Genomic DNA, 115,343 nt, shown 5'->3' on the forward strand with positions numbered 1-115,343 from the left:
GGGTTGGGTTGTAGGCGTTAAAGATAACGAGTATGTAGATACAGTTAAGAACGCAAACAAAGTTGAGTTTATCGGCGGTGATGGTGTTGATGTAGTAGGTAAAACGAATGCAACATCAGGTGTTCGTGAGATCACAGTTCAAATTGATAAAGGTAATATCAGTGCGAATACAACAACAGGCGTTGCAGAAGGCGATATTACGCCAAATAAAGTGGCAACAACTGCTGAGGTGATCGATACCATCAACAATACTGGTTGGACAACGAAACCAACAACAGTAATTGATGCAGATGGCAACAAAGTTGAAAACCCAACTGCACAAGTTATTAACCCAGGTGATGCTGTGAATTACGTAAATGGTAATGGTACAACAGCAAATGTAACTGTAGTACAAGGTAAAGATGGTCAACCAGATACCTTCAACGTAAGTTACGATGTGAATACCACAACATTAGGCGATAGCACAACACCAAATGGCGTTAATACAGATGGTTCAGTGGCAGCACCAGTAAATGGTGATAGCTTCTTAAATGCAACTACTGTTGTAAATGCAATTAACAACGCACACTGGAATGTGAATTCATCAACAGTAGCAGATTCTGTAAACAGTAAAGTTATTGGTGATACAACATCAGCACCAGTGAAAGCAGGTGATACTGTAAATGTAAATGCAGGTAACAACATTGAAATTACACGTAATGGTAAAGACATTGCGATTGCAACTTCAATGACTCCAACCTTTACGACAGTACAAGTTGGTGGCAATACAGGTCCAGTTATCAGCAGCGACAATGGTGATGTGAAAATTGCTAAAGCGGATGGTTCTGCAGCGAAAATTACTAATGTAGCAGCAGGTACAGCGGATAATGACGCAGTGAACTATAGCCAATTGAAACAAACGGCTGGCGATATTCACAATAAGATCAACCGTAGCAACAAAGACTTACGTGCAGGTATCGCAGGTGCAAACGCAGCAGCAGGTTTACCACAAGTTTATATTCCAGGTAAATCAATGGTTGCAGCAGCAGCGGGTACATTCAAAGGTCAATCAGCAGTGGCAGTGGGTTACTCACGTGCTTCTGACAACGGTAAGCTAATCCTTAAATTACAAGGTAACGCGAATACCCGTGGTGATGTTGGTGGATCTGTTGGTGTAGGTTACCAATGGTAATAACTGCTTAACTAGCGGTTTTATGTAGTACTTACACAACTCTTCATTTAACGGGTGGGGATAACCCCACCCCTATGTGAATTTTCGAGTTTGGTGTAACTATTGCATGATATCGTGACTTAATATTAAATCCCCCTCTCTGTAGGGGGATTTTTTTTGTTTGTAGAATTTGTTTTTTACGGTAGGATTATTTCTTTTTCGCAATAAAGGAAAACCATGAATTACAATGATGAAAGTTTAGCCCATTTAACTTTAGGACAAAAAACAGAGTATAAAAGTAGCTACGATCCACATTTACTTCAAGCTGTGCCGAGAAAGTTAAATCGTGATAGCCTTGGTATTACGGAGCAACAACCCTTTAATGCTGGAGCTGATATTTGGACGCTCTATGAATTATCATGGTTAAATCTCAATGGTGTACCACAAGTTGCGATTGCCGATGTGTCGATTGATTTCCGTAGCCAAAATTTAATTGAGTCAAAAAGTTTTAAACTATATTTAAATAGTTTTAATCAAACTCGTTTTGCATCAATGAATGATGTTCAGCAACGTTTGCAACATGATTTAAACCAATGTGCAAGCGGTCAGGTTAGCGTGAATATTTACAAATTATCAGACTTTACCCATCAACCTATTGCGGACTTTGATGGAGAGTGTATTGATGACCAGGATATTTGTATTGATAGCTATCAATTCTCTACATCATACCTAAATGATATTGCATCAGGTGATATGGTGGAAGAAACACTTGTAAGTCATTTACTTAAGTCAAATTGTTTAATTACTTCTCAACCAGACTGGGGGAGTGTTCAGATTCACTATGTTGGTAAGCGGTTAGATCGTGAAAAACTTTTACGCTATTTAGTTTCTTTCCGTGAACATAATGAATTTCATGAGCAGTGTGTAGAACGTATTTTTTGTGATTTAATGCAGTTTGCCACCCCTGAAAAATTAACGGTTTATGCCCGTTATACAAGGCGTGGTGGATTGGATATTAATCCTTTTCGTTCGAATTTTGAAACATTGCCTGAAAATAGAAGAATGGCAAGGCAATAGTAATAAAGCTCGCTTAGGCGAGCTTTATACATTATACGAGCTATGGAATAGGGACTGCAGGATCAATTTCTCCTTCAAAAGAATCAATCAGTTTTTTCAAACCATAATCATCTTTGTCAGGTGTTGGGCTAAATAAATCAATATTGCTATTTAGTTTTGGGTTACTTATTCCAACCCATTTTGCAATGCCATCGGTAAAATTTAAGCCTGATTTCATCGCTTTATACACTTTTCTTTCGGTGTCATCACTTGAGATTTTAAAGAGTGGAATATCAAAGTGAAGTTTACTTTTGCCACTACTGTTATGAATCGCAATTTCTTCTTTACTCATGTCATGGGCTAAACCATGATCAGAGAAGTAAACCATGGAGAACAAGCGGTGCGATTCTTGCTGATTTTTACGAAGTTCTTCGTATAGCCGTTTTAGCATTTCATCTGTTTTCTTAATGCTTGAAACATAGCAATTTACATTGGCATATTTTTTACCGATTTTTTCATCATCAAACATTTTCGGATAGTCAGTTAAGCGGTCACAACTGATTGGGTGTGAGCCGTATAAATGAACGACAATAAAGCGTTTTCCCGTTGCTTTTTGTTTAAGGATCTCTGTAAATTTCGGTAATAAATCAAAATCACTGATATTTTGATTAAAGGAATCGCCAGATTTTAAGAAAAATGTCTCATCACTTTTATTCGCTAAAGATGAAACTGGCGTATCAAAAGTACCAATATAGCCTTGGTTAGAGAGCCAATAGGTTTTAATACCAGCGGATTTCACAAGATCAACCATGCTTAACCCATATTCACCTTCCCACTTTTCTGTATCTGGTTTGGTGAGCATTAATTTAAGTGATGCAATCGTATTGGTTCCACCTGCGGTTAAGCCGTCTATCAAGACACCATTTGCAGAACTCATAAAAGGGGTATTTGGCGCAGGGTAGCCATAAGCGTGGTGGTAGTCTTTGCGAGCGCTTTCGCCGATGACTAAAATATAATCATCATAACGGCTCTCCGTGGTAAGTTGTGATGTTCCCCATTGGCTTTCGATTGACATACTGTTGAGTCTATCAAGTTCTGTTTTTACCTTGACTATCGAATCCATACCTTCTTTAATAAATTTAAAGGGGGGCGTAGAGATAAAGACTAATGCGATACCTAATCCTAATAAGGTTTTATTTCGATGATATTCAACTTCCCATTTTTGACTTATCCAGCGAAAACTTAATAACGCAATCACAATACCAAAACAAGCGACAAAATTTATCCATGGGATTTGGCTAAAGAACTCTTTGCTTTCTTGCATATCTGTTGCGAATACCGATGCTACATATTGGTAGGATGGTGGACCAAAGGTTAAGCCAACAGGGGTATAAAGGGCATATAAAATCGCAATAGGTAACAAGATAAAATAGAAAGCTTTTTTAGATGCATTGGCGACTAAGATGACAAGTGTGAGAAGCAATACATTGCTGATCTCAGGTGATGGAAAAAATCCTGAACCAAGTAGCATTAAATAGCTTACTAAGTAAGCTAAACCAAAGCCAATTAAGGTAGCGATATATTTTGAAATATTCATGAAATCGTGCTCGAAAGTAAAGGGATGGCGATTTTACAAAAAATAAAAGGGAAATTCTATTGCCTTTACTACTTTGCTCTACATTTAAGATCATCTATAATAATTCGATTTTTTCCCAAAAACCGTTATACAGAGGTCAAAATGAGCAATCCAATTTATAAACGTATTTTGTTAAAGTTAAGTGGTGAAGCATTACAAGGCGATGAAGGCTTTGGTATTGATCCTTCTATCTTAGATAGAATGGCATTGGAGATCAAAGAATTACTTGCAATGGGCGTTGAAGTCGGTGTTGTACTCGGTGGCGGTAACTTATTCCGTGGTGCAAAATTGGCAAAAGCGGGTATGAACCGTGTTGTTGGTGACCATATGGGAATGCTTGCAACCGTGATGAATGGTTTGGCAATGCGTGATGCTTTACACCGTGCGGATGTCAATGCGAAATTAATGTCTGCATTCCAATTAAATGGGATTTGCGATACATATAACTGGTCTGAAGCAATTAAAATGTTAAGAGAAAAACGTGTGGTGATTTTCTCTGCCGGAACAGGTAGTCCATTCTTTACAACAGATTCTGCAGCATGTTTGCGTGGTATCGAAATTGAAGCAGATGTTGTATTAAAGGCAACGAAAGTAGATGGTGTATATGATAAAGACCCTGCAAAATATGCGGACGCAAAACTGTATCAAAACTTAACCTATGCAGAAGTGATCGAAAAAGAGCTACAAGTGATGGACTTAGCGGCTTTCACCCTAGCGCGTGACCACGGTATGCCGATTCGTGTCTTTAATATGGGTAAAGCTGGCGCATTAAAACAAGTCGTGACAGGTACAACAGAAGGTACAACGATTTCTTAATTTAGTCGTTTTCTTATTCTATAATCCAACTTAATCAATTGGGCTATTAAGTTGGATTTTTATTTTATCAATGCCATTTTTTCATTCTTATATCTAACTAAATAATATGTTAAAAAAATTATTCCCTTACTTGTTTTGTTTGCCTTCTCTTGCCATAGCACAATCTTACGTTGTCTATGATTTTACCCATGATAGAGTGCTAGAAAGTCGCGCAGCAAATCATGTTCAGCCTATTGCATCAGTAACCAAACTGATGACTGCAATTATTTTTTTAGAAAATAATGAAAGAAAAAATTGTGCAATGGCTATTTCGAGTGAAGATACGGACTATATAAAAGGAACGGGCACAAAACTACCTAAAAATACGCCAATCGCCTGCAATGAATTATTGACAGCAATGTTGGTTCATTCAGACAACTATGCAGCTCATGCTTTAGCTCGAGCAACAGGGATGAGTCGTACTCAATTTATTCAAAAAATGAATGTAAAGGCAGCGCAGTTAGGCATGAAATCTACGCGTTTCCATGATAGCTCAGGTTTATCTAGTCTAAATATCTCGAGTGCGGCTGATTTGGTGAAACTGACAAAATATGCAATGAACTATCCACAAATTCACGTTTTATCCAATACAAGAGCCGCTTATATTAAAGCAGGTAGACGTAATGTCTTTGTGCAAAATACAAATAGATTAGTACGTGAAGAAATTTTTGATGCAGCTATCAATAAAACAGGCTATATCCGTGAGTCAGGTTATAACCTTGTTTTTGTGAATAAACATCAATGTAATAATGCCATTATTGGTGTGATTAGTCTAAATAATAGTAGTTCGGCAACACGTTCAAATTTCACAAAAAGAAAGTTAGAACAGCATGGATGTACAGCGTTAAATCCAGATCACTTTAACGGGAATGAGCGGGATGAAAATTTATAATAAAGAGGGGATTATCCCCTCTTTTTTGTAAACAAAAATTTCCAATTCATGTTTTTCAGAGTATCATAGCATATTAAAAGCGGTCAGATTTCTCGTTAATTTTACAACGGATAAGGCAGGGAATAATGAGATTTTCGATAGAGTGTATTGAGCGTGTTGGCGTAGCTCAAGATATTTTAAGTTTATTAGCAACCCAGGGTATTAATTTAGAAGGCATTGAGTTAGAGAAACAAGATGAAAAAGGCTTAGTCTATTTACGTACGGAAACTATGGACAATGCCCAAACAGTCGATTTTGTTAAACAACTTAAAAAGATTCCTGGCATTACAGCGGTACAGAAAATTCATCATCTACCTCAAGAACGGAAAAATCTTGAATTGCGCGCATTGCTTGAAGCATTGCCAAACCCCGTTCTATCTTTAGATCTTAATGGCAAAATTGCTTTTGCTAACTCCCAAGCTTGTAAAGTTTTATTACCAGTTTATCGGCAGTCATTACCTAAGAAGAAACAAGAACAGCTCGTTTCTCTTGAAGGTATTGCGCTTAATGAAATTATTGTTAATCTGAACAGAACTAAATGGTATCAATGGGTTTTACAACAAGGAAATTCCTTATTACCGACCACATTACAGCCCGTCTCTCATCCTATCCAATTTAATGAGCAAGTTTGGCGAATGGACTTATTACCGATTGAATTATGGGAATCTTCTCGTAATCGTCCTTTAGGCTATGTAGTTACATTACAGTCACAGCAAGCGATGCAGTTGGATTTACGTCAATTTATGGCGAATCAAAATAGTGACTTTGATCATATTCTGACGAAAAGCGTCAAAATGAAAGCGGTTATAGAACAAGCGAAAAAGTTCTCTACACTAAATGTGCCTCTACTTATTCAAGGAGAGACAGGAACAGGTAAAGATTTATTGGCAAAGGCTTGTCATCAATTTAGTTTTCGTCGTGACCAAAAATTCATCGCGGTTAACTGTGCGGGACTACCTGCGGAAGAAGCCGAAAGTGAAATGTTTGGACGCCACGGCAGTGAGCGTGCAAATGTTGGATTCTTTGAATATGCTAATGGCGGGACAGTATTGTTAGATTCCATTTCGGAATTATCCCTGGAAATGCAAGGGAAGTTGTTACGTTTTCTTAATGATGGCTCGTTCCGACGAGTCGGTGAAGATAATGAAATTCACGTGGATGTTCGAGTGATTTGTACATCACAAAAACCATTAGCAACCCTTGTAGCAGAAGGTAAGGTACGCGAAGATCTTTATCACCGTTTGAATGTACTTACCTTGAATCTTCCACCATTGAGAGAACGCCAAGGCGATTTAACATTATTGACGGATTATTTTGTCGCGCAAATTAGTCAGCAACTGGGTATTCGTACGCCGAGTTACGATGAGCAATTTATTAAGGCATTACAAGGCTATCACTGGCCTGGCAATTTACGTGAACTATATAATGCGATTTATCGTGCTTGTTCATTAGTCACCGATCAATTACGTCCTGCAGATTTGAATTTACCTGAAGTGGCAACAAATCAGTTTGAAATTACTCATTTAGAACAAGGATCTTTAGATGAGTTAGTCAATCGATTTGAAGCTTCGTTATTACGTAAGTTTTATGCGGAGTTCCCGAGTACAAGAAAATTGGCTCAGCGCCTAGGGGTTTCTCATACAGCGATTGCAAATAAACTACGATCTTATGGGATCAGTAAATAATGAAAAAATATCTACAAGCGGTAGGATTGAGCAGTTTTTTTGCAATATTTTTGGGTTATTCATCCGCTTATGCATCGCCTAAAATTCCACAACCTTTATTAAATGATAGCTTAGTATATTGTACAAGCGCATCAGGCTTTTCATTTAATCCGCAAAAAGCAGATGCGGGTTCAAATATTAATGTGGTAACAGAACAAATTTACGACAAATTGATTGAATTTGACCCAGAGCAAAATCGCTTAAAACCTGCCTTAGCTGAGCGATTTGAAGTGAGTGATGACGGTTTGACGCTCACCTTTTATTTGAGAAAAAAGGTGTCATTTCACCATACCAAATGGTTTACACCAACACGTTATTTAACCAGTGAAGATGTTGTTTTTTCCCTAAATCGTGTGTTAGGGAAGGTAGATGATTTACCTGAATTAAATCGGGAAGTGGTCAAAAAAATACAATCGCCATTGCTCGCTGATCGTGCGTATTTTTCTTATTTTGAGAGCATCGATTTAAGTAACAAAATTGTGTCGGTGTCTGCGCCTTCTGCCCATGTTGTTACAATCCAACTCACTCAGCCAGATAGTTCTATTTTGGCACATTTAGCAAGTCAATATGCCGTGATTTTATCGAAAGAGTATGCGCTACAGCTTAATGCCGATGAGAATTTGGTGCAGCTAGATATTTTACCAATTGGCACCGGGGTTTATCAGTTAGAAAATTATGTACAGAATGATTTTGTGCGTTTACAACCTAACGGTCGTTATTGGGGTGATAAAGCGAAAATAACCAATATGGTTGTTGATTTTTCTACATCGGGTACAGGGCGAATGGCGAAGTTTATGAATCGGGAGTGCGATATTGCGGCATTTCCTGAACCGAGCCAACTTTCTGCTTTGCAAACAAATCAGGGATATATTGTTGAAACAGATGGCGCTAATTTAGCTTTCTTGGCGTTTAATTTTCAGAAAGAGAAGATGAAGGATCCACTGTTGCGTCAGAAAATTGCTCAGAGTATTGATCGAGACAGACTTGCTCGTATTTTGTTTTATGGTGTAGCCGACGTCGCGCAGAATGTATTGCCAAAGGCGTTATATGCCGAAGCCAACCTAGATGGTTATCCTTATCAGCCTGAAATTCGTAAAAAAAATGAAGTATCTGACCGCTTGATCCTATGGGTGATTGATGAAAAGCGGGTTTATAATTTACATCCGTTAAAAATGGCGGAATATCTTCGTTCAGAATTAGCAAAAGCAGGGATTGAGATTGAAGTAAAGCAAGTGAGCCGAGCTTATTTAGTTCAGCAACTTGAACAAGGTAATGCAGAGTACGATTTAATTTTAAGTGGTTGGTTGGCGCATAATTTTGACCCAAATAGCTTTCTTTCGTCTATTCTGAGCTGTCGGTTAAAGGATAAGGTGACCAATTTATCAAATTGGTGCAGTTTAGAGTTTGATGAGTTATTAAATCAGGCAGAAAAGGAAAGTGATCCACAAAGACGTTTAGCCTATTATCAGCAAATCCAAGCATTGCTTGAAGAACGTTTGCCCTTATTGCCACTGCTAAATGTGAAGCGATTGTTAGTGGTGAATAATACGGTTGAGCATGTCAAAATCAGTCCTTTTGGGCAGGTCGAATTATCTAAGATTAAGGTGAAATAATATGTTGCTTTCTTTAATTCGTAAGCTTTTTCTCGTCATTATTTCATTGCTGATTTTGTCTTGTATTAGCTATTGGATTTTGCTTAGAAATCCACATTATGCATCTATGGCTCAGGGCATTTCAGGTTATTGGATCTATCTTCAACAACTTTTGGCGGGTAATTTGGGTTTTAGTGAAATGACAGGAGAACCTTTAACCAAATTAATTTTGAGTGTGTTCCCCGCCACCATTTCACTGTGCTTATCTGCGTCTATTCTTTCTTTGATTTTAGGTATTCCTTTAGGCTTTTTTGCAGCAGTTCAGCGAAAAAATATGATAGGGAAGCTGATGGGGACATTAGGCTCTTTAAGCCTTGCTGTGCCTGTGTTTTGGCTTGCTATTGTGTTACTTGCTTATGCATCAAGTCATCATTGGGCAATTTCAGCGGTAGGGGAGTTGCATCCTATTTATGATGTCCCCGTTATTACAGGGGTGAAAACGCTAGATATTTTTTTATCAGACTCGCCCTATAAATTAAAGATGTTACAGAGTGCTTTGCATCATCTTGCTTTGCCAACGTTGGTGTTAGCTGTTCCGGCAACACTTGAAATGATGAGAATCACGAAATTACGCACAGAATATGTTCTACAACAAAACTATGTGAAAGTTGCTCGAATACGAGGTTGGTCTCCACTTAAAATTTGGTGGGTACATATTCTTAGAAACACATTGCCACCACTTATTCCAAGTATTGCCCGTAATGTGACGTTAATTTTTGCCTTTGCTATGTTAATTGAGAATGTGGTTAGCTGGGGAGGCGTGGGGCGTTGGATGATCAATGCGCTCGCGATAAAGGATTACCATGCAATTTCTGCAGGGGTTTTGGCAATTGGTATTTTTGTCTTGAGTGTGGATTTATTAGCCAGCTTACTCACGAATTTGTTAGACCCTTCTCATAAGAAAGATTGGTATAACAAGTAACAAGCGGTCTTTTTTTGACTGTTTTATACAAAATTATATTTATTATGTATAATTATATTTGGGGAATATAATTTTATATAAAGGAAAAAGAGATGAAAACTGTTGATGCACTTTATTTTCCAAGAACCGAGCTTGCCACTCGTTTACTTTCATCGCTAGACATTGGGATTACGCATGCTTTTACCCTTTTTGCCCCGCGTCGCATGGGGAAAACACAGTTTCTTTTGAATGATATTAAACCAATGGCAGAGCAGATGGGGTTCCATGTTTTTTATTTCAGTTTTATGGAACAACACAACTACACCATGCAAACATTTACGCATGAGTTAGTCGCCTTTTTAGATAAAATCTCGAAAGGTTCTAGTAAACTTTTAGATAAACTTAAACAGGTTAGTGGTATTGATTTGTTTGGTGTGGGTATTGAGTTAGCTCAGAAATCGGAAACGCCATTAATCACCGTGAGTACGATTATTTCTGAGATTGCACAGCGAAGCGATAAACCTATTTTAATGTTATTAGATGAAGTTCAAGAATTAGCACGTATAAAAGGCGCTAATGGGTTTATTCGTTCTTTGCGGACAGGGCTTGATATTAACCAAAATAAAGTGAAAGTGATTTTTACAGGAAGCAGTACAAATGGATTGCGAGCAATGTTTAATGATAATAAGGCGCCATTTTTCCACTTTGCTCATCCGTTAGATTTCCCGAATTTGACTAAAGCATTTACGGATTTTTTAGCCGATATTTATTATCAACGTACCCAAAAGCAGATTGATAAAGACATATTTTTTGCGTTATTTAAGCAGGTGAATTTTACACCGCTTTATCTAAGAGCCATTACGCAAGATATGATTGTTAATCCTGATCTCAGTTTATCGGCTGCAGCACAATATCGATTAGCACAATTTGATGAGCAATCAGATAATTATGCTGTTTGGCAAACATTAAGTGAGTTAGAACATTTGCTATTAAAATATATCGCAGGTGGAAATTTATCTGTTTATAGCAAAGCATTTCGTACGATGTTGGCAGAACAATTAGGGGTGAATGATATTTCTGCAAGTACCATTCAGGGTAAGCTTCGAAAACTAGAAAAGCATGAGTTGATTACTCGTAATTTAGATAATCATGTTGAAATCAATAATCCACACTTTAAAACTTGGATTATTGAGAATAAACAAGATTAGGCGTTTTCTTATTAATGTAAAAGACAATGTTATTTAACCGAGATCCAGAACAATTCCGAGAGTCTGCGTATTTACGTCAATTTTGGATAGAATTAAGAAAAGATACCTTTGCACTGATTAGTGTTAATTTCTTTTTATTGCTCATAGGTTTAGTTTTCTTTGGCTATTTTGTCGCGCCTTATCATGCAGATACCCAGTTTATTGGTCGAGAACTTATGCCGCCGTCGTGGAGTGATAATGGGCAGATTATCCACTTCTTTGGTACAGACGATTTAGGGCGGGATATTTTCAGCCGTATTCTTTATGGTTTTTATTATACGGTGGGATCGGCGTTGATCATCACCTTAGCGATCGCTTTGTTAGGCGGCGTTATTGGCGTGATTGCAGGAACAAAGAAAGGCGGTTCTATTTTTATTTTAAGCCACTTATTTGATACCTTTTTATTTACGCCAATTTTGTTGATCGCCATTATTATTGCGACCTTAATGGAGCCTTCTTTGGTGAATGCGATGTTAGCCATTTTCCTTGCTATGTTGCCCCATTTTATTCATAAAATTTATCAAATGACGCAGCGGGAACTTGCTAGAGAATATGTGGTGACATTAAAGCTAGAAGGGGCGAGAAAACGAGATTTAATTCGAGAAGTGGTTTTGCCGAATTTAACTGTGATTGCGGTGAAAGAACTGTCTCATATTTTTGTGATTGCGATTCTTGATATTAGTGCTTTGAGTTTTATTTCGTTAGGTGCAACAAGCCCAATGCCTGAATGGGGGGTGATGATTCGAGATTCTCTTGAGTTAATTTATATTGCGCCTTGGACGGTTATTTTACCCGGTATGGCTATCATTTTTTCTATTTTAATCATCACGATGCTAGGGAACAGCATTGTGCGTGTCCTTGAAAAATATCGTTATTAGGGGAAGATATGGCATTACTCGATATTCGACATTTAAGTATTGAAATCAATACACCAAATGGACGCATTAAAATGGTCGATGATATCAACTTAACTCTTGATAATGGAGAAATTTGTGGGTTGGTTGGAGAGTCAGGCTCAGGGAAAAGTTTAATTGCCAAGGTCATTTGTGGATTAGTAAAAGAAGAGTGGATTATTACTGCTGATCGCTTTCGTTTTAACGATGTGGAACTGTTAAAACTTTCTCCTTCACAACGGCGTAAAATCGTTGGCGACGATATTTCGATGATTTTCCAAGATCCATTATCTTGTTTAGATCCCAGTGAAAGAATTGGTAAACAATTAATGGAAACTATCCGCTTTAAAGGCAAGTGGTGGGAACGTTTAGGTTGGAAAAAACGCCGAGCGATTGAGTTATTACACCGGGTTGGGATTAAAGATCATAAGGATATCATGCAGAGCTACCCGAGCGATATTACTGAGGGGGAAGCACAGAAAGTGATGATTGCGATGGCGGTTGCGAATCAGCCACGCTTGTTGGTTGCAGATGAACCGACCAATACCATGGAAGCGACCACACAGCTACAAATTTATCGTTTACTCTCAAGTATGAATAAAAATCTGGGTACATCCATTATTTTAGTCAGCAATGATATGCTGAGCGTGCATAAATGGGTTGATTCTTTTAATGTACTTTATTGTGGGCAGACTGTTGAAATTGCGAGTAAGGAAACCATTATGGAAACGCCTTATCACCCTTATACCTCTGTTCTATTGCACAGTGTGCCAGACTTTTCTAAGCCTTTACCTTTTAAAGGACGGCTGAATACGCTAAAAGGAACTGTGCCTATGTTGCAGGATATGCCGATTGGTTGTCGGCTTGGCCCACGTTGTCCTTTTGCGCAGAAAAAATGTGTCGTAAAACCCCCGCTACGTAAATTCCGACAACATGAATTTGCTTGCCATTTTCCGATCAACTTTAGAGAACAGAACTTCCTACGCAAAGAAGAATTTATTCCCGTGGTGGTCAATGAGAAGGTGGAATAAGGTTTGCTGTTCTATGTAGCAAATTAACTTGGATAACGTTCGTTTAAAAATTACAACTGTTTGTAACATTCCCTTCCCCCGTTTACGGGGGAAGGTGCCGAAGGCGGAAGGGGGGATTGCAATAAGGTTGCACATGATATTGCATTTATATGGCTTATCTCCCTCCCATCAGCCTTCGGCAGCTCCCCCCGCAAGCAGGGGGAGCTAATGTTAGGGAAATTTGTAAATGATATTTGGGTTGTATAAATGCTAAAAAATCACCGCTTGTTTGTCTCAGCGTCACTATAAAAAATCTTTTTGCTCTTTCATTAATTGTGTAAAAAATTCAATCGCCACTTTGACTTTCGGGGAAAGATAGCGACGATTTGGGTAGAGCAGGCTAATATCAAGTGGCTCTTGTTCAACATGATGTAGAATAGGAATCAGCTCTTGAGTCGCCAATTCATCTTTAATCAAAAACTTCGGAATATTAATTATTCCTTGTCCTGCTTTTGCCATTTGTACTAAGGCGTAGCCATTGTTGCTGTAAACTTGTCCTTGCGGTTTAAATTTAATTTGATGACCGTTTTCATTAAACTGCCAAAAGTGCTGTGTTTCATACAACAGACATTGATGTTCTTGTAGCTCTAATGCCGTTTGTGGCGTGCCAAATTTCGCTAAATAATCGGGAGAAGCGACGACTAAGTGATGTGCTTGTGCAATTCGTTTTGCCACAATGGAACTATCTTCCAGCTTGCCGATACGCAACACTAAATCATAACCTTCTGACACCACATCTACACGGCGATCATTAAATTCTAAATTTAGCTGTAAATGGGGATAGGTTTCGGTAAATTGACTTAAATGTGGGGCAATAAAGCGAGAGCCAAAATCCATGGGTAAAGACATAGTAAGTTTGCCATGTAAGCTGGATGTTACATTGGTCACACAATCTTCCGCTTCTTTTAGCTCATTTAAAATCGGTAAACAACGTTGATAAAAAAGTAAGCCTGCTTCCGTCGGGCTAATTCGGCGTGTGGTGCGTTGTAGCAAGCGGACGTTAAGGTGTTCTTCCAACTGTGCGACCAATTTACTTGCCATTGCTAACGAGATCTGTTCTTGCTGTGCCGCTTGGGTAAAACTTTGGGTTTCGATTACTTTACAAAAGAGATTTATTGCGTTGAGTTTATCCATTGAAACCTTCTTTATATTGTCTTTTCAGAAAATGCTTGCTATTGTTACAAGAATTTTGAGTGAGTTCAAATAAATGTTTACTTTAAGGAAATAGTTTTTTATTTTCTTTCTTCATTTTTCTTTTAAAAGAAAAAGTAGGGTGGGTCTTGACCCACCGCTAACGAATGCAATTTTTAATGGTGGGTCAAGACCCACCCTACAACCATATATTTTTAGGTGTTTTCAATGGGAAAATCATTAGTAATTGTCGAGTCGCCAGCTAAAGCTAAAACAATTAATAAATATTTAGGCAGTGACTTTGTGGTGAAATCCAGTGTCGGACATATCCGCGACTTGCCAACCAGTGGCGTAGAAAAAGAGGAAAAAGCGGAAAAGGCAAAACCGATTTCGACCAAAGGAATGTCCGCTGAGCAAAAAGCGTTGGTAAAATCGGAAAAAGAACGTACCGCTTTAGTCAAGCGTATGGGGGTCGATCCTTACCACGATTGGCAGGCGAACTACCAAATTTTACCGGGTAAGGAAAAAGTCGTTTCTGAACTGAAATCCCTTGCCAAAAAAGCCGATCATATCTATCTCGCAACCGACTTGGATAGAGAGGGAGAGGCGATTGCGTGGCATTTGCGTGAGATGATCGGCGGTGATGAAGCTCGTTTTAGCCGTGTGGTGTTTAATGAAATTACCAAAAATGCGATTAAACAAGCCTTTGAAAAGCCTGAACAACTCAATATGGATAGAGTAAACGCTCAACAAACACGCCGTTTCTTAGATCGTGTGGTGGGCTTTATGGTGTCGCCGTTACTGTGGAAAAAAGTCGCTCGAGGCTTGTCCGCTGGGCGTGTGCAATCGGTGGCGGTGAAATTGTTGGTGGAGCGTGAGCGTGAAATCAAAGCGTTTCAGCCGGAAGAATTTTGGGAAATTTTAGCGAAAACATCGGCGAAAAAAGGTGAGTTGGCTTTAGATTTAGTGCAATTTAAGGGCAAAAAATTCTCGGCGAAAAATCAAAAAGAGGCGGAACAAGCGGTCAGATCCTTGCAAAATTCTGCATTTATTGTTACCGAAATCGACAAAAAACCAACATCGTCCAAAGCCAAAGCCCCGTTTATTACTTCAACCTTGCAACAAACGGCAAGCACCCGTTTAGGCTTTAGTGTGAAGAAAACAATGATGTTGGCACAGCGTCTGTACGAAGCAGGTTACATCACCTATATGCGTACCGATTCGACCAACTTAAGCCAAGATGCGTTGTCAATGGCTCGTGGCTATATTGAAAAGCAGTTCGGCGAACGTTATTTGCCAAGCAAACCGAATTTCTATGCAAGCAAAGAGAAAGCCCAAGAGGCTCACGAAGCCATTCGTCCATCTGATGTTATGGTCAAAATGCAAGATTTAAGCGGAATGGAAAAAGACGCTGAACGCTTGTACGACTTGATTTGGCGACAATTTTTAGCTTGCCAAATGACCCCAGCGGAGTACGACTCAACCAGTTTGACTGTGACCGCTGGCGATTATGAATTGAAAACCAAAGGGCGAGTGTTGCGTTTTGACGGTTGGACGAAAGTGTTGCCAGTTCAAGGCAAAACTGCTGAAGATCAAGAGTTGCCAGAAGTTAGCCTGAAAGAAACCTTGACACTCAATGAGATCGTGCCAAGCCAACACTTCACCAAACCGCCTGCACGTTATAGCGAAGCGGCGTTGGTAAAAGAGCTTGAAAAACGGGGGATCGGTCGCCCTTCAACCTATGCGGCGATTATCTCGACCATTCAAGAGCGTGGCTATGTACGAGTGGAAAACCGCCGTTTTTATGCAGAAAAAATGGGCGAGATCGTCACCGACCGCTTAAATGAAGCTTTTAGCGATTTGATGAATTACGATTTCACCGCCAATATGGAAGATACGCTCGACCAAATCGCATCGGGCAATAGCAATTGGAAGGACGAATTAAACCGCTTCTTTGCGGATTTTTCTGAAAAATTAACCACTGCGGAACTTGATGAGTTAGAGGGCGGAATGCGTCCAAATAACCTTGTGGAAACGGATATTCACTGTCCGACCTGTAGTCGTAAAATGGCGATTCGCACCGCAAGTACAGGGGTGTTCTTAGGTTGCACAGGCTATGCGTTACCGCCAAAAGAGCGTTGCAAAACGACGGTGAATTTAATTCCTGAAGCAGAACTGCTCAATGTGTTGGACGAAGATTCGGAAACCAACGCCTTGATGAAACGTAAACGTTGTCCGAAATGCGATACCGCAATGGATAGTTACGTGATTGATCCGCAACGTAAAATTCATATTTGCGGTAACAACCCAAATTGTGATGGTTATCTGATCGAAGAGGGATCATTCAAAATCAAAGGTTATGACGGACCTGTGGTCGAGTGTGACAAATGCGGGGCTGATATGCACTTAAAACTCGGTCGTTTCGGCAAATATATGGGCTGTACCAACTGCGATAACACACGCAAAATTCTCAAAAACGGCGAAGTTGCCCCACCAAGAGAAGAGCCTGTGGCGTTCCCTGAATTGAAATGCGAAAAATCTGACGCTTATTTTGTGTTGCGAGACGGTGCAAGCGGTGTGTTTATGTCGGCACATAACTTCCCGAAATCCCGTGAAACCCGTGCGCCAAAAGTGGCAGAGCTTGCTCAATACAGTGAACGTCTGCCTGAAAAATTGCAATACCTAGCCGACGCACCACAGCAAGATCCAGAAGGCAATGAAGCTATTATCCGCTTTAGCCGTAAAGAAAAACGTCAATATGTGACTTCCGAGAAAAATGGTAAAGCAACCAAATGGATTGTCGATTATCTTGATGGGAAGTGGGTGGAACGTAAGAAATAATGAAAAAGCGAACTCATGTTCGCTTTTGTATGCTACAACTTACAAGCGGTCACTTTGTACTTAGAATTTGCAAATTTCGAGTCCAATCTGACCGCTTGTGTTTGGTTAAATCTCTGTTTTTTCTTTATATTCACATAAATCTTCAATAATACACGAACCACAGCGAGGTTTACGGGCAATGCAAGTGTAGCGTCCGTGTAAAATTAACCAGTGGTGAACATCGACCTTAAACTCGTCAGGCACGACTTTCAGTAGCTTTTCTTCCACTTTAACCACATCTTTCCCTGGGGCAAAATTGGTGCGGTTAGAGACACGGAAAATATGGGTATCCACCGCAATGGTCGGCTGTCCAAAAGCAGTATTTAGTACCACATTGGCGGTCTTTCTACCTACGCCAGCAAGAGCTTCAAGTTCTTCACGAGTTTGTGGCACTTCACCGTTATGCTTTTCGATAAGATCTCGGCAAGTTTTAATAATGTTTTCGGCTTTGCTGTTAAATAAGCCGATGGTTTTGATGTACTCTTTTAAGCCATCAACACCCAAGTCTAAAATCGCCTGTGGCGTATTTGCTACAGGGTAGAGCTTCGCCGTGGCTTTATTAACACCAACGTCCGTTGCTTGAGCAGATAAAATTACCGCAATCAACAACTCAAATGGATTGGAATAATTGAGTTCCGTGGTCGGATGCGGATTTTCGTTGCGTAAGCGAGTTAAAATTTCAATACGTTTTTCTTTATTCATTATAAGTTCCATATTTACTCTCTCCCGTTTACGGGAGAGAGACAGCTTACAAATTCGTTTAGAATTTGTAAGCAGAGAGAGGGCTAAAAAGCAAAATACCCCTGATCCCACAACATTTTAGCAACCATCACAAATGACATAATCACGATCAACGGGCGAATAATCTGTTTGCCCTTTGTCACCACCATTCTAGCCCCAAGGGATGCACCGATAAATTGCCCAATCATCATCAAAAAGCCGACTTTCCACAAAATCGCACCGCCCAAGATAAAGAAAATCAGCGAGGCGATATTCGAAGTAAAGTTCAACACTTTGGCGTGAGCCACGCTTTGCGTTAAGTTAAAACCAAGTAACAGCACAAAAGCAAGGGTGAAAAACGACCCTGTGGCTGGACCGAATAAGCCGTCATAAAAGCCAATCCCCATTGCAGCGGTACAGGCAAACATTGGATAGCTCATTCGTTGGCGGCGTTGTTCATCGCCTAAACTTGGGCTAAATAAGAAGTAACAGCCAATAATTAAAATCAAAAAAGGCAGTACAACTTTTAGGGCATTGACATCAATTAACTGCACCAAAATCGTACCGATTGCCGCACCGATAAAGGTCAGCACAATCAACAGCCAGATTTGTTTCAGATCCACCGCCTTTTTCCGCACAAAATAGAGTGAAGCGGAAAAAGAACCGCCACAGGCTTGTAATTTATTCGTGCCAAGAGCAACAGCAGGGGGAATGCCGACAGAAAGTAGGGCAGGGATCGTAATCAATCCGCCGCCACCTGCAATAGCGTCAATAAACCCCGCAACAAAAGCAGCGACAAAGAGAATAGCGAGAAGATCTAGTCCGAGTTCCATATATTTTCCTTGTTGTATAGCCGTTTCTTACAGATTTCGGACACACGCAGTGTGTCCGTCTATCATATTAATAATGCACCACCATTTCATCTCGATGAAACACCACCGAACCAAATTCATAGCCGAGAATGGCTTCAATATCGGTTGATTTTTTGCCTTTAATTAACGCAAGAGCATCGCTGTTGTAACGGCTAATGCCAAGAGCTAATACCTTGCCGTCAAGGTTACAAATTTTGGCGACTTCCCCACGTGCGAATTGCCCTTCGATTTTCACAATACCTGCAGGTAACAGCGATTTGTGTTGTACCACAAGAGCATTTTCAGCCCCTTGATCGATAAAGATCGTACCAGCAGGAGGCGCCCCAAAGAGCCACTGTTTACGCCCTTCGATTTTGTCTAATTGAGCCAAGAAACGTGTACCGATTTCTAAGCCTTGTGCCACATCAAAAATCACATTTGGGCGTTCCCCTGACGCAATCGCCGTTTCCACACCTGAACGGGTCGCAATATCAGCGGCAGTAATTTTGGTACTCATTCCGCCCGTGCCGAGCGTTGTGCCACTGCCCCCTGCCATTTGACGAATTTCAGGGGTAATTTTTTCTACTACAGGAATACGTTTGGCATTTGGATTTTTGCGTGGATCGCTGTCAAATAGCCCTTCCTGATCGGTCAATAAAATCAACAATTCCGCTTGAGCCAAAATCGCTACCAACGCCGATAAATTATCGTTATCGCCGATGCGAAACTCTGCTGTTGCCACCGCATCATTTTCATTGATGATCGGGATAATTTGTTGATCAAGCAAAGCCGTGAGCGTATCTCTTGCATTTAAAAAGTGATCTTTGTTCTCAATATCGGCACGGGTAAGCAACATCTGTCCGATTTTGATGTTGTAAATGGAAAAGAGACTTTCCCACACTTGAATAAGCTGACTTTGCCCCACTGCCGCCAAAAGCTGTTTGCTGGCTAAGGTTTTCGGTAGCTCACGATGCCCCAAATAATCACGCCCAGCGGCAACTGCCCCAGAGGTAACAATGATGATACGATGCCCCTGTTGGTGCAGTTGGGCTACTTGTTTAACGATTTCTAGCATATGTGGACGGCTTAAACTTTTAGTGCCGTGGGTTAAGGTGCTAGTGCCTAGTTTGACTACGATTGTTTTTGCCATAATGTTGTAAAAAAAGAAAAGAAATTGACCGCTATTATCTGCTAAAATCTGCCTTATTTCAAAACGAATCAGGAACAAAATGAAAATAAGTGTAATAGTTGCACGTACCTTAAATAAGGTGATCGGTAAAGGGAATGCAATGCCGTGGCATTTGCCGGTGGATTTGGCGTGGTTTCGGGCCAATACGGTGGGTAAACCCGTGATTATGGGGCGGAAAACCTATGAATCTATCGGCAGATTGTTGCCGAAACGCCCGAACATTATTCTTTCTCGTTCAGGCTTTGCGGTGGGTGGAGCTTATTCGGCAGAAAGCCTTGAACAAGCGGTTGAATTAGCTAAAAGTTTTGCAAATAGTGATGAAATCATGATTATTGGTGGGGGCGAGCTATTTAAACAAGCGATGCCATTGGCAGATAAGCTTTATCTCACTGAGATTCAAGCTAATATTGAAGGTGATACTTTTTTTGACTTTGATGAAAGCCAATGGAAGTTGGTTGAAGAGAAATGGTCGAAAATTGATGAGCAAAATGATTATATTTGTAGATTTTGCTGCTTTATTCGTAACATTTAATCAACAAATGTTAAAATTTAAGTGCAAAACGTATTATTGTTAATCAAATGAGTAGAATAAATGTGATTAATTTCACAAAATGGTTATATTCTGCTTTTTTATTTTAATATTTTCTCTAGAATGCCAACTCCCATTGTTCCCCTAGGGGTGTTTTTTATTATTTAGAGGTATTCTGTGGCTCTATTTCTCAGTATTTTTCCTATCGTTTTACTTATTTATTTAATGGTAAAACGTAACGCATTACCATCTTATGTCGCCTTACCGTGGATTGCGGTGGTTGTGCTTATTATCCAATTGATTTATTTCGGAACTGATATTCAAACTGTTAGTGCCAATATTGTTTCTGCATTGATTGCAGTTCAAACGCCAATTACTGTTATTTTTGGCGCAGTTCTTTTCAACCGTTTTTCAGAAGTTTCAGGTGCAACGGATATTCTGCGTAAATGGTTAGGTAACATTAACCCAAACCCTGTGGCACAGTTGATGATCATTGGCTGGGCATTTGCCTTTATGATTGAAGGTGCAAGTGGTTTCGGTACGCCTGCGGCGATTGCTGCACCAATCCTTGTGGGTATTGGTTTCCATCCACTTAAGGTAGCGATGTTAGCGTTAGTGATGAACTCTGTACCAGTTTCATTCGGTGCAGTTGGTACACCAACGTGGTTCGGTTTAGGTCCATTACAGTTACCTGAAGAACAAATTCTTGAGATTGGTTCTATTACAGCCTTTATTCACTCTATTGCTGCGTTCATTATTCCTGTGATGGCTTTACGTTTAATCGTAAGTTGGCAAGAGATCCGCAAAAATATCGTGTTTATCTACATCAGTGTTTTTGCTTGCGTGGTTCCTTACTTCTTACTTGCACAAGTAAACTATGAGTTCCCATCACTTGTGGGCGGTGCTATCGGTATGGTGATTTCTGTTTGGGTGGCAAATAAAGGTATCGGTTTAGCTAAAGTAGATAATACCGTTGATAGCAATGCTGTGACTACTGCTCAAGTAGTAAAAGCGCTATTCCCAACAGGGTTATTAATTGCGATCTTAATCATTACTCGTATCAAGCAATTACCGTTAAAAGCAATGATGAATGATGCAACATCTTGGTTTAGCATGCAGTTAGGTTCATTAGGTACATTTGATATTAGCCATGGTTTGATCTTTAGCTTAAAAGAAATTTTTGGTACGACGATCAGTTCAAACTATAAGTTACTCTATGTACCAGCGCTAATCCCATTTGTGATTACCGTATTAATTGCAATTCCTGTATTTGCGGTATCGGCAAAAAATACTAAAGATATTTTTGCAAGTAGCTTAAAACAAACTAAGAATCCATTCTTTGCCCTTGTAGGTGCATTAATTATGGTGAACTTAATGCTTGTTGGTGGCGATGATTCTATGGTGAAAATCATCGGTAAAAGCTTTGCTCAAGCAACAGGAGAATATTGGACAATCTTCGCATCTTACTTAGGTGCAGTAGGTGCGTTCTTCTCTGGTTCTAATACTGTATCAAACTTAACTTTCGGTAGTGTTCAGCTTTCAACAGCAATGGAAACGGGTCTATCTGTTAGCTTAATCCTTGCGGTACAATCTGTTGGTGGTGCGATGGGTAACATGGTATGTATCAACAACATCGTTGCAGTATGTTCTGTATTGAACATTAACAACAAAGAAGGTGAAATTATCAAACACACTGTTGTACCAATGTTTGTTTACGGTGTAATTGCGGCACTTTCCGCACTCTTTATTGTACCGTTATTCTATAATGTGTAATCTTAGGTGGGCGGAGCCCACCTTTCTTTTTTAATTGATTTTTTGTTGGAGTTTTTATGAACGTGAATTTTTATGTCACCTGCATTGCCGATATTGTCAAAGCAGGGGTTGCAAAAAATAGCGTACTATTATTAGAAAAATTGGGATGTAAAATTACATTTCTTGAAAAACAAGGCTGTTGTGGACAACCTGCGATTAACAGTGGGTACACTAAGCAAGCACTAGCAGGAATGAAAAATTTAGTTGAGACTTTCGAAGTTAATGACTATCCAATCGTTGCTCCAGCGGGTTCTTGCGTATATGCCATTAAAACATACCCAGAACATTTTGCGCGTTTTGGTGAGCCAGAATGGGCAGAACGTGCTAAGAAAGTTGCTGATCGTTTTCATGATTTAACTGACTTTATTGTTAATGTACTTGGCGTAACCAATGTTGGTGCAACTTTAACAGGCAAAGCAGTTTATCACCCATCTTGTAGCCTTTCTCGTAAATTAGGTATTGTGAATGAGCCAGTGACGTTGTTACAAAATGTAAAAGGCCTAGAGCTTTTACCTATTGCTAACCAACAAACCTGTTGTGGTTTTGGCGGGACATTCTCGGTCAAAATGGCAGAAATTTCAGGCGAAATGGTTAAAGAAAAAGTAGAACATATTGCCGAAGTTGAACCTGAGTATTTAATCGGTGCGGATGTGAGTTGCTTAATGAATATTGGCGGACGTTTAAGCCGTGAGGGAAAAAATATTAAAGTCATGCACATTGCAGAAGTTTTGATGCAGGAGGGCAAATAAGATGTCATTAAAAACCAGCAATCTTGCCTTTAAAAAACGTGTTGACGATCAAATCCATAACGCCATGATGCGTAAGGCGGTGGTGAAAGCTCAAGAAACCATCGGGGCAAACCGTCAAAGAATGGTAGATGAACTTGGCAACTGGGAAGAGTGGCGTGATGATGCGAAACAGATCCGTAATCACGTATTAGCGAATTTAGACGCTTATCTCTATCAATTGAGCGAAAAAGTGCAACAAAACGGCGGAAAAGTCTATTTTGCAGAAACTGCCGAAGAAGCGACCGCTTACATTCGCCAAATTGCCTTAGAAAAAAATGCGAAAAAAATCGTGAAGTCTAAATCGATGGTAACGGAAGAGATTGGTTTAAACCACGTCCTTGAAAACGAGGGAATCAAAGTGGTGGAAACCGACTTAGGTGAATATCTGTTACAAATCGTGGGCGATAAACCATCACACATCGTTGTGCCAGCGATCCACAAAGATCGCCACAAAATCCGTCAAGAATTGCACGAACAGTTAGGCTATAACGGTTCTGAAACACCAGAAGAAATGACCGCATTTGTACGTCAAGTGATCCGTAAGGATTTCTTAGAAGCAGATATCGGTATTAGTGGTTGTAACTTTGCGGTTGCAGAAACGGGTTCAGTCTGTTTAGTAACCAATGAAGGTAACCTACGTTTAGCGACCACTGTGCCAAAAACCCATATCGCTGTAATGGGTATGGAACGTCTAGCGCCTACATTTAAGGAAGTTGACGTACTTATCACTATGTTAGCTCGTAGTGCAGTAGGGGCAAAACTGACCGCTTACAACACTTGGCTAACAGGTCCACGCCTTGAAGGTGAAACGGATGGCCCTGAAGAGTTCCATTTAGTGATCGTCGATAACGGTCGTTCACAAATCCTTGAAAGCGAATTTAAAGAAGTATTACGCTGTATCCGTTGCGGTGCGTGCTTAAACACTTGCCCGGCTTATCGTCAAATTGGCGGACACGGCTACGGCTCGATCTATCCAGGTCCAATCGGCTCGGTGATTTCACCACTGTTAGGCGGTTACGATGAGTTTAAAGAGTTGCCTTATGCTTGTTCACTCTGTACTGCGTGTAACTCAGTATGTCCAGTGAGAATTCCATTGGCACAGTTGATCTTAAAACACCGTGAACATATCGCACAAAGTGGTATGACTCCAACGGCAGAGCGTTTATCAATCTTCGGTTTTAATTTCGCTAACTCACATCCAACTCTATGGAAAGTGGGCGTGAATATTGGAGCGAAAGTTGCTGGTAAGTTCATTAAAAACGGCAAAGCCCCAATTCAAGTGGGTGCATTAGCTGAATGGACAAAAGCCCGTGATTTACCTTCTGCTGAAGGTGAGAGTTTCCGTGATTGGTTCAATAATAGAGGATAAGCGAATGGATTTACAAAATCGTGAGAATTTCTTAAACAAGTTAGCGGAAAGAATGGGCAGACCACGTCAGTTAGTGCCTGAACCGATGCCAACATTGGAAAATAACCATGCGACAACACGTTTAACTGATCGTACTCAAGCTCAACGATTAGAAGAGTTCGTTAATTTTGCTAAAGTGATGATGACTGATGTTGCAGTTGTAAAATTGGAAAATTTAGTGACGGAAGTGAGCGCTCTTTGTGATAAATACGGCGGTGGAAGTATTATTATCAACAATGATAGCCGTTTAGCCGATTTAGGCATTACGCCTGCGCTACAAGAAAAATACGATAGTTACGTTTGGGATCACAATGCTGAAAGCAGTCTTAATATCGACAAAGCAGAAAAAGCGAATATCGGCGTAGTATATGGCGAATATGGATTAACGGAGTCAGGCGGTATCGTACTATTTTCTGATAAAGAATTTGGACGTTCAGTCAGCTTGTTACCTGAAAAATCCATTGTTGTGTTAAAAGCAAGCACAGTATTACCTCGAGTAGCACAACTTGCGCAGATTCTTCATGAAAAAGCGCAACGTGGAGAAAGAATGCCTTCTTGTGTAAATATTATTTCAGGTCCAAGTGCCACAGCAGATATTGAGTTAATCAAAGTCGTTGGTGTACATGGTCCTGTAAATAAAATTTATGTTGTCATCGACGATTTATAATTCAGAAAAAGTCTCACATTAGTGAGACTTTTTTACGTTCTAATTTCTTTTACCAGTTGGTGAATCAATGCTGGTCCTTGATAAACCATAGCAGAGTAGAGCTGTAATAAACTTGCTCCTGCGTCGATCTTCGCTTGCCCTGATTGTACCGAGTGGATACCGCCACTACCAATAATCGGAATTCTGCCTTTTAACTCTTGCGACAGTTGTCGAATGATTTGCGTACTTAAGGTATCAAGTGGTTTGCCACTTAACCCACCTTGCTGATCAGCAAAAGGGAGTCCAGCAACGCTTTCTCGAGAAAGTGTCGTATTTCCTGCAATCACACCGTCAATTTGATGACGAATCAAGCTGTCTGCCACAGAAGCGATCTCTTCAGAAGAAAGATCAGGGGCAATTTTTAATATAAGCGGTCGGTAAACGGCAAATTTTTGCGAAAGGAGAGCTTGTTCTGCTTTAAGGGATTTAAGTAACTCATCTAAAGCATCACCATACTGCAATGAGCGCAGATTTTTTGTGTTGGGTGATGAAATGTTTACTGTCACGTAGCTGGCGTGTGGATAGACTTTGCGCAGACAAATTTGATAGTCATCTAAGCTATTTTCAATAGGTGTGGTCGCATTTTTACCGATATTAATGCCAAGTATGCCGTTATATTTGGCTTTTTTAACATTTTCAATCAGTACATCAACACCGTGGTTATTAAAGCCGTTACGGTTAATAATGCCTTCTGCTTCAATAAGACGAAATTGACGAGGACGAGAATTACCGTCTTGAGCAACAGGGGTAACGGTGCCAACTTCAATAAACCCAAAGCCAAGTTTAGCAAAGCCATCAATCGCTTCGCCGTTTTTATCTGCACCTGCGGCTAAACCAATCGGATTTTTAAAATGTAATCCCATTACTTCAACAGGATTATCAGGTAGAGAGCAACTAAGGGAAAAAGGCGATTTACCGAGTAATTTTAATGATTGGATCGCAAACTGATGCGCATTTTCCGCATCAAGATTAAAAAGAAATTTTTTGATGAGTGAGTACATTTTGTATTTGTAGTTAAAAGAAAAAACCCAACCTTTCGGTTGGGCTTTAAATTAGTGACTAAACATAGCAGAAATAGATTCTTCGTTACTAATACGACGAATTGCTTCGGCTAACATACCAGATAGGGTTAATACACGAACTTTGTTCAATGCACGAATTTCGTCTGAAAGTGGAATAGTATCTGTCACAATCACTTCGTCTAATGCATCGTTTGCTAAATTTTTCGCTGCACTACCAGAGAATACCGCATGAGTCGCATAAGCAAATACACGACGAGCACCACGTTCTTTTAACGCTTCAGCCGCTTTGACTAAAGTACCGCCAGTATCGATCATATCATCAACTAAAATGCAATCACGATCTGCAACATCACCGATAATATGCATTACTTGTGCTACATTGGCTTTAGGACGACGCTTGTCAATGATTGCCATGTCGGCATCATTTAATAATTTTGCAATAGCACGTGCACGAACCACACCGCCGATATCAGGTGAAACAACGATTGGGTTAACTAAATCAGTTTTTTTCAAAATATCTTCGATTAAAACAGGAGAACCAAAAACGTTATCTACTGGGACATCAAAGAAACCTTGAATTTGTTCAGCGTGAAGGTCACAAGTTAAAACACGATCAACACCCACACTTGAAAGGAAGTCTGCAACCACTTTTGCTGTAATTGGCACTCGAGCAGAACGTACGCGACGATCTTGGCGAGCATAGCCAAAATATGGAATAACAGCGGTAATTCGACCTGCTGATGCACGGCGAAGAGCATCAACCATGACGATTAATTCCATTAGATTGTCATTCGTTGGTGCACAGGTTGATTGCACAATAAAAATGTCACCACCACGTACATTTTCATTGATCTGTACTTGAATCTCACCATCGCTGAAACGACCTACTGTTGCATCACCGAGAGAAGTATAGAGACGTTCAGCAATTCGTTTTGCTAATTCAGGGGTAGCATTTCCAGCGAAAAGTTTAATATCTGGCATTTTGGATAAACCTCTAGTGTAGATTAGGGAGATAAATTAAGGGTTTGATGTAAAGGCGACAGGTTTTTGCCTTGAGCGACAAAGCCGTGAATATTTGTAGGCTTAAGGGCAAAAACTCGACGAGCTTCTTCTTCATCATCAAATTCGGCAAATACACAGGCACCAGTGCCGGTTAACCGAGACGGCGCATATTGTACCAACCAATTAAGCAGATCATCAACCTTTGAATACAGATCTCTAACAATTTTTTCGCAATCGTTTGCATAAGCTGTGTTGAGAAGTTCTGATAAAGGGCGTTTTGGTGTATCGCGGGTTAAATCTGGGTGATTAAAAATCGCTGCTGTGGCAATAGATTCATCTGGTTTTAATACCACATACCATTTTTCTTTTGGCTGGCAAGGTGTCAGTTTTTCGCCAACGCCTTCAGCGAAAGCGGCAATACCATGCACAAAGATAGGCACATCAGCACCGAGAGTGAGCCCGATTTCAGCAAGTTGTTCAAGAGAAAGCCCTGTTTTCCAAAGGACATTTAAGGCGACTAATACTGTTGCAGCATTTGATGAACCTCCCCCAACGCCTCCACCCATTGGCAAACGTTTTAGCACGCCAATTTTTGCCCCTTGCTGACAAGCGGTCTTTTCTTGCAATAATTTTGCAGCTCGGTAAATCAAGTTCTGTTCAACAGGAACGCCGATGATTTCATTTGTGAGTTTAATATCAGGATCGTCGCTGATCTCAATATCAATCTCATCACCAAAATCAAGAAATTGAAAGAGCGTTTGCAATTCGTGATAGCCATCTGACCGCTTGCCTGTGATATATAAAAACAGGTTAAGTTTTGCAGGGCTTGGAAAAGTGAGTTTCGTCATTAGTAAGCCCAATTATCAATACGAATTTTTAAGGTTTGTGCGCCATTTTCCAATACAATCAGTTTGGGTAAATTTGGTGTACGATCTTCGTGATACTCAACAAAGCTGGCTTTCCACACGGTTCCATTAACCGCATAATCAAATTGCGATAGTTGGCGTTTTTCATTAACGATATAGTTTGCATTTTTTTCAGGTTGACCTTTTACCCAATAAGCGAATTGATCGATAGGGAAAGACACTCCGATGATTTCTTCCATTAATGCCGCCACATCGGCTTCTGTACGGGAGCGACCTTCGCTATCAGAAATAGTCATTCCATAGCTGTTGCGCTGTAGTTTTAACGATTTACTGGAAAGGTTTGATGACATTGTTAAACCAAAATTGGTTGGTGTTTTGTATTGCCAGTCAAAATGAGAGGAAAAACGTTCTTCAGGCGAAATATAGCCAAATTGTCCCTTTGCGGAATAAGCGTTGATTTTCGCTAATTGTGCAAGATGTTGCTGCCATTGTGGGTCATTATGTGGAATTTCAACGGTGGGCTTGGTGACTTCCGTCGGCGCATTTAATACCGAATTACAGCCGGTTAAAGCGAGTAACACAGTCAGGGATAACAGTTTGGTTAGTTTTTTCATATTGTGAGTTTATTGCGTAATCTGATGTAATCAATGGAAGAAGTATAGCATAAATTCTAATATTCCCATTATTTGATGCATTTCTCTTGTAATAAGCCAAAGAAATCCACAACCATTCGTCTAAATGCCGACATTCTCGGGTATTTTAAAACCCAGTGCCGTGGGAATACCCACGGTTAAGCATAGAAGCATTCCTTTGGAATGCCAAACTATCCCAAAGGGATAGCTCTATGCTTAACCTAGGGTAAAACCCTAGGTATCAAAAAAGATGTTCGTTATAAATGAGCGTCATCGGGGATGACGTCAATAATCAGGCTATTTATTCTTACCCCTATTCCAACAACGTCATCAATCTTTGTTTTAACATTCTCTGTTCTTCATCACTTAATGCGGTATCTTGTTGATTACTTACCACAAAGAAATCTTCAACACGTTCGCCGATAGTGGTGATTTTCGCATTGAGTAAGTTAAGATGAAGTTCGCTAAAAATATAGCCAATTTGTGCCAATAAGCCTTCTCGGTCAAGGGTAAACAGCTCGAAAGCGGTTTGATTTGGCTGAGAATTTGCTAAAAAGCGGATTTTGGTTTTACGTTTAAATGATTGATGTTTAACGGGTTTTTTATTCGGGCTAAAGGCTTTATTCATGCCAACCGTCAGTGTATTCAGTAACGCTGTGCGGATCTGTTCGCTACGTTCATTATCTAAAGGCTGTCCGTTCATTTCCGTAATAATAAAGCTATCAAGTACAAAACCATTTTCACTGGTGATAATTTGTGCATCATGAATACTGACTTTCTTCTGGCTTAGGGTTTGAGCGATACGAGCAAACAGTTGCATTTGATCGGCGCAGTGAATAAAAATTTCGGTGGCTCCCCGAGCGTACTGATTGCTGATAAGCACCATCGGTAATTGTGGATATTTAAGGTAATGCAAGGCATGCCAATATAGTTGAGTTGGGCTATTTCGGACAAAATAACTTTCGGGGCAGCCTTGCCAAAATTGTGCCAGTAAAGCGTGTTGCTCTTCTGCAATCACTTGAGTAAGCTGTGAAAACGCTGCTTGTCGATGATCTTGGCTCAATTTTTGATGATCGAGAGCCTGTTCATCGCCTAGCTGTAATTGCTGTTCAGTGAATTGGTATAGCTTCATAAAGAGCGAGCGTTTCCAATCATTCCATAAACTTTCATTTGTAGCGCAAATATCGGCAACGGTTAAGCAGGTTAGTGCGCTTAAAGCGGTGGGATTATTCACGATTTTTGCAAAGGTTTTAACCACATCAGGATCGTGAATATCTCGGCGTTGTGCCGTGATAGACATAGTTAAATGTTCTGCAACAAGCCATGCCATATAATCCGTTTCTTCTTGATTAAAACCATGTTGTTCAGCAAAAAGTCGCATATCAACCGCACCAACCGTGGCATGCTCGCCTTCTCTACCTTTGGCGATATCATGAAAAAGCGCAGCCAAATAGAGCAGTGGGCGTTTTGGCAAGGTCGGAAAAATGTGGCAACAAAGTGGATGTTGCCCTGCATTTTCAATTTGTAAAAAACTTTCGAGTTTCAGCATCACTCGAATGGTGTGTTCATCAACCGTATAAATATGAAAGAGATCAAACTGCATCAAGCCTTGAATACCTTTCCATTGTGGAATATAAGCGGTGAGTACGCCTAATTGATGCATAGGCACGATGGCTCTTTTTACCACGTCAGGTTGAGAAAACAGTTGGATAAAACGAGAGCGAGCTTGCGGTATTTCGCATAATGGGCGAGATAAACTTTGTAAAGCTAAGCGTAGCTGTCGTAATGTGGTGGTTTCTGCCACGCTCTGTGCGTGTTCAGTTAAATGGAAAAAGAGATCTAAAATGCGTTCAGGTTGTTGCTTAAAAATCAATGGGTTACTACAAATTAAGGTGTTATTTTGTAAGTAAAAGTACGGATCAAGCGGTTGTTTTTGTCCATTTTTTTGCAAAGGCGATAAAACCGTTTGCTCAAAGTGATCGAGCAAAAGTTGAGTAAGCACAGAAATAGATTGCGTTGCTTGAAAGAAATCTTTCATCATCGCTTCTACAGGTTGATTGCCTTCACCTTGATAGCCAAGCTGTTCACTTAATTGTAATTGGCGATCAAAGCGCAGACGGTTGTCGTAGCGTTTAAGTTGTAGATGTAAGGCAAAGCGCATACGAAACAGCGTGCGTTGTGCTTGCTGAAGTTCTAAAAACTCTTCAGGGTAGAGTAGCCCTTTTTCAAAGAGATCATCTAAGCTGTGCAGACCATAGTGACGTAGCATGATCCAAGAAAGCAAATGCAGGTCACGTAGCCCACCGGGACTATGTTTGAGATCGGGTTCGAGATTATAGCTCGTGTTGTGATAACGGGCGTAACGTTCTGTTTTTTCCGCTATTTTAGCTGCAAAAAAGTGCTGAATTGCCCAAAAATCTGCATGAAACAGTTGACTTATCAGTTGTTGCCAAAGCCTTTCATTCCCTGTAAGAAAACGGCTTTCTAGCATATTGGTGGCAACAGAAATTTCCGCTCTACCAATTTCAAGGCATTCTGCAATGGTTCTTATACTTGTGCCAAGCTGTAATTTGCTATCCCACAATAAATTAAACATCGCATTGAGTTGAGATTGGCTTTGTTCGTCTAATGGCTGTTCACTTAATACTAAAATATCGAGATCAGACAGCGGAAACATCTCTTTTCGCCCATATCCCCCGACGGCAATCAAGGCAAGATCTTGGCGATCAGCAAAACCAATTTGGTGCCATAAATCAAGCAATAGTGAGTCGTAAAAATCACTACGTTGCGTTAACAGCGCCATGATATTTTTTTCAGTAAAGCAAGATTTTTGCACTAAGGTAAATTCGGTGAGTTGGGTTTTGAGTGTTTGACTGTCGATCATGGTGATAAATTAAGTGAAGTACATGCAAATAGAAAAAAGCGGTACATTTGCAAAAGTCAGGGCAAAATGTACCGCTTGTAGATGAATTATTTGAAGATCACATCATCTTTTGGATCATATTTTGATGCATCAATTGGTGTATTTTCTTCAAAATATTTTTTCAACATTTCAGCATCAATAAAGCCTGTATTTACGTAGCTTGGGTGTTTTTTCAGGATTGGATAGCCGTCACCACCTGCTGCACAATAGTCTGGCACAGAGACTTTATATTTCTTATTAAGATCAAGTGGTTTACCGCCAATTTTCACATCAGAAACTTGTTTTGCTGTGCGATCAACAACCATTGAAATACCTGCAAATTGCGGATAAGCCCCCATATCGACTTCTTTTAACGCAACCACATTTAAGTAATCAAGTAACTCTTGACCAGTGAGATCAACTGTTGCAATCATGTTACCAAATGGTTGAACCGTCAATAGATCTTTATAAGTTACATTGCCTTCATTGATTGACGCACGGATACCACCTGAATTCATGATACCAATGTCTGCTTTAACACGCTCCATTTGTGATTGAGCAATCAAGCGACCTAAGTTAGTTTGGTGGAAACGAATCACTTTACGATCGCCTTCTAAGATACCACCTTTCACTTCACCTACTTTTACATTCAAGAGTTTATCGCCTTCATCTTGGTATTTTTTCAAGTGGTCAAATACGGCTTTATCTTCAGGGATTTCTTCTTGATAGAGTTTATATTCGCTTTTACCATCTTCCAATTTCACTTTTTGTTTTAAGTTGATTGGAATGAGTTCGTAGTTAACTAATTTAGTTTCGCCGTTCTTAAATTCAAAATCTGCACGACCTAAGAATTTACCCCATTCGCCAGCTTGAACAATCCAAGTACCGTTTTGGAAATCAGGTTTACACTCCTCGCCAGGTGTGTATTTGAGTTTAAAGACGCCTTTTTCATCCATACAAACCGTATCATGAGTATGTCCACCGATAATTAAATCTAAAGCTCCTTTATCAACACCACGAGCAAGAGAAACATCACCTGGTGCGTTCATACCGTGTTGTTCATCAAAGTAGTAACCCATATGCGTAAGAGCAATACTCACATCTGGTTTTTCTGTTTTTTGAACTTTAGCTAAGGTTTCTTTTGCTGTTTGGATTGGGTCTTTGAAAATGACATTTTCAGTCACATCAGGGTTGCCCAATTTTGCAGTATCTTCGGTCGTTAAACCGATCACCGCAAATTTCAAACCACCTTTATCGAAGGTAACATAAGGTTTTACTAAGGTTTTATTAGTTTTTTTGTTAATCACGTTAGCAGAGATAAATGGGAATTTTGCCCATTTTTCTTGCATATCTAGAATTTGTAGAGGATAGTCAAACTCGTGGTTACCTAATACTGCAGCTTCAACACCTAGCATATTTAGGCCTTCAATATCTGGTTTCGCATTTTGCATATCAGATTCAGGTACACCTGTATTAAAGTCACCAGCATGAAGGAAAATGACTTCACCACCTTTTTCAGCCACTTCTTTACGGACTTTGTCAATCGCTGTTTTATTTGCAGCAAAGCCGTATTCTCCTTTATCATTTTTCCAGAAATGACCGTGTGTATCATTTAAGTGTAAAACGGTAAATTTATACGTTTTATCCGTTTCATAAGCCATAGCTGTTGTTGCACTAATACATGCAAGAGCAAGTAGAGTTTTATTAAATTTCATAATGTTTCCTTTAGTTTTTGGGTGAAAAAAATATGTATTTAATTGAATATAAGTAAGATATTTCCACTTAAGCCTATTAAGTATTTTAGTTAAATAGAATCAGTAACCAAGTTAGACCAGTAATCAGCATGGCGACAAAAACCGCCGCAGAGCCAATATCTTTCGCTCGGCCTGAAAGTTCATGGTATTCAGAGCCAATACGATCGACGACAGATTCGACAGCACTATTGAGTAATTCAGCAACAAGTACTAAAAGCACAGAGCCAACTAATAAAATTTTTTCTATAGCACCATCGCCTAAATAAAAACCGAGTGGAATCATAAAAAAAGAAAGCCACACTTCTTGACGAAATGCGGCTTCATGAATATAGGCGCTTTTCAGGCCTTTCATAGAATAGCCTGCAGCACGAATAATGCGTTGAAAATTTGCTTTGTTTTCAGGTTTCATTAAATTCTCGTTAAAAAATAAAAAGAAGGCTGATATTCTACCTAAACCAATCGTTTACGGAAAGGGATTGATGGAACATTTGGATAAATATTGTAAGATATTTAGCAGAGTGAACTTTTTTAAAAAAGTTCCCAAATTTGTGAAAATCTTTACAAAAATTACCGCTTGACTATTCCATTCTGACATTTTTTCCGCTAATCTCACGGTCTTTATTTAGGTGAATAGGCGACTGACCGCTTATTTTATTGTTATCTTACAGGAAATGTTATGAGTAGTTCTTCATTATCTTCTAAATTATTAGGCGGTAATCTCGTATTACGTATTGCCGTTTTTCTTGTGCTCGGTATTCTCCTAGCATTAGTTAATCCTGAATGGGCTAAAAATGTTGGTGTTTTAGGTCAATTCTTTGTGAAATCATTACGTGCGATTGCACCGATTCTTGTATTTGTATTAGTGCTTTCAGCTATTGCAAATAAGGAAGTTGGTTCTGATGGTCGTTTAAAACCTATTCTTGTCATGTATGTTTTAGGTACATTTATTGCAGCGGTAACAGCAGTTATCTTAAGCTATATGTTCCCAACAACACTTGAATTAGTGACTAGCCCAGATGGTCTTGCACCACCACAAGGTGTGGGTGAAGTTTTAAAAACCGTGATTTTTAACTTAGTTGATAACCCATTAGGTGCAATCACAAACGGTAACTTTATTGGTATTTTGACTTGGGCAATTGGTCTAGGTATTGCGTTGCGTCATGCTGCACCTAGCACAAAAGTATTCTTAAATGATCTCTCTGATGCAGTTTCATTTGTTGTGAAAGTCGTTATTGCTTTTGCTCCAATCGGCGTATTTGGTTTAGTGGCAGAAACGATGGCAACGAATGGTGTCGATGCCTTTGTTGGTTATGCACGTTTATTAGCCGTATTATTAGGTGCGATGGCAATTGTTGCTTTCATCTTAAACCCATTATTAGTGTATTGGAAAATCCGTCGCAATCCGTATCCATTAACATTCACTTGCTTGCGTGAAAGTGGTGTAACGGCATTCTTTACACGTAGTTCTGCAGCGAACATTCCTGTAAATATGGGACTTGCAAAACGTTTAGGCTTAAAAGAAGAGATCTATTCTGTTTCAATTCCATTGGGTGCAACTATTAACATGGCGGGTGCGGCAATTACAATTACCGTATTAACCCTTGCAGCAGCTTATACACAAGGCATTACACCAGACCTTTGGACTGCAATATTATTAAGCTTTGTGGCTTCAATCTGTGCTTGTGGTGCTTCAGGTGTTGCGGGCGGTTCATTATTGTTAATCCCACTTGCGTGTAGCTTATTTAACATTCCAAATGATGTTGCAGCTCAAGTTATCGGCGTAGGTTTCATCATTGGTGTCGTTCAAGACTCTGCTGAAACAGCGCTTAACTCATCAACTGACGTATTATTTACCGCAGCGGTAAGTATGGCTGATGAAAATAAATAATTCAATTTAATCGTAATGAAAGGGGCAATCGTAGATTGCCCCTTATTTTTGTGATCTCCGTCGAAAAACGTCATTTTTCTACTTTTCTCTCTTTTTATCATTGGCATACTGCAACTCTTTAGGTTGAGTATGTTGATGATGTCTGTTGATCGTTTCTGTTTCGCCCTTTTTGTCGGGCTGTTGCCGTTAATGTGGCTGCCGTTTTCGTGGCTACTTTACGGGGTGGTGATTTCGCTAGTCGTGGCTTTTTGGGGGCTGGTTCGCTCTCAGGCTATGCTGTTGCTATTAGGCGGCATACTAGCAGTGAGTTATTCTCACATTTTTTATCTTGCAAAAGATCAAAAACAACGCACCGCTTTCAAGGTGCAAGAGCAGATTGAAGTCACGCAAATTTTAAAGCAACAGGATTATCAAACGGCAATCGTCAAGCGTAGTAACGGTGAACAACTTTATGCAAATTGGCAATCAGACACACCTTTGATACTAAACGCCATTTATCAGGCAGAATTATTGATCAAACCCTTATCGGCTCGCTTAAATGATGGAAATTTTGACCGTCAGCGTTGGTATTTGGCTCAAGGGATTTCAGACATAGTAACCATTAAAAATGCAAAACAAGTGAGCGAGCAGCTAAACCTGCGAACCCATTGGCTTTACCGAATGAAACAGCAGACCGAACCCTTTGTCACACAAGGCTTGTTGCTTGCATTGGCATTTGGCGAACGAGCGTGGTTAAGTCAGGAACATTGGGCGATTTTTCAGCAAACGACAACGGCACATCTTATTGCCATTTCAGGTTCGCATATTGTGTTGGTTTATCTGTTGGCGTTTTGGATCGCGAAAATGGGGCAGTGGGTGCTGTTGCGTTTTAGGTTGTTACAAGCGGTGGGATTTTCGCTCTATTTTGCAAGGGCGGTGGGTTGGCTTTCGGCGTTGGGATACAGCTATTTGGCAGGTTTTCAGATTCCAACGGTTCGGGCAATGGTGGCGATTTCGTTGCTACTGCTAATTCAGTTTGCTCGGCGACATTATACGCCGTGGCAGTTGTGGCTTCGGGGTGTAGTGCTGTTGATTGTGCTTGATCCGCTCACCTTACTGTCCGACAGCTTTTGGCTTTCGGTGTTGGCGGTGGCAAGTTTGATTATTTGGTATCAGCACTTTCCGCTCAAGCGGTGGGATTTTGTCAAAAATTTGCAATATCGATCAGTTCGACTGCTATTAGAGCTGTTTCATTTACAGCTCGGCATTTGGCTGGTGTTTTCTCCTATTCAACTCAGCTTTTTTGACGGCACATCGCCTTTTGCGTTAGTGGCGAATATGATTGTGGTTCCCCTTTATAGTTTTATTGTTATCCCATTGATTTTATTTAGTTTATTAACAGATAACTTGTTGCAAACGTGGTGGCTTTGCCATTATATCGCTGAATGGGGTATTCACCTGATTGAACCGCTTTCGCACCATTGGATCGATTTAAGTTATGAACATCAATGGGTTTTAGTCTGTGCTAATCTGTTGATTTTATTCAGCCTTTACACTTTTCTACAACGCCTATCTTTTGCTTATTGGCTGGCAACAATTTTAGTGCCTTTTACTTTGTGGATTGGCTTTTATTTGCAAAAAGAGATCAATAAACCACCGCTTGTTAAATGGGTGAATTTTGACGTAGGGCAAGGGTTGGCAATGGGGCTAATCTATCAACAACAGGGCAAAGCCAAAGCGGTGTTGTACGACACGGGCGTGGCGTGGCAGGGTGGTTCAATGGCGGAGTTGGAAATTTTGCCCTATTTACACCGCAATGGGATTGATGTGGAAGCCATTGTGGTCAGCCACGATGATAAGGATCACGCTGGTGGCGTGTTGCCGTTACTTCAAGCATACCCAAAGGCAAGGTTGATTTTGTCGGGCAAAAATCAGTACAACGAAAACATCGCCGAGCCTTGCATTGCAGGCAATCAGTGGCAATTTGGCAAATTTAAGTTGGAAGCTATTTATCCAATGCAGTTAGTAGAGCGAGCGAAAAACGAACATTCTTGCGTTCTATTAGTTTCTATCGGACAGTACAAATTGCTTTTAACCGGCGACAGTGGCGTGGCAGAAGAACGGCAATATGTTCAACAAGTCGGCAAAATTGATTTTCTCCAAGTCGGACATCACGGCAGCAAAACCAGCACCAGCCAAACCCTGTTGGCTCACACCCAGCCCACTTGGGCGATCATCTCCGCAGGGCGTTGGAACCCGTGGGAAATGCCCAATAGCCAAGTTACACAACGGCTAGAGCAGTATCAAGTACAGTGGCTTAATACCGCAAAGGTGGGCATGATCCAAGTAGATTTTTATGAAAATAACTACAAAATAGCTGTGGCAAGAGATAGATTGAATCCCTGGTACCAACAGCTTTTTGGAAATGAATGATTAAGGAGTATCTTTTAGTGCATTCTCATTTTTGGTGATAAACATCGCATCACCGTAGCTGAAAAAGCGGTATTGGCTTTCAACGGCGTGTTGATAAGCGTTCATACAATTTTTAAAGCCTGCAAAAGCGGAAACCAACATAATTAAGGTCGATTCGGGTAAATGGAAATTGGTGACTAACGCATCAACAATACGGAATGTTTTACCTGGGTAGAGAAAAATAGCGGTATCTGAATAGAATGGCGCAATTAATTTCCCTTCTTTTTCAGCGGCTTGTGCGGCACTTTCAATAGAGCGAACAGAGGTCGTACCGACGCAAATTACACGTTTGCCTTTCGCTTTTGTCTCTAAAATCTTATCGACAACTTCTTGAGAAACTTCTGCATATTCAGCGTGCATTTTATGTTCTTCAATGGTTTCCACTCGCACGGGTTGAAAAGTACCTGCGCCAACATGAAGCGTAACAAAGGCAGTTTGAACGCCTTTGTCTTGCAATTTTTGTAGCATTTGATTATCAAAGTGTAAGCCAGCGGTTGGTGCGGCGACTGCGCCTAACACTTTGCTATAAACCGTTTGATAACGCTCTTGATCGGCATCTTCATCAGGGCGGTCGATATAAGGCGGTAGTGGCATGTGACCTGCTTGTTGTAATAGGTCAAAGAGTGGCTTATCCGCTTCAAATTTTAGCTCAAATAACGCATCATGGCGGGCAACCATGATCGCTTTAAAACCATGAGCTTCACCTAATTTATCTTCGCCTAAGAAAATTTCGGCATTTTCTTTCGGGGCTTTTGATGAACGGATATGAGCAAGGCAGCGGTGTTCATCTAATACACGCTCAACTAAGACTTCTAATTTTCCGCCGCTGGCTTTACGTCCATAAAGACGAGCGGGGATTACTCGGGTATTGTTGAAAATCAGTAAATCGCCTGCGTTGATATGTTCAAGTAAATCATTAAATTGTTGATCTTGATAAACGCCAGTATTACCGTTGAGATAAAGCAAACGGCTGGCACTGCGTTCTGCCGTTGGATAACGGGCAATGAGTTCGTCAGGTAAGTCAAAATGGAAATCGGTTACACGCACAATAGTTCCTTAATTATTTTTGAATAAAGAAGGACACCAGCAGGTGCCCTTAGGTAAAATGGGATAATTTGTAAATTTATAGATAAATCTGACCGCTTGCAAGTTAAACCTGATTTTCTTCATTGGTAGGTAGGGCATTAATAACGGCTTTGACGAGAGTTGCCAAAGGAATCGCAAAAAAAACTCCCCAAAATCCCCATAACCCACCAAAAATTAATACCGCAATAATGATAGTAAGCGGGTGTAAATTCACGGCTTCAGAGAATAAAAATGGCACAACAAGGTTACCATCAAGCAATTGGCTAATCACAAATGCGAGTAGCAAATAATAAAAATCGGGAGAGAGACCAAATTGAAATAGTGCCACTAATGCGACAGGAATTGTCACAATCACTGCGCCAATATAAGGTACAAGAACCGATAAACCAACTGCAACAGAAAGGAGTAGCGGATAATGTAAATCAAAGAATAAGAAGATAATATAAGTCGCTACGCCAACAATAAGAATCTCTAAAAATTTTCCACGGATATAGTTTGCGATTTGTAACTGCATTTCTCCCCATACTCGCGTAGCAAGACGACGATTTTTAGGCATAAAACGAGAAACGGAGCGCATAAAAAGCGTTTTATCTTTGAGTAAGAAAAAAACCATTAATGGCACAAGAAAGGCGTAAATACCTAACCCAACTAAACTAACAATAGAATTAAGAGAGAAAGCTAATAGTGAATCCCCAAAGGCAAGAATTTTAGTTTTTGTACTTGCCATTAGAGAATCTAACATAGCATAGTCAATTAATTCAGGATAATGCTCTGGCAATGCTTCAAGCCACGCATTAAGCAGATTAAACATACTTGGTAAATCTTTCAGGAATGTCATCGCTTGACTCCATAGTGTTGGAAGCATGACGACAAATAAAAAGACAGAAATAGAGATAAATCCGCCTAATACAATAATTAGGCTAAGTATTCTTGGAAATTTAAATTTTGTGGTAAGAAAACGAATAGGCCATTCAAGCAGATAGGCGAAAACAATAGCGATCAATAAAGGCATCAATAGATCGCTAAAGAAATAAATAATCCCAAAACCGATGATTAAGATCGCAAGTAGAGCAACAATTTGTGGATCAGTAAATTTTTGTCTATACCAATCCTTGAACATTTCGAACATAATTTTTCCTGTCGTGATTTGCGTTATTTATTGTTATTGTGGTGGATAACGTTGTGATAAAAAGGGTACGAATTAACGTACCCTATTTTTTATGGTTATTTTTGGCTACAAACAGCAATAAATCCCAGTTGGTTTTCTGGATCATTAAAAGTTTGGAACATTTTTTTAAACGTATCGCGATTTTCAGGTTTTAAGGCATTACCGACAACTTTCATTGCCCCTAAAACACCTTCATCCTGAATTAAACCTTTTGGTGAAAGTAAACTCATTTCACCGCTAAATGTTTCTACATTACGAAAACCACAGTTTAAGAATGTCTCTTTCCAATCCTGTTTGTTTAACGGTGCGACTGTCGTATTAATTGCTTCACGAAGTTTTTCAATCACTTCATCCGCATTCTCGCCATTAACCAGTAAGTCATGAGTGAGTAATAAACCATTTGGTTTGAGTACACGTAAGTATTCTTTAATTGCTTTTTCTTTTGCTTCTTGTGGCAACATGGTTAACATTGCTTCATTAATCACAATATCAAAACTATTGTCTTCAAAAGGTAGCTTAGTTGCATTTGCACGTTGAACTTGAACGAGTTCTTCTACTTTATGTTCTTTAATATTTTGGCGTGCTTTCTCTAACGATTCTTCATCAAGATCGATACCGATCACATGGCAGCCAAATTGTTGTGCAATTTCAATTGCTGTCGTTGCCATATTACAGGCAATCTCAAGCACTTTTTTATCTTTACGAAAATCGCCATTAGCAATAAGCCAATCTGTTGCTACTTTGCCACCCGGGCGTAAACGTGTTTTACCCAAACGAGCTAAGAAATGGTGTCCAACTTCTTCTTTTTTCATATCAACCTCATTTGTAAAAAATTGTGAATATCTGACCGCTTGAACAATAGATAGTTCGATTAGACGGAATAGCTTGATTATACTGCTTTTTTATCTGTTCTTATATACAAATACTTCGTTTTTTGGCAGAATTTGTTATCGATCTAATTAAATAGGTTGAACGGTGCAGATATCATGCCTGATATCTTACAAAGATATTTATATAAGAAGGATAAAAAATGAAAAAACAAATAAAAACAATCAGCTATGCGCATGAGCGTGGTGAAATCCAAGACAGTGCTATAAAAGCTTTGGTGACAGATAAATTATTTCGAAGTCGAGTAGAGCGTAATCGTAAAGGTAAGGGAAGTTATCAACGAAATGCGAAACATCGCAAAGGGGAAAACCCATTTAAAAGTGTTCAATAGAATGTTTTTAAATGGGTTTTTTCTTTGCTATTTTTTGATAAGTAGTGCAACGGCTTCGCAAGCAATGCCTTCACCACGCCCAGTAAATCCGAGCTTTTCTGTGGTTGTCGCTTTCACATTGACTTGAGAAATGTCGCAGTTGAGATCAATAGCGATCGTTTGACGCATTTGATCGATATAAGGGCGCATTTTAGGCGCTTGAGCAATGATAGTGACATCTACATTTCCTACCTTATAGCCAACTTCTTGCACTTGACGATAAGCTTCAATTAATAGTTTTCGGCTATCGGCATTTTTATACTGCATATCGGTATCAGGAAAGAGTTTGCCAATATCACCTAAAGCGACAGCACCAAGTAGCGCATCGGTTAAGGCGTGTAATGCAACATCCCCATCGCTGTGTGCGATAAAGCCTGTATGATATGGCACAGCAACACCACAAATCATTAACGGACGATCTTGCCCGAATGCATGAACATCAAAACCGTGTCCAATTCGAATCATGTTTTTATCCTCGTGTTAAATAAAATTCGGCAAGAGCCAAGTCTTCGGGGCGAGTAACTTTAATATTGTCACTACGTCCATTGACTAGCTGTGGATGAAACCCAGCAAATTCCATGGCAGACGCTTCATCAGTTACATTTAAACCTTTATCAAAGGCGGATTGTAACGCCTGTTGAAGTTGGGCTGTTGGGAAAAATTGTGGAGTTAATGCATGCCACAATGTTGAACGATCTTCAGTATGCGAAATTTGAGTGCCTGTTGCACGCTTCATGGTATCAATAGCTGGAGTGGCTAAAATAGCACCATGCTCATCAGTAATTTGCAAAATATTATCTAAATCTGACCGCTTAAGACAAGGTCTAGCAGCATCATGTACTAATACCCAAGAAGATTTATCTTTAATGGCATTGAGTGCATTAAATACGGAATGAGCTCGAGTTTCTCCACCAAAAACGATCTGAATTTTAGGCGATTTGAGTAATGCAATATCCCGATAATATTCATCATTTTTTGATACGGCGACAATAATTTGATTGATAGTGGGGTGATCAATAAAAGTTTGTACTGTATGCTCTAGTAAAGTTTTACCTAATAACATTAAGTATTGTTTAGGCACTGAGACATTCATTCGGCTCCCTATGCCTGATGCAGGGATGATTGCAATAATATTTCTATTCGTATTCATTAACGTTGTTCTCTCGGGACAATACGATAGAAAACTTCATCGGGCTTGACCATTTCACGATCTAACCTAGCTCTTTCTTCTAGTGCATTGACACCATTCTTTAAGTCTTCAATTTCTGCTTGTATAAGCTGATTACGGGCAATGAGTTTTTCATTATCTTCTTTGAGTATTGCTACATTATTTTCAATTTGTTGATAGTCGAGTAAACCATTTTGTCCGAACCAAAAGAAGTATTGAAATATTGCAAGGATCAATGCAAGTGAAACAATTAATAATCTCATAGTGATTTCCTATAAAAAGACAATGCTATTGTACAACGAAATATCGAAAAACTTATCTAGATCAAAAAAAATGTTTATAAATTCTTAAAAATTTGAAGTATGTAACATTTTTTTTTGGAGAAACGCTCTATAATTTGCATAGTTTTTAATTTTAATCTTTATTCATATGAGGTGATTCTATGTTAAATCGAGTTGAACAAGAGCTTGCACTTTTAGGCATTACCAATGTAAAAGAGATTGTTTATAACCCAAGTTATGAACAGCTTTTTGAAGAAGAGATGAAACCTGAATTGCAAGGGTACGAGAAAGGTCGTTTAACGACTTCAGGTGCGGTTGCTGTAGATACTGGGATCTTTACTGGTCGTTCACCGAAAGACAAATTCATCGTTTTAGATGAAAACACCAAAGACACTGTTTGGTGGACAAGTGACGAAGTGAAAAACGATAACAAACCAATGAGCCAATCAACTTGGCAAAGCATCAAAGAGCTTGTCACTAATCAATTGTCTAACAAACGCTTATTTGTTATTGACGCATTCTGCGGTGCAAACCCAGACAGCCGTGTTGCCGTGCGTATTGTAACAGAAGTAGCGTGGCAAGCACACTTTGTGAAAAATATGTTTATTCGCCCAAGCGAAGCAGAATTAGCCAACTTCACCCCAGATTTCGTGGTAATGAACGGCTCTAAAGTCACCAACCCGAACTGGAAAGAGCAAGGCTTAAATTCTGAAAACTTTGTGGCATTCAACATCACAGAAAAAATCCAATTAATCGGCGGTACTTGGTACGGCGGTGAGATGAAAAAAGGCTTATTCTCACTAATGAACTACTGGTTACCATTAAAAGGCATTGCGTCAATGCACTGTTCTGCAAACGTAGGTGAAGACGGCGATGTTGCAGTATTCTTCGGTTTATCAGGCACAGGTAAAACCACACTTTCAACGGATCCAAAACGTAAATTAATCGGTGATGACGAACACGGTTGGGACGATGACGGCGTATTCAACTACGAGGGCGGTTGCTATGCGAAAACCATTAACCTTTCAGAAGAAAACGAGCCAGATATCTATCGTGCAATCAAACGTGATGCGTTATTAGAAAACGTAGTAGTACGTGAAGATGGTTCTATCGACTTCGCAGACGGTTCAAAAACCGAAAATACCCGTGTTTCTTACCCAATTTATCACATTGACAACATTGTTGAACCAGTCTCAAAAGCAGGTCACGCAACCAAAGTGATCTTCTTAACCGCAGACGCATTCGGTGTGTTACCACCTGTTTCTAAATTAACGCCAGAGCAAACCAAATACTACTTCTTATCTGGTTTCACAGCGAAATTAGCAGGCACAGAGCGTGGTGTAACTGAGCCAACCCCAACCTTCTCTGCGTGTTTCGGTAAAGCGTTCTTATCACTTCACCCAACACAATATGCAGAAGTATTAGTGAAACGTATGGAAGCATCAGGTGCTCAAGCATACTTAGTAAATACAGGTTGGAACGGTACAGGTAAACGTATCTCAATCAAAGATACGCGTGGTATTATTGATGCAATTTTAGACGGTTCTATCGAAAAAACAGAAACCAAACAGCTTCCAATTTTCGACTTAGCTGTACCAACTTCATTACCAGGCGTAAATCCAGCGATTTTAGACCCGCGTGATACCTACGCAGACAAAGCTCAATGGCAAGCAAAAGCGGAAGATCTTGCAGGTCGTTTCGTGAAAAACTTCGAGCAATATGCAACCAATGACGAGGGCAAAGCATTAGTTGCGGCAGGTCCGAAACTCTAATACTGAGCAGATAGTTAAAAAGGCTAGGTTTAACACCTAGCCTTTTTGTATTAGAAACAACATGTAGGGTGGACATCCTTGCCCACCCTACACAATGTCATATCGCAACATTCTACTATTTTACCGTTGCGACCATCATCACCATCATAAAACTCACCACAGAGAGAATGAAGTGTTTGATAGAAAAACGTTGCCCTTTCTTAAAAGCTTTGGTTGCAAAATAGGTATACATCACTAAGAAGAATAATTTCGCTAAAATCCAAGGCTGAATATCAAGTCCAAAATAGATAAAAATAGTCAAGCCTGTGACAAGCAATAATGTATCTACCGCATGTGGTGCGATTTTTAACACTTTATAAGCTCGCCAATCGACCATTTTTGCAGATAAAATCCCACGAACTAATAATAATGCCAAACTCACATAAGCCAAAACGACGTGTGAATAAAAAAGTACTTCCATATTTGTCCTATTCTTGTTCTACAATCACTGATTTTAGGTATTGAAAAATTTCACGGTAATTTTTCGGTGGTTTATTCGCCTGTTTCTCTTTTTGCGCCATGCGAACTAAATTACGTAAATGTTGACGATCAAGTGTTGGGTATTCATCAACCAAGTTATTGACCGCATTGTCACCTTGCACGATTAAATCATCACGAATTAATTCAAGTTTATGCAATAACGCTTGTTGTTGATTATGGCGATTTTCCACCTTATCTAGCGCTTCTTGAATCGGCTCATGATCGACATTGCGTAATAATTTACCGATGTATTGAATTTGACGACGGCGCGCTTCTAAACGTAAACGTTGTGCGAGTTCAATCGCTTCACGCAAGGTGTCATCAATCGGCATTTTCGCAAGATTGGCTGAATTTAATTCAATCAAACTTGCCCCTAATTTTTTTAAATGTTCCGCATCACGCTTAATTTCACTTTTGCTGACCCAGATAATCTCTTCTTCATTATCTGTCCAATCGATTTCATCACGCTGTTTTCTTGCCATGATTATTCCTTCATCTTAATAAAAATTTGCATAGTCTAGCAGAAATTTCAGGTAGAATGACGAGATTCCATAAAAACAACGTAAATTTGCAAAAAAATGGCGGGATCTCACCGCTTGTAAAAGGAAAAATTATGTCGCTTATCAGCAAAGAAGAACTTCAACAGCAAGAAAAAACATTAAGAGATGCCGTTTCGATGGCACTAGAACTGGCTCAAAAAGCAGGAGCAACGGCAGAAGTGGGTGTAACTAAAGTGGCTGGGCTTTCTGTTTCAACACGTTTAGAGCAGACAGAAAACATTGAATTTAACAATGACGGTTCTTTAGGGATTTCAGTCTATTTAGGCAAGCGTAAAGGCAATGCATCCACATCGGATTTACAGCCAAAATCCATTCAACAAGCGGTCGAATCTGCGTTAGCGATTGCAAAATATACGTCAGAAGATGAATTTGCAGGATTGGCTGATAAAGAGCTGATGGCATTTGATGCGCCCGATCTTGACCTTTATCACCAAGCGGAGATCGATGTCGATCAAGCGGTTGAACTAGCGATTGAAGCAGAGCATTATGCACTAAATAGCGATGAACGTATTGTCAATAGCGATGGCGCAACTTTTAATTCTCACAGTGGCATTCGAGTCTATGGTAATACCCATGGGCTACTACAAAGTTACTTATCGAGCCGTTATTCGCTGTCTTGTAGTGTGATTTCAGCCTGTGAAGATCAGCTAGAGCGTGATTATGAATACACTATCTCTCGTCAATTTGAAAAGTTAGCCGCACCAGAATGGGTGGGTAGACAAGCAGCAATTAAAGCAGTCGATCGCCTAAATCCACAGAAATTAGCAACGTGCGAAGTCCCTGTCATTTTTTATAATGACATTGCAACGGGATTAATGGGGCATTTGGCAGGGGCAATTAGTGGCGGAGCCTTGTATCGTAAAGCTAGTTTTTTACAAGATAAATTGGGTGAACAGATTTTGCCGTCATGGTTTGAATTAACAGAAAAACCTCATCTTTTGCGTCAGTTAGCCTCATCGCCTTTTGATAGCGAAGGCGTTTATACAAGAGATCAGCAAATTATTAAAGATGGTGTACTTCAAACTTATTTATTGACCACCTATAGCGCAAAGAAACTAGGTATGACAACCACGGGACATGCGGGCGGTATTCATAACTGGCTAGTAAAGCCTAATCGGACTGGCGGACTTTCTGCCTTATTAAAAGAGATGGGAACAGGATTACTTGTCACGGAAATGTTAGGCAGTGCGATTAATGGGGTAACAGGGGAGTATTCTCGAGGAGCGGCGGGCTTTTGGGTAGAAAATGGTGAAATTCAATATCCAGTCGCAGAAATTACCATAGCAGGACAGTTGCAAGATATGTTTAAAAATATGGTTGCGGTGGCTGATGATATCGAACATCGTTCAAATATTCAAACAGGCTCTATTCTGCTAGATAAGTTAAAAATTTCTGGTGAATAATATTTTCTTTATGAGATAGATGTTCTTGATCTTTTTTTTGACCATTTAGAATGGTGTTTTATTGACTTTAAAATACATTTATTTACAATGAGCCTTGTTTTGTTAAGGCACTAGCTATAACAAAGCACAGTCGTTAACTAAGAAAATTTTATTCATTTTTCCTTACGCCAAACAGATTACTGTTTGGCTTTTTTATTTTGTAAATTTATGTGATCTTCATCTCATTTTTTAATAATTACGTTTGCTTTCGTTTTTGGGTTTAAATACAATCAATTCGAAAGCAATCGTAGTATGCAGTGGTTGTTTTGATGTAGGAGAGAAAATGAAAAGTAGTGTAGAAAGACGTTCTGATATTTTGGCTTTATTACAGAAAGCGGGGAGTCTTCGTGTTGAAGCGTTATCTCAACATTTTGGGGTTTCTACGGTCACTATCCGTTCAGATCTCAATGTGTTAGAACAACAAGGATACATTACAAGATCCCATGGTTTTGCTGTCTTAAATTCAAGATTGATTGCGGAACTTTCTATTGCTGATAAGCGCAATAATTACCCTGAACTCAAACAACGTATAGGTAAACTTGCAGCCTCTCTTTTGGAAGAAGGAGATAGAGTCATTTTAGATTCTGGTACAACAACGAAAGCAATCGTAAGTCATTTAGGAGAGCTGAATTTAACAGTTTTGACAAATGGGTTAGATGTTGCAATGGAATTAGTTGGTTGCCCGAATGTTGAAGTAAGAATGACTGGTGGTGTGTTACGAAAAAATGCAATGTCTTTTTCAGGTATAATGGCTGACAATAATTTACATTATTATCGCTTTAATAAGGTATTTCTTGGTGTAGATGGTTTTGATTTACACAAAGGTATTACTACATTTAATGAGCAAGAAGCTCACTTAAATCGTTTAATGTGTAATGCAGCTGATCAAGTGATTGTAGTGACTGACTCAAGTAAGTTTGGTCAGTATAGTAATTTCGTTATTTGTGCAGCAAATCAGATTGATGTGTTAGTGACAGATAATAAATTACCATTGAGTTATCAAGAGTATCTTGAAAATATGGGTGTTAAAGTGCTTATTGCGTAATGATTACATAGTCTCTTTCATTTTCTTTCCTTGTAAATAAATTCACTATTTGTTTGTGAGGGAAGTGACATGATTCTCAATATTGCAAATCAAACGCTAGAAAAGAACAACGCATTTTGGACAGCAAAAGAAATTGCTCAACAACCAGCAACATGGCGTGAAACATTTTCTATCGTGAAATCTTCTGATGTAATTTCTTTTGCTCAACCACTTGTTGAACGAGCTAAAAAGGGTGAATTACGTATTATTTTTACAGGTGCTGGCACATCTGCCTTTATTGGAGAAGTTGTCGCACCAATCTTAAGCGAAAAATTAGGCTGTGTGATCGAAGCGATCGCGAGTACAGACCTTGTTTCTAGCCCTTATCAATATTTGTTTGAAGATAAGCCAACATTACTTGTTTCTTTCGGTCGTTCAGGCAACAGCCCTGAAAGTATCGGTGCCGTAGATCGAGTCAATGATATTGTTAAAGAGGCTTATCATTTGGCGATTACCAATAATGTCAATGGGGCATTATTTGTAAAATGTTCACAAAATCCAACCGCTTACGCTTTAGCATTGCCAGATTCAACCCACGATAAAGGTTTTGCAATGACATCAAGTGCTAGCAATATGATGATTGCAGCCTTGCTCTCTCTTGCCCCTAAATCCTTTGATGAAAATTGGGTAGAAAGTTTTGCGACAGTGACGGAACAACTGCTTGAACAGGATTTACTTGAAATCCAACGTTTAGCCCATCTTCCATTAAAACGGATCGTCTATCTTGGTAGTGGACATTTTCAAGGGCTTGCCCGTGAAACATCATTGAAATTGTTAGAGCTGACCGCAGGCGAACGTTTAGGCTTCTTTGAATCTTCCATGGGCTTCCGTCACGGACCAAAATCGCTTGTTCAAAATGAAACCTTAATCTTTATCTTCTTATCTCAACAACCTTATACGGCACAGTACGACCGTGATCTTTATCAAGAATTGGTGAGAGATAAAAAGGCAAAAGAAGTGGTGTTATTGGGTGATACAAGCGGTCCGATTCGTGCAGAAATTTACAAATTAGATGATGCGGCACGTATTTTCCCATTCTTAGTGATTGGGCAGCTCTATTCATTCTATAGTTCACTCTATCTTGGCTATACCACGGATAACCCTTGCCCGACAGGAGAGGTTAATCGTGTGGTACAAGGCGTAACCTTATATCCATACAAATAACAGAAGAAGGAGACCAATATGGCAATTTTAAACGTACGGATTGATGGACGTTTAATCCACGGACAAGTGGCAAATTTATGGACGTCTTATCTCAATATCACACGCATTATGGTTGTGGATGAAACCGCAGCAAATAATGACATTGATAAAGCAGGCTTACGCTTGGCTTGCCCTGCGGGGGTCAATTTAAGCGTTTTGACTGTGGAAAAAGCAGCCACCAACATTAACGAAGGGCGTTATGATTCTCAACGTGTGTTGTTGGTAACAAGAACCCCACAAACCATTTTGCAACTTGTGGAGGCAGGCGTAAATCTGCCAGAAGTAAATGCAGGGAATATGCCTAAAACGGATCTAACACGCCCTATCAGAAAAACAGTCCACGTGACTGAAGATGATGTGGAAGTGTTTAGAAAACTTTCTGAAAGAGGCGTGAAGCTTACCGCACAGCTTGTGCCAAATGAAGAAAAAGTCGATTTAATGAAACTTTTATAGAGGAGTAACGATTATGATCGAATGGTGGCAAATACTTTTGATAACGCTCTATGCGTTCTATCAAATCCTAGATGAAATCACGATTGTATCTAGTGCTGGTTCACCTGTGTTTGCAGGCTTTATCACAGGTTTAATTATGGGCGATTTAACAACAGGCTTGTTAATCGGTGGTTCAATGCAATTAACTATCCTTGGGGTAGGTACTTTCGGTGGTGCATCTCGTATTGATGCGAACTCTGGTACTGTAATTGCAACGGCATTCTCTGTGTCAGCAGGAATGGATCCGCAGTTAGCCTTAACCACCCTTGCCGTGCCAATTGCAGCCTTAATGGTTTATACCGATATTTTAGCGAGAATGTCTAACGTCTTCTTCGCTCACCGTATCGACAAAAACATTCAAGACCACGCTTACAGTGCAATTACCGTGAACTATCTCTGCGGTGCAATCGCTTGGGGTCTTTCTCGTGCATTGCCAATCTTCTTAGCGTTAGTCTTCGGTGGCCCATTTGTGGCAAGCCTTGCAGAAGCAATGCAAACAGGCTTCTTGAAAATTATCGCAGACGGCTTAACCCTTGCAGGTGGCGTATTACCAGCGTTAGGTTTCGCAATCTTACTTCGTTACTTACCGACAAAACGTCATATTGCTTACTTAATCCTTGCGTTCTCACTTACCGCAATCTTCATTACCCTATTCGGTAACATCAATGCGGTTGGTGCATCAACAGGTGTAAGCAACTCAATTAGCAGCGTACCAATGCTTGCAATGGCAGCTATCGGTTTTGCATTCGCCTACATTGTTTACCAACGTAGCGTAGAAGGTGGCTCAGCCCCAGTTGCAAAACAAAATACCACTTCTGCAAAAGGAGAAATTGAAGATGACGAACTCTAATCAACAAGTTGGAAACCCAAAAGGCTACAAATTAACTGATGCCGACTTCCGCCAAATTAACATTCGTAACTTATTCTTCAACCAAGTTGGTTGGAACTACGAACGTATGCAAGGTTCTGGTTACTTATGGATTTTATTACCACAACTTCGCAAAATGTATGGTGATAACACCCCAGAATTACAAAAAATGATGGTGATGCACAACCAATTCTTCAACACCAGCCCATTCTTTAACACCATTGTTAAAGGTATCGACTTGGCACTTGAAGAAAAACAAGGGGTAAAATCTCTTGAAGCCGTTGCAGGTATCAAATCAGGTTTAATGGGGCCATTCGCCGCTATCGGTGATGCCTTATTCGGCTCACTCGTCCCAGCGATTATGGGTGCAATCGCCGCAACAATGGCGGTAAACGGCAATCCACTCGGCGTAGGCTTATGGGTCGCAGTCGCTATCGCTACAATGGTATTCCGTTGGGTACAACTCAAAATCGCTTATCGTGAAGGGGTAAACCTTGTCACCAACCTAAGCCACCGCTTGAACGCCTTAACTAACGCTGCAACAGTGTTAGGGGTATTCGTAGTCGGGGTGATGTGTGCAACGATGGTGAACGTCAAAGTACCGTTTGTTGCCACCATTGGTGAGAAAGTTGTGTCCGCCCAAGCGAACTTAGACTTAATCTTACCAAGATTAGTCCCAGCGTTAGTGGTCTTCTTCATCTACTGGTTACTCGGCAGACCGAAAATGAACTCTAACAAAGCGATTATGATCATCATCGCACTCTGTATCTTGCTCTCTTGGGCTGGATTGTTGGCGAAAGGTTAATATGAATGGGACACGAAGCGTCGTGTCCCTACAATCGTTTTTCCCGTAAATTTTATGTTTAAGGTTATTGTAGGGACGCCACGCTTGGCGTCTCCAACGATAACATCTCATTTAAAAATTGTAACGTCTTCATTTTCTCAATGTAAGGATAGATTATGAAAAAATTATCAATGATTTCTTTAGCATTATTAATGGGATTAAGCACAAATACATTTGCATCAAATCCAGTACAAACTTTGTCAGAAAAAGGGTATGAATTAAACGAAGTGGTTGTTTTAAGTCGCCATAACATTCGAGCACCACTATCAGGCAAAGATAGCGTTTTAGGAAAAGCAACTACACATCAATGGATTAATTGGAGTGCAAACCCAAGCGAATTAACTTCACGAGGCGGTGTGCTTGAAAGCATTATGGGGCAGTATTTCCGTAAATGGTTAGAGAAAGAGGGCTTACTAAAAGAGAATGGCTGTTTAAATCGCGATGAATTAAATATCTATGCAAATAGTATGCAACGAACTATTGCAACAGCAGAGTATTTTAAATCAGGTTTCTTACCTACTTGTGGTGTTGAAATATCACATCGTTTCTTACCAAGCAAAATGGATCCAATTTTCTTCCCACGCCTAACAAAACTTACCCCTGAATTTCAAGAACAAGCAATGAAAGAAATTAATGCAATGGGTGGAAAAACTAGTTTAAAAGAATTAACGGAAAGTTTGAAACCGTCTTTTGAATTAATTGAAAAAGTGATGAATATGGAAAATTCTGTTGCTTGTAAAGAAGAAAAAACCTGTAAGTTAGATGATTTTGATACCAAAATGCTTTTTGTACAGGGTGCAGAGCCAAATTTATCAGGATCATTAAAACTGGCAACTCGTATAGCAGATGCTTTAGTACTCCAATACTTTGAAGAGCCTAATGATAAAATTGCAGGATTTGGACAAGCTCTTTCTACGGAAGAATGGGAGAAAATTTCCCGTGTTAAAGATGTTTATGGTGACGTACTCTTTACTGCCCCAACCGTAGCAGCGAATGTGGCTCACCCACTACTTGTTTATATTCGTGATGAATTGAATGCCAAAGATCGCAAATTTACTTATCTTGTTGGACACGATTCGAATATCGGTTCTGTCACAAGTGCTTTAGGTGTAGAGGAGTATTCCTTACCAAATACCATTGAAAAGAAAACACCAATCGGCTCTAAATTGCTGTTTGAAAAATGGGTAAACAAGGAAACGAAAAAAGAGTATGTAGCTCTAAACATTATGTATCAAAGCACGGAGCAACTCAGAAATATGAGCTTAGTTGATTTGAAAAATCCGCCGATAATTTATTCCTTAAAATTCTCAGGGTTAAAACCAAATGAACACGGCTTATATGATTTTTCGGAAGTGAACACACGTTTTAAAGACGTGATTTCAAAATATGAAGCAATCAAATAGTTAAGTGAAAAATGGTGGGGACACTATGTTTGGTGTTCCTACCGTATTAAAGCGGTCAGATCCGCTCCAAACTTTACACCTAGAGGTAAAACCTAATGAAAGTTCTCTATATTTTCGATTTTGACGGCACGCTTGCCGACACACTTCCATTAGCTTTTATGTGCTTTAGAGAAACCTTTTTGAAATTTAATGGCGAACTGTTAAATAACGCTGAAATTGAACAACATTTTGGCGGTTCAGAACAGGCGATTATTGAAAAAGTCGTTAAAGGCAGCCAAGAGCAGAAGCAACAAGCGGTCGAATTTTTCTATCAACTTTACCAAACCAACCATTCGTTGTATGCACAATGTCCTGACAAAATTCGCACAATGCTTGCAAAACTCAAACAGCAAGACAAAAAAATTGCGGTTTTTACGGGCAAGGGCAGACGTAGCCTTGACTATTCGCTTAGTGCATTAGGTTTAACAGATTGTTTTGATTTAACTATCAGCGATGATGATATTGCTCATTCCAAACCAGCCCCTGACGGCTTGTTGAAGATTTTGGCTCACTTTGCGTTAGAGCCAACGCAAGCGATCTATTTCGGCGATAGCGATGCCGACCTGATTTCAGGGCAAGGGGCAGGGGTCGAGACCCACAAAATTGAATGGATCAGCAATCCCGATTCGCCAGTCGTTTTAAAGGAGTAATTATGCCTTTCCAAATCGGTGAAAAAGAATTTTTGCTACACGGCAAACCATTTAAAATTTTATCGGGTGCAGTGCATTATTTCCGCATTGTGCCTGAATACTGGTACAAAACCCTTTACAATCTCAAGGCAATGGGCTGCAATACCGTTGAAACCTATGTGCCGTGGAACTTACACCAACCACAGCCCGACAAATTTAACTTCAGCAAGCGGGCAGATTTAGTCAAATTTTTGCAAACGGCGAAAGATCTCGGCTTATACGTTATTCTTCGCCCAACGCCTTATATCTGTGCCGAATGGGAATTTGGCGGCTTACCGGCGTGGTTGCTCAACATTCCAAACATTCGCCTACGCCAAAACGATCCGCTGTTTATTGCGGAAATCGACCGCTATTTTCAAGAACTCTTGCCACGAGTTGCCCCGTATCAAATTACGCAAGGCGGTAACATTTTGATGATGCAGATCGAAAATGAATACGGCTCATTTGGCAACGATAAAAATTATTTACGAGCCATTCGAGCGTTGATGTTAATTCACGGCGTAAACGTACCGCTTTTCACATCGGACGGTGCGTGGCAAAACGCCTTAGAAGCCGGGGCATTGATTGAAGACGATATTTTGCCAACGGGCAATTTTGGCTCTCGTTCCAACGAAAATTTAGACGAATTGCAACGCTATATCGACAATCACGGCAAATCTTACCCTTTGATGTGTATGGAATTTTGGGACGGCTGGTTTAACCGCTGGAAAGAGCCTGTGATCCGCCGTGATGCTCAAGACCTAGCGGATTGCACCAAAGAGCTGTTAGAGCGAGCCAGTATCAACTTCTATATGTTTCAAGGCGGTACAAACTTCGGCTTTTGGAACGGCTGTTCCGCACGGCTAGACACCGACTTACCGCAAGTAACCAGTTACGACTACGATGCCCCTGTTCACGAATGGGGTGAGCCGTCAGAGAAATTCTATCTGTTGCAAAAAGTGTTAGGGCAATACCCTGATGCCAGCCCGATAGTCGAGCCGATTTTGCCAAAAATCACCGCTTACCCACCGCTTGCGGTGCAAAATGAAGTGTCGCTGTTCAACACCCTTGAGCCAATCAGCGACCGCTTCGACAGCCCATTTACACAAACAATGGAGCAACTCGGGCATTATTACGGCTATGTTCTTTATCGAGCCAAACCGACCGCTTACAGCGATGAAATCAAGCTGAGAATTTATCAAGGCAGAGACCGTATTCAGATTTTCAACGACCAACAAAAAGTCGCCACCCAGTATCAGCACGAAATCGGCAACGAAGTGATGTTACAAACGCCAAATGGTGCGTTCCAACTGGATTTACTCGTAGAAAATATGGGACGGGTCAATTACGGCGGCAAACTGCTTGCCCCAACCCAACGCAAAGGGATCGGTGCTGGAGCAGTGTTAGATCTGCATTTCCACACAGGTTGGGAGCAATACGCCATTGATTTCAACCGTTTAGATGAGATCGACTTTGACGGTGAAGCCGACCACAACTCCCCGTCTTTCTATCAATTCAAGCTCACTCTTGATGACGAACCGCAAGACACCTTTATCGACACCAGCACACTCGGCAAAGGCGTGATTGTGGTCAATGGCGAAAATCTAGGACGCTACTGGAACGAAGGTCCGACTTGCTATCTCTATCTTCCAGCTCCATTGCTACGCAAAGGCGAGAACAACATCATTGTGTTTGAAACCGAAGGGGTGAAGATTGACGAATTAAGATTTAGCGACAAGCCGATTTATAAGGAATTGAATACGAAGAATTTGTAAATGAACATATAACTCATTGATTTGAAATCATTCTCTTCCCCCGTTTACGGGGGAAGGTGCCGAAGGCGGAAGGGGGGATTGCAAACGAAGTTTGCAACATTTTAGCGATGTTTAACCGCTTGTAGCTTGTTTTTCAGCCCTTCTCAGCCTTCGGCAGCTCCCCCCGCAAGCAGGGGGAGCGAATGCATATAGAAGATTATTCAACATTTGAGTAAACAAAAAAATTCAAAAACTACCAAAGGAGCAAAACTATGAGCTTAATTTTAATCAGCCACGGCGAATTTGCCGAAGGCTTGCTAGAAACCGCCGAGATGATTTTAGGCAAAATCGACAACGCCCAAACCGTTTGCTTATATCCACACGAAGGCAGTGAAGATTTCCAAACCAAATTTGAACAAGCCCTTGCCAATGCAAGCGGTGAGATTGTGGTATTTTGCGACATAATGGGCGGCACGCCGTGCAATGTGGCAATGCGTTACTTGCCAAAATTGGCAGGCTTATACAGCGGAATGAACTTGCCGATGGTGATTAGCTATGTGAGCGAAGAAGGCACAGACGGCTTAATTGAAAATGCCAAAGAGCAAATTCACGATGTCGGTCAGCAATTAAAAAACTTAGCGTTAGGCGATGATGAATAGGAGTATGTATGTCTAAACAAGATCTAATGAAAAAACTTTGCACCAAAGAGGGCATTATTGCCGCTCTTGCGATTGACCAACGTGGTGCGTTACGAAGAATGATGGGCGATGATATTACCGCACAGCAAGTGAGCGAATTTAAAACCTTGATTTCTCAAGAACTTACGCCTTATGCGTCATCTATTTTGCTCGACCCTGAATTTGGCTGGGCAGCGTCCGCAAAACGTGATGAAAACTGCGGTTTAATTATGGCGTATGAAAAAACAGGCTACGACAAAACCGCTGTTGGACGTTTCCCTGATTTGATTGACGATGTGTCCGTTTATCGCCTGAAAGAAAAAGGGGCGGAAGCGGTTAAATTGTTGATCTATTTTGATATTGACGAACCGCACGCAATCAACGACCGCAAAGCTGCTTTTGTGGAACGTGTTGCGTCAGAATGTAACGCAGAGCAGATCCCACTGTTCTTAGAAATTCTCACTTATGACGGCTCAAACGAAGAAAAAGTGTACAACGCTAAAGTCAAACCACGCAAAGTGATCGAAGCGATGAAATTCTTTGCGGACAAACGTTTTGGCGTGGACGTGTTGAAAGTCGAAGTGCCTGTGGTGATGAGCTATGTAGAAGGTTTTGCTGAGGGCGAAGTACTTTACAGCCAAGCAGAAGCGGCAGCATTCTTCAAAGAGCAGAGCGAAGCCACAGATTTACCGTTTATCTTCCTAAGTGCAGGCGTATCTGCCAAACTGTTCCAACAAACCCTTGAATTTGCTCACCAAGCAGGCAGCCAATTTAACGGCGTACTTTGCGGACGTGCCACTTGGGCAGGCGGTGCTGATGCCTATAAAGCTGAGGGCGTTGAAGCCGCACGCCAATGGCTCAAAACACAGGGTAAACAAAATATCAGTGAGTTGTTGGAAGTGTTAGAGCGAACAGCGACACCAATTAAGTTGTAGAAATTGATTTTCTTAAAAGAAAAATGCCACGTAAGAGTTTTTAACGTGGCATTTTATTTTTTATGGAAATTCGAACTTAGTTAGTCAAATAATTCATAAACGCCGTAATTGCCCCTAAGTTTGCGACATCGACGAAGAATGCGCCTACAAGCGGTACGATTAAGAACGCTTTATGCGACGGTCCGAATGTTTCGGTCACTGATTGCATATTTGCAACCGCTGTTGCACTTGAACCTAAACCAAAACCGCAGTGACCCGCAGCTAAAACAGCGGCATCGTAGTTGCTGCCCATTACTCTAAAGGTGATGAAATAGGCGTAAAGCACCATAACAATGGTTTGTACAACAAGGATAAGTAACATTGAACCTGCAAGATCAGCTAATTCCCAAAGTTTGATACTCATTAGGGCAATCGCTAAGAATAGGCTTAATGATGCGTTACCGAATACGTCAATTGCACGGTCGAACATATCGAACTTGAAAACGAGAGTTAAAACGTTACGCAATACTACCCCAAAACCTAATGCCCAAACGAATTGTGGTAAACCAGAGTTAGGGAAAATTTTAACCATGACAGATGAAAATGCTAAACAAGCAGCAAATAATGCCATTGTTTCAATCGCTGTAGCAGCGGTGATTAAGCGTACATTATCCACATCTTCAAAGGTATCATCGGCATATTTTGTTTCAGCGGTTTCAACTTTAACGTTGTGTTTGGACGGGCTGATTTTCATTTTATTGATAAGGCGACGAGCTAATGGTCCACCAACTAAGCCACCTGCTACTAAACCAAAGGTTGCAGACGCCATTGCCATTTCCATTGCGCCGACAAGCCCGTGTTTTTCAGCAAAAACGGTTGCCCAAGTCGCCCCAGTGCCGTGTCCACCGGTGAGAGTAATTGAACCTGTGATTAAGCCAACAAGCGGGTCGATTCCCAATAACATTGCCAATCCGACACCAACACCATTTTGGACGAGAATAAAGAGACTCACGACGACAAGGAAAATGACTAAAGGAATACCACCTTGTTTTAAACGGGAAAAATCTGCTGATAAGCCGATGGATGAGAAGAATGCCAACATAAAGGCGGTGCGTAGAGAACTTTCAAATTCAAAGGTGATACCTGCGAATTTGTAGAGACAGAAGATAATAGCGGCGATAAATAAACCACCTACAACTGCTTCAGGGATATTAAAGTCTTGGAAAAATTTGACTTTATTCACAAATACTCGACCAATGAGCAACACAAGTGTTGCAGCAATGAGAGTATGATAACCGTTTAGAACGATTGGCTCCATATCATTACTCCTATAAATGATTTCAGTGAGATTTCGCATGCTATTACAAATTTTTAACATTGTCAAAAGTAGAATTGAATGTTTTGTCGTATTTAATGGTATGAAAATCAAACGATTTTAGGTTGTTTTGATCTAAATCTATTTTCTTTGTTTTAAATCAGCTTTACTTTTCGAAAGTAGTGTATAGAGATATCAATACAGTTAAAAAATAAGTGAATAATGCTTAGTCTTTATAAGTGGATTAGTGTAAATTTTGATGTTTATTTGAGCATTAAAGTTCAATTATTGTAAATTATTCTAACTAAAACGATTTAGTGAGCGATTTTTATTTTAAAAAGAAGTATTATTTTATTGTTGAGAATTATTTTCAATTTTGTATTTGGGTATATTTGAGAGCAAATTTATGAAATTCAAGCACAGCCTTCTCTATTCTGCATTGTTTCTTTCTCCATTTGTGATGGCAGAAGGAAAAACATCTTTATCAGAAGTTACTGTTTCAACAGCAGTAGAAACGGAAAACAATGATGGAAGTTACCAATCTCGGATGAGTAACATCGCCAATAAAGGCGCCACTCCACTCATTGATTCTCCACAAACAGTGAATGTCGTAAATAGCCAACTTATTCGAGATCGCCAGCCACAAAGTTTAGATGAAGCACTAGCGACGGTAAGTGGAACGACACAGACCAATACCCTTGGCGGTTTAATGGATGCTGTTCTTAAACGTGGCTTTGGAGCAAATCGTGATAATTCAATTTTACGCAACGGCGTTGTCGCTGGCCCTTCACACAACTTTTCAGCCACGACTGAACGTGTTGAAGTGTTAAAAGGCCCTGCATCTGTGCTTTACGGTATTCAAGATCCCGGTGGTGTGATTAATGTGGTAACCAAAAAACCACAACAAGAAGCAAAATATGTATTAGGTGGTTCTGTTGGCAATAACAACGCATGGGGCTTAAATTTTGATGCTACAGGTGCATTAGGACATGGTTTTGCATATCGCTTTATTTACGATCAAAACGATAAAGACTATTGGCGTAACTTTGGCGAAGTAAAACGTACTATGTACGCCCCATCTCTATCTTGGCAAAACGATAAAACAGAAGTTGTGCTCAGCTATGAACATCAAGAATATACGGATCCCTTTGATCGTGGAACCTATATCATTGCCAATGGTACAGGCAAAGGCACCATTGTAAATATTCCAAAAGAGCGACGTTTAGATGAGCCATTTAATGAAGCAACAGGGAAAATTGATGTTGTTTCACTTCAAGCTAGCCATAAATTAAATGACAGTTGGAAATTGAATGCGACCTATGGTTATACTAAAGATACATATAACTATTGGCAAGCTCGTGTAACGACAATTAATTTGAACAAAGATAGTGTCACACGCCGTTTAGAAGGAATCCAAGGCTCAGAACAGCGTAATCATAGTGGTAGCATTAATGCAGTAGGCGAATTTGCTACAGGCGATATTGCTCATCGTATGGTGATTGGCGTAGATCTTGCTCGCACAACGTTAGATATTGCACGCTATCAAGGTAGTAACAGTTCTATTTCATTAAGCAACCCTGTTTATAACACGGCATCTGTAGCGAATATGCCATTAGCAACGAATAACGGTCATCAATTTGCTACCTTAAAAACGGCAGGTATCTATCTCCAAGATTCTGCTTATTTAACGGACAAATTAATTTTATCAGGCGGTATTCGTTATGAATATTACGATCAAGAAGCGGGGCGTGGTGGTAGAACAGTTGCGGAACGTTTATATACTGATGGACACGATGGTAAATTTTTATATCAAGGCAGAATTGTCTATAAATTTACACCAGACTGGGCTGTCTATGGTAACTACGCACAATCATTCCGTCCGCATTTAAGCCGTGCAGCCATTACGGATTCAAGCTTAAAACCAGAACAGGGTGAATCGTTTGAAATTGGCACAAAATATGAAAATGCCTTTTTCAGTACCAATTTAGCCTTATTCAACATTAATAAGAAAAATGTTGCAGACACCTATACGGGAACAGATGGCTATAGTTATCAATACCTTGTTGGTAAAGTCAATTCACGTGGACTCGAATGGGACTTACACGGTCGTTTAACGGAAAAATTAGGCGTCACTGCAACCTATGCTTACACTGACACAAAAACCAAAGAAAATAGCAAATACAGCTATTTCAATGGTAAGGAATTTGAAGGTGTACCACAGCATCAAGCGAGTTTATTCTTAACCTATGATTTAGGGCAATTTGCCTTTGGCAATATCCGTGTCGGTGCAGGGGTGAGATATTTAGGTTCTTGGACGGTTTATAACACCTACGATGAAGCGAATATCGAAGCGTATAAACTTCCGCACGCCGTGGTTACAGATGCGTTTATTGCTTATGAAACACAATTAAGCGGTAAAAAAGTTAGCTTACAGCTTAACGGTAAAAATCTCGGTGATAAAACGTATTATGTATCAACACAAGGGACAAGTAACAGCGTGATTCCAATTGCCTATGGTAATGGACGTGAGTTCCTGTTAAACGCAAAAGTGGAATTTTAATTTAAAGCGGTTGGATTTAGCAGAAATTTTGCAAATTTTTCGTTGGATCTGACCACTTAACCTAGGGTATAACCCTAGGTTAAGCATAGAAATTTCCCTTTGGGAAATCAGTCAACACCGAAGGTGTTGTTTTATGCTTAACCGTGGGTTATACCCATGGCATTTTAAGTGTTATCTCTTATGAACAACTGGCAAACGGAAGTCAATAACAGTCTCTACTGGTTAGCTATCGCCCTGACGTGCGTCTCACTCGGGCTATATCTCACCGGCAAATTAATCGGTCGCACCACCTTTGGACAACGATTTTGGCATATCACCAAACCTTGTTGGGATAAATCCAACAAAGTCAAAACCGTCGCATTGGTGCTACTGCTTCTGCTGATGGCACTCATGGAAGTGCGGATCAGCGTACTCAACACCTTTTTCTACAATGGCTTGTACAGCTCGCTACAAAAGCAACAAGCGGACGCTTTCTGGTTTTTTGCGATCATCAATTTGATGTTGGTGATTGTCAAAATAATCCACTCCATTATCAACTATTTTATTCAGCAGGTCTTTGAAATTCGTTGGCTTGAAAAGCTCAACCACGAAATGTTAGATCGCTGGCTGGCAAATAAAAATTACTATCTCGTCAAATACGAAAAAACCTTGCCCGACAACATCGATCAACGTATCGAACAAGATGCGACCGAATTTATCGGCGGAACCCTTGATGTCGTGCGTGGCGTGATCAATGCGGTGGTTTCGACCATTGAATTTACCATTATCCTGTGGGGCTTATCGGGGATCTTGGCGATCTTCGGACTGGAAATCCCAAAAGGCGTGGTGTTCTTTATCTATATTTTTATCATTGTCGCAACGTTGTTGTCGGTGATTATCGGTCGTCCACTGATTGCGTTGAATTTCAACAAAGAGAAGCTACAAGGGGATTACCGTTATTCACTTATTCGTGTGCGAGACAACGCTGAAAGTATTGCGTTCTATTCAGGGGAAGCGAAAGAGCAGGGCAACCTACGGGCGAAGTTTAATGCGGTGATTGATAATCGCTGGAAAATTGTACAAAAAATGTTGGGCTTGGACGGTTTCAACACAGGGGTAACACAAATTGCGATGATTTTACCGCTGATGTTGCAGTCGCAACGTTTCTTTGCAGGGCAAGTGACACTCGGCGATATGCACCAAACGGTACAATCATTTAACCGCTTGATGCGAGCCTTGTCGTTTTTCCGTCTGTTTTACGATGAATTTACCCTTTATCAAGCAAGGCTCAACCGTCTTTACGGCTTTTTCACCACCCTTGATAACCTTGACAAAATGCCTGTTCATCAACCTTATCCATGTACCACAGGCTTTATGCTTAAAGACTTTGGCATGAAAGATGTTAATGGTAAAATTTTGATGCAGAACATCAACATCGAGCTAAAACAGGGCGATGCTTTGCTTATTCAAGGGGCATCTGGCACAGGCAAAACGTCACTACTTAAAGCTCTCGCAGGGATCTATCCTTTTGAAACCTTTGGTATTGCCGAACGCCCGTGTAGCGAACAGCCACTGTTCTTACCGCAACGTCCTTATATGCCACAAGGCACGTTGCGAGAAGCCATTTGTTATCCACATATTGACGCAAGCGATGAACAGATCAAACAGGCAATGGAAAAATGTTGTTTAGACAAATATATCCACACCCTTGATCAAGATAACGACTGGCAACTCACGCTTTCACCAGGTGAGTTACAACGTGTCGCATTTGTACGGATTTTATTAAGCAAACCTGAGCTGATTTTCTTAGATGAAACCACATCAGCCCTTGATGAACCGACGGAATCTATTCTTTACCAAACTATTCGGGAAGAGTTGCCAAATAGCACAATTATCAGCGTCGGACACCGCTGTACGCTCTACCCATTTCATAACAAACGCATTAATTTAAATATCGGCTGTTGTGGTGTAGAAGAGTGTTGTATGAAATAATAGTTTGCTTTATTTGTTTGTCATAGCAAGCGGTCTGTTGGTTATCAAAATTTGCAAATTTTTGAAGCTAACTGACCGCTTGTTGTTTTATCTAATAAAATAATAGCAATGTATTTTTAGAAGTTTGTACCAAGCGGCCACATTAAGTAAATTTCTTACAAATCCTAAAATAACAGGCGATTTTTTGGAAAATCTCTGTATAATAGACAAGTTTTATTTCTTCGCATTTAATAAGGCGGCTATCAAAAGTTATCTCTTTTTGAGGGAGTGAGATAATTTTTGCTAGTCGCAATTTTTAGGAAATAAAACACAAATACATTTATTCCAGAAATTCAAAGGAACATTCCAATGACACCAATTGTTAAACAATTTAAATACGGTCAACATACCGTGACATTAGAAACGGGTGCTATCGCGCGCCAAGCAACAGCAGCTGTTATGGCAAGCATGGATGACACCACAGTATTCGTAACTGTCGTGGCAAAAAAAGATGTCAAAGAAGGTCAAGACTTCTTCCCATTAACCGTGGATTACCAAGAGCGTACTTACGCAGCAGGTCGTATTCCCGGTGGTTTCTTCAAACGTGAAGGTCGTCCGTCTGAAGGCGAAACCTTAATTGCTCGTTTAATCGACCGTCCCGTTCGTCCACTTTTCCCTGAAGGTTTCTTCAACGAAATTCAAGTGATTGCAACAGTGGTTTCTGTCAATCCACAAATCAGCCCTGATTTAGTGGCGATGATCGGTGCTTCCGCTGCATTATCATTATCAGGTGTGCCTTTCAACGGTCCAATCGGTGCGGCCCGCGTTGGTTTTATCGACAATCAATTCGTGCTTAACCCAACGATGTCTGAGCAACGTTTAAGCCGTTTAGATTTAGTGGTGGCAGGTACAGACAAAGCGGTATTGATGGTTGAGTCTGAAGCAGATATCTTAACAGAAGAACAGATGTTAGCCGCAGTCGTATTCGGTCACGAACAGCAACAAGTGGTGATTGAAAACATCAAAGAATTTGTAAAAGAAGCTGGTAAACCACGTTGGGATTGGGTTGCTCCAGAACCAAATACTGATTTAATCAACAAAGTGAAAGCGTTAGCCGAAGTACGTTTAGGCGATGCCTATCGTATCACGGAAAAACAAGCTCGTTATGAGCAAATCGATGTGATTAAAGCAGAGGTGATTGCCCAATTAACCGCAGAAGATGAAACTGTTTCTGAAGGTAAAATCATCGATATTATCACGGCATTAGAAAGCCAAATCGTACGTAGCCGTATCATTGCAGGTGAACCACGTATTGATGGACGTACTGTTGATACCGTGCGTGCGTTAGATATTTGCACAGGCGTATTACCACGTACCCACGGTTCTGCATTGTTTACCCGTGGTGAAACCCAAGCATTAGCGGTGGCGACTTTAGGTACAGAGCGTGATGCACAAATTATTGATGAATTAACAGGCGAGAAATCAGACCGTTTCTTATTCCACTACAACTTCCCTCCATATTCTGTGGGTGAAACTGGTCGTATTGGTTCGCCAAAACGTCGTGAAATCGGTCACGGTCGTTTAGCAAAACGTGGTGTGTTAGCAGTAATGCCAACGGCAGAAGAGTTCCCGTATGTGGTGCGTGTAGTGTCTGAAATCACTGAGTCAAACGGTTCTTCATCAATGGCTTCTGTGTGTGGTGCATCTCTTGCGTTAATGGATGCTGGCGTACCAATCAAAGCAGCGGTTGCAGGTATTGCAATGGGCTTAGTAAAAGAAGAAGAGAAATTCGTAGTACTTTCAGACATCTTAGGCGATGAAGATCACTTAGGCGATATGGACTTTAAAGTTGCAGGTACTCGTGAAGGTGTGACTGCACTACAAATGGACATCAAAATTGAAGGCATTACCCCTGAAATTATGCGTATTGCGTTAAATCAAGCAAAAGGCGCACGTATGCACATTTTAGGTGTGATGGAACAAGCGATCCCTGCACCACGTGCGGAAATTTCTGACTTCGCTCCACGCATTCACACAATGAAGATTGATCCGAAGAAAATCAAAGATGTGATTGGTAAAGGTGGTGCGACCATTCGTGCATTAACCGAAGAAACGGGTACATCAATTGATATTGATGATGACGGTACAGTGAAAATTGCAGCGACAGACAACGGTGCGGCAAAACGTGTAATGGAACGTATCGAAGAGATCGTCGCTGAAGTCGAAGTAAACGCAATCTACAAAGGTAAAGTGACTCGTGTGGTTGATTTCGGTGCATTCGTTTCAATTTTAGGTGGTAAAGAAGGTTTAGTACATATTTCTCAAATCACCGATGCCCGTGTTGAACGTGTGGCGGATTACTTATCTGTCGGACAAGAAGTTCAAGTCAAAGTCGTTGAAATCGACCGTCAAGGTCGTATCCGTTTAACCATGAAAGAGTTAAATGGTGAATCTTCAACATCAGAAGTTGTTGAAGAAACTCAAGAACTTGCAGAGTAATGTTGTTTGGGGTACAAATATTTGTACCCCAGTAAACTTTGCTTGTTTAATTTTGTAGAGATATTTTAATATCTAAATCAAAATTTTTACCTAAGGTTTTATTAAATGCAGCAACGTATTAAGTTGTTTAATTTTCGTTTTTGCTTACTCAATTTTCTTGCACTATTATTTTTAACAGGGTGTGTAAATCGGGCATCCGATATTATTTCGCCTGAAAAATTACCACTTGCAGAGTTAAATCCACAATTACGCTTTGAGCAAGAAGTGATGGTTGTGCGTTTGACTCAGGTATTGCAAGAAGCCAAATTAACGCAAGCAGAGCGAGCTGAATTACTTTTTGAAAGAGGAGTAATTTACGACAGCTTAGGACTTTGGTCTTTAGCTCGTTATGACTTTACACAGGCTGTAGAATATAATCCTAAAATGGCAGCAGCTTATAACTATTTAGGTTTATATTTGTTGCTTGAAGATGATTACGACAGTGCGATTGATGCCTTTAATGCCGTATTAGAATTAGATCCAAACTACGATTATACTCGATTAAATCGAGGGTTGGCATTCTACTACAGCGGGCGTTATTCTGAAGCTGAACGTGATCTTCAACGTTTCTATGAAGCCGATCAGAGCGATCCTTATCGTGTTTTATGGTTATATTTCAATGAGTTAGAAATTGATTCTATAGATGCTAAACAAAAATTAGTTGAGCGCTCAAAACAGTTATCAAAAGATTTTTGGGGAACAAATATTGTTTCTTACTTCTTAGGTGAATTTACTCTTGAACAACTTCGATTAAAAATGAATGCACAGGCAGAGCCAAATACAGTAACCTATGCTGAAATTTTAACCGAAACTTATTTTTATCTTGCAAAACAAACACTCAAAATGAATCAAGTTGCGGAAGCTGTGAGTTTCTTCCGTCTCGCTATTGCAAATCAGGTGTATAACTTTGTTGAGTATCGTTTTGCGTTGTTTGAATTAGCTCAATTAAGAGCGAAACAAACACAAACAGATCCCGTTGTTGTTGGGAAGAATTAGGACGATTCAAGCGGTAAGATTGGTAAAATTTTTTACAAATCAGACCGCTTACACTGTGTGACAAGTTATATAAGGCATTGATTTGCTTTCTATTTATTTTTCTTACCTAAAAGACTCAACAATATAATTTTTACCACCTGTTAATCTCCCCCTTTGAAAAAGGGGGATTAAGGGGATTTAAAGATCTCTGCGACCTTATTCGCTTTTTAAATCCCCCCCTAACCCCCTTTTTCAAAGGGGAGAACAGGTTTTTTTATTTTGGAATTTTATGACTGAAACAACTTTAACCTTTGCCGATTTAGGCTTACCACAATCTATCCTTGACGCTGTAAATGAAATGGGTTTTGTAACCCCATCACCAATCCAACAAGCCTGTATTCCACACCTATTAAATGGTCGTGATGTATTAGGTATGGCACAAACGGGTAGTGGTAAAACAGCGGCATTTTCTCTGCCGATTTTGGCACAACTTGACCCAGAACAACGCCACCCTCAAATGTTAGTGATGGCACCAACTCGTGAGCTTGCAATTCAAGTGGCAGATGCTTGTGAACAATTTACTAAAAATATGCGTGGTATTCGCACGGTCACCATTTATGGCGGTCAGCGTTATGATATTCAAATCCGTGCTTTGAAAAATGGCGCTCAAGTGGTAGTGGGTACACCGGGGCGTATTCTTGACCATATTCGTCGTGGCACGCTAGATCTTTCAATGCTAAAAGCAATCGTACTTGATGAAGCAGACGAAATGTTACGTATGGGCTTTATTGAAGACGTGGAAACGGTAATGGCTGAATTGCCAGAAGATCACCAAACGGCACTTTTCTCGGCGACAATGCCAGAGCCGATCCGCCGTATTACCAAGCGTTTTATGAAAGATCCGCAAGAAGTGAAAATTCAAGCGACCCAACGTTCTGCCCCTGATATTGCTCAAAGTTACTGGTTAGTGAACGGTTTCCGTAAAAATGATGCATTATTACGCTTCTTAGAAGTGGAAGAATTTGATGCAGCGATCATCTTTACTCGTACCAAAACGGGGACGATTGATATTGCGGAACTTTGCGAACGCAACGGCTATCGTGCAGCAGCGTTAAACGGTGATATGACCCAACAAGCCCGTGAGCAAGCATTGGATAAATTAAAATCAGGTCGTTTAGATGTGATTGTAGCAACAGACGTGGCGGCTCGTGGTATCGACATTGAACGCATCAGCCTTGTAGTGAACTACGATATTCCGCTAGATGCCGAGTCATATGTTCACCGTATCGGTCGTACAGGTCGTGCAGGGCGTTCAGGTCGTGCGTTATTGTTTGTAGAACCCCGTGAGCGTCGCTTATTGAAAAATATCGAACATCTGATTAAAAAGCCGATTGACGAAGTGCCAGTGCCAAATCACGAAATTTTAATGGAAAAACGCCGTGAGAAATTCAAAGCACGCATTTCATTGCAGTTAGAACACCACGATTTAGAGCTTTACCGTGAGTTGCTCGAAGATTTATTCACCGCAGACCAAGACCACGAAGAATTAGCGGCGGCGATGATGATGTTGTTACAAGAGAAGCAAAAACTTATTCTTCCGCCTGATCCTGAAATTCGTCCTGCTCGTGGTGAGCGTGGCAAAGGGCGTGAAAATCCACGTTCAGCAGAGCGCCGTGGTGGCGGTCGTGAACATCGTGATAACAACGGCGTGGCAATGGATCTCTACCGTATCGAACTCGGTCGTGAAGATGGTGTTGAAGTACGCCACATTGTCGGGGCGATTGCTAATGAAGGTGATATCAATAGCCGCTATATCGGACATATCAAATTGCACGATAAATACTCAACCATTGAGCTACCACAAGGTATGCCGAAGCATTTAGTGGAACACTTTGCACACAAAGCTCGAGTATTAAGCAAACCAATGCAAATGTCTCTATTAGGGGCTGCAAGTAGTGCAACCAATGCAAACCCTTATGAAGATAAAGGTTCTCGTGGAAAAGGCAGAAGCGATCGTCATGAGCGTGGTGGACGTGGTGGCAGAGATAGTCGTCGCGAAGAACGTGGTTTTAAAGAGCGTAAAGAAGGCGGATTTAAAGAGAAACGTTTTAGCGATCGCGGTCGTAGATAATTTTTGAATTATCTTATAATTTGGAAATTTGATATCGTGTCCAAAAGCTTCCCCCGCTTGCGGGGGAAGTGGTTGAGCGAAGCGAAACCGAAGGGGGGATTGCAAACGAAGTTTGCAGAATTTTAGTAATTTTTAACCGCTTGTTGTTTGCCCTTTGGGCAAATCCCCCCTCCCTAGCCCCCCCCCGTAAACGGGGGAGAGGACTGTAACTAGGCGAATGTAGTTCGTCTCTACAAGAATAATTAATGTTATGTTCATCCAACCCACCCAAAACCATTGCGATTTAACCGTATCCAACCAAGACATTCACTTTATGCAATACGCCTTATCCCTTGCTGATAAAGCGGAAGCAGAAGGAGAAATTCCTGTTGGAGCTGTTTTAATTGATAAAGATGGCAACATTCTTGGCGAAGGGTGGAACCGCTCAATTATCCTTTCAGATCCAACTGCTCACGCTGAAATTCAAGCAATTAGAATGGCTAGCGAACGAGTGCAAAATTATCGCCTATTAGACACCACCCTTTATGTGACCCTTGAGCCTTGCACCATGTGTGCAGGGGCAATTTTACACAGCCGCATCGGGCGATTAGTGTTTGGTGCGTCAGATTACAAAACAGGGGCAATTGGCTCCCGTTTTCATCTCTTTGAAGATTACAAAATGAACCATTTTCTACAAGTTCGGGGAGGGGTAATGGCAGAAGCGTGTAGTCAAAAAATCAGCGCATTCTTTAAAAAGAGAAGGGCAGAGCAGAAGCTCAAATAAATAAGAAAATCAACAGACATTTTTTATTTTTTCGTTCAAGATCGAAAAAATAATATTTGCCACTATGAGAATCTTTTCATTTTGATATTCTAATTTTCATTGATAAACGTGGCTTGATGTCGCTATGCTTAGCCTATTATCGTATGCTATGGTTATTTCAAATAGTCGTACAAAATAGTCAGTATTTTGCAAACTTTCAGTAAAATCTAACCGCTTGTTATTTGATTTAGAATGAAAACATTGCTTGTGTTTTACATTTGTTTTACACTAGATAAAGTAAAGGAGAAAACTATGGCAAACTTAAACATTCGTATTGATGATGAAATTAAACAACAGGCTTTTGTTGTTTTTGATAATTTAGGAGTAACGCCTTCAGATGCTATTCGAGCTTTTTTGACTTATGTAGCAAATACAGGAAAAATGCCACTTAAGCAAATTATTGTTTCTGATGAAGATGCGCAACTCTATGAATTAGTTCAAAAGCGTCTTAATGAACCTGAAAAAATCAAATCGACTACTTTAGATGAACTTTTTTCATAGGAGATGAACATGACCTACTCTATTAAGGTCCATGATGATTTTATCGAAGAGTTAAAGAAACTTGATCCTGCCGTTAAACAACAATTGCGTAATAAGCTCAATAAGATAGTAGAAAATCCACATATTCCGAAAAATCGGCTTAGTGGTAATTTATACAATTGCTATAAAATTAAACTCAGGAAGGCAGGCATACGTTTAATTTATCAAGTCAATGATGATGAGATTTATATTCTACTTTTAACGGTAGGTAAACGAGAGAATAACGAAGTTTATGACACAGCACTTACTCGTATTTAATGCGAGCAAGCGGTCTGATTCCTACTGACTTTTACAAATTTTCACCGTCAAATCTTCAATCGCTTCAATGCACTTTTTCTTTCTATATTCCGTCTCTTCAATCTGTGCAATATAAAACGCACGATCTGCTTCATTAGCTTGTTGGCTTTGTTCGATTAGCCATGAGATTTTTTCATTCAAGGCTCTTAACGCTTTTTTATATTCTTCTAAACGTTTTTCATAGGGCAATTGATGAATATTTTTAGGGAAACGATAACTTGAACGAAATGTTTTTTTATCCTGAGCTGAATTTAACTGTGTTTCAATAGCTTGTTTTAAACTATCAAACTGTTCCACCAGTTTTTGTGTTTGAAATATCAACATATTGCTATTTGTTTGAGCTTCGATTTTCTCACAAAGACTCAAAATTTCCTGAATAAATTCTTTTACATAACCCTGATGTAAAGAAAAACTCGGATGTGAAACCGTAATTTTTTGGTCTGAAAAGGCTAAAAAGGGCATTAATTTCTGTTGAATTTGTGTAGTAAAAGTTGACATATCTTTGGCTCGTCCAGTTTTTTACTATTATAAATTAAGCAAAGCAATCTGACTAACCTTAAATTTTTGTATAAAAAAGACGCTTAAAGGCAATTAATTTGTAAAAATGTGAATTAGTTCACAGAATTTTTTTTAATAAAAATTGAACTATTTTAAAATGCAAATTTTACTTATATATCAATACGTTATGTTTATTTTTGATATGGAGTAATGCTCATAAAAAAACTGAACGATCACTCAATTTGAAGTGGGGTTATTTGTAACTCAATGATTTTAAAGGATAAAGTGTTTATTTTGTTATTGGAAATAATGTGTTGACAGGGCTATCCAAATTTGCCATTATTCGCCCGCAATCAGCATTTACCAAAACTTACATAAGGATGGTGGGTGTCAGATACGGAGAATTGCTCTTATACCTTAACGAGAGCAATTTTAGCTAAACTAAAAATATTTAAGGTGAACATTATGAAAAAAACACTAGTAGCATTAGTAGTAACAGCATTTGCAGCTTCAGCATCAGCAGTAACTGTGTATGACAACGAAGGCACAAAAGTGACCGTAGATGGTTCTTTACGTTTATTATTAGATAAAGGCAACACTAAAGTTAAAGATGGAGCTAAAACAGAAAAACACTCTAATTTGAAAAATAATGGATCTCGTTTTGGCGTTCGTGCACAGCACCAGATCGCAGAAGACTTCTATGCATTAGGTCGTTTAGAATTACGTTTTGATGGTACAACAAGTACAACAGACCAATTTGGTGATGTTTATGCGAAACGTGCTTATGTAGGTTTAGGTAGCAAACAGTTTGGTGAAGTAACATTTGGTCGTCAAGTAACTATTGCTGATGATATCGGCGAGACTGGTTTCGATTATGCTTATGGTGTTTCTCCAGGGTTGATGACAGATGCTGGTAATTCAGTTGTTCGTTATGACTATAAAGGTATTGAAGGTTTACAAGTTGGTGTGAACTATAACTTTGCAGAAAAACGTGACAGTAACAATGAAGTTGTTAATGGCCAAACCAAAAATGGTTATGGTGTAGGTGCAACTTATACCTTCCAAGTTGCAGAAGGTCAAGCAGCAACAGTTGAAGCGGGTTATACTCGTGATAACTACGCTACAGGTACAAATACAAGACATTATAAAGATGCTTGGGAAGTGGCAGCAAGCTATACTGTGAATGGTTTAAAAGTTGCGATTGATGGTAGCCAAGCATATGAGAAAGAAGGTTCAGCTAAAACCAGAACATCTGCTTTAGCAGTAGGTGCTAAGTACGGTTTTGATAAAGTAGGCGTGTATGGTGCTTACGGTTATGAACATGTTAAAGTTAAAGGTGATTCAGATAAAACAAGAAGCCATAAATTCTTGTTAGGTGCTGATTACCAATTACATAAACACGTAGTAACCTTCGTTGAAGGTCGTATTGTCAAAACTAAAGTTGATAATGGTTCAAGAACAACGGACAACGTAGTTGGCGTAGGTTTACGCGTATTCTGGTAATCAGAACATAGCTTAACTAGCTAACCATAAAAAACCAGTAACTTCGGTTACTGGTTTTTTGTTTTTTAGAAGGCATAGTAGACAAAAAGGTTGGTAAAAGTTGGGTTAAAGCACTTATAGTGCACGATATTATGTAGTAGTTGCACACAACTCAGAAAAGCTTGTAGCAACTGCTACATAATACCGATAGTGCAAGGCTTTTTTATAGAGAATTACTCATGTTTGACGTGGATGATTCATATTGTGAAACCATCTCATCTGCTTCCGTCATCAGTTTGGCAATGGCATTTCGGTAGGTAATTTCGAGACTTTCTCGGCTTGTTGCGATAACACCTTGATCATTTAAAAAGCCATCATTTACATCATAAACCCAACCATGAATAGAGAGTTTTTTCCCTTTTTCCCATGCACTTTTAACAATAGTGGAACGCCCTAAGTTATAGACCTGCTCAGCAACATTTAAACGAACCAACATATCAGCTCGTTGATCAGAAGATAATTTACCAAGCAGATGGCTATGTTTAAACCATAGGTCACGAATGTGGAGCAGCCAGTTGCTAATTAGCCCATGATCTTCCATACCAATTGCTGCTTTAATACCGCCACAATTAGTATGGCCACAAATAATAATATGTTCAATTTCAAGGACATCGACAGCATACTGCACGACGGAAAGACAGTTTAGATCAGTATGGATCACTAGATTAGCAACATTACGATGGACAAATAATTCACCAGGTTCTAGCCCTGTCAATTTTTCAGCAGGAACACGGCTATCAGAACAACCAATCCATAAGAAATTAGGTTTTTGATGTTCGGCTAGTTGTTTGAAATAGTCAGATTGTTCATCTTTCATCTGTGTTGCCCAAGCGTGATTATTCGCAAATAGGCGTTCGATTTTCTTCATGTCTTACTCTCCCTTATTTAGCTATATTTTAGCATAAAAGTAGAATAAGGTTTTATAAATAACAAGCGGTCGGATCAGCAAAATAATTTGCTGATCTAACCGCTTTATTCGTTAGATAAGATGAAAGGTTATTCTGCGATAGGAACGATGCGAGAAGCTGAAGCGCCTTTATCACCGTTCGTAAATTCGAAATGAACTTTTTGCCCCATTTTAAGTGAACGGTAACCTTCACCTTCAATCACAGAAAAGTGAGCAAAAATATCACCATCAAAAACATCAGACGTGATAAAACCGAATCCTTTTGCGTTATTAAACCATTTAACAATTCCAACTTCCATTATATTTCTCCTTTGGTTTTACTTCGATGTAAATGTTAGTCAAAAATGTAAAAGGCTCAACAAAAAATATTCAGAATTACGACATAGATCACAAAATTATTTTTTTTTGCTAAAAAATATTCGTTTCCAAACGAATTTTCCCCTTTTCAACAACAATTTTTTTCCCAAATTTTTTGACCAGTGCTTCTTTTGCCTTCGTTTCATCTAGCGTATAGACAGGATTACTATTTAGCAGAGCAGTGATACCATCAGCAACCATAGGTAAAAACATTTGAAGCTCATTTTGATATTTTTGTGGTTCAGCAGCCCAGCTTTTTAGACGAACATCTTTTAGAAATAAAGCACCTTTTTCTGCATCATAGTAAGGATTTGTATCCATATTTAGCTGTAATTTTACTTGGTATTGCTTTCCTTTTAGACGTAATAAGCTATCAACAATACCTGAAATATCAACGCGTTTTTCTTCTGTTTGACCAACCTGTGTAAACAAATTCGATAATTTATAATCTAATTGGAATAAGCCTGGCACACCAACACTATCTTCAAGAGGGACTTTTTCGGCTAAACGGGTGGAAAGGTATTGGTTAATTTCTTGTTCTGAAATACTTAATGGATTTGCCAATGTAAATTGCGGTAGTACAAATAAGAGCGATAAACTCAGTTTATGTAAAAATTTCATAAAGTCTCCTTTTAAAATTGGTTTAAACGAATAAACAGAGTAGAATTCGCTCCCAATCAGTTTGATGAGTGTATAACAAATTCTATTATTGAAGGAATACAAAATGAAAAAAATTATGGTGGTTATTTCTGTTTTATTATTAGCAGGTTGTTCGTTTAATGGCGGTGTAAGTGCTGGAGGCGGTTCTAATGGTGTGGGCGTTGGTTTTGGCTTAGGTACAGGATTCAGTTTCTAACTGATTTGAACTTTTATTGATGAAGTTGTCCAATAGGCAACTTATTTTGTTGTTATTCAAGGATTTTTGATGAAAAATTTATTTAAAAAATCATTACTCGGTTTAGCACTTATTTCATTGAGTAGTTTTTCATTTGCAGATACTAAAGCGGTGGCTGAGTTACAGCAACGTTTAGATAAAGCAAGCCAATATAGTGCGGACTTTGATCAAACAGTGCGTTCAAGTAAAGGCAAACAAATTCAAACAGGAAAAGGGAAATTCCATGTAAAACGCCCTAATTTATTCCGTATGGATACTAAAAGCCCGCAAGAGAATTTAATTGTGTCAGACGGTGAAACCTTATGGTTTTATGATCCTTTTGTTTCTCAAGTGACAGCGAATTGGGTAAAAGATGCGGTAAGTAATACGCCGTTTGTCTTATTAACAAGCAACGATAAAAGCCATTGGGAGCAATATGATGTGTCACAAAATATGGATAACTTTGTCTTAAAACCAAAGTCTAAGAAAAGCAGTATTAAGCAGTTTGATGTACGTATTGATGCGAATGGATTATTGAAAGGTTTTAGTACCATTGAACGTGATGGACAAAGTAATCTTTATGTATTACGAAACATTACGACATCAACAATTCCTAGTGATCTCTTCAAGTTTAGCGTGCCAAAAGGTGCTGAATTAGATGATCAACGTGGTAAGAAAGCGAAAAAATAATTTTTTCATGTGGTAAATGTAAAAAGCGGTGAGATTTTGCAAAAAATTTGCTAATCTCATCGTACTATTATACTAATGGGATAAAGATAACATGAAACCACTTTATATCCAACGTGATCCTAATGAATGGCAACAGTTTATTCATCTTTTAAAACAAGCTGTTGAAGAAAATAAAACAGAAGCGTTACTCTCAATGTTGCTTACGGCTGACGAGCGTAGTTCGTTAGGTTTAAGGGTACAAATTGTACAAGCATTGCTCGAAAATCAAATGTCACAAAGAGAGATCCAGCAACAACTTAATACCAGCGCGGCAACAATTACTCGTGGTTCTAATATGCTAAAAACGGTTGAACCAGATATTTTGCAATGGGTAAATACAAAACTGAATGGCAAAGCGTAAGAAAAAATCATTAAAACAAAAACTTCTCAATTTTTTTATACCAAAACAAATTCGATCTATAAAAGGCTGGCTCTGGTTTAGTTTTAGCCGAATTGGTCTTGCTATTGCGAGTTTCTATGTATCACTTACTCTTATTTTTTCTGTTATTCCTGTTCCTTTTTCAGCCTATATGGTTCAAAAAAAGATTGAACACTTAATTCAAGCGGATAATTATAAAATTCAATACAACTGGGTGAGTTTAGATCGAATTTCTTGGCAAATGCAGATGGCAGTAATTGCGGGAGAAGATCAACGTTTCCCAATCCATTTTGGTATTGACTTTGATGCGATTGAAGCAGCGATTAAGCGTAATAGCAAATCGAATAAAAAGCCAAGAGGGGCATCGACGATTTCTCAACAAACGGTGAAAAACCTTTATTTATGGCACGGAACAAGTTGGGTGAGAAAAGGGATTGAAGTGCCTTTAACGTTCCTTGTTGAGTCTATTTGGGATAAACAAAGAGTGCTTGAAGTTTATCTTAATATTGCTGAATTTGGTGATGGTATTTTTGGTGTTGAAGCCGCAGCAAAGCACTATTTCAAAAAAACGGCAAGTCAATTAACCCTGCAAGAGTCCGCATTACTGGCGGCAGCATTGCCAAACCCAATCATTTATCGAGTAAAAATGCCTAGCCAAACGATGAGAAATCGTCAGCAATGGATTATTCGCCAAGTGAATAATTTGGGTGGGCAGAGTTATTTAGAAAAGTTATAGATAATGAAAAGTATGAAATTATTAATGCTTTGCCGAGAACCACGTTTATACAGTTGCCAACGTTTAAAACAGGCAGCAGAAAATGTCGGCTACCAACTTGATATCCTTGACCCAAACCGTTTTTTGCTCAAGCTTGAGCAAGGGCGGTTTGAACTTTTTTATCAAACGGGCGAAACCTATGATAAAGCTCGCCCTGCTCCTGAAAAAATCGCCGAATATGCCGGGATCTTGCCAAGATTTGGCACAACAAGCACAGAAATGGGCTGTAATGTGCTACGCCATTTTGAGCAAAAGCAGATCCCCGTGTTAAATAATGCTTCGGCTTTTGCCCTTGCTCGTGATAAGTGGAAAAGTTTACAGCAACTCACCGCTTGTGGCATTAGTGTACCCGATACTGTATTGGCAGGCGAGTGTTATGCGACATCAGAAAGTCTCGCACAATTTGACCTACCCACCGTAATCAAAACCCTTTCAGGCTCACAAGGCGTTGGTGTGATGTTAGCTGAAAGCTACGGCAGTGCATTAAGTTTGCTTGAAACCTTAAAAAGTGCCAAAGTCCCTAGTTTATTACAGCGATTTATATCAGAATCCAAAGGAGAAGATATTCGTGCTTTTGTCATTGGCGATAAAGTTGTTGCAGCTATGCAACGCAAAGGTTCATCCAATGAATTTAGAGCAAATATCCACCGAGGCGGTACAGCAGAGCCAATTTTACTTTCAAGCGAAGAGCAAGCATTAGCCGTTAAAGCCACCCAAGCGTTAGGCTTAGATGTGGCGGGAGTAGATCTTATTCGATCTCAACATGGCTTAATGGTCCTTGAAGTCAATGCAAGCCCCGGTCTTGAAATGATCGAAAAAGTGAGTAGCGTTGATATTGCCAGTCTGATGATCGAAAAATTGCGACACAAGTTTTTATGATTCCATACTAAGCGGTGAGATTTGCAAGAAATTTTGCAAAACTCACCGCTTGTCTTTTCCTATTTTCTGCTGATTAAGGTACAATAAACAACATTTTTATATTCAAACAATATCGCCTATGCAACACGAATTAGCACAAACGATCCCCGAATTGATTTTATGGACAAAAGAGCGAGACTTTTCGCTTTCCCTTTCTACTGACCGATTGGCATTTTTACTGGCGATAGCTCTCTATAACAATGAAAGAACGGACGGCGAACTGCTAGAAAGCGATTTGCAAGATATTTTCCGCCACGTTTCAACGGCGTTTGCTCAATCGGAAGCAACCCAAACCCTACGTGCAAATAATGCGATCAACGACTTGGTAAAACAACGTTTTTTGAACCGCTTTTCCAGCGAATTTACCGAAGGCTTGGCGATTTATCGCTTAACACCGTTGGGCGTGGGCGTATCGGAATATTACATTCGCCAGCGTGAGTTTTCGACTTTACGTCTTTCTATTCAACTTTCGATTGTGGCGGACGAAATTCAGCGTGCGTCAAATTCAGCGGAAGAGGGCGGTGATGAACGTTTTTGGCGAACGCAGGTGTTTGCCCCATTGAAATTTTCAGTGGCAGAGATTTTCGACAGCATCGACCTTTCACAACGAATGATGGACGAAAATCAGCAACAAATTCGTGAACGAATTGCCGCATTATTGAGCCAAAATTGGCACGAAGCCATTGCCACTTGTCAGCAGTTGTTAGATGAAACATCGGGCAATTTGCGTGAGTTACAAGATGTATTGAATGCGTCAGGCGACAAATTGCAGTCGCAACTGCTACGTATTCAAAGCTGTTTGATCGGGCGTGATGATTTGGATTTTGTCGATCAACTTATCGTCAATTTGCAAAATAAATTAGACCGCATTATTAGCTGGGGACAACAGGCAATAGACCTTTGGATCGGCTACGACCGCCACGTCCACAAATTCATTCGTACCGCCATTGATATGGACAAAAACCGTGTTTTTGGTCAGCGGTTACGTCAATCTATTCAAGATTATTTCGACAACCCGTGGCAACTTTATATCGCCAAAGCCGAGCCATTAATGGATCTGCGTGATGATGAAAGCGAACTCAACGAAGCCGAAGCGGTGGGCGAATTGCCAACGGAGCTAGAATTTGAGTCGCTCTCACAGGTGCAAGAACAGATTATCGCCACAATGCAAGCCTATCTTGCTCCATTCCGTGAACAAGGCAAACCGATTGATCTTGGTGCGATCTTGCGTGAACAGCTGGCAATGTACCCACTTTCTCGCCATTTTGATGTAGCGAGAATTATTGTCGATCAAGCGGTTAAACTCGGTATGGCAAGCCAAGACAGCCAAGCAATTTACCCTGAATGGAAACCGATTAACGAAAACGGTGCAGAAGTACAGGCGAATGTGATTGACCAGTTTAAGCGGTAGTTGAATTTGGCACGCACTGCGTGCCAAATGTGCGAGCAGTTCCTTACTTAATCAGCTTATGGAGATAACGAATGAGTTTAATTGAGCAAAGTGATATGGAAATATATCACGCCATTCATCAAATAATGAGCGTAGCAAGACGTAAGGCTTATTCTGCAGTAAATTTTGTAATGGTGGAGGCTTATTGGAATGTTGGGCTAATTATTCACAAAGCTCAACATCAGTCTCAACGGGCTGAATATGGTCAAGCATTATTAGCTTTTTTATCAAAACAATTAACAGCTGAATTTGGTAAAGGATTTACTCGCCGTAATTTATCAAATATGCGAGCATTTTATATGGCATTTCCTGAATGGGAAATGGTATCTCCAAATTTAAGTTGGACACATTACCGCTTATTACTAAGTGTTCAAAATAAAATAGAAAGAACGTTTTATTTTGAAGAATGCAGTAAATCAATGTGGAGTACCAGACAATTAGAGCGACAAATTAATACTTTTTATTATCAACGCCTACTTGCAAGCCGAGATAAAAAAGCGGTAAGCCAAGAAATTCATCAAGTTGAAAAGCCGATTTCGCCAAAAGATATTATTCGAGATCCTTATGTACTTGAATTTTTAGGGTTACAACATACTGCTAATTTATATGAAAAAGATCTAGAACAAGCCTTAATTAATCATCTACAAAAGTTTTTATTAGAACTAGGGCGTGGTTTTTCTTTTGTGGCACGCCAACAAAGAATTAGTTTTGATGGAGAACATTATTTCATTGATCTTGTTTTCTATAATTATATTTTAAAATGTTTTGTGATTATTGATTTAAAAGTCGGAAAATTAACGCATCAAGATATTGGTCAGATGCAGATGTATGTAAATTATTATACCAGAGAAATGATGAATGAAGGGGATAATCCACCGATAGGCATTATTTTATCGGCAAGTAAAAGTGAAAGTGTGGTGAAATATACCTTACCAGAAAATTAATCACAGATATTTACATCAAAATATAAATTATATATTCCAACAGAAGAAGAATTAATTGAAGAAATAAATAAAGAACAGAACTTGATTGAAGAACAGAATTTAACCCCGTATCGTGTAAATTAGCATTTAATTCAGAGAAAATAGAATGACAGACACCCAACACCTTATTTCAACCAAGTTGGCAGAAGCGATTGCCAACCCGATTTTTCCGCAACTGGACAGCCAACTGCGTTCAGGGCGACATATTAGCCTTGAATCCCTTGATGAACACGCTTTTTTGATGGATTATCAAGGCGAGCTTGAGCAATTTTACCGCCGTTATCACGTTGAACTGATTCGCGCCCCTGAAGGCTTCTTCTATCTTCGCCCGAAAGCGAGTACCTTAATTGCTCGTTCGGCGATGAGCGAGATGGAAATGCTGGTAGGTAAAGTGTTGTGCTATCTCTATCTCAGCCCAGAACGCCTTGCACAGCAAGGGATTTTCCATTATGACGAAGTGTATGATGAGCTACTGAACCTTGCTGATGAAAGCAAATTATTAAAAGCAATCAACCCACGTTCAACAGGTTCGGACTTAGATAAAGCAAAACTGGCAGAGAAAGTTGGCGGTGCATTACGCCGTTTAGGGCGTTTGGGAATGATTACCCGTGTTGGCGATCAAAACAGCAAAAAATTTGTGATTTCCGAGTCGGTGTTCCGTTTTGGTGCTGATGTAAGAGCAGGTGATGACCCACGAGAAGCCCAACTTCGCTTAATTCGTGATGGTGAGGCGACAAGTTCAGTGGTGTTGAAAGAGCAAGCAGTCAGCTTTGATGAAGAATTTGCAAATGACGATGAATTAAATGGTGAGGAAGAGTAATGCAAGAGTTTGAATTAAATAACGCTACACAAGATTTGCAAAAAAATTCGCAAAACTTACCGCTTGCACGCCCTGAAGCTATCCCCCGTGGCAAATTCCGCTCTCTGACCCTAATCAACTGGAACGGTTTTTTTGCTCGGACGTTTGATTTAGATGAGCTGGTAACGACCTTGTCGGGCGGTAACGGAGCAGGGAAATCGACCACAATGGCAGGGTTTGTGACGGCGTTAATTCCTGATCTCACTTTGCTCAACTTCCGTAATACCACCGAAGCTGGCTCTACGTCTAGCTCTCGGGATAAGGGCTTGTACGGTAAGCTCAAGGCTGGGGTTTGTTATGCGGTGTTGGAGAGTGAAAATTCTCGTGGGCAACGGGTGATTAGCGGTGTGCGTTTGCAACAGATTGCTGGGCGTGATAAAAAAGTCGATATTCGTTCGTTCTCATTACAAAATATCAAGCAAGATCAAACGGTTATCAGCATTTTAACGGAACAAGTCGGCGAGAAAAACGCCCGAGTGTTAGCTCTAAACGATCTCAAAGAGAAGTTTGACGGCAGTGATGTGCAGTTCAAACAGTACCATTCCATTACCGATTACCACAGTTTCCTGTTCGATCTCGGTGTGATCCCAAAACGCTTACGCACATCGGGCGACCGTAGCAAATTCTACAAATTGATTGAAGCGTCCTTGTACGGCGGTATTTCGAGCGTGATTACCAAATCCTTACGAGACTATCTTTTACCTGAAAACACGGGCGTTCGCCAAGCGTTTCAGGATATGGAATCGGCGTTGCGTGAAAACCGTATGACCCTTGAAGCGATTAAGGTTACGCAGTCGGATCGGGATATGTTCAAAAAATTGATTACCGAGTCCACCAATTATGTGTCAGCGGATTATATGCGACACGCCAACGAACGCCGTGGCAATGTGCAACAGGCGATAGAAAAGCGTCAAGAGTGGTATCAATCTAAATCGAAACTCACCCTTGAACAGCAACGTTTGGTCGAATTTAGCCGTGAGATGAACGATTTGGAGCAGGGCGAAAGTTCGCTCGAAGCCGAATATAACAGTGCGTCCGATCACCTAAATTTAGTGATGAATGCCGTTCGACATCAAGAAAAAGTAGAGCGTTATCAAGATGATGTGGCGGAATTGAGCGAACGTCTTGAAGAGCAACAAATGGCGTTGGAAGAAGTGGCGGAACGTCAAGAAATGGCTCAAGCCCGTGCCGCAGAAGCGGAAGATGTGGTTGAAGATCTGCGTTCGCAAATGGCGGATTATCAACAGGCGTTGGACGCTCAACAAACCCGAGCTTTGCAATATCAACAGGCAGTCAATGCTTTAGAAAAAGCCAAACAGATCAGCGGTTTAGCTAATTTAGATCTGCACAATGTGGAAGATTATCACGCTGAATTTTCGGCTCAAGCGGACGAATTAACCGACAAAGTGTTTGAGTTGGAGCAGCGTTTGTCGGTGTCGGATATGGCGAAAAGCCAGTTTGACAAAGCCTATGAGTTGGTTTGCAAAATTTCGGGCGAAATCGACCGCTTGCAAGCGTGGGAAGAAGCCAAAGCCTTGCTTTCTGCCTATCCAAGCCAAAAAGCTCAGGCTCAACAAGCGGTGGCTTTGCGTCAAAAATTAACGGAATTAGAACAGCGTTTGCATCAACAACAGAATGCCGAACGCTTGTTAGCAGAGTTCAACCAAAAAGCTCAAACAGATTTAGCCAGTGCGGAAGATTTGGAAAGCTACTACGAAGAACAGCAGGCTCGCCTTGAAGATTTGGAAGCGGAACTGGCTGAATTTGTCGAAGTGCGTTCAACTCAACGTCAGCAACGTGAGCAATTAAATCAGCAATATCAACAACTTGCACAAACAGCACCCGCGTGGCATACGGCTCAATCGGCACTCGTTCGTTTGCAAGAGCAGTGCGGTGAGAACTTTGACAGTAGCCAGTCGGTAATGCAGTTTATGCAAAATACCTTGAGCCGTGAGCGTGAAGCGACCCTTGAACGTGATGAGTTGGCTCGCCGTGAACAACTGTTAGACGAACAGATTTCTCGCCTAAGTCAGCCAGACGGGGCGGAAGATATTCGCTTAAATCAGCTTGCCGAAAAATTTGGCGGTGTGCTGATTTCAGAGCTGTATGAAGATGTGTCGATTGAAGATGCTCCGTACTTCTCCGCCTTGTACGGCGAAGCTCGCCACGCTATTGTGGTGCGTGATTTGGCGGCGGTTAAAACGCAATTAGAGCAATTAGACGACTGCCCTGATAATCTCTATTTGATCGAAGGCGATCCAAATGCTTTTGATGATAATGTGTTCAAGTCGGAAGAGCTTGGGGACGGCGTGGTGGTGCAACTGTCCGACCGTCAATGGCGTTACTCAAAATTCTCAGAATTTGCGGTGTTCGGGCGTGCGTCTCGTGAGAAACAGCTCGAAAAACTCAATCTTGAACGAGATGAAACCAACGAAAAACACGCTGAACGTGCCTTTGATGTGCAGAAATGCCAACGTTTACACCAACATTTAAGCCAGTTTATCGGAACCCATTTGGCGTTGGCGTTTCAGCCTGATCCTGAAGTGGCAATGCAAGAGATTGCTCAAAAACGCAGCGAAATTGAGCGTGAATTGAACCAAGCTAGCGGTATAGAACAGCAATTACGTCACCAGTTAGACAACAGCAAAGCTCAGTTGCAACTGTTGAATAAAGTGTTGCCACAGCTGAATGTGCTTGCGGACGAGACCTTGCAAGATAGGGTAGAAGCCTGTCGTGAACAGCTGTTAGACGCTCAGGAAGATGAACAATTTATCCGTCAATTTGGCAATGCGTTGGCACAGTTAGAGCCGATTGCGGTGGCGTTAAAGAGCGATCCGACCCAGTTTGAACAGCTTCAAGCGGACTACAAGCGGTCAGTTGAGCAACAAAAATTGCAACAACAGAAAGTCTTTGCCCTTGCGGACGTGATGAACCGCCGTTTGCATTTCAGCTATCAAGAAACCGTTGGCACAGAAGGCTCGGCGTTAAATGAACAGCTTCGCCAACGTTTAGACAATGCACAACGTGAGCGTGAACAGGCTCGTGAGCAGTTGCGTCAAGCTCAAACACAATTTACCGAATATAATCAAGTGCTTACATCGTTACGCAGTGCCTTTGAAGCGAAAAATCAGATGCTCCAAGAGCTGTTGCAAGAGATGGACGAATATGGCATTCGCAATGATGACGGGGCGGAAGAACGGGCGAGATTACGCCGTGATGAACTGCAACAACGCTTGAGCCAACACCGTATGCGGAAGTCCTATATCGACAAGCAAGTGGCGGTTATTCAAGCGGAAATGGACAATCTCACCAAAGCCGTTCGCAAGGCAGAGCGTGATTACCATACTCAACGTGAAATTGTGGTGCAGGCGAAAGTCAGCTGGTGTTTGGTGCTGAAACTCTCTCGCAACAGCGATGTGGAAAAACGCTTAAATCGCCGTGAGTTAGCTTATCAATCGGCGGAAGAGTTGCGTTCGATTTCCGATAAAGCACTCGGGGCGTTGCGATTGGCGGTGGCGGATAACGAATACTTGCGTGATAGCTTGCGAGCGTCTGAAGACAGCCGTAAGCCTGAAAATAAAGTGGCGTTCTTTATTTCCGTTTATCAACATCTGCGTGAGCGTATTCGTCAAGACATCATCAAAACGGACGACCCGATTGATGCGATTGAGCAGATGGAAATTGAGCTTTCTCGCTTAACCAATGAACTGACTAGCCGTGAGAAAAAATTGGCGATCAGCTCTGAAAGTGTGGCGAACATTCTGCGTAAAACCATTCAGCGTGAGCAAAACCGTATTCTTCAACTCAATCAAGGCTTGCAAAATATCGCCTTTGGTCAAGTAAAAGGGGTGCGTTTGGTGGTGAACATTCGTGATACTCACGCTATTTTGCTCAATGCGTTATCTAACGACCGTGATCAGCACAGTGATCTATTTGAGAACCAAAAACTAAGCTTCTCGGAAGCCTTAGCAATGCTCTACAAGCGGGTCAATCCGCATATCGAATTGGGGCAACGCACGCCACAAACAATCGGCGAAGAGTTGCTAGATTACCGCAACTATCTCGATCTCGAAGTGGAAACATTCCGTGGGGCTGACGGCTGGATGCGTGCCGAAAGTAGTGCCTTATCCACAGGGGAAGCGATTGGTACGGGTATGTCGATCTTGTTAATGGTGGTGCAAAGCTGGGAAGAAGAGTCTCGCCGTATGCGAGCTAAAGATATTCTGCCAGCCCGCTTGCTGTTCCTTGACGAAGCTGCCCGTTTGGACGCAACTTCAATCAACACGCTGTTTGAACTCTGCGAACGGTTGGATATGCAGTTACTTATCGCCGCCCCAGAAAACATCAGCCCAGAACGTGGTACAACCTATAAATTGGTGCGTAAAATTGCCAACAATCAGGAATATGTTCACGTTGTTGGGTTGAAGGGGTTTGGGAAAGAGTAGTTGAAATATAAGGACGCTGGTTTGGCGTCCTTTATTATTGTCATGTCCCCTTGAAAACATTAACTCTATTCTTTACGAATATATAGGAGAATTTATATGTCTTTTTCACATGATATTTCATATTGGATGAGAACATTTTTTACTTCTCGAGAATTAGAGCGTTCTACAGGCAAGCCTCTTTATACTTATCGAATGCTTGATTCTGAATTTTCACAGCTACAAACTCTTTTATCACAATCGAAATTAGATAAAAGTGATTTAGACCGAACTTTATCCGCAGCCTTTTGTTTGTACTGTGCGGAATGGTATCGGCGAGAATATCGGAGTGGCTGGACTTGGAGTGGAATTGAACAGTCATTAAACCAAAAATTAGATAGTAATATAAGAACACGGCTTATTCAACAAGGGTTTGCTTATTGGAAACGAGAGATTGTTCAATATACAAAGAATCATCATAGTTATTTAGGTTCTGTTTATCGTGAAGGAGGATTACCCTATACTTTATTAATTTCCGAAAATAGTCGTTTCCAAGAATTATTTAGAAATATATTAGCCTTTTATTCTCAAAATCCTCAGGTCGTTTTAGATCCTTTATTATTACTCCCTTATCTTACTTATTTCCCAGAAGCGTTAAAAAACGAAACAACCTTATCTTTAATTACTGAAATGGCAACAAAAATTGCTTATTTAGTAGAAAAATACGATCTTTCTCTTCAAACATCTCCAGCCCATTATTTAGATATCAGAAAACCAGACTGGAAAGTTGATTTTCCAATACCATTGAATAATGAGACAGCAGATAAATTATTATTAAGTTTGTTAGATACAGCTGTTAAGGTGCGTAGAAACCATACAAAGGATAATGAACGTTATACGCTAATACAAACCCTGATTAATACTGAAGAGTTTAAATTTAAAGTAGAAATCAAATTAGCAAAGCTAATAACTATTAAGTCACAATATCATCTGACTCAAGCTCGCTGTGTATTGAGTTTATATGAAGGGAATGAATGTTTAACAAATATAAGTTCTGCATATGTTATTTCTAGCCATAATGAACGTTATGATATTAGTTTGCGCCAAACATATGCTCTGAGCTATAGGAAAAATCCTAAGCTTCCGATTTTTTTAGTGTTAGAACAGCAAGGCGTTATTGTATATAAAGAGCTTCTCGCAGAAAGTGAAATTGATGTAGCAGAAATGCCTTTAGTACTTAATGCAGATACTCCACCAAAGGTTATTGGTTTAGGAAGTGTCCACAGAAAAATGGACACTTTTCATGTAGTTTTAGCAGAACAAGCAAGTATTGAAATTCAAGATGAATATTCTGAACTTATTGCAGTAACTCCTGAAGAAAATGGCTTAAAACATTATCTTTTATCAGGTAAAGCGGTAGTTAAATATCAGAACGAGAAATTTCATATTTCTAGTCATAATGAAAAATTAAAAAAACAATTTCGTCTAGTTGGTTCAATGTTACCTTATTTTACTCCTACAGGTTGTCCAATTTACTTAGGATTACCAAAAATAAGTCAATTAGATGATGAATTCCGGCTTGATATGGGACAAGGACATAGTGTTTATGGTGAAAAATATGTACGAATTTTAGATCAATCAGATAATCTTTTATTTAAACAAAAAATAGCAGTATTACCTGAAGATTTTAGAATTAAATTCAGTAAATCTAAAAGCCCTAAAGAAGGTATCATAGAGTTTTATTCTGAGAAGAATTTTATTATCTACAAACCTAATAGTTCATTAGGTATTGAAAGTGAAATTATTAAGAATCAAACAGGGTATAATAGCAAACATCTTCTTGTAAGAAATCTTGAAAGTCACAAATCAAAACTACAGCTTGGAATTGGTATTAATCTACAATCTAAAGTTGATATCATTCTGCCATTTCCTTCATCAGGTGTGCAAGTTTTAGATCATGAAGATCAAGAAGTTTCAATTTATCACTCTCTCTCTTTACACGAACTACTAGGTAGTCGAGTACGTCTCTATCCTGATATAGGTACAGCAACAAACTATTCTATTGATTTAAAAAACAGCCATAATAATTTTTATTGTTTTCAATATCTTGTAAAAGATAGTCCATTAGATATAAATTTAAATGAATTTAAGCCAGAAATAATGTCTTTGTTTTCGGTATCCAAAAATTTGGATGAGCAGGTTAAGTTAATTATTAGTCAAAATAACTGTGTTGTTCGCCAAATAAATTTAACACTTTATGCCACAGATTTAATTCTCCAAGGGAATGAAATTAAAATGAAAAATCCTAGCGAAAAAATTCAGCTAGAATTACTTTCTTTAACTTCATTAGAATGTACAAAATTAAATAAAGATATTAATGGTAATTTTATATTGCCAAATGAACTTGATTCCCCAAGTTTGATTTTGTCAAACGCCAATTCTGACTTAAAGAGTAGGGCAATTTTTATACCTGCTACGAGTAAATTTGAAGTTGAAGGCGATTTACAGCAAGCTATTGTATTACCTCCATCTCTTTATTCTAAAGGAATACAAGAAGTATTGAATAGAATGGTAGAAGACTTAAATCATTCTGGATGGGATTATTTATCTCGACTTTACCAGAAATTTAGTTATTTGCCATTATCTACTTTTTTTGTCTGGAAGGAATTAATTAAAAACAATAAGGCATTAACTGCTTTTGTACTAAAATATCCGAAAACGGAACATGTTATGGAACATTTACAATATGAATTTAATGTAATTTGGTCTCTTGTTCCTATTAATATGTGGTCTGAACAAATCATTCGATTTAGACAGAGTTTAAATTCCTTACCTGAAATTATTATTGAATCATTAATAAATAATAAGCTAGAACAAATTAAACGTTTCTCTCCAAGTTTTAGATATTCAGAAAAACCTATTACCCGTGAAATGATGAAACGTTGTTTCTCTGGTTGGTATCAAGAACTTCACAATAAAAATCTTGAAAGATTTTGGATAAGTGATTTTGGTACAGAACTTGCTAGTTGGGCTAGGGACAAAGGTATTGATCTTAATATTCAGTTTGAATATAAGGAACAAGCGGTTATTTTCTTTCCATTTTTTGCAGCAGCAGTAACTTGTGGAAAAGAGAGTTTCGATAGTTTACGCTCAATGGAAGATAAAGATTTCTATACATTTAAAATGTTGATGGAATTTGATATTGATTGGTTTAATTCTATTTATTTATGCGCAATCCAATTATTTAAAGATGAGGAAAGATAAATGAAACCCTATTTTGCAGCTTTAAGAAATCAGGCAAATAATAAAGCAAGAGAAGCGAGTTTAAGTATTTTAGGTATTTCTCAACCTGAACTTAGAAATCATTTGAGTCACCAAATGAACCAGTCAGAAACTTTTGTTGCAGAACCTGTATTTGAACCTATGTTTGCATGGGAAACAGATAGTAGGAAAATGACTGATTTAGTGAAGGAAAATTTGCTTTCTGAAGCGGTAGTGAATGCGTTAGATAAGGCTAAAGATAAGGAAAAATATAAACGCTATGCTTTTGAAAAACATTGGTCTCCCTTTAAACATCAATACCAAGCATGGAAAGATCTGTTGTCTGAAAAACCACAATCTCGCATTATTACTAGTGGTACAGGTTCAGGAAAAACAGAATGTTTTATGATTCCTGTTTTGGAAGATTTGTATCGTGAAATGGCACAAGATGATCAAGCCTTAATAGGCGTTAGAGCACTCTTTTTATATCCATTAAATGCATTAATTAGTTCTCAGCGTGAGCGATTAGAAGCTTGGACAGGTTATTTTGGCGGTAAAATCCGTTTTTGTTTATACAATGGGGATACCAAGGAGCATGCAGATAAAGTAAAAGCTGAACAGGATAATCTTCCACAAATGGTACTTTCTCGTGAGCGTTTACGTGAAAGTCCTCCGCCTATCCTTGTAACCAATGGCACCATGTTAGAACATATGCTTATTCGCCAAGTAGACGCGCCTATTTTAAATAAATCGAAAGGTAAATTACGCTGGATTATTTTAGATGAAGCTCACACTTATATGGGCTCTCAAGCGGCAGAGTTAGCCTTACAATTACGTCGAGTGATGCATGCTTTTGATGTTGAAGCAAAAGATATCCGCTTTGTTGCTACATCTGCAACAATTGCTGGTTCAGATGCGGAAGCGCAGCTTAAGCGTTACTTAGCCCAACTTGCGAATATTTCAGAAAATCAAATTGCGATTATCGGCGGGCGTCGCCAAATTCCACCACTTTCACCTTTACCCGAACAAGATTATACCTTAGAACAGTTAGAGCAACTTGAAAGTGAGCAAGAAGTTTCCGAAATGCGTTTTAATGCTTTATTAAGTTGTAAACAAGCGGTACGTATGCGGCAATTTTTTGCAGAACAAGTGCGTTCAGTAAAAGACGCGTTAGCTGCTTTTCCTGCACTCTCGGAGCAAGATCTTTATCGTTGGCTTGATCTTTGTACTTCAACTAAAGCCGAAAAAAACGGTGAAGCATTTTTAAAATTACGTTCACATTATTTTCAACGTACACTTGCAGGTCTTTGGGCTTGTATTGATCCAAATTGTTCTGCTAAACATACCACTCCATTAAAACAAAATTGGACATATGGTAAAGTGTTTAGCCAGCAAAGATCGAAATGTGATTGTGGCGCAGCAGTATTAGAATTAGTGTTTTGTGAAGAGTGCAATACTCCACATTTATTAGCAAATTTACAGGATGAGCAACTAAAACAATGGGCAGGTAAAGTTGAAGATGAATTTGTTTTATTGGATGAAAGTGGTCCTGAAAATATAGATGTTCCAGATGTTGTTAATATGCAATTAGGGGAAGAAGTATTACTTAGTCCATATTCACACCCTGATTATATTCCACGCCAATTTGATAGAAATGGTTTATCACAAGATTTAAAAGGGAGCGTAATTCGCTATTATCAATTGCATAGTGATACTCAAGTGTGTTCTGTATGTGATCATAAAGGGCGAGGAACGCATGGTAAAGCAATGCGTCGTAGTTTACTTGGCGTGCCTTTTTATGCAATGAATCTTGTTCCAACCGTGTTGGAGTATTGTGCTGAAAGTGAAGATAATAAACTTGATAAGCCTTGTCGTGGTAAACGTTTGATTACTTTTACAGATAGTCGTCAAGGTACGGCTAAATTGACGATAAAAATGCAACAGGATGCAGAGCATTCTCGTCTACGTGGTTTAGTTGTGAAAAAACTAAAACAATCTGTTAAATTCAAGACAAGTTTATCTCCCGAATTAATTAAAAAAATGCCAGGGCTTGATAAACTTGATAAGGAGATACTAAAACTAAATTGGTCAAAATGGCAAGAGATTTTTGATCTACAAACAAAACAAGAAATTGAAGCTTATTTACAAGATGATGGCGATATTTCACCGCTTGCTAAGCCTTGGAAAGAGATGGAGACTGAAATTGCTAAGGATATTGGCTTAGTTATGTTAGAAGAGAATCGTCGTTTAGAACCAAATATCTTTAATGAAACAGATGGTTCTTTGAGATTAGCGAGATTGTTATTATTACGAGAATTTACTCGTCGCCCAAAAAGTCGCAATAACTTAGAGACTCAAGGTTTAGTAAAATTAGTTTATCCTGCCTTAGAAAAAATTAATCGTGCACCGAATTATTGGGATAATAGAGGGCTAACACTAGAAGATTGGAAAGATTTCTTAAAAGTTTCCCTTGATTTTTATGTCCGAGAACGAATTTTTGTAGAAATTGAACAGGGTTTAAAACGTTGGATTGGTATTCCGATGTTTGAACAACGTTTAATTAGCCCAACATCTCAAGATGCTGAACAAAGTAACTATCGCCGTTGGATTCAAGTAAACCAAGGAAAAAGACAGCAACAACGATTGATTAGTTTGCTTGTGGCAGGTTCTGGGTTAAAACCAGAGAAAAATGCCGATGCGGATATTTTAAATGAGTGGTTAAAAGCAGCTTGGTCTGATTTAGTTCGGTTACAAATTCTTACAGAATCTGATAAAAAATACCGTTTGGATTTTACACATCAGCCGAAAGAGAATGAACATAATGTAAGTCTTGCTTTAATGGATAAAGCCTATATCTGTCCTATTAGTAACAAGTTGCTTGACACTACATTTAAAGGATTTACCCCTTATTTACCATCTGCATTTATGGAGCTAGCTAAGACACCTGATTTTGCTGAGTTCAAGTGTGAAGAAGTGAAATTACCAGCGCTTTGGATGTTTGAAGATAGCGACGATTATCTTAAAGCATTGGATTTAACTCGTCAGCAAATTGCAGACAATCTAGATGTTCAGAGATTACGTGAGCAGAATTTATGGACAGACACTAATGATAGTGCAGTCGAAGGTGGACATTATTACACAGTTGCAGAGCACTCTGCGCAACAAAATCGTTCACAACTAGAACTTTATGAAGATGAATTTAAAAAAGGTAGAAAAAATGTTTTAAATTGTTCTACTACGATGGAAATGGGCGTGGATATCGGCGGCATTATGGCTGTTATTATGAACAATGTTCCTCCCCATCCTGCTAATTACTTACAACGTGCTGGACGTGCAGGGCGATCTAAAGAATCTAGAGCTGTGAGTTTCACCCTGTGTAAAGATAATCCACACGATCAAGCGGTATTTGCAAATCCGAAATGGGCGTTTTCTACACCAATTCCTGCACCTTATGTTGAATTTAGCTCACAGAAATTAGTTCAACGTCATCTAAATGCATTTTTATTGGGTAAGTTCTTATTGACACTGGGTATTAGCAAAGAGAGAACGAAGCTAACAACCGAATGGTTTTTCAGCAAAATAGATGCTGAAAATAGTCGTTCTTTTGCTGAAAAATTTGAAGCTTGGCTGTTAGATGAAAATATAGGGGAAAAATATAGAACAACCATACTTAATATTTTGCGTGGTACTATTTTGCAAAGTAGCTCGGTTAAACAAATTTGTATGAGATCCAAACAAGAAATACAAAAAATCCGAGAGCGTTGGCAAGGCGATTTTAATTATGTCGATACTCAATTGAGAACAGCCACGGGGTATTATAAATATAGCCTTACTCAAGAAAAGAAACGTCTGTGCGATGCATACTTATTAACCATATTATCTCAAAAGACTTATTTACCGTCTTATGGTTTTCCAACAAACATTGTGGAATTAGTTACAGATAATTTAAATCAAGCAAAAACAGAGAAAGAAGGGTCAACACAGAAAACAAAAGCTTTACCGTCTAGGGAATTATCAGTTGCTATCCGTGAATATGCTCCAGGGGTAGATGTTGCTCTTGATGGCGTTGTTTATCGTAGTGCGGGTATTACATTGAATTGGCAGAAAATCTATGAGCCAAATGCGAAAGAAGCCCAACAATTTGATGTAGCGTGGCGTTGCCCACAATGTGGTGAATCAGGGTATGAAACGGGATCAGCAAAATATGGGCAATTAAAATGTTCAAATTGTGATTGTACTATTCCAAATGAATATAAAAAAAGAACTATTCAGCCAACAGGTTTCTTAGTGGATTTCTATCAACCAATATCTAATAATGTGGCAGAGAATCATTTTTTACCTATTCAAAATGCTTGGGTTATTGCTAAAGGTGAAATGAAATCTTTGCCCGTTCCTGAGTTAGGATTAATGCGTGCTGATAGTCAAGGACACGTATTCCATCATAATTCTGGATTTGGTGGAAAAGGATATGCGGTTTGTATGGGCTGTGGTCGAGCAGAATCAATGACAAAAGATGACGGCTATCCAGCTAAACTTAATCCGGAAGATCCAAAGTCACAGCATTTTTCACCTAAAGCAGTCAATGTTAAAGATGGGGAAAAACGAACAGCTTGTTCAGGCAACATTTTACGTAATATACATTTAGGTGTTTCAACTTATACTGATGTTTTTGAGTTGATTTTACGTAGCCCAGAAAATGGTTACTTGGGAAATAGTAAGGAAGATCGAGTGATTGCTACGACTCTTGCCGTTGCACTACGCAGAGCTTTGGCAGAACAATTAGGTATTTCTATTAACGAAATTCAATACAGTATTCGCCCTGTGATTTTATCGGGTTGTCAACATAGTTTTGCACTACAGCTATTTGATTCAATCTCTGGTGGAGCGGGGTTTGCGAGTAATACGATTCATCATATTAATGATGTATTGAAAAAAATGATCAGTATTTTGAATTGTCATTCTCAATGTGAAGCTTATTGTTCAAGTTGTTTATTGGAAAATGACTCCCGTTTTGATACAGATAAGCTTGATCGTAAAAGAACACTGTTATGGTTAGGATCTTTTTCACAGCATTTAGATTTACCACAAGAGTACCAGACATTGATTAAAAATGGACAATATAGTGCTTTAAATTTAACAGAGAAATTAAGAGATCTACTTCATCAAAATGTGAGTGAGATAACATTTGTGTTATCTGAAAATAGTGATGATTGGCAAATTTCTTTTACCCAAATTCGTCATCAACTATTAACGTTATTATCTTCAGGTGTAGATATTAAATTTGTTTTATCTAAACAACATTACGATGAAGAAGTTCAAGACTTCTTTACTCAATTGCAACAGCTTGGTATTAATTTTATTTGTGCAAATGTAAATCAGCATATTGTTTATCAAGTAAAAACAGAAAAAGGATTGTTGACACTTGCTACATCTAATACATCAGCAAAAAACTTAGGTGAAACTTGGTTACACAGTGATGGGGTTGTTATTTATTCTTATGATGAACCCTTAATTACTGGTGATGCAGTACACTTTGAAAGAAGAGCATCGGCTAGCCAATTTGTATTAGAAATATCAGATGAATTAAGTGGAAAACAGCTTAATTATTTTGGACGTGGCTTAAAAGCACTGTTGGAGAAACAAAAAGATGAATTTAAAACATTATGGGAAAATGATGATGTCATAACTTTACACTATAGTGATCGTTATTTACGTAATCCAATTATGATTTTATTGCTTGCTGAAGTATTAAAAACCTTCGCAGGAAAATCTAGACCGACCATCAGTATACAAAGTGTATTTACACATGATGGAAGTTATTCGGTTGCTCGCTTATTAAAGCACGATTGGTATCGTCAAGAAGATTACCAAACGGTGGTACAAAAGTATCTTACTGAACGAACTGGTTTAACTGTTCACTTAGATATTCAATCCTATAATCGGAATTTACCTCACAGTCGCTCTTTAACCATAATCTTTAAATCAGGTAGAAAAATACAAATCTTTTTCGATCAGGGTATGGGGTTTTGGAGATTGGAAACTGAAGGATCATTTAATTTTGATTTTGAGAAAAATGTAGATGATCAAGTAAAACGCTTAGATGAAGTTAGAAAGTCATCTATCGTTAAGAATGCTGATTATCCAACATTAATTGCTATGAAGCTTAGCTAAAAATGCGACATTATGTAGTAGTTGCACAAAACTCAGAAAAGCCTTGTAGACACAGAGATTATTCTCTCCCTTACGCTGTATTGTGCAATTGCTACATAAAACCGTAAAAAATTAGCAGGTAGAATTTGAAAGCAGGCAGATCAGCCCGCTTTTTTACTATTATTCATAGTGGACAGTTCTCATTTTATGGAGTTTCTTGTAGAATCCGAACATTTATTACAACAAAAATGTAGAGGTAAACATGGCATTAAAAATTGGTATTGTTGGCGCTGGTGGCAGAATGGGACGCCAATTAATTCAGGCAGTAAACAACGTAGAAGGTGTTGTATTAGGTGCTGCATTTGAACGTAAAGGTTCGTCATTAGTCGGAGCTGATGCAGGTGAGTTAGCGGGCGTGGGTGCTTTAGGTATCGTGGTGACAGATGATTTAGCATCACAAGTGAGCAATTTTGATTTGCTGATTGATTTTACTCGTCCAGAAGGCACACTTGAACATCTCGCTTTTTGTGTCGCAAATAATAAGAAAATGGTGATCGGCACAACAGGTTTTGATGATGCGGGCAAACAAGCGATTAAACAAGCGGCTGAGCAGATTAGTATCGTGTTTGCCTCAAACTACAGTGTGGGCGTGAATTTGGTGTTTAAACTGTTAGAAAAAGCCGCTAAAGTGATGGGCGATTATTGCGATATTGAAGTGATTGAAGCACACCATCGCCACAAAGTTGATGCACCATCAGGCACAGCATTATCAATGGGCGAACATATTGCTAAAACTTTAGGTCGTGATTTGAAAACCCACGGTGTATTCGCTCGTGAAGGGATTACAGGCGAACGTAAACGTGATGAGATCGGCTTTGCGACTATTCGTGCGGGCGATGTAGTTGGCGAACACAGCGTTTGGTTTGCAGATGAAGGTGAGCGTGTTGAAATTGCACATAAAGCTTCAAGCCGTATGACTTTTGCCAATGGCGCAGTGCGTGCAGCAAAATGGCTTCAAACCAAACAGAACGGTCTGTTTGATATGACTGATGTGTTAGATTTGAATAACTTATAAGCGAATACAAGCGGTCAATTTTAACAAACAATTTGCAAAGGAAATATCATGAAATATAAGCATATTGAAAGTACTTTAGTGCAACTTGGCAATCGTACAGACGAGCGCACAGGCGCAGTCGCAACACCCATTATTTTATCTACCGCTTACGGTCGCAGCGGCTTAGGCGAATCAACTGGCTGGGATTATACCCGTACTAAAAACCCAACCCGTGCCGTGTTAGAACAAGGCATTGCCGATCTTGAGGGCGGTGATGCAGGCTTTGCGATGTCGTCTGGTATGGCGGCAATTCAGCTTGTGATGTCACTGTTTAAAGCACCAGATGAATGGATTATTTCTAGCGATGTTTACGGCGGAACTTACCGTTTGTTAGACTTTAGCCATAAACATCACAACACCGTGAAACCTGTTTATGTTAATACGGCAGATGTGGCGGCGATTGAAGCGGCAATCACACCAAATACCAAAGCAATTTTTGTGGAAACCCCATCAAACCCGTTAATGGAAGAGTGCGATGTGGCGGCAATTTCAAAAATTGCCAAAAAACATAATTTGATGTTAATTGTCGATAATACTTTCTTAACACCAGTGTTGTTCCGCCCTATTGAACACGGAGCTGATATTGTCATTCACAGTGCCACCAAATATCTTGCGGGGCATAATGATGTGTTAGCAGGCTTAATTGTGGCTAAAGATTCGGAAGCTACCAAAGTAAACGGGCAGAATTTAACTGAGCGTTTATTCTACTTCCAAAACTGTGCTGGGGCGGTGCTATCACCGTTTGATTCCTACCTTGCTGTACGTGGTTTAAAAACATTGGCATTACGTATGGAACGCCATCAATCAAATGCGACAGAATTAGCCAAATTCTTAAAAGAACAACCTGAAATTGAAAGCGTGTTATATTCAGGTAAAAGTGGAATGTTATCTTTCCGCTTGCAAAAAGAAGAATGGGTGCCGCAATTCTTAAAAGCGATGAAACTGATTACTTTTGCAGAAAGTTTAGGTGGAACAGAAAGTTTTATCACTTACCCTGCAACCCAAACGCATATGGATATTCCTGAACATGAACGTATTGCACGCGGTATCACGAATACGCTATTACGTTTCTCTGTAGGGTTAGAACATGTGGAAGATATTAAAGCAGACTTGCTACAAGCTTTTGCAACGTTGAAATAGATGAAAAGAGAGACTAAATTGTTTAATTTAGTCTCTACTATTTGATTTATTTATTTATTTAACATAGTTTGAAGTGCAGAACCAATATCAGCTAGGCTACGTACGGTTTTCACTCCCGCTGCTTCAAGGGCTGTGAATTTTTCATCGGCGGTGCCTTTGCCGCCAGAGATAATTGCTCCAGCGTGTCCCATACGTTTGCCTTTTGGTGCGGTAACGCCTGCGATGTAGCTGACGACAGGTTTGGTCACATTGGCTTTGATAAATGCCGCCGCTTCTTCTTCGGCAGAACCGCCGATTTCGCCGATCATCACAATCGCTTCTGTTTCAGGATCCTCTTGGAACAGTTTGAGAATATCAATAAAGTTTGAACCTGGAATTGGGTCGCCTCCGATACCTACGCAAGTAGATTGACCAAAGCCGTAATCGGTGGTCTGTTTAACCGCTTCGTAGGTTAATGTGCCAGAGCGAGAAACGATACCGATTTTGCCTTTTTTATGGATACTTCCTGGCATAATACCGATTTTACATTCGTCAGGGGTAATCACACCTGGACAGTTTGGACCGATCATACGCACGCCTGTTTGGTTCAAGCGTTGTTTGACTTGGAGCATATCTAAGGTTGGAATCCCCTCAGTGATACAAACCACAAGCTGAATACCTGCGTCAATCGCTTCTAAAATCGCATCTTTACAGCCTGGTGCTGGCACATAAATCACCGTTGCTGTTGCCCCTGTTGCTTCAACGGCTTCACGCACGGTATTGAACACAGGTAAGCCTAAATGGGTTGTGCCGCCTTTGCCTGGTGAAACACCGCCGACAAGTTGTGTGCCGTAATCTAAGGCTTGTTGTGAGTGGAATGTGCCTTGTCCGCCAGTAAAACCTTGACAGATCACTTTGGTCTCTTTGTTAATTAAAATAGACATTATTTGCCCTCCGCTGCTTTAACGGCTTGTACCGCAGCATCGGTTAAAGTTGCTGCTGCAATGATGTTTAAGCCACTTTTCGCTAAAATTTCACGACCTAGTTCGGCATTATTGCCCTCTAAGCGAACCACCACAGGCACATTTACGCCCACTTCATTGACCGCAGCAATAATGCCGTCAGCGATTAAATCACAACGAACGATACCGCCGAAGATGTTCACCAATACGGCTTTTACCGCTTTGTCCGATAAGATGATTTTGAACGCTTCTGCCACACGTTCTTTGGTTGCACCGCCGCCCACGTCTAAGAAGTTCGCAGGGAAACCGCCGTGTAGTTTGACAATATCCATTGTCCCCATTGCAAGCCCTGCACCGTTTACCATACAGCCGATGTTGCCGTCTAGTGCCACATAGTTTAACTGGTGCGACTCGGCAAGCGCTTCTCGTGGGTCGTCTTGGCTTGGGTCGTGCATTGCAGCTAATTCAGGTTGGCGATATAAGGCATTGCCGTCCACCACCATTTTGGCATCTAAGCAAAGCAAATTACCTTCTGTCGTGACGACAAGCGGGTTGATTTCAAGTAAAGAAAGATCTTTTTCCACAAACAATTTTGCTAATTGGGTAAAGATAAAGGCAAATTGTTTGATTTGGTCGCCCTCTAAGCCTAATTTAAACGCCAATTCACGTCCTTGATACGCCATTCCGCCTACAAGCGGATCGATTGCCACTTTATGTAGCAATTCAGGGGTTTTCGCCGCTACTTCTTCGATATTCATACCACCTGCACTAGATGCCATAAAGACGACTTTTTGTGAAGAGCGGTCAATCACTGCCCCTAAATAGAGTTCACGAGCAATACCTGCAGTCTCTTCCACATAAAGCGTATTGACAGGCTGACCATTTGCGTCTGTTTGGAATGTGACTAAGCGTTTGCCGAGCCATTTGTTTGCAAATTCACGCACTTCCGCTTCGTTGCGAACTAATTTCACACCGCCAGCTTTGCCACGTCCGCCTGCGTGAACTTGGCATTTGATCGCCCAAGCATCGCCTTTGAGCTGTTTGATCGCTTCAACGGCTTCATCAGCCGTTTTACAGGCAACGCCTTGACTGACTGGGAGTTTGTATTTGGCAAAAATTTGTTTGCCTTGGTATTCGTGTAGGTTCATTGTGTTTGGGTTCCTATTTTTGAGTGTTCCTTTCTGAACAGTAGGGACACACTGCGTGTGTCCGCACAACCACTTTGGATTTCTTCACCAATTTCATATTCAGCGTTTTTGTAGGGACGCCACGCTGGCGTCCGCTAAATATCGCTTTTGCGTAAAAGTTAGATTAGACGGACGCCAACGTGGCGTCCCTACATTTACTTCGTTAATTATTTCGTAGCGGACACACGCAGTGTGTCCCTACAATGCTTATAAAGGGAAACTGACTATTAGATCTCTAACAACAATCTCGTTGGATCTTCCAACAAATCCTTAATCGCCACTAAGAAACCGACAGATTCACGTCCGTCAATTAAACGGTGGTCATAGCTTAATGCAAGGTACATCATCGGGCGGATAACCACTTGACCATCAACAGCCACAGGGCGATCTTTGATTGCGTGCATACCCAAAATTGCACTTTGCGGTGGGTTGATAATCGGGGTAGACATTAATGAACCGAACACACCGCCGTTGGTAATGGTGAAGTTTCCGCCCGTTAAGTCTTCCACTGTTAATTTACCGTCACGCCCTTTTTCCGCTAAGGCTTTGATCGCTTTTTCGATATCCGCCATTGAAAGTTTATCGCAATCACGTAACACAGGGGTGACTAAGCCACGCGGGGTGGAGACAGCAATACTTACATCAAAATAGTTGTGGTAAACCACATCGTCGCCATCAATTGACGCATTGACTTCTGGGTAGCGCTTTAATGCTTCCACCACGGCTTTAATGTAGAACGACATAAAGCCTAAACGTACGCCGTGTTGTTTCTCGAATTTTTCGCCATACTGTTTGCGTAGGTTCATAATTGGCTGCATATCCACTTCGTTAAAGGTGGTGAGCATTGCGGTGGTGTTTTTCGCTTCAAGCAGACGCTCAGCAATACGCTTACGCAAGCGGGTCATTGGTACACGTTTTTCGCTACGAGATGCATAAGCTACCGTGCTGATGGTATTTTCGGCACTCGCTGCAGCTTGTTTTGCGGTTTGTTTTGAAATAGCTGCTTCGATATCTTCACGGGTTAAACGACCGCCTACGCCAGTACCTTTGATTTGATTCGCTTCTAATCCGTGTTCAGCTAACAAACGACGAACACTTGGTGTCAATACATCTGCTGCACTATTATCTGGTTCTAAAGAAGCGGTTTGGCGATCTAGGGGTGTAGCTTCATTTGCCGGTTTAATCGTAGCTAAGGAAAGATCGCCCGCTTGCTGTGCAGTTAAAATACCTAACACCTGTTTGCTAACAACAGTTGCACCTTCTGGTTGTTGAATATCAGTGATAACACCATCACTTGTCGCTGGGACTTCAAGCACAACTTTGTCTGTTTCAATTTCAACAATAACCTCATCACGTTTTACGGTATCACCGATTTTCTTATGCCAAGTTGCAACGGTTGCATCAGCAACAGATTCTGGTAGATCTGGAACGAGAATTTCGATTGTCATTTTTTGTTTCCTTCTTACTTTATAGAGTGGGCGTTGACCCGTATTAAAATCTTTTATTTTGGTGGGGCAAAACCCATCCTGTATAACTAGGGAGAGAAGATTGCAAGGATGTTGCAAAATTTAGGCGAGAATTTACCGCTTGTCTGTTTCTTCTCTATCTTTGTTCCCTTCCCCGCAAGCGGAGAAAGGGAAGTTATAAAAACTACAGCGTTAAAGCTTCATCAACCAACGCTTTTTGTTGTTTGGTATGTAGCGACATATAACCCGCAGCAGGTGAAGCGGAAGCAGCACGCCCTGCATATTTAAGTTTCACATTTTCAGGAATAGATGCTTCAAAATTATGTTTACTACAATACCATGCACCTTGGTTCAATGGCTCTTCTTGGCACCATACGAAGTCAGTAACATGAGCATATTGCTCAAGCACTTTTTTAACATCTTCATGTGGGTAAGGATAAAGCTGCTCAATACGGATAATCGCAATATCAGTTTGTTCACGTTTGCGACGTTCTTCCAGTAAGTCGTAATAGACTTTACCAGAACACATCACCACTCGTTTTACTTGTTTTGGATCGAGATTATCAATTTCACCAATGACATTTTGGAATTCGCCATTGATTAATTCATCTAGCGTAGAAACCGCTAATGGATGGCGTAGTAATGATTTAGGTGAAATTGCCACAAGTGGACGACGCATTTTGCGGATCGCTTGGCGACGTAGCATGTGGTAAACCTGTGCTGGTGTGGACGGAATACAAACTTGCATATTTTGTTCCGCACAAAGCTGTAAATAACGTTCTAAGCGAGCAGATGAGTGTTCAGGACCTTGTCCTTCATAGCCGTGTGGTAGCAACATCACAAGACCACACATACGCCCCCATTTTTGTTCGCCAGAACTGATAAATTGGTCGATTACGATTTGTGCGCCGTTTGCAAAGTCACCAAATTGAGCTTCCCAAATGGTTAGGGTTTTCGGATCTGTTGTGGCATAGCCATATTCAAAGGCAAGTACCGCTTCTTCTGAAAGCACAGAATCCCAAACTTCAAAACGACCTTGGTTCGCGTGTAATTGAGTTAATGGCACATAACCTGTCCCGTCGTTTTGATTGTGAACAACCGCATGGCGATGGAAGAAGGTACCACGCCCCGCATCTTCACCCGATAAACGAACGTGAGTGCCGTCATCAAGTAAAGTTGCATAAGCCATAGTTTCCGCCATACCCCAGTCGAGCAATTTATTGCCTTGATACATTTCACGACGATCTTGGTAGATCTTCTCAACACGAGGGTGTGGACGTAACGATTCAGGATATTCACAAACCCGTTTTGCAATTTCGGTAAAACGAGCTGCTGGGAATTTGCTTTCGTATGGTGTTGTCCAGTCATAATCAAGATATTGCAACCAATCCATAGAAGCAGTATCCATTTCACGCCATTCAGGGACAACACGATTGCCGTTATCTAACGCATCACGGTAACCATTCATCATTTCGATTTCATCATCACCCGTGATAATCCCTTCAGCAATTAAGCGATCGGCATACACTTTGCGTGGTGTTGGGTGTTTTTTGATGATGCTATACATCATCGGCTGAGTCGCTAATGGCTCATCGGCTTCGTTGTGACCATGACGACGGTAAGAGATAAGGTCGATGAAAATATCACGTTTGAATAAGCAGCGGTATTCGACAGCCATTCTTGCTGCAAATGCAACTGCTTCAGGATCGTCACCGTTAACGTGAATAATTGGTGCCTGAATCATTTTGGCAATGTCAGTACAATATTCGGTTGAGCGGGTATCGTTCGGGTTAGAGGTGGTAAAGCCGATTTGGTTATTAATTACGATACGAATAGTTCCGCCGACTTTATAACCACGGGCATTAGACATATTTAAGGTTTCTTGCACCACACCTTGACCTGCCACAGCAGAGTCGCCGTGAACGGTAATGGCTAAGACTTTGTTATGTTCTTTATCATGAATACGGGTTTGTCTTGCACGCACTGAGCCAATTACCACAGGGCTTACAATTTCTAAGTGTGATGGGTTAAATGCGAGTGCTAAGTGAACGTGTTTGCCGTCCACATCAAAATCAGAAGAGTAGCCTTGGTGATATTTTACGTCACCAGCACGATTGTCGTCAGCATGTTTACCTGCAAACTCATCAAAAAGATCTGCAGGCTTTTTACCAAGCACGTTGACTAACATATTTAAGCGTCCACGGTGTGCCATTCCCATCACTACATCGGTCATTCCTTGACGACCTGCGTGACGGATAATCTCTTTCATCATCGGAATAAAGGCATCAGAACCTTCTAATGAGAAACGTTTTGCACCCGGGAATTTTGCGCCTAAGTAACGTTCTAAACCGTCGGCTGCGGTGAGTTCTGTTAATAAATTGATTTTTTCTTCTTTAGTAAATAAAGGTTTGTTTAGCACAGATTCCATTTTCGCTTGAAGCCAATTTTTTTGCTCCATATCTTGAATGTGCATAAACTCTAAACCAATGCTACCACAGTAGGTTTCTTTTAAGGCATCAGCAAGCTCACCGAGTTTAATTGTTTCTTTGTTATAAACATAACGACCGATATTAAAGGTTTCTTCTAAGTCTTTTTCCGTTAACCCGTGATAGCGATAATCGAGTTCAGGGACTTGAGATGTTTTCCAACGATAGTAATTGAGAGGGTCTAATTTAGCTTCAAGGTGTCCACGAAAGCGGAAAGCGTTGATAAATTGTAGTACTTTAACTAATTTTGCACTGGCTTCTGGGTCAATCACCGTAATTGCTTCAGTTCGATTTTCACGGGCTAGACGGCGGAAATAATCACGCACAGAAGAGTGTGGTTGTTCCACAGCGGTAGTTTGTGGTAATTGTGCAAAGATGGCTTGCCAACTTGCATCAACGCTATCAGGATCTTCAAGATACTGCTCGTAGATTTCTTCAACATAAGACTGGTTTGCTCCACCTAATGCCGTTGAAGCAAGCAAATCCTCGAAATTTTTATGTTGCATAAAGACCTAACCTTATATATGTGTTTACAGAATGGTAAATTTCGACATTATATACTTTATCAATAAGTTATAGAGTTAGTCTCTATTTTAATCGCTTATTTATAAAGCATAGGTATCTTACTAATTATGCCTGAATTCTTTCAAAAAAACTGTGATGTAAGTCTAGTTTTTTACAAAATATTAACATTAATGAGAGATTTATTGAGAAGGATAGGATGAACGTTTAGTCGTGGTTCATCCTAATAAGAGATGAATATCTTTAAAGTGTTTTAAAAAGAGCAATCGCATAAATGAGTAGGCTAAAGGCAATGCCATACATGATCATACCTGTGATTGAGTCTAAAATTTGCCATGTGCGACGTTTTTCAAAGTAAGGTGAAAGTAAGCCTGCGCCATAACCCACACCAAAAAACCATAAAAATGAGCAAATTAATGCGCCAATAAGAAATTGGACTTTTTGTTCAAAATTAAGTGTACCACCAATACCACCGACAATTACCACGGTATCAATATAAACGTGGGGATTGAGTAATGTAATTGCTAAAGTGATTAATACAACCTTCTTTAGTGAGCTTTTAGTTTTATCTTGTTGCATTAAAAGCTGTGATGTACCTCGATAAGCAGAAACAAAAGATCGGCTACCATAGGTAAATAGAAAAATAGCACCGATGAGAGCTAGAGTTAAGCTTGAAATCGGAGATTGAGCGATCAGTGATCCTAATCCTAGTACACCAATACCCATTAATAATACATCACAAACAAAACAAATTAAGGCAATCCAAAAAACGTGCTGTTTTAAAATGCCTTGCTTTAATAAAAAGGCATTTTGTGCCCCAATTGAGACGATTAAGCCAAAACAGACAACAAAACCGTGTAAAAAAGTATCCATAAATTTACATCTCCGTTAACAAGCGGTCGATTATACTCAAAATTTTACAAAAATTGCGTTATAATCCACGGAATTTTTTCCAGATCTCTTTAAGGACCATATATGCCACAAACCACAGATAAAGAATCTTGTATTGTTATTGCGATTGCTGGCGCTTCAGCATCGGGTAAAAGTCTTATTGCCTCAACTATTTATAAAGAACTCAAAGCAGAACTCTGTGAAGATGATATTGGCATTATTTCGGAAGATGCCTATTATCGAGATCAAAGTCATCTTGCTATGGAAGAACGTGTTAAAACGAACTACGATCATCCTAATTCAATGGATCATGAATTACTTGTAGCACATTTAAAACGTCTAAAACAAGGTCAAGCAGTCGATATTCCTGAATATGATTATGCAGAACATAATCGTAAGAAAACAGTGACGTACTTTACGCCTAAAAAGATTATTATTTTAGAAGGGATTTTATTGCTGACCGACGAAAAAATCCGTGATGAAATTAATGTCTCCATTTTCGTCGATGCACCTCTTGATATCTGTTTTATTCGCCGTTTACAACGTGATATGGAAGAACGTGGTAGAACAATGGAGTCTATTGTCAATCAATATCGTAAAACGGTTCGTCCAATGTTCTTACAATTTGTTGAGCCATCTAAACAGTATGCAGATATTATTATTCCAAAAGGTGGAAAAAATCGTATTGCAATCAATATATTAAAAGCACAAATTAAAGAGTTACTTGGTCATAAATAGGGGGCGTTATGCGTTTATGTGACAGTGATATTCAACGTTATTTGGATGAAGGTATCATCAGTTTAACTCCGCGTCCAGCAAACGAAAAAATTAATGGCGCAACCATTGATGTTCGTTTAGGTAACTCTTTCCGTGTATTTAGAGAACATTCGACACCTTATATTGATTTAAGTGGACCTCGTGAAGAAATGGCTGCACAGCTAGAGCGAGTCATGAGTGATGAAATTATTATTGCAGATGGCGATGCTTTTTTCTTACATCCAGGTGAATTAGCATTAGCTACAACACTTGAGTCTGTAACGCTACCTGCCAATATTGTAGGTTGGTTAGATGGGCGTTCATCATTGGCTCGTCTTGGTTTAATGGTTCATGTGACCGCTCACCGAATTGATCCAGGTTGGGAAGGCAGAATCGTATTAGAGTTTTTTAATGCAGGGAAACTACCGCTTGCATTACGTCCTAATATGGCAATAGGTGCATTGAGCTTTGAAATTTTGAGTGGTTATGCACAACGCCCATATAATGCGCGTAAAGACGCAAAATATAAAAACCAACAGAGTGCTATTTCTAGTCGCATTAATCAAGATGAATAAAATTTGTTCTCTACAACATTTTGAACTTGCCTAGAAAAGTTTGATTTTAATTGAAAAATAAAGCCCTGTGTTTCTCAGGGCTTTGTGTATTTATGGACTAGGATAGGTGTGAAGGCTTTCTAGTCTACAATTTCAACTTCTGAATTTCCGCTCAATCCCCGTAGCTGTGTGCCTTTTCTTGCACGTTCGCCACGATAACTTTCAATGTCATTTGGCTTAAGGGTGATTTTACGTTTTCCTGAAACAAAGACTAATGAGCTACTTGAACGAATCAGTAATAAGCGCGAAAGTAATTCCGTTCCTTCTTTTGCAGCTTGTGCAGAAATATTGATGATTTTATTGCCTTTTCCTTTGGATAATTCAGGTAATTCAGACACAGGGAAAACCAACATTCTGCCAACATTACTCATGGCAACCAACAGGTTTTCTTGAGATTCATCAAGCAGTTGTGGTGGTAAGACTTTTGCATTTTCTGTTAAGGAAATGACCGCTTTCCCTGCTTTGTTACGGGAAACCAAATCTTCAAATTGACAGATAAACCCATAGCCAGAATCTGATGCCATCAATACTTTTCGATTCTCTTCTGACATCAATACATATTGAACCGTTGCGCCTTCAGGTAAGCTAATTTTACCCGTGATGGGTTCGCCTTGTGAACGAGCAGACGGGAGACTTAATGGGTCAAGGGCGTAGCTTCGACCTGTGCTATCAATAAAGACCACAGGCTGATTGCTCTTACCATAAGCATGGGCAAGGTAACTATCGCCCGCTTTATAGCTTAGATTTTGTACATCAATATCATGCCCTTTCGCACAACGTACCCAACCTTTTTCAGAAAGAATCACGGTAACAGGTTCTGTCGGTGTTAAATCGCTTTCTGAAATGGCTTTCGCTTCTGCACGTTCTACTAGCGGCGAACGACGTGGGCTGGCAAAGACTTTTGCATCGGCTTCAATCTCTTTCTTGATTAAGTTATTTAAGCGACGTTCTGAACCTAAAATCCCTTGCAAATATTCTTTTTCTTCTTCAAGTTTTTGCTGTTCCGCTTTGAGTTCATGCTCTTCTAATTTGGCTAAATGGCGTAAGCGTAAGTTAAGAATGGCTTCCGCTTGTTCATCGCTCAAATTAAAACGAGCCATTAATTCTGCTTTTGGATTATCTTCGTTGCGAATAATTTCAATCACTTCGTCAATATTCAAAAAGGCGATCATTAAACCTTCAAGAATATGCAAACGGCTGAGAATTTTATCTAAGCGATAATTCAAGCGTCGAGTGACGGTTGTTCTGCGAAATTCCAACCATTCCGTTAAAATCGTTAATAGATTTTTTACCGCAGGTTTTCCGTCAAGCCCGATCATATTCATATTGATACGATAGCTCTTTTCCAAATCCGTTGTGGCAAAGAGATGATTCATCAATTCATCATAATCGATCCGGTTCGATCTCGGCTCAATCACGATACGGATAGGGTATTCTTGGTTCGACTCATCACGGATTTCATCTACCATTGGCAATTTTTTATTGCGCATTTGGGTGGCAATTTGCTCAATGATTTTGGCGGGAGATGATTGATGTGGCAAGGCGGAGACGACAATATTATTGTCTTCTCGCTGCCAAATGGCACGCATTTTAATTGAGCCTTTGCCTTGCTCATACATTTTAGCAATTTCCGCTTTAGGCGTAATAATTTCCGCTTCCGTTGGGAAATCAGGGCCTTGAACCACTTCAAGCAAATCGGCTAAACAAGCGGTCGGATTCTCCAATAATTTTACCGATGCGGCCGCTAATTCATTAATATTATGTGGCGGAATATCCGTTGCCATACCAACAGCAATGCCCGTTGAACCATTTAGTAAAATATGTGGCAGACGGGCAGGGAAGGTCACAGGCTCCTGTCTTGAACCATCAAAATTGGGTTTAAAATCGACGGTGCCTTGATCTAATTCGGATAAAAGGATCGCTGAAATTTTGGTTAAGCGAGCTTCTGTATAACGATAGTGTGCCGCATTATCTTCAGTGCTTCCCCAGTTACCTTGACCATCAATCAATGGATAACGGAAGGTAAAATCTTGCGCCATACCGACCATTGCGCCATAGCAAGCGGTATCGCCATGGGGGTGGAATTTACCTAATACATCGCCAACGGTTCTTGCCGCTTTGACGTATTTTGATGAGGGATTTAAATTCAATTCTGACATCGCATAAATAATACGACGTTGTACAGGTTTTAGACCGTCACCGATAAAAGGCAAGGCACGATCCATAATGACATACATGGAGTAATTGAGATAAGCGTCTTCACTAAAACGCTTAATCGGCATTTGTTCAACGCCTTCATAATTGGTTTCTGTGGTCATTGGAATTCTAAACTCGTTTTATTTTAAATAAGAAGGGACGCTATTTTGCGTCCTTATGCCAAGATTTTCGCTTATTTATGGATATTTGTCTAATTTAGATTTTTCCAAATTCAATATAGGAGAAATATGACGGTATACCGGTTGCATCATTTGAGAAAAATAAACGCATTATCCGTTTAATTTAAATTCGGCTTGGCTAAATTTTTAGCGTTCATACATAAATCATAAAAAAACAGTTGCGCAGATTTTTTTATTGCCTATAATGCACCACATCAGACGCGGGGTGGAGCAGCTTGGTAGCTCGTCGGGCTCATAACCCGAAGGTCGTCGGTTCAAATCCGGCCCCCGCAACCAGTTTTAAGGCTCATTGTTCTGTTAAGGACAATGAGTTTTGTTCTATATAAGGTTTTGAATTTGTAAATCTTGATACAGAACAAACCGCTTGCAGCCCCACAACTGAAGTTTGGGGCTTTTTTGCGGCTAAATAGTCAGCTTTGTTGTATAAAAGGGACTTTTTGAAGTCCTTTTTTTATATCTGTCAAATGGAGGATTCTTTGGCAACGTTAGAACAAAAATTACAAGAGCTTGTCGCCGATTCCATTGATGCAATGGGATTTGAATTAGTCGGCGTAGAGTGCCAACGTGCAGGTCGTTATTTAACCGTACGTTTATTTATTGATAAAGAAGGTGGCGTTACGATTGATGATTGTAGTGATGTAAGCCGTCAAGTAAGTGCGATTTTTGATGTGGAAGATCCGATTGCGGATAAATATAACCTTGAAGTTTCTTCCCCAGGTTTAGATCGTCCGTTATTCACGTTAGCCCATTACCAGCGTTTTGTAGGACGTGAAATCGTGATTCATTTACGTATTCCAATGTTAGATCGTCGTAAATGGCAAGGTGAATTAGTGAGCGTAGAAGGCGATTTAATTACATTGAAAGTAGATGGTAATCCACAAGCTTTTGCCTTCGGCAACATTCAAAAAGCAAATTTAGTCCCCGTTTTTAATTTCTAAGGAAATCGAACAAACATGAGTAAAGAGATTTTATTAGCCGCTGAAGCGGTATCCAATGAGAAGTTACTACCAAAAGATGCGATTTTTGAAGCACTTGAAACTGCATTAGCTATTTCAACCAGAAAAAAAGCGGCTGCAGAGCGTGAAGATCGTAAAACTGGCAACGGCATTGATATTGACGTGCGTGTGGTGATTGACCGTAAAACAGGTGAATTTACTACTTTCCGTCGTTGGTTAGTGGTAGAAAAAGTCCACAACCACACCCGTGAAATTACATTAGAAGCGGCACAGTTTGAAGATCCAAACATTCAGTTAGGTGATTTTATTGAAGATGAGATCGAGTCGATCGCCTTTGACCGTATCACCATGCAAACCGCCCGTCAGGTAATTAGCACTAAAATTCGTGAAGCAGAACGTAATAAAGTGGTCGAACAATTCCGTTCACAATTAAACACAATCATTACGGCAACCGTGAAAAAAGTAAGCCGTGAACAGATTATTTTAGATTTAGGCAACCAAGCAGAAGCAGTGATTGTGCGTGAAGATATGTTACCACGTGAAAACTTCCGTCCAGGTGACCGTGTGCGTGGCGTACTTTATGCGATTAAACCTGAATCAAAAGGTCCACAGTTATTCGTGACTCGTGCAAAACCAATCATGATTCAAGAGTTATTCAAACTTGAAGTGCCTGAAATTGGCGAAGAAGTAATTGAAATTAAAGGCGCATCTCGTGACCCAGGTTCTCGTGCGAAAATTGCGGTGAAAAGCAATGACAAACGTATCGACCCAGTCGGTGCTTGTGTGGGTATGCGTGGCGCTCGTGTTCAAGCGATTACCAATGAACTTGGCGGTGAGCGTGTAGATATCGTGCTTTGGGACGACAATCCAGCACAATTTGTGATTAACGCAATGGCGCCAGCGGATGTAAGCTCTATCGTAGTAGATGAAGATAATCACTCTATGGATATCGCCGTTGAGCCAAGTGCATTAGCGCAAGCAATCGGTCGTAACGGTCAAAACGTACGTTTAGCAACTCAGTTAACAGGCTGGACGTTAAACGTTATGACTACAGAAGAATTAGATAAGAAACATCAAGCAGAAGATAACAAAGTTCTCAATCTCTTTATGGATGCATTAGAAATTGATGAAGAGTTTGCACATATTCTGATTGATGAAGGTTTCTCTTCATTAGAAGAGATTGCTTATGTACCAGTAAATGAACTGACAGCAATCGATGGCTTAGAAGATGAAGATTTAGTGGAAGAACTTCAAGGTCGTGCGAAAAATGCCATTACTGCAAAAGCATTGGCGGAAGAAGAAGCGTTAAAACAAGCGCATATCGAAGATAAATTATTAAATCTTGAAGGTATGGATCGTCATATTGCGTTTAAATTAGCCGAAAAACAAATTACCACCCTAGAAGAACTTGCAGAGCAAGGCGTTGATGATTTAGCCGATATCGAAGAATTAACGGCTGAAAAAGCGGGCGAATTAATCATGGCAGCACGTCAAATCTGTTGGTTTAGCTAAGAACAGGGAGCAAAAGAATGAGTGATAACGAAATCAAAATGGATGCACCAAAGAAATTAAGCCTACAGCGTCGCACTAAAACGACCGTTAACGGTACAACAGCGGGCGGTAAAGCGAAAGAAGTGCAAGTTGAAGTGCGTAAATCCCGTAAAGTCGATACAGAAGCGGCAAAAAAAGCACAAGAAGAAGCATTAAAAGCAAAACAAGAAGCAGAAGCGAAGGCAAAAGCGGAAAAAGAAGCGGCTGAAAAAGCGGCAAAAGAGAAAGCAGAAGCTGAAGCTAAAGCGAAAGAAGCACAAAAAGCGGAAGAAGCGAAAAAAGCCGTTCATCAAGTGCCTGTAATGCCAAACAGTAAACCAAAAGCGGCGGCACCAAAAGTTGAACAGCCGAAGCAAGAAAAAGCAGTTGATCCTGAAAAAGAAGCAAAACGCAAAGAAGAAGCAGAACTTCGCCGTAAGCAAGAAGAACTGGCTCGTCAAAAAGCGGAAATGGAAGCAAAACGTGCGGCAGAAAATGCCCGTCGTTTAGCGGAAATTGCCCGTGAAGAAGCGAGTGAATCAGGTGAAGATTTTGAAGATGATCGCTTTACGTCTAAATATGCTTTAGAAGCGGAGCGTGATTCAGATCGTCGTAGCGAAGGCAATCGTGGTCGTGGTAAACCAGGTGTGGCGAAAACCAAAAAAGGCGGACGTGAAGACGATAAAAACGAGCGTAGCGCAGATCGTCGTAACCAAAAAGATGTGAAGGGTAAAGGCAAACACGCCAAAAAAGGTAGTGCGTTACAACAAGCCTTTACTAAGCCAGCTCAAGCGGTTACTCGTGATGTGGTGATCGGTGAAACCATCACCGTTGCTGAACTTGCTAACAAAATGGCAGTAAAAGCGACGGAAATCATCAAAACCATGATGAAAATGGGAGAAATGGTGACCATTAACCAAGTGATCGACCAAGAAACTGCACAACTTGTTGCGGAAGAAATGGGTCACAAAGTGATCTTACGCAAAGAGAATGAGCTAGAAGAGTCAGTATTAGAAGATCGTGATACCAATGCAGAACTGGTTACTCGTGCGCCGGTTGTGACAATCATGGGTCACGTTGACCACGGTAAAACATCGTTACTTGACTATATTCGTAAAGCGAAAGTGGCGGCAGGCGAAGCGGGCGGTATTACCCAACATATCGGTGCATACCATGTCGAAACCGATGATGGCAAGATGATTACCTTCTTAGATACTCCAGGACACGCTGCCTTTACGTCAATGCGTGCGCGTGGTGCGAAAGCAACGGATATCGTCGTGCTTGTGGTGGCGGCTGATGATGGCGTGATGCCACAAACGATTGAAGCGATTCAACACGCCAAAGCGGCAGGTGCGCCAATTGTGGTTGCGGTGAACAAAATTGATAAACCTGAAGCGAACCCTGATCGTGTAGAACAAGAGCTTTTACAACACGAAGTTATCTCAGAAAAATTCGGTGGCGACGTACAATTTGTGCCAGTGTCAGCGAAAAAAGGCTTGGGCATCGACGATTTATTAGAAGCCATTCTTCTTCAATCGGAAGTATTAGAGTTAACCGCAGTGAAAGACGGCATGGCAAGCGGTGTTGTTATCGAATCTTACTTAGATAAAGGCCGTGGCCCTGTGGCAACTATCCTTGTTCAATCAGGTACCTTAAACAAAGGCGACATCGTGCTTTGTGGTTTTGAGTACGGACGTGTTCGTGCAATGCGTGATGAAAACGGTAAAGACATTGAATCAGCAGGCCCGTCAATCCCAGTGGAAGTATTAGGTCTTTCAGGTGTACCAGCAGCGGGTGATGAAGCAACTGTTGTGCGTGATGAGAAAAAAGCCCGTGAAGTTGCCTTGTATCGTCAAGGTAAATTCCGTGATGTGAAACTTGCTCGCCAGCAAAAAGCTAAACTGGAAAATATGTTCAGCAATATGGCAGAAGGCGACGTGGCAGAATTGAACGTGATTGTTAAAGCGGACGTTCAAGGCTCGGTAGAAGCGATTGTTCAATCTTTACACGAACTTTCAACGGCAGAAGTGAAAGTGAAAGTGGTTGGCTCGGGCGTGGGCGGTATCACTGAAACTGATGCAACCCTTGCGGCTGCGTCTAATGCTATCGTACTCGGCTTTAACGTGCGTGCCGATGCGTCAGCTCGCCGTATTATCGAAAGCGAAAACATCGATTTACGTTATTATTCAATCATTTATGAATTGTTAAACGAAATCAAAGCAGCAATGAGCGGTATGTTACAGCCTGAATTTAAACAAGAAATCATCGGCTTGGCAGAAGTGCGTGATGTCTTCCGTCATCCGAAATTTGGGGCGATTGCAGGTTGTATGGTCACTGAAGGTATTGTAAAACGTAACAACCCAATCCGTGTTTTACGTGACAACGTGGTGATTTTTGAGGGCGAACTCGAATCACTCCGCCGTTTCAAAGACGACGTGTCTGAAGTGCGTAACGGCATGGAATGCGGTATCGGCGTGAAAAACTACAACGACGTGAAAGTTGGCGACCAAATCGAAGTGTTTGAAGTGGTTGAGATTAAGCGTTCGATTTAAACGTAGGGTGGGCATCTTGCCCACCATTCAAAAATAGATGTACAAGCGGTGAGATTCACAGAGAAATTTGCAAATTTTTCGTTGGATCTGACCGCTTGAATTTTATTATTCCTTTGATAATTGAAGAGCTATTAGGGATAGATAATGAAAAACATTTTTGAAAAAATCTCTTTGACTAAACACCCTGTTCGATATTGGTTACTGTTTCTAGGTATGGTTATATGGTTTTGTTTTATTGCTTCTTTTCATCCTAAACAAATACGCAAGGAGCGAGAGACTAGTATTATTCGACAAGAGATTTTTAATGAAATTAGTAAGATGCAAGGAAGTTATAAACAGATTAGTGGGCGAGGAACTCGTTTTGTATTGAAAGCTGATTTCTCTAATTCAATTAATTATGATAGGGTAAAATTTTTAAATAATATAGTAGCATTAGGTTATACCCCAAAATCATCTGATTTTACTAATAATTATCGAACCATTACGTTCTGTAAAAACAATAAGAGTTTGGATATAGGAGGATATAAAGAATTACTTATTTATTATGATGAAGATTCAGATGTGTGTTCTAAGTAGTTATATTAAAAACAGTACCGAATTTACGGTCAGTATAGGTTGTGTAACTCAGATAATTTAATACGAAATGAAAAATGGTTAGATATATTCGGAAATTTGCAAATTTTTTATCGGATCTCACCGCTTGTTGCTCTTTACAAATAAACTGCCTAATTTTCATACCATCTAGCCAATAAAAGTGTTAAAATCCATAGAAATATTAAGCTTTTTGATGTGTATTATTAGGAGACAATTTTATGCAGAAGCTGAAAAAATATTCAGAAGTTGCTTTAGCATCTGTTTTGGTTGTTGCATGTGGTGGTGGCGACAACTCATCAAGTCCAACCCCAATTAATAATGGGGTAGCAAGAAATACCGAACTAGAGTCCGCCCCTGTACAGGTCGAGACATTAACGCCATCTTCAGAAGATAACACCTCTACTACGCCGACATCACCTGTGATAGAAACTGTTGATAATTCTAATCCAGAAATTGTCACTCCACCAACCGAAGAGAATAATGTATCTACGTCAGAAAAACCTATTGTTGAAGAGACGACAGATAATTCACTTTCAGAAACGGTAACGCCACCAGCAGAAGAGAATAATGTCGTTCCGCCAGAAAAACCCGTAGTGGAAGAGACAGTAGATAATTCATCTTCAGAAACGGTAACGCCCCCTGTAGAAGAAAACAATGTCGTTCCGTCAGAAAAACCAGTAGTGGAAGAGACAGTAGATAATTCATCTTCAGAAATAGTGACGCCACCAGTAGAAGAGAATAATGTCGTTACGCCAGTAGAAGAAAGCAATGTACCTAAGGCTGAGATAGAGTTATTGTATCCACAAAATAGTATGGGGATAGATGATAGTCATGATTTCCCTGATGTCGCAGTTATTGATGTGGACTTTTCAGTCAATAATGATACAGGGAATGCATTTTTATTTGAAAATGGTCAAAATCGTCTACTTTTAAATTATGGTTCTCCACGTCAGGCAGAAGGGAATAAATATTCTCATGGTTCAATGGCGGCTGGGGTATTTGCAGCAAAAAATAAAACAGCCTATATTTATGGTTATACGGCAAATTCTCACAATATAGTTAGTGCAAGTAACCAATATTATGAAGCAGCTTATGAGCGTGGTGTCCGTATTTTTAATAATTCCTATGGAAATACACCTTTTAAAGACTATTTAAATGAGAAAGGTTGGAAATATTTTGCAGATCGCGGTTTTTATCCTATGTTAGCCAAATGGGCTGCGAAAGACAGTATTTTTGTTTGGGCTGCAGGAAACGATGGCGATAAACATCGCACAGGGCAGAATCTGCATGCGACAACAGAATCTCATATTCCTGTGATCAATGATGATGCCCGTCGTGGTTGGATTACTGTTGCGGCAGTAGATTGGCAGGGACGGCATTTAATGCCTTATTCAAGTCAAATTGGTGAAACAGCAAAAAATTGGGGAATTGCTGCAAGGGGCGATTGGCGTTTATTTGATGATACGGTTCCTGCTCAAGGCACATCTTTTGCTGCTCCTGAAGTGACTGCAGCTGTCGCAAATGTATGGGAGAAATTCCCTTGGATGAGCAACCATCTTGTCACACAAACCATTTTATCTACAGCAAATAAACTAGGCTCGGATGCGGTTACAGATGGTCCAAATGCACAAGTAGGGTGGGGCGTATTGAATGAATCTCGTGCTTTAAAAGGTCCAGCACGATTTGATACACGTTTATTAGTAAATAGCGATAACGGCTTTGTGACAGCAAATTTTGCTCATCGTAATTATACTAACAACGATCGTTTAACTTGGAGTAATGACATTGCAGGTGATGCTGGCTTTAAGAAACAAGGTACAGGTACGCTCTATTTTAGCGGAAATAATAGTTACGCAGGGCAAACTATCATTGAAGAAGGTCGCTTAGCGATTTCTAATGCATTAACCCAGTCGGAAGTGATTGTTGAAAAAAATGGTACTTTACAGGCAAAAAATGATCAAAAATTAGTTCAAATTAATAAGTCGGTAAACAATAAAGGCTCTTTGGAAGTTTATGGCAAAGGCTTAACGATTCATGAAAATTATACGGCAGATCGAGATGCACGAACGGTGATTGACATTCATACGGCAACCCTTGATGTAAAAGGCACCGCAGATATGCAGAACTCTCGCATTTTAGCG

91 protein-coding genes, 1 tRNA gene and 1 pseudogene (1 of these 93 cut by a window edge) are annotated in these 115,343 nt (G+C 40.1%); 62 read left to right on the forward strand and 31 right to left on the reverse strand.

Features of this window, described 5'->3' with window-relative positions:
- Positions 1-1,171, forward strand: a 1,171-nt coding sequence (locus C5N92_RS01355; RefSeq protein WP_181015861.1) for a YadA family autotransporter adhesin, incomplete at its 5' end; no start/stop codon positions are given.
- Between the two features lie 216 nt (positions 1,172-1,387).
- Positions 1,388-2,227 (forward strand): NADPH-dependent 7-cyano-7-deazaguanine reductase QueF, encoded by an 840-nt coding sequence (gene queF, locus C5N92_RS01360; protein ID WP_111749087.1) that lies wholly within the window; start codon positions 1,388-1,390, stop codon positions 2,225-2,227.
- A 40-nt stretch (positions 2,228-2,267) separates the two neighbouring features.
- Here the strand turns inward: queF and C5N92_RS01365 are convergent, their stop codons facing one another.
- Positions 2,268-3,803, reverse strand: a complete 1,536-nt coding sequence (locus tag C5N92_RS01365) for a phosphoethanolamine transferase (protein ID WP_111749088.1) — start codon at positions 3,801-3,803, stop codon at positions 2,268-2,270.
- Between the two features lie 141 nt (positions 3,804-3,944).
- Here C5N92_RS01365 and pyrH point away from each other — a divergent pair, with 141 nt between their 5' ends.
- From pyrH to C5N92_RS01405, 9 genes and pseudogenes are all read left to right on the forward strand, one after another.
- Positions 3,945-4,658: a UMP kinase gene (gene pyrH / locus C5N92_RS01370; RefSeq protein WP_111749089.1), complete on the forward strand. Its 714-nt coding sequence runs from the start codon at positions 3,945-3,947 to the stop codon at positions 4,656-4,658.
- 106 nt (positions 4,659-4,764) lie between these two features.
- Entirely contained in the window at positions 4,765-5,589 is an 825-nt protein-coding gene (locus tag C5N92_RS01375) for a D-alanyl-D-alanine carboxypeptidase family protein (protein ID WP_111749090.1), read from the forward strand.
- Positions 5,590-5,714: 125 nt separating this feature from the next.
- Positions 5,715-5,849: pseudogene (locus tag C5N92_RS11435) on the forward strand (hypothetical protein); the annotation flags it as partial.
- Positions 5,850-6,371: 522 nt separating this feature from the next.
- Positions 6,372-7,313 (forward strand): sigma 54-interacting transcriptional regulator, encoded by a 942-nt coding sequence (locus tag C5N92_RS01380; RefSeq protein ID WP_369828947.1) that lies wholly within the window; start codon positions 6,372-6,374, stop codon positions 7,311-7,313.
- Positions 7,313-8,965, forward strand: a complete 1,653-nt coding sequence (locus C5N92_RS01385; RefSeq protein WP_111749092.1) for an ABC transporter substrate-binding protein — start codon at positions 7,313-7,315, stop codon at positions 8,963-8,965. The genes C5N92_RS01380 and C5N92_RS01385 overlap by 1 nt, the downstream gene beginning before the upstream one ends.
- Position 8,966: 1 nt before the next feature.
- A complete protein-coding gene (locus tag C5N92_RS01390; RefSeq protein ID WP_111749093.1) occupies positions 8,967-9,926 on the forward strand; it encodes an ABC transporter permease in 960 nt (319 codons plus the stop codon).
- A gap of 92 nt (positions 9,927-10,018) precedes the next feature.
- Positions 10,019-11,113 (forward strand): ATP-binding protein, encoded by a 1,095-nt coding sequence (locus C5N92_RS01395; RefSeq protein ID WP_111749094.1) that lies wholly within the window; start codon positions 10,019-10,021, stop codon positions 11,111-11,113.
- A 26-nt stretch (positions 11,114-11,139) separates the two neighbouring features.
- Entirely contained in the window at positions 11,140-12,030 is an 891-nt protein-coding gene (locus tag C5N92_RS01400; protein ID WP_111749095.1) for an ABC transporter permease subunit, read from the forward strand.
- A gap of 8 nt (positions 12,031-12,038) precedes the next feature.
- Positions 12,039-13,076, forward strand: coding sequence for a peptide ABC transporter ATP-binding protein (locus tag C5N92_RS01405; protein ID WP_111749096.1), 1,038 nt, complete (start codon positions 12,039-12,041; stop codon positions 13,074-13,076).
- Between the two features lie 282 nt (positions 13,077-13,358).
- On the opposite strand, the gene C5N92_RS01410 is transcribed toward C5N92_RS01405, so the two are convergent.
- The gene (locus tag C5N92_RS01410; protein WP_111749097.1) at positions 13,359-14,249 is read right to left on the reverse strand and encodes a LysR family transcriptional regulator; all 891 of its coding nucleotides are present in this window, start codon (positions 14,247-14,249) and stop codon (positions 13,359-13,361) included.
- Positions 14,250-14,474: 225 nt separating this feature from the next.
- Between C5N92_RS01410 and topA the strand changes: the two genes are divergently transcribed.
- Positions 14,475-17,087, forward strand: coding sequence for a type I DNA topoisomerase (gene topA / locus C5N92_RS01415; RefSeq protein WP_111749098.1), 2,613 nt, complete (start codon positions 14,475-14,477; stop codon positions 17,085-17,087).
- Positions 17,088-17,192: 105 nt separating this feature from the next.
- On the opposite strand, the gene nth is transcribed toward topA, so the two are convergent.
- The 3 genes from nth to proB all read right to left on the reverse strand — a co-directional run bounded on the left by nth (position 17,193) and on the right by proB (position 19,847).
- Positions 17,193-17,828, reverse strand: coding sequence for an endonuclease III (gene nth / locus C5N92_RS01420; protein WP_111749099.1), 636 nt, complete (start codon positions 17,826-17,828; stop codon positions 17,193-17,195).
- Between the two features lie 83 nt (positions 17,829-17,911).
- The gene (locus tag C5N92_RS01425; protein ID WP_111749100.1) at positions 17,912-18,679 is read right to left on the reverse strand and encodes a TSUP family transporter; all 768 of its coding nucleotides are present in this window, start codon (positions 18,677-18,679) and stop codon (positions 17,912-17,914) included.
- A gap of 67 nt (positions 18,680-18,746) precedes the next feature.
- Positions 18,747-19,847, reverse strand: a complete 1,101-nt coding sequence (gene proB, locus C5N92_RS01430; protein WP_111749101.1) for a glutamate 5-kinase — start codon at positions 19,845-19,847, stop codon at positions 18,747-18,749.
- 79 nt (positions 19,848-19,926) lie between these two features.
- On the opposite strand from proB, the gene C5N92_RS01435 reads away from it, so the two are divergent.
- The 5 genes from C5N92_RS01435 (at position 19,927) to C5N92_RS01455 (ending at position 25,090) form a co-directional block, all read left to right on the forward strand.
- On the forward strand, positions 19,927-20,418 hold the full coding sequence (locus tag C5N92_RS01435; RefSeq protein ID WP_111749102.1) for a dihydrofolate reductase: 492 nt from the start codon (positions 19,927-19,929) through the stop codon (positions 20,416-20,418).
- 174 nt (positions 20,419-20,592) lie between these two features.
- Positions 20,593-22,188 (forward strand): lactate permease LctP family transporter, encoded by a 1,596-nt coding sequence (locus C5N92_RS01440; protein ID WP_111749103.1) that lies wholly within the window; start codon positions 20,593-20,595, stop codon positions 22,186-22,188.
- A gap of 56 nt (positions 22,189-22,244) precedes the next feature.
- Positions 22,245-22,976: a (Fe-S)-binding protein gene (locus C5N92_RS01445; protein ID WP_111749104.1), complete on the forward strand. Its 732-nt coding sequence runs from the start codon at positions 22,245-22,247 to the stop codon at positions 22,974-22,976.
- Position 22,977: 1 nt separating this feature from the next.
- Positions 22,978-24,384 (forward strand): LutB/LldF family L-lactate oxidation iron-sulfur protein, encoded by a 1,407-nt coding sequence (locus C5N92_RS01450; protein WP_111749105.1) that lies wholly within the window; start codon positions 22,978-22,980, stop codon positions 24,382-24,384.
- Positions 24,385-24,388: 4 nt separating this feature from the next.
- Positions 24,389-25,090 carry a LutC/YkgG family protein gene (locus C5N92_RS01455; RefSeq protein WP_111749106.1) on the forward strand — a complete coding sequence of 234 codons (702 nt, stop codon included), beginning with the start codon at positions 24,389-24,391 and terminating at the stop codon, positions 25,088-25,090.
- A 32-nt stretch (positions 25,091-25,122) separates the two neighbouring features.
- Here C5N92_RS01455 and pyrD read toward each other — a convergent pair whose 3' ends face one another.
- From pyrD to C5N92_RS01490, 7 genes are all read right to left on the reverse strand, one after another.
- On the reverse strand, positions 25,123-26,130 hold the full coding sequence (gene pyrD / locus C5N92_RS01460; RefSeq protein ID WP_111749107.1) for a quinone-dependent dihydroorotate dehydrogenase: 1,008 nt from the start codon (positions 26,128-26,130) through the stop codon (positions 25,123-25,125).
- Between the two features lie 51 nt (positions 26,131-26,181).
- On the reverse strand, positions 26,182-27,132 hold the full coding sequence (locus C5N92_RS01465; protein WP_111749108.1) for a ribose-phosphate pyrophosphokinase: 951 nt from the start codon (positions 27,130-27,132) through the stop codon (positions 26,182-26,184).
- A 23-nt stretch (positions 27,133-27,155) separates the two neighbouring features.
- Positions 27,156-28,001, reverse strand: a complete 846-nt coding sequence (ispE, locus tag C5N92_RS01470) for a 4-(cytidine 5'-diphospho)-2-C-methyl-D-erythritol kinase (RefSeq protein ID WP_111749109.1) — start codon at positions 27,999-28,001, stop codon at positions 27,156-27,158.
- Positions 28,001-28,633, reverse strand: coding sequence for a lipoprotein insertase outer membrane protein LolB (lolB, locus tag C5N92_RS01475; protein WP_111749110.1), 633 nt, complete (start codon positions 28,631-28,633; stop codon positions 28,001-28,003). Before lolB ends, ispE begins: the two co-directional genes overlap by 1 nt.
- Before the next feature lie 331 nt (positions 28,634-28,964).
- Positions 28,965-31,535 (reverse strand): bifunctional uridylyltransferase/uridylyl-removing protein GlnD, encoded by a 2,571-nt coding sequence (gene glnD, locus C5N92_RS01480; RefSeq protein ID WP_111749111.1) that lies wholly within the window; start codon positions 31,533-31,535, stop codon positions 28,965-28,967.
- Positions 31,536-31,621: 86 nt separating this feature from the next.
- Positions 31,622-33,268 (reverse strand): bifunctional UDP-sugar hydrolase/5'-nucleotidase UshA, encoded by a 1,647-nt coding sequence (ushA, locus tag C5N92_RS01485; RefSeq protein ID WP_111749112.1) that lies wholly within the window; start codon positions 33,266-33,268, stop codon positions 31,622-31,624.
- A gap of 85 nt (positions 33,269-33,353) precedes the next feature.
- A complete protein-coding gene (locus tag C5N92_RS01490; protein ID WP_111749113.1) occupies positions 33,354-33,716 on the reverse strand; it encodes a diacylglycerol kinase in 363 nt (120 codons plus the stop codon).
- 267 nt (positions 33,717-33,983) lie between these two features.
- Here C5N92_RS01490 and sstT point away from each other — a divergent pair, with 267 nt between their 5' ends.
- Positions 33,984-35,195: a serine/threonine transporter SstT gene (gene sstT / locus C5N92_RS01495; protein ID WP_111749114.1), complete on the forward strand. Its 1,212-nt coding sequence runs from the start codon at positions 33,984-33,986 to the stop codon at positions 35,193-35,195.
- Between the two features lie 138 nt (positions 35,196-35,333).
- Positions 35,334-37,607 carry a DNA internalization-related competence protein ComEC/Rec2 gene (locus C5N92_RS01500; RefSeq protein ID WP_111749206.1) on the forward strand — a complete coding sequence of 758 codons (2,274 nt, stop codon included), beginning with the start codon at positions 35,334-35,336 and terminating at the stop codon, positions 37,605-37,607.
- On the opposite strand, the gene queA is transcribed toward C5N92_RS01500, so the two are convergent.
- The 3 genes from queA to C5N92_RS01515 all read right to left on the reverse strand — a co-directional run bounded on the left by queA (position 37,608) and on the right by C5N92_RS01515 (position 40,712).
- Positions 37,608-38,693: a tRNA preQ1(34) S-adenosylmethionine ribosyltransferase-isomerase QueA gene (queA, locus tag C5N92_RS01505; protein ID WP_111749115.1), complete on the reverse strand. Its 1,086-nt coding sequence runs from the start codon at positions 38,691-38,693 to the stop codon at positions 37,608-37,610.
- 103 nt (positions 38,694-38,796) lie between these two features.
- The gene (locus tag C5N92_RS01510) at positions 38,797-39,861 is read right to left on the reverse strand and encodes an AI-2E family transporter (RefSeq protein WP_111749116.1); all 1,065 of its coding nucleotides are present in this window, start codon (positions 39,859-39,861) and stop codon (positions 38,797-38,799) included.
- Positions 39,862-39,956: 95 nt separating this feature from the next.
- Positions 39,957-40,712 carry a class I SAM-dependent methyltransferase gene (locus tag C5N92_RS01515; RefSeq protein WP_111749117.1) on the reverse strand — a complete coding sequence of 252 codons (756 nt, stop codon included), beginning with the start codon at positions 40,710-40,712 and terminating at the stop codon, positions 39,957-39,959.
- Positions 40,713-40,930: 218 nt separating this feature from the next.
- On the opposite strand from C5N92_RS01515, the gene C5N92_RS01520 reads away from it, so the two are divergent.
- Positions 40,931-41,119 carry an alternative ribosome-rescue factor A gene (locus C5N92_RS01520; protein WP_111749118.1) on the forward strand — a complete coding sequence of 63 codons (189 nt, stop codon included), beginning with the start codon at positions 40,931-40,933 and terminating at the stop codon, positions 41,117-41,119.
- Between the two features lie 27 nt (positions 41,120-41,146).
- On the opposite strand, the gene ispF is transcribed toward C5N92_RS01520, so the two are convergent.
- From ispF to ftsB, 3 genes are read right to left on the reverse strand one after another with little or no spacing between them, the layout of a single operon-like run.
- Entirely contained in the window at positions 41,147-41,623 is a 477-nt protein-coding gene (gene ispF, locus C5N92_RS01525) for a 2-C-methyl-D-erythritol 2,4-cyclodiphosphate synthase (protein WP_111749119.1), read from the reverse strand.
- 4 nt (positions 41,624-41,627) lie between these two features.
- Complete coding sequence (gene ispD, locus C5N92_RS01530) at positions 41,628-42,308, reverse strand: 2-C-methyl-D-erythritol 4-phosphate cytidylyltransferase (protein ID WP_111749120.1); 681 nt, start codon at positions 42,306-42,308, stop codon at positions 41,628-41,630.
- A complete protein-coding gene (gene ftsB, locus C5N92_RS01535) occupies positions 42,308-42,589 on the reverse strand; it encodes a cell division protein FtsB (RefSeq protein WP_111749121.1) in 282 nt (93 codons plus the stop codon). The genes ispD and ftsB overlap by 1 nt, the downstream gene beginning before the upstream one ends.
- 179 nt (positions 42,590-42,768) lie before the next feature.
- Here ftsB and pckA point away from each other — a divergent pair, with 179 nt between their 5' ends.
- Positions 42,769-44,379 carry a phosphoenolpyruvate carboxykinase (ATP) gene (gene pckA, locus C5N92_RS01540; protein WP_111749122.1) on the forward strand — a complete coding sequence of 537 codons (1,611 nt, stop codon included), beginning with the start codon at positions 42,769-42,771 and terminating at the stop codon, positions 44,377-44,379.
- Positions 44,380-44,494: 115 nt separating this feature from the next.
- Here pckA and C5N92_RS01545 read toward each other — a convergent pair whose 3' ends face one another.
- Together C5N92_RS01545 and yjgA are read right to left on the reverse strand one after the other, a co-directional pair.
- Entirely contained in the window at positions 44,495-44,839 is a 345-nt protein-coding gene (locus C5N92_RS01545; protein WP_111749123.1) for a SirB2 family protein, read from the reverse strand.
- Between the two features lie 7 nt (positions 44,840-44,846).
- The gene (gene yjgA / locus C5N92_RS01550) at positions 44,847-45,380 is read right to left on the reverse strand and encodes a ribosome biogenesis factor YjgA (protein WP_111749124.1); all 534 of its coding nucleotides are present in this window, start codon (positions 45,378-45,380) and stop codon (positions 44,847-44,849) included.
- A 131-nt stretch (positions 45,381-45,511) separates the two neighbouring features.
- On the opposite strand from yjgA, the gene pmbA reads away from it, so the two are divergent.
- The 11 genes from pmbA to lacD all read left to right on the forward strand — a co-directional run bounded on the left by pmbA (position 45,512) and on the right by lacD (position 56,867).
- Entirely contained in the window at positions 45,512-46,861 is a 1,350-nt protein-coding gene (gene pmbA, locus C5N92_RS01555) for a metalloprotease PmbA (RefSeq protein WP_111749125.1), read from the forward strand.
- Between the two features lie 322 nt (positions 46,862-47,183).
- A complete protein-coding gene (gene agaR / locus C5N92_RS01560; protein ID WP_111749126.1) occupies positions 47,184-47,945 on the forward strand; it encodes a transcriptional repressor AgaR in 762 nt (253 codons plus the stop codon).
- 69 nt (positions 47,946-48,014) lie between these two features.
- Positions 48,015-49,148 (forward strand): SIS domain-containing protein, encoded by a 1,134-nt coding sequence (locus C5N92_RS01565; protein WP_111749127.1) that lies wholly within the window; start codon positions 48,015-48,017, stop codon positions 49,146-49,148.
- A gap of 18 nt (positions 49,149-49,166) precedes the next feature.
- Positions 49,167-49,640 carry a PTS sugar transporter subunit IIB gene (locus tag C5N92_RS01570; protein WP_111749128.1) on the forward strand — a complete coding sequence of 158 codons (474 nt, stop codon included), beginning with the start codon at positions 49,167-49,169 and terminating at the stop codon, positions 49,638-49,640.
- A 13-nt stretch (positions 49,641-49,653) separates the two neighbouring features.
- On the forward strand, positions 49,654-50,529 hold the full coding sequence (locus C5N92_RS01575; RefSeq protein ID WP_111749129.1) for a PTS mannose/fructose/sorbose/N-acetylgalactosamine transporter subunit IIC: 876 nt from the start codon (positions 49,654-49,656) through the stop codon (positions 50,527-50,529).
- Positions 50,516-51,352 carry a PTS system mannose/fructose/sorbose family transporter subunit IID gene (locus C5N92_RS01580; RefSeq protein ID WP_111749130.1) on the forward strand — a complete coding sequence of 279 codons (837 nt, stop codon included), beginning with the start codon at positions 50,516-50,518 and terminating at the stop codon, positions 51,350-51,352. The genes C5N92_RS01575 and C5N92_RS01580 overlap by 14 nt, the downstream gene beginning before the upstream one ends.
- Positions 51,353-51,507: 155 nt before the next feature.
- Positions 51,508-52,794: a histidine-type phosphatase gene (locus tag C5N92_RS01585; RefSeq protein WP_111749131.1), complete on the forward strand. Its 1,287-nt coding sequence runs from the start codon at positions 51,508-51,510 to the stop codon at positions 52,792-52,794.
- Positions 52,795-52,889: 95 nt separating this feature from the next.
- On the forward strand, positions 52,890-53,483 hold the full coding sequence (locus C5N92_RS01590) for an HAD family hydrolase (RefSeq protein WP_111749132.1): 594 nt from the start codon (positions 52,890-52,892) through the stop codon (positions 53,481-53,483).
- A gap of 2 nt (positions 53,484-53,485) precedes the next feature.
- Complete coding sequence (locus C5N92_RS01595) at positions 53,486-55,276, forward strand: glycoside hydrolase family 35 protein (RefSeq protein WP_111749133.1); 1,791 nt, start codon at positions 53,486-53,488, stop codon at positions 55,274-55,276.
- Between the two features lie 251 nt (positions 55,277-55,527).
- Entirely contained in the window at positions 55,528-55,914 is a 387-nt protein-coding gene (locus C5N92_RS01600; protein WP_111749134.1) for a PTS sugar transporter subunit IIA, read from the forward strand.
- An 8-nt stretch (positions 55,915-55,922) separates the two neighbouring features.
- Entirely contained in the window at positions 55,923-56,867 is a 945-nt protein-coding gene (lacD, locus tag C5N92_RS01605; protein ID WP_111749135.1) for a tagatose-bisphosphate aldolase, read from the forward strand.
- A 76-nt stretch (positions 56,868-56,943) separates the two neighbouring features.
- Here lacD and gltS read toward each other — a convergent pair whose 3' ends face one another.
- The gene (gene gltS / locus C5N92_RS01610) at positions 56,944-58,164 is read right to left on the reverse strand and encodes a sodium/glutamate symporter (RefSeq protein ID WP_111749136.1); all 1,221 of its coding nucleotides are present in this window, start codon (positions 58,162-58,164) and stop codon (positions 56,944-56,946) included.
- A 403-nt stretch (positions 58,165-58,567) separates the two neighbouring features.
- Here gltS and C5N92_RS01615 point away from each other — a divergent pair, with 403 nt between their 5' ends.
- The 8 genes from C5N92_RS01615 (at position 58,568) to C5N92_RS01650 (ending at position 69,915) form a co-directional block, all read left to right on the forward strand.
- Positions 58,568-60,721 carry a TonB-dependent siderophore receptor gene (locus C5N92_RS01615; RefSeq protein WP_111749137.1) on the forward strand — a complete coding sequence of 718 codons (2,154 nt, stop codon included), beginning with the start codon at positions 58,568-58,570 and terminating at the stop codon, positions 60,719-60,721.
- Positions 60,722-60,901: 180 nt separating this feature from the next.
- Positions 60,902-62,692: an ABC transporter ATP-binding protein/permease gene (locus C5N92_RS01620; RefSeq protein ID WP_111749138.1), complete on the forward strand. Its 1,791-nt coding sequence runs from the start codon at positions 60,902-60,904 to the stop codon at positions 62,690-62,692.
- A gap of 348 nt (positions 62,693-63,040) precedes the next feature.
- Entirely contained in the window at positions 63,041-65,170 is a 2,130-nt protein-coding gene (pnp, locus tag C5N92_RS01625; RefSeq protein ID WP_111749139.1) for a polyribonucleotide nucleotidyltransferase, read from the forward strand.
- Positions 65,171-65,275: 105 nt separating this feature from the next.
- Complete coding sequence (gene nlpI / locus C5N92_RS01630; RefSeq protein ID WP_111749140.1) at positions 65,276-66,205, forward strand: lipoprotein NlpI; 930 nt, start codon at positions 65,276-65,278, stop codon at positions 66,203-66,205.
- 268 nt (positions 66,206-66,473) lie between these two features.
- The gene (locus tag C5N92_RS01635; protein ID WP_111749141.1) at positions 66,474-68,315 is read left to right on the forward strand and encodes a DEAD/DEAH box helicase; all 1,842 of its coding nucleotides are present in this window, start codon (positions 66,474-66,476) and stop codon (positions 68,313-68,315) included.
- 250 nt (positions 68,316-68,565) lie between these two features.
- Positions 68,566-69,078, forward strand: a complete 513-nt coding sequence (gene tadA / locus C5N92_RS01640) for a tRNA adenosine(34) deaminase TadA (RefSeq protein ID WP_111749142.1) — start codon at positions 68,566-68,568, stop codon at positions 69,076-69,078.
- A gap of 291 nt (positions 69,079-69,369) precedes the next feature.
- Complete coding sequence (locus C5N92_RS01645; RefSeq protein ID WP_111749143.1) at positions 69,370-69,618, forward strand: type II toxin-antitoxin system RelB/DinJ family antitoxin; 249 nt, start codon at positions 69,370-69,372, stop codon at positions 69,616-69,618.
- Positions 69,619-69,627: 9 nt separating this feature from the next.
- On the forward strand, positions 69,628-69,915 hold the full coding sequence (locus tag C5N92_RS01650) for a type II toxin-antitoxin system RelE family toxin (RefSeq protein WP_111749144.1): 288 nt from the start codon (positions 69,628-69,630) through the stop codon (positions 69,913-69,915).
- 21 nt (positions 69,916-69,936) lie between these two features.
- Here C5N92_RS01650 and priC read toward each other — a convergent pair whose 3' ends face one another.
- Complete coding sequence (priC, locus tag C5N92_RS01655; RefSeq protein ID WP_111749145.1) at positions 69,937-70,452, reverse strand: primosomal replication protein PriC; 516 nt, start codon at positions 70,450-70,452, stop codon at positions 69,937-69,939.
- A gap of 465 nt (positions 70,453-70,917) precedes the next feature.
- Here priC and C5N92_RS01660 point away from each other — a divergent pair, with 465 nt between their 5' ends.
- Positions 70,918-71,955 (forward strand): porin, encoded by a 1,038-nt coding sequence (locus C5N92_RS01660; protein WP_111749146.1) that lies wholly within the window; start codon positions 70,918-70,920, stop codon positions 71,953-71,955.
- A 202-nt stretch (positions 71,956-72,157) separates the two neighbouring features.
- On the opposite strand, the gene can is transcribed toward C5N92_RS01660, so the two are convergent.
- The 3 genes from can to C5N92_RS01675 form a co-directional block, all read right to left on the reverse strand.
- Positions 72,158-72,862 carry a carbonate dehydratase gene (can, locus tag C5N92_RS01665; RefSeq protein WP_111749147.1) on the reverse strand — a complete coding sequence of 235 codons (705 nt, stop codon included), beginning with the start codon at positions 72,860-72,862 and terminating at the stop codon, positions 72,158-72,160.
- Positions 72,863-72,990: 128 nt separating this feature from the next.
- Positions 72,991-73,200 carry a cold shock domain-containing protein CspD gene (gene cspD, locus C5N92_RS01670; RefSeq protein WP_111749148.1) on the reverse strand — a complete coding sequence of 70 codons (210 nt, stop codon included), beginning with the start codon at positions 73,198-73,200 and terminating at the stop codon, positions 72,991-72,993.
- Positions 73,201-73,309: 109 nt separating this feature from the next.
- Complete coding sequence (locus C5N92_RS01675; RefSeq protein WP_111749149.1) at positions 73,310-73,879, reverse strand: YceB family lipoprotein; 570 nt, start codon at positions 73,877-73,879, stop codon at positions 73,310-73,312.
- 103 nt (positions 73,880-73,982) lie between these two features.
- On the opposite strand from C5N92_RS01675, the gene C5N92_RS11405 reads away from it, so the two are divergent.
- The 13 genes from C5N92_RS11405 to C5N92_RS01735 all read left to right on the forward strand — a co-directional run bounded on the left by C5N92_RS11405 (position 73,983) and on the right by C5N92_RS01735 (position 96,311).
- Positions 73,983-74,114, forward strand: a complete 132-nt coding sequence (locus C5N92_RS11405; RefSeq protein WP_255409121.1) for a hypothetical protein — start codon at positions 73,983-73,985, stop codon at positions 74,112-74,114.
- A 69-nt stretch (positions 74,115-74,183) separates the two neighbouring features.
- The gene (gene lolA / locus C5N92_RS01680; protein WP_111749150.1) at positions 74,184-74,822 is read left to right on the forward strand and encodes an outer membrane lipoprotein periplasmic chaperone LolA; all 639 of its coding nucleotides are present in this window, start codon (positions 74,184-74,186) and stop codon (positions 74,820-74,822) included.
- Between the two features lie 91 nt (positions 74,823-74,913).
- Entirely contained in the window at positions 74,914-75,222 is a 309-nt protein-coding gene (gene trpR, locus C5N92_RS01685; RefSeq protein WP_111749151.1) for a trp operon repressor, read from the forward strand.
- On the forward strand, positions 75,209-75,976 hold the full coding sequence (mtgA, locus tag C5N92_RS01690) for a monofunctional biosynthetic peptidoglycan transglycosylase (protein ID WP_111749152.1): 768 nt from the start codon (positions 75,209-75,211) through the stop codon (positions 75,974-75,976). Before trpR ends, mtgA begins: the two co-directional genes overlap by 14 nt.
- Positions 75,977-75,988: 12 nt before the next feature.
- On the forward strand, positions 75,989-76,894 hold the full coding sequence (locus C5N92_RS01695; RefSeq protein WP_111749153.1) for an ATP-grasp domain-containing protein: 906 nt from the start codon (positions 75,989-75,991) through the stop codon (positions 76,892-76,894).
- 118 nt (positions 76,895-77,012) lie between these two features.
- A complete protein-coding gene (mukF, locus tag C5N92_RS01700) occupies positions 77,013-78,344 on the forward strand; it encodes a chromosome partition protein MukF (protein ID WP_111749154.1) in 1,332 nt (443 codons plus the stop codon).
- A gap of 71 nt (positions 78,345-78,415) precedes the next feature.
- Positions 78,416-79,327: a PDDEXK nuclease domain-containing protein gene (locus C5N92_RS01705; protein WP_238138430.1), complete on the forward strand. Its 912-nt coding sequence runs from the start codon at positions 78,416-78,418 to the stop codon at positions 79,325-79,327.
- 145 nt (positions 79,328-79,472) lie between these two features.
- Positions 79,473-80,186, forward strand: a complete 714-nt coding sequence (gene mukE, locus C5N92_RS01710; protein WP_111749155.1) for a chromosome partition protein MukE — start codon at positions 79,473-79,475, stop codon at positions 80,184-80,186.
- Positions 80,186-84,670, forward strand: coding sequence for a chromosome partition protein MukB (gene mukB / locus C5N92_RS01715; protein ID WP_111749156.1), 4,485 nt, complete (start codon positions 80,186-80,188; stop codon positions 84,668-84,670). The genes mukE and mukB overlap by 1 nt, the downstream gene beginning before the upstream one ends.
- Before the next feature lie 96 nt (positions 84,671-84,766).
- On the forward strand, positions 84,767-87,910 hold the full coding sequence (locus C5N92_RS01720; RefSeq protein ID WP_111749157.1) for an STY4851/ECs_5259 family protein: 3,144 nt from the start codon (positions 84,767-84,769) through the stop codon (positions 87,908-87,910).
- Positions 87,911-94,078, forward strand: a complete 6,168-nt coding sequence (locus tag C5N92_RS01725) for a DEAD/DEAH box helicase (protein ID WP_111749158.1) — start codon at positions 87,911-87,913, stop codon at positions 94,076-94,078.
- Positions 94,079-94,319: 241 nt separating this feature from the next.
- Entirely contained in the window at positions 94,320-95,132 is an 813-nt protein-coding gene (gene dapB, locus C5N92_RS01730; protein WP_111749159.1) for a 4-hydroxy-tetrahydrodipicolinate reductase, read from the forward strand.
- Between the two features lie 48 nt (positions 95,133-95,180).
- Positions 95,181-96,311, forward strand: coding sequence for a methionine biosynthesis PLP-dependent protein (locus tag C5N92_RS01735; protein ID WP_181015862.1), 1,131 nt, complete (start codon positions 95,181-95,183; stop codon positions 96,309-96,311).
- Positions 96,312-96,361: 50 nt separating this feature from the next.
- Here C5N92_RS01735 and sucD read toward each other — a convergent pair whose 3' ends face one another.
- The 5 genes from sucD to C5N92_RS01760 form a co-directional block, all read right to left on the reverse strand.
- Complete coding sequence (sucD, locus tag C5N92_RS01740) at positions 96,362-97,234, reverse strand: succinate--CoA ligase subunit alpha (protein ID WP_111749161.1); 873 nt, start codon at positions 97,232-97,234, stop codon at positions 96,362-96,364.
- A complete protein-coding gene (gene sucC / locus C5N92_RS01745; protein ID WP_111749162.1) occupies positions 97,234-98,400 on the reverse strand; it encodes an ADP-forming succinate--CoA ligase subunit beta in 1,167 nt (388 codons plus the stop codon). The genes sucD and sucC overlap by 1 nt, the downstream gene beginning before the upstream one ends.
- A gap of 266 nt (positions 98,401-98,666) precedes the next feature.
- Positions 98,667-99,887 (reverse strand): 2-oxoglutarate dehydrogenase complex dihydrolipoyllysine-residue succinyltransferase, encoded by a 1,221-nt coding sequence (gene odhB, locus C5N92_RS01750; protein WP_111749163.1) that lies wholly within the window; start codon positions 99,885-99,887, stop codon positions 98,667-98,669.
- 202 nt (positions 99,888-100,089) lie between these two features.
- Positions 100,090-102,897: a 2-oxoglutarate dehydrogenase E1 component gene (gene sucA / locus C5N92_RS01755; protein WP_111749164.1), complete on the reverse strand. Its 2,808-nt coding sequence runs from the start codon at positions 102,895-102,897 to the stop codon at positions 100,090-100,092.
- Positions 102,898-103,156: 259 nt separating this feature from the next.
- Positions 103,157-103,786 (reverse strand): LysE/ArgO family amino acid transporter, encoded by a 630-nt coding sequence (locus tag C5N92_RS01760; RefSeq protein ID WP_111749165.1) that lies wholly within the window; start codon positions 103,784-103,786, stop codon positions 103,157-103,159.
- Between the two features lie 102 nt (positions 103,787-103,888).
- On the opposite strand from C5N92_RS01760, the gene udk reads away from it, so the two are divergent.
- Together udk and dcd are read left to right on the forward strand one after the other, a co-directional pair.
- Complete coding sequence (gene udk / locus C5N92_RS01765) at positions 103,889-104,542, forward strand: uridine kinase (protein ID WP_111749166.1); 654 nt, start codon at positions 103,889-103,891, stop codon at positions 104,540-104,542.
- 8 nt (positions 104,543-104,550) lie between these two features.
- A complete protein-coding gene (gene dcd / locus C5N92_RS01770) occupies positions 104,551-105,135 on the forward strand; it encodes a dCTP deaminase (RefSeq protein ID WP_111749167.1) in 585 nt (194 codons plus the stop codon).
- Positions 105,136-105,254: 119 nt separating this feature from the next.
- Here dcd and parC read toward each other — a convergent pair whose 3' ends face one another.
- Positions 105,255-107,492, reverse strand: coding sequence for a DNA topoisomerase IV subunit A (parC, locus tag C5N92_RS01775; RefSeq protein ID WP_111749168.1), 2,238 nt, complete (start codon positions 107,490-107,492; stop codon positions 105,255-105,257).
- A 277-nt stretch (positions 107,493-107,769) separates the two neighbouring features.
- On the opposite strand from parC, the gene C5N92_RS01780 reads away from it, so the two are divergent.
- The 6 genes from C5N92_RS01780 to C5N92_RS01805 form a co-directional block, all read left to right on the forward strand.
- A tRNA-Met gene (locus C5N92_RS01780) sits at positions 107,770-107,846 on the forward strand.
- A 200-nt stretch (positions 107,847-108,046) separates the two neighbouring features.
- Entirely contained in the window at positions 108,047-108,508 is a 462-nt protein-coding gene (gene rimP / locus C5N92_RS01785; protein WP_111749207.1) for a ribosome maturation factor RimP, read from the forward strand.
- A 15-nt stretch (positions 108,509-108,523) separates the two neighbouring features.
- The gene (nusA, locus tag C5N92_RS01790) at positions 108,524-110,038 is read left to right on the forward strand and encodes a transcription termination factor NusA (RefSeq protein WP_111749169.1); all 1,515 of its coding nucleotides are present in this window, start codon (positions 108,524-108,526) and stop codon (positions 110,036-110,038) included.
- 17 nt (positions 110,039-110,055) lie between these two features.
- The gene (gene infB, locus C5N92_RS01795; RefSeq protein WP_111749170.1) at positions 110,056-112,608 is read left to right on the forward strand and encodes a translation initiation factor IF-2; all 2,553 of its coding nucleotides are present in this window, start codon (positions 110,056-110,058) and stop codon (positions 112,606-112,608) included.
- Positions 112,609-112,752: 144 nt separating this feature from the next.
- On the forward strand, positions 112,753-113,184 hold the full coding sequence (locus C5N92_RS01800; protein WP_111749171.1) for a hypothetical protein: 432 nt from the start codon (positions 112,753-112,755) through the stop codon (positions 113,182-113,184).
- A 236-nt stretch (positions 113,185-113,420) separates the two neighbouring features.
- Positions 113,421-115,343, forward strand: partial view of a S8 family serine peptidase gene (locus tag C5N92_RS01805; RefSeq protein WP_111749172.1) — the 5' portion only. The gene runs 1,260 nt beyond the window's last position; only the first 1,923 of its 3,183 coding nucleotides appear in the window; its start codon is at positions 113,421-113,423; the stop codon falls past the right edge of the window.

Origin of the sequence: Glaesserella australis (assembly GCF_003260095.1) — a bacterium.
GTDB lineage: Bacteria > Pseudomonadota > Gammaproteobacteria > Enterobacterales > Pasteurellaceae > Glaesserella > Glaesserella australis.

Coding starts and splice junctions, on each gene's coding strand:
- C5N92_RS01465 (WP_111749108.1), bottom strand. CDS start 27,132: ATGCCAGATATTAAACTTTTCGCTGGAAATGCTACCCCTGAATTAGCA.
- ftsB (WP_111749121.1), bottom strand. CDS start 42,589: ATGAGATTATTAATTGTTTCACTTGCATTGATCCTTGCAATATTTCAA.
- gltS (WP_111749136.1), bottom strand. CDS start 58,164: ATGGAGCCAATCGTTCTAAACGGTTATCATACTCTCATTGCTGCAACA.
- C5N92_RS01645 (WP_111749143.1), top strand. CDS start 69,370: ATGGCAAACTTAAACATTCGTATTGATGATGAAATTAAACAACAGGCT.
- lolA (WP_111749150.1), top strand. CDS start 74,184: ATGAAAAATTTATTTAAAAAATCATTACTCGGTTTAGCACTTATTTCA.
- C5N92_RS01635 (WP_111749141.1), top strand. CDS start 66,474: ATGACTGAAACAACTTTAACCTTTGCCGATTTAGGCTTACCACAATCT.
- tadA (WP_111749142.1), top strand. CDS start 68,566: ATGTTCATCCAACCCACCCAAAACCATTGCGATTTAACCGTATCCAAC.
- cspD (WP_111749148.1), bottom strand. CDS start 73,200: ATGGAAGTTGGAATTGTTAAATGGTTTAATAACGCAAAAGGATTCGGT.
- C5N92_RS01660 (WP_111749146.1), top strand. CDS start 70,918: ATGAAAAAAACACTAGTAGCATTAGTAGTAACAGCATTTGCAGCTTCA.
- C5N92_RS01390 (WP_111749093.1), top strand. CDS start 8,967: ATGTTGCTTTCTTTAATTCGTAAGCTTTTTCTCGTCATTATTTCATTG.
- C5N92_RS01410 (WP_111749097.1), bottom strand. CDS start 14,249: ATGGATAAACTCAACGCAATAAATCTCTTTTGTAAAGTAATCGAAACC.
- topA (WP_111749098.1), top strand. CDS start 14,475: ATGGGAAAATCATTAGTAATTGTCGAGTCGCCAGCTAAAGCTAAAACA.
- C5N92_RS01520 (WP_111749118.1), top strand. CDS start 40,931: ATGAAAAAACAAATAAAAACAATCAGCTATGCGCATGAGCGTGGTGAA.
- C5N92_RS01455 (WP_111749106.1), top strand. CDS start 24,389: ATGGATTTACAAAATCGTGAGAATTTCTTAAACAAGTTAGCGGAAAGA.
- C5N92_RS01570 (WP_111749128.1), top strand. CDS start 49,167: ATGGCAATTTTAAACGTACGGATTGATGGACGTTTAATCCACGGACAA.
- C5N92_RS01620 (WP_111749138.1), top strand. CDS start 60,902: ATGAACAACTGGCAAACGGAAGTCAATAACAGTCTCTACTGGTTAGCT.
- yjgA (WP_111749124.1), bottom strand. CDS start 45,380: ATGGCAAGAAAACAGCGTGATGAAATCGATTGGACAGATAATGAAGAA.
- proB (WP_111749101.1), bottom strand. CDS start 19,847: ATGGCAAAAACAATCGTAGTCAAACTAGGCACTAGCACCTTAACCCAC.
- trpR (WP_111749151.1), top strand. CDS start 74,914: ATGAAACCACTTTATATCCAACGTGATCCTAATGAATGGCAACAGTTT.
- priC (WP_111749145.1), bottom strand. CDS start 70,452: ATGTCAACTTTTACTACACAAATTCAACAGAAATTAATGCCCTTTTTA.
- udk (WP_111749166.1), top strand. CDS start 103,889: ATGCCACAAACCACAGATAAAGAATCTTGTATTGTTATTGCGATTGCT.
- C5N92_RS01675 (WP_111749149.1), bottom strand. CDS start 73,879: ATGAAATTTTTACATAAACTGAGTTTATCGCTCTTATTTGTACTACCG.
- C5N92_RS01425 (WP_111749100.1), bottom strand. CDS start 18,679: ATGGAACTCGGACTAGATCTTCTCGCTATTCTCTTTGTCGCTGCTTTT.
- C5N92_RS01735 (WP_181015862.1), top strand. CDS start 95,181: ATGAAATATAAGCATATTGAAAGTACTTTAGTGCAACTTGGCAATCGT.
- pyrD (WP_111749107.1), bottom strand. CDS start 26,130: ATGTACTCACTCATCAAAAAATTTCTTTTTAATCTTGATGCGGAAAAT.
- C5N92_RS01445 (WP_111749104.1), top strand. CDS start 22,245: ATGAACGTGAATTTTTATGTCACCTGCATTGCCGATATTGTCAAAGCA.
- C5N92_RS01600 (WP_111749134.1), top strand. CDS start 55,528: ATGAGCTTAATTTTAATCAGCCACGGCGAATTTGCCGAAGGCTTGCTA.
- pckA (WP_111749122.1), top strand. CDS start 42,769: ATGTTAAATCGAGTTGAACAAGAGCTTGCACTTTTAGGCATTACCAAT.
- glnD (WP_111749111.1), bottom strand. CDS start 31,535: ATGATCGACAGTCAAACACTCAAAACCCAACTCACCGAATTTACCTTA.
- sstT (WP_111749114.1), top strand. CDS start 33,984: ATGAGTAGTTCTTCATTATCTTCTAAATTATTAGGCGGTAATCTCGTA.
- C5N92_RS01515 (WP_111749117.1), bottom strand. CDS start 40,712: ATGAAAAAAGAAGAAGTTGGACACCATTTCTTAGCTCGTTTGGGTAAA.
- ispE (WP_111749109.1), bottom strand. CDS start 28,001: ATGACGAAACTCACTTTTCCAAGCCCTGCAAAACTTAACCTGTTTTTA.
- C5N92_RS01650 (WP_111749144.1), top strand. CDS start 69,628: ATGACCTACTCTATTAAGGTCCATGATGATTTTATCGAAGAGTTAAAG.
- odhB (WP_111749163.1), bottom strand. CDS start 99,887: ATGACAATCGAAATTCTCGTTCCAGATCTACCAGAATCTGTTGCTGAT.
- C5N92_RS01595 (WP_111749133.1), top strand. CDS start 53,486: ATGCCTTTCCAAATCGGTGAAAAAGAATTTTTGCTACACGGCAAACCA.
- C5N92_RS01590 (WP_111749132.1), top strand. CDS start 52,890: ATGAAAGTTCTCTATATTTTCGATTTTGACGGCACGCTTGCCGACACA.
- nusA (WP_111749169.1), top strand. CDS start 108,524: ATGAGTAAAGAGATTTTATTAGCCGCTGAAGCGGTATCCAATGAGAAG.
- C5N92_RS01705 (WP_238138430.1), top strand. CDS start 78,416: ATGAGTTTAATTGAGCAAAGTGATATGGAAATATATCACGCCATTCAT.
- C5N92_RS01695 (WP_111749153.1), top strand. CDS start 75,989: ATGAAATTATTAATGCTTTGCCGAGAACCACGTTTATACAGTTGCCAA.
- sucC (WP_111749162.1), bottom strand. CDS start 98,400: ATGAACCTACACGAATACCAAGGCAAACAAATTTTTGCCAAATACAAA.
- C5N92_RS11405 (WP_255409121.1), top strand. CDS start 73,983: ATGAAAAAAATTATGGTGGTTATTTCTGTTTTATTATTAGCAGGTTGT.
- C5N92_RS01580 (WP_111749130.1), top strand. CDS start 50,516: ATGACGAACTCTAATCAACAAGTTGGAAACCCAAAAGGCTACAAATTA.
- mukE (WP_111749155.1), top strand. CDS start 79,473: ATGACAGACACCCAACACCTTATTTCAACCAAGTTGGCAGAAGCGATT.
- pyrH (WP_111749089.1), top strand. CDS start 3,945: ATGAGCAATCCAATTTATAAACGTATTTTGTTAAAGTTAAGTGGTGAA.
- pmbA (WP_111749125.1), top strand. CDS start 45,512: ATGTCGCTTATCAGCAAAGAAGAACTTCAACAGCAAGAAAAAACATTA.
- ispD (WP_111749120.1), bottom strand. CDS start 42,308: ATGAATACGAATAGAAATATTATTGCAATCATCCCTGCATCAGGCATA.
- sucA (WP_111749164.1), bottom strand. CDS start 102,897: ATGCAACATAAAAATTTCGAGGATTTGCTTGCTTCAACGGCATTAGGT.
- agaR (WP_111749126.1), top strand. CDS start 47,184: ATGAAAAGTAGTGTAGAAAGACGTTCTGATATTTTGGCTTTATTACAG.
- C5N92_RS01575 (WP_111749129.1), top strand. CDS start 49,654: ATGATCGAATGGTGGCAAATACTTTTGATAACGCTCTATGCGTTCTAT.
- C5N92_RS01450 (WP_111749105.1), top strand. CDS start 22,978: ATGTCATTAAAAACCAGCAATCTTGCCTTTAAAAAACGTGTTGACGAT.
- can (WP_111749147.1), bottom strand. CDS start 72,862: ATGAAGAAAATCGAACGCCTATTTGCGAATAATCACGCTTGGGCAACA.
- nth (WP_111749099.1), bottom strand. CDS start 17,828: ATGAATAAAGAAAAACGTATTGAAATTTTAACTCGCTTACGCAACGAA.
- C5N92_RS01800 (WP_111749171.1), top strand. CDS start 112,753: ATGAAAAACATTTTTGAAAAAATCTCTTTGACTAAACACCCTGTTCGA.
- ushA (WP_111749112.1), bottom strand. CDS start 33,268: ATGAAATTTAATAAAACTCTACTTGCTCTTGCATGTATTAGTGCAACA.
- dapB (WP_111749159.1), top strand. CDS start 94,320: ATGGCATTAAAAATTGGTATTGTTGGCGCTGGTGGCAGAATGGGACGC.
- ispF (WP_111749119.1), bottom strand. CDS start 41,623: ATGATTCGAATTGGACACGGTTTTGATGTTCATGCATTCGGGCAAGAT.
- queF (WP_111749087.1), top strand. CDS start 1,388: ATGAATTACAATGATGAAAGTTTAGCCCATTTAACTTTAGGACAAAAA.
- nlpI (WP_111749140.1), top strand. CDS start 65,276: ATGCAGCAACGTATTAAGTTGTTTAATTTTCGTTTTTGCTTACTCAAT.
- sucD (WP_111749161.1), bottom strand. CDS start 97,234: ATGTCTATTTTAATTAACAAAGAGACCAAAGTGATCTGTCAAGGTTTT.
- mtgA (WP_111749152.1), top strand. CDS start 75,209: ATGGCAAAGCGTAAGAAAAAATCATTAAAACAAAAACTTCTCAATTTT.
- C5N92_RS01585 (WP_111749131.1), top strand. CDS start 51,508: ATGAAAAAATTATCAATGATTTCTTTAGCATTATTAATGGGATTAAGC.
- C5N92_RS01435 (WP_111749102.1), top strand. CDS start 19,927: ATGAAAATAAGTGTAATAGTTGCACGTACCTTAAATAAGGTGATCGGT.
- C5N92_RS01400 (WP_111749095.1), top strand. CDS start 11,140: ATGTTATTTAACCGAGATCCAGAACAATTCCGAGAGTCTGCGTATTTA.
- C5N92_RS01385 (WP_111749092.1), top strand. CDS start 7,313: ATGAAAAAATATCTACAAGCGGTAGGATTGAGCAGTTTTTTTGCAATA.
- parC (WP_111749168.1), bottom strand. CDS start 107,492: ATGACCACAGAAACCAATTATGAAGGCGTTGAACAAATGCCGATTAAG.
- C5N92_RS01760 (WP_111749165.1), bottom strand. CDS start 103,786: ATGGATACTTTTTTACACGGTTTTGTTGTCTGTTTTGGCTTAATCGTC.
- mukF (WP_111749154.1), top strand. CDS start 77,013: ATGCAACACGAATTAGCACAAACGATCCCCGAATTGATTTTATGGACA.
- pnp (WP_111749139.1), top strand. CDS start 63,041: ATGACACCAATTGTTAAACAATTTAAATACGGTCAACATACCGTGACA.
- C5N92_RS01565 (WP_111749127.1), top strand. CDS start 48,015: ATGATTCTCAATATTGCAAATCAAACGCTAGAAAAGAACAACGCATTT.
- C5N92_RS01380 (WP_369828947.1), top strand. CDS start 6,372: ATGGCGAATCAAAATAGTGACTTTGATCATATTCTGACGAAAAGCGTC.
- C5N92_RS01545 (WP_111749123.1), bottom strand. CDS start 44,839: ATGGAAGTACTTTTTTATTCACACGTCGTTTTGGCTTATGTGAGTTTG.
- lacD (WP_111749135.1), top strand. CDS start 55,923: ATGTCTAAACAAGATCTAATGAAAAAACTTTGCACCAAAGAGGGCATT.
- C5N92_RS01615 (WP_111749137.1), top strand. CDS start 58,568: ATGAAATTCAAGCACAGCCTTCTCTATTCTGCATTGTTTCTTTCTCCA.
- infB (WP_111749170.1), top strand. CDS start 110,056: ATGAGTGATAACGAAATCAAAATGGATGCACCAAAGAAATTAAGCCTA.
- C5N92_RS01510 (WP_111749116.1), bottom strand. CDS start 39,861: ATGTTCGAAATGTTCAAGGATTGGTATAGACAAAAATTTACTGATCCA.
- C5N92_RS01365 (WP_111749088.1), bottom strand. CDS start 3,803: ATGAATATTTCAAAATATATCGCTACCTTAATTGGCTTTGGTTTAGCT.
- C5N92_RS01720 (WP_111749157.1), top strand. CDS start 84,767: ATGTCTTTTTCACATGATATTTCATATTGGATGAGAACATTTTTTACT.
- lolB (WP_111749110.1), bottom strand. CDS start 28,633: ATGAAAAAACTAACCAAACTGTTATCCCTGACTGTGTTACTCGCTTTA.
- C5N92_RS01395 (WP_111749094.1), top strand. CDS start 10,019: ATGAAAACTGTTGATGCACTTTATTTTCCAAGAACCGAGCTTGCCACT.
- mukB (WP_111749156.1), top strand. CDS start 80,186: ATGCAAGAGTTTGAATTAAATAACGCTACACAAGATTTGCAAAAAAAT.
- C5N92_RS01405 (WP_111749096.1), top strand. CDS start 12,039: ATGGCATTACTCGATATTCGACATTTAAGTATTGAAATCAATACACCA.
- C5N92_RS01500 (WP_111749206.1), top strand. CDS start 35,334: ATGTCTGTTGATCGTTTCTGTTTCGCCCTTTTTGTCGGGCTGTTGCCG.
- C5N92_RS01375 (WP_111749090.1), top strand. CDS start 4,765: ATGTTAAAAAAATTATTCCCTTACTTGTTTTGTTTGCCTTCTCTTGCC.
- C5N92_RS01490 (WP_111749113.1), bottom strand. CDS start 33,716: ATGAAACCTGAAAACAAAGCAAATTTTCAACGCATTATTCGTGCTGCA.
- C5N92_RS01725 (WP_111749158.1), top strand. CDS start 87,911: ATGAAACCCTATTTTGCAGCTTTAAGAAATCAGGCAAATAATAAAGCA.
- dcd (WP_111749167.1), top strand. CDS start 104,551: ATGCGTTTATGTGACAGTGATATTCAACGTTATTTGGATGAAGGTATC.